This is a genomic window from Prevotella pallens, assembly GCF_900454935.1.
Lineage (GTDB): Bacteria > Bacteroidota > Bacteroidia > Bacteroidales > Bacteroidaceae > Prevotella > Prevotella pallens.
On record NZ_UGTP01000002.1, the window covers coordinates 169579 to 284921 of the forward strand.

The 115343-nt window shown below is 39.7% G+C and carries 86 protein-coding genes and 2 pseudogenes (2 of these 88 only partly in view); 67 read left to right on the forward strand and 21 right to left on the reverse strand.

The genetic code is table 11. The annotated features are described in order from the left end of the window. On the forward strand, positions 1-2248 hold the 3' portion of the coding sequence (locus DX009_RS10025) for a M16 family metallopeptidase (protein ID WP_115083975.1). It extends 572 nt beyond the left edge of the window; only the last 2248 of its 2820 coding nucleotides appear in the window; its start codon lies beyond the left edge, outside the window; its stop codon occupies positions 2246-2248. 943 nt (positions 2249-3191) lie between these two features. On the opposite strand, the gene DX009_RS10030 is transcribed toward DX009_RS10025, so the two are convergent. Further along, positions 3192-3608: an SMI1/KNR4 family protein gene (locus DX009_RS10030; RefSeq protein ID WP_115083976.1), complete on the reverse strand. Its 417-nt coding sequence runs from the start codon at positions 3606-3608 to the stop codon at positions 3192-3194. Positions 3609-4145: 537 nt separating this feature from the next. Between DX009_RS10030 and ftsY the strand changes: the two genes are divergently transcribed. The 4 genes from ftsY to DX009_RS10055 all read left to right on the forward strand — a co-directional run bounded on the left by ftsY (position 4146) and on the right by DX009_RS10055 (position 8324). After that, positions 4146-5102: a signal recognition particle-docking protein FtsY gene (gene ftsY / locus DX009_RS10040; protein ID WP_006046329.1), complete on the forward strand. Its 957-nt coding sequence runs from the start codon at positions 4146-4148 to the stop codon at positions 5100-5102. A gap of 63 nt (positions 5103-5165) precedes the next feature. Beyond that, a complete protein-coding gene (gene rimO, locus DX009_RS10045; protein ID WP_115083978.1) occupies positions 5166-6473 on the forward strand; it encodes a 30S ribosomal protein S12 methylthiotransferase RimO in 1308 nt (435 codons plus the stop codon). 139 nt (positions 6474-6612) lie between these two features. After that, positions 6613-6900, forward strand: coding sequence for an HU family DNA-binding protein (locus DX009_RS10050; protein WP_006046332.1), 288 nt, complete (start codon positions 6613-6615; stop codon positions 6898-6900). Beyond that, complete coding sequence (locus DX009_RS10055; RefSeq protein WP_115083979.1) at positions 6900-8324, forward strand: HU family DNA-binding protein; 1425 nt, start codon at positions 6900-6902, stop codon at positions 8322-8324. Before DX009_RS10050 ends, DX009_RS10055 begins: the two co-directional genes overlap by 1 nt. A gap of 1186 nt (positions 8325-9510) precedes the next feature. Here DX009_RS10055 and DX009_RS10060 read toward each other — a convergent pair. The 4 genes from DX009_RS10060 to DX009_RS10075 form a co-directional block, all read right to left on the reverse strand. Continuing rightward, positions 9511-10218: a hypothetical protein gene (locus DX009_RS10060; protein ID WP_115083980.1), complete on the reverse strand. Its 708-nt coding sequence runs from the start codon at positions 10216-10218 to the stop codon at positions 9511-9513. Beyond that, positions 10202-11104: a hypothetical protein gene (locus DX009_RS10065; RefSeq protein ID WP_115083981.1), complete on the reverse strand. Its 903-nt coding sequence runs from the start codon at positions 11102-11104 to the stop codon at positions 10202-10204. The genes DX009_RS10060 and DX009_RS10065 overlap by 17 nt, the downstream gene beginning before the upstream one ends. A gap of 147 nt (positions 11105-11251) precedes the next feature. Beyond that, positions 11252-12355, reverse strand: a complete 1104-nt coding sequence (locus DX009_RS10070) for an Mrp/NBP35 family ATP-binding protein (RefSeq protein WP_115083982.1) — start codon at positions 12353-12355, stop codon at positions 11252-11254. A gap of 522 nt (positions 12356-12877) precedes the next feature. Next, complete coding sequence (locus tag DX009_RS10075) at positions 12878-15409, reverse strand: zinc-dependent metalloprotease (RefSeq protein WP_115084068.1); 2532 nt, start codon at positions 15407-15409, stop codon at positions 12878-12880. Positions 15410-16130: 721 nt separating this feature from the next. Between DX009_RS10075 and DX009_RS10080 the strand changes: the two genes are divergently transcribed. Both DX009_RS10080 and DX009_RS10085 read left to right on the forward strand, forming a co-directional pair. After that, positions 16131-16325, forward strand: coding sequence for a hypothetical protein (locus DX009_RS10080; protein WP_006046339.1), 195 nt, complete (start codon positions 16131-16133; stop codon positions 16323-16325). A gap of 37 nt (positions 16326-16362) precedes the next feature. After that, a complete protein-coding gene (locus DX009_RS10085; RefSeq protein WP_115083983.1) occupies positions 16363-18081 on the forward strand; it encodes a fimbrillin family protein in 1719 nt (572 codons plus the stop codon). Between the two features lie 681 nt (positions 18082-18762). On the opposite strand, the gene DX009_RS10090 is transcribed toward DX009_RS10085, so the two are convergent. Beyond that, positions 18763-20607, reverse strand: a complete 1845-nt coding sequence (locus DX009_RS10090; RefSeq protein ID WP_115083984.1) for a DUF2436 domain-containing protein — start codon at positions 20605-20607, stop codon at positions 18763-18765. A gap of 1288 nt (positions 20608-21895) precedes the next feature. Here DX009_RS10090 and DX009_RS10095 point away from each other — a divergent pair. The 11 genes from DX009_RS10095 to DX009_RS10145 all read left to right on the forward strand — a co-directional run bounded on the left by DX009_RS10095 (position 21896) and on the right by DX009_RS10145 (position 33253). After that, the gene (locus DX009_RS10095) at positions 21896-22246 is read left to right on the forward strand and encodes an NADH-quinone oxidoreductase subunit A (RefSeq protein ID WP_006046344.1); all 351 of its coding nucleotides are present in this window, start codon (positions 21896-21898) and stop codon (positions 22244-22246) included. Beyond that, positions 22237-23130, forward strand: a complete 894-nt coding sequence (locus DX009_RS10100) for an NADH-quinone oxidoreductase subunit B (protein WP_115083985.1) — start codon at positions 22237-22239, stop codon at positions 23128-23130. Before DX009_RS10095 ends, DX009_RS10100 begins: the two co-directional genes overlap by 10 nt. Positions 23131-23147: 17 nt before the next feature. Then, positions 23148-24722 carry an NADH-quinone oxidoreductase subunit D-related protein gene (locus DX009_RS10105; RefSeq protein WP_006046347.1) on the forward strand — a complete coding sequence of 525 codons (1575 nt, stop codon included), beginning with the start codon at positions 23148-23150 and terminating at the stop codon, positions 24720-24722. A gap of 46 nt (positions 24723-24768) precedes the next feature. Then, positions 24769-25863, forward strand: a complete 1095-nt coding sequence (gene nuoH, locus DX009_RS10110) for an NADH-quinone oxidoreductase subunit NuoH (protein WP_006046348.1) — start codon at positions 24769-24771, stop codon at positions 25861-25863. Between the two features lie 39 nt (positions 25864-25902). Further along, positions 25903-26436 carry a NuoI/complex I 23 kDa subunit family protein gene (locus DX009_RS10115; RefSeq protein WP_006046349.1) on the forward strand — a complete coding sequence of 178 codons (534 nt, stop codon included), beginning with the start codon at positions 25903-25905 and terminating at the stop codon, positions 26434-26436. A gap of 15 nt (positions 26437-26451) precedes the next feature. Continuing rightward, positions 26452-26994, forward strand: coding sequence for an NADH-quinone oxidoreductase subunit J family protein (locus tag DX009_RS10120; RefSeq protein WP_115083986.1), 543 nt, complete (start codon positions 26452-26454; stop codon positions 26992-26994). Continuing rightward, positions 26994-27302, forward strand: coding sequence for an NADH-quinone oxidoreductase subunit NuoK (gene nuoK, locus DX009_RS10125; protein ID WP_004361841.1), 309 nt, complete (start codon positions 26994-26996; stop codon positions 27300-27302). Before DX009_RS10120 ends, nuoK begins: the two co-directional genes overlap by 1 nt. A gap of 9 nt (positions 27303-27311) precedes the next feature. Continuing rightward, the gene (locus DX009_RS10130) at positions 27312-29336 is read left to right on the forward strand and encodes an NADH-quinone oxidoreductase subunit 5 family protein (RefSeq protein ID WP_115083987.1); all 2025 of its coding nucleotides are present in this window, start codon (positions 27312-27314) and stop codon (positions 29334-29336) included. A 4-nt stretch (positions 29337-29340) separates the two neighbouring features. Further along, positions 29341-30852 carry a complex I subunit 4 family protein gene (locus DX009_RS10135; protein ID WP_115083988.1) on the forward strand — a complete coding sequence of 504 codons (1512 nt, stop codon included), beginning with the start codon at positions 29341-29343 and terminating at the stop codon, positions 30850-30852. 15 nt (positions 30853-30867) lie between these two features. Next, complete coding sequence (locus DX009_RS10140; protein WP_006046353.1) at positions 30868-32307, forward strand: NADH-quinone oxidoreductase subunit N; 1440 nt, start codon at positions 30868-30870, stop codon at positions 32305-32307. Between the two features lie 358 nt (positions 32308-32665). Then, positions 32666-33253 (forward strand): hypothetical protein, encoded by a 588-nt coding sequence (locus tag DX009_RS10145; RefSeq protein WP_115083989.1) that lies wholly within the window; start codon positions 32666-32668, stop codon positions 33251-33253. Positions 33254-33845: 592 nt separating this feature from the next. Here the strand turns inward: DX009_RS10145 and DX009_RS10150 are convergent. Next, positions 33846-34937: a hypothetical protein gene (locus tag DX009_RS10150; protein WP_115083990.1), complete on the reverse strand. Its 1092-nt coding sequence runs from the start codon at positions 34935-34937 to the stop codon at positions 33846-33848. A gap of 18 nt (positions 34938-34955) precedes the next feature. Beyond that, positions 34956-35678: an ankyrin repeat domain-containing protein gene (locus DX009_RS10155; RefSeq protein WP_115083991.1), complete on the reverse strand. Its 723-nt coding sequence runs from the start codon at positions 35676-35678 to the stop codon at positions 34956-34958. A 934-nt stretch (positions 35679-36612) separates the two neighbouring features. On the opposite strand from DX009_RS10155, the gene DX009_RS10165 reads away from it, so the two are divergent. The 6 genes from DX009_RS10165 (at position 36613) to DX009_RS10185 (ending at position 47451) form a co-directional block, all read left to right on the forward strand. Then, positions 36613-37920, forward strand: coding sequence for a hypothetical protein (locus tag DX009_RS10165; protein WP_115083993.1), 1308 nt, complete (start codon positions 36613-36615; stop codon positions 37918-37920). 109 nt (positions 37921-38029) lie between these two features. Then, positions 38030-39388, forward strand: a complete 1359-nt coding sequence (locus DX009_RS10170) for an imelysin family protein (RefSeq protein WP_115083994.1) — start codon at positions 38030-38032, stop codon at positions 39386-39388. Between the two features lie 98 nt (positions 39389-39486). Beyond that, a complete protein-coding gene (locus DX009_RS10175) occupies positions 39487-41181 on the forward strand; it encodes a di-heme oxidoredictase family protein (RefSeq protein WP_115083995.1) in 1695 nt (564 codons plus the stop codon). Positions 41182-41463: 282 nt separating this feature from the next. After that, positions 41464-43635, forward strand: a complete 2172-nt coding sequence (locus tag DX009_RS10180; RefSeq protein ID WP_115083996.1) for a cytochrome c biogenesis protein CcsA — start codon at positions 41464-41466, stop codon at positions 43633-43635. A 1100-nt stretch (positions 43636-44735) separates the two neighbouring features. Beyond that, positions 44736-44936, forward strand: coding sequence for a hypothetical protein (locus tag DX009_RS13175; RefSeq protein WP_147278682.1), 201 nt, complete (start codon positions 44736-44738; stop codon positions 44934-44936). Between the two features lie 400 nt (positions 44937-45336). Then, positions 45337-47451, forward strand: a complete 2115-nt coding sequence (locus DX009_RS10185) for a T9SS C-terminal target domain-containing protein (protein WP_115083997.1) — start codon at positions 45337-45339, stop codon at positions 47449-47451. Between the two features lie 286 nt (positions 47452-47737). On the opposite strand, the gene DX009_RS10190 is transcribed toward DX009_RS10185, so the two are convergent. Beyond that, complete coding sequence (locus DX009_RS10190) at positions 47738-49099, reverse strand: dipeptidase (protein WP_115083998.1); 1362 nt, start codon at positions 49097-49099, stop codon at positions 47738-47740. Positions 49100-49394: 295 nt separating this feature from the next. Further along, complete coding sequence (gene rbr / locus DX009_RS10200) at positions 49395-50048, reverse strand: rubrerythrin (protein WP_115084069.1); 654 nt, start codon at positions 50046-50048, stop codon at positions 49395-49397. A gap of 927 nt (positions 50049-50975) precedes the next feature. Between rbr and glmS the strand changes: the two genes are divergently transcribed. The 9 genes from glmS (at position 50976) to DX009_RS10245 (ending at position 60683) form a co-directional block, all read left to right on the forward strand. Continuing rightward, positions 50976-51392 (forward strand): methylaspartate mutase subunit S, encoded by a 417-nt coding sequence (glmS, locus tag DX009_RS10205; protein WP_115084000.1) that lies wholly within the window; start codon positions 50976-50978, stop codon positions 51390-51392. 3 nt (positions 51393-51395) lie between these two features. Further along, positions 51396-52781: a methylaspartate mutase accessory protein GlmL gene (glmL, locus tag DX009_RS10210; RefSeq protein ID WP_115084001.1), complete on the forward strand. Its 1386-nt coding sequence runs from the start codon at positions 51396-51398 to the stop codon at positions 52779-52781. A gap of 27 nt (positions 52782-52808) precedes the next feature. Next, on the forward strand, positions 52809-54263 hold the full coding sequence (locus DX009_RS10215; protein ID WP_006046375.1) for a methylaspartate mutase subunit E: 1455 nt from the start codon (positions 52809-52811) through the stop codon (positions 54261-54263). Between the two features lie 219 nt (positions 54264-54482). Then, positions 54483-55724 carry a methylaspartate ammonia-lyase gene (locus tag DX009_RS10220; RefSeq protein WP_115084002.1) on the forward strand — a complete coding sequence of 414 codons (1242 nt, stop codon included), beginning with the start codon at positions 54483-54485 and terminating at the stop codon, positions 55722-55724. Positions 55725-56315: 591 nt separating this feature from the next. Then, complete coding sequence (locus DX009_RS10225) at positions 56316-57692, forward strand: acyclic terpene utilization AtuA family protein (RefSeq protein WP_115084070.1); 1377 nt, start codon at positions 56316-56318, stop codon at positions 57690-57692. A gap of 24 nt (positions 57693-57716) precedes the next feature. Further along, positions 57717-58037 (forward strand): DUF4387 domain-containing protein, encoded by a 321-nt coding sequence (locus DX009_RS10230; RefSeq protein WP_006046378.1) that lies wholly within the window; start codon positions 57717-57719, stop codon positions 58035-58037. 211 nt (positions 58038-58248) lie between these two features. Then, on the forward strand, positions 58249-59193 hold the full coding sequence (locus DX009_RS10235; protein ID WP_115084003.1) for a P-loop NTPase family protein: 945 nt from the start codon (positions 58249-58251) through the stop codon (positions 59191-59193). A gap of 2 nt (positions 59194-59195) precedes the next feature. Beyond that, a complete protein-coding gene (locus DX009_RS10240) occupies positions 59196-60038 on the forward strand; it encodes a fumarate hydratase (protein WP_115084004.1) in 843 nt (280 codons plus the stop codon). Positions 60039-60128: 90 nt separating this feature from the next. After that, positions 60129-60683, forward strand: a complete 555-nt coding sequence (locus DX009_RS10245; RefSeq protein WP_115084005.1) for a Fe-S-containing hydro-lyase — start codon at positions 60129-60131, stop codon at positions 60681-60683. A gap of 471 nt (positions 60684-61154) precedes the next feature. On the opposite strand, the gene DX009_RS10250 is transcribed toward DX009_RS10245, so the two are convergent. Next, positions 61155-61643, reverse strand: coding sequence for a porin family protein (locus tag DX009_RS10250; RefSeq protein ID WP_115084006.1), 489 nt, complete (start codon positions 61641-61643; stop codon positions 61155-61157). A 993-nt stretch (positions 61644-62636) separates the two neighbouring features. On the opposite strand from DX009_RS10250, the gene DX009_RS10260 reads away from it, so the two are divergent. The 5 genes from DX009_RS10260 to DX009_RS13890 all read left to right on the forward strand — a co-directional run bounded on the left by DX009_RS10260 (position 62637) and on the right by DX009_RS13890 (position 69000). Beyond that, entirely contained in the window at positions 62637-63824 is a 1188-nt protein-coding gene (locus tag DX009_RS10260) for a penicillin-binding transpeptidase domain-containing protein (RefSeq protein ID WP_115084007.1), read from the forward strand. A 44-nt stretch (positions 63825-63868) separates the two neighbouring features. Then, on the forward strand, positions 63869-64717 hold the full coding sequence (locus tag DX009_RS10265; RefSeq protein WP_115084008.1) for a patatin-like phospholipase family protein: 849 nt from the start codon (positions 63869-63871) through the stop codon (positions 64715-64717). A gap of 533 nt (positions 64718-65250) precedes the next feature. After that, positions 65251-67350 carry an anaerobic ribonucleoside-triphosphate reductase gene (gene nrdD / locus DX009_RS10270; RefSeq protein WP_115084009.1) on the forward strand — a complete coding sequence of 700 codons (2100 nt, stop codon included), beginning with the start codon at positions 65251-65253 and terminating at the stop codon, positions 67348-67350. Positions 67351-67473: 123 nt separating this feature from the next. Next, positions 67474-67941, forward strand: coding sequence for an anaerobic ribonucleoside-triphosphate reductase activating protein (gene nrdG, locus DX009_RS10275; RefSeq protein WP_006046392.1), 468 nt, complete (start codon positions 67474-67476; stop codon positions 67939-67941). A gap of 399 nt (positions 67942-68340) precedes the next feature. Beyond that, positions 68341-69000 carry a hypothetical protein gene (locus tag DX009_RS13890; protein WP_115084011.1) on the forward strand — a complete coding sequence of 220 codons (660 nt, stop codon included), beginning with the start codon at positions 68341-68343 and terminating at the stop codon, positions 68998-69000. Positions 69001-69558: 558 nt separating this feature from the next. Here the strand turns inward: DX009_RS13890 and DX009_RS10295 are convergent. The 7 genes from DX009_RS10295 to ileS form a co-directional block, all read right to left on the reverse strand. Next, a complete protein-coding gene (locus DX009_RS10295) occupies positions 69559-71196 on the reverse strand; it encodes a dipeptidase (protein WP_115084071.1) in 1638 nt (545 codons plus the stop codon). Positions 71197-71245: 49 nt separating this feature from the next. After that, positions 71246-72886 carry a M23 family metallopeptidase gene (locus DX009_RS10300; protein ID WP_115084013.1) on the reverse strand — a complete coding sequence of 547 codons (1641 nt, stop codon included), beginning with the start codon at positions 72884-72886 and terminating at the stop codon, positions 71246-71248. 154 nt (positions 72887-73040) lie between these two features. Continuing rightward, complete coding sequence (locus tag DX009_RS10305) at positions 73041-73259, reverse strand: hypothetical protein (protein ID WP_115084014.1); 219 nt, start codon at positions 73257-73259, stop codon at positions 73041-73043. Then, complete coding sequence (locus tag DX009_RS10310) at positions 73256-74227, reverse strand: DUF4296 domain-containing protein (RefSeq protein WP_115084015.1); 972 nt, start codon at positions 74225-74227, stop codon at positions 73256-73258. Before DX009_RS10310 ends, DX009_RS10305 begins: the two co-directional genes overlap by 4 nt. A gap of 9 nt (positions 74228-74236) precedes the next feature. Then, positions 74237-74932: a lipoprotein signal peptidase gene (locus tag DX009_RS10315; protein ID WP_006046402.1), complete on the reverse strand. Its 696-nt coding sequence runs from the start codon at positions 74930-74932 to the stop codon at positions 74237-74239. 8 nt (positions 74933-74940) lie between these two features. After that, positions 74941-75324 carry a TraR/DksA family transcriptional regulator gene (locus DX009_RS10320; protein ID WP_006046403.1) on the reverse strand — a complete coding sequence of 128 codons (384 nt, stop codon included), beginning with the start codon at positions 75322-75324 and terminating at the stop codon, positions 74941-74943. A 114-nt stretch (positions 75325-75438) separates the two neighbouring features. After that, positions 75439-79110 carry an isoleucine--tRNA ligase gene (gene ileS, locus DX009_RS10325; protein ID WP_115084016.1) on the reverse strand — a complete coding sequence of 1224 codons (3672 nt, stop codon included), beginning with the start codon at positions 79108-79110 and terminating at the stop codon, positions 75439-75441. A gap of 303 nt (positions 79111-79413) precedes the next feature. Between ileS and DX009_RS10330 the strand changes: the two genes are divergently transcribed. The 19 genes and pseudogenes from DX009_RS10330 (at position 79414) to DX009_RS10415 (ending at position 101870) form a co-directional block, all read left to right on the forward strand. Continuing rightward, complete coding sequence (locus DX009_RS10330; protein WP_115084017.1) at positions 79414-80997, forward strand: DUF438 domain-containing protein; 1584 nt, start codon at positions 79414-79416, stop codon at positions 80995-80997. 110 nt (positions 80998-81107) lie between these two features. Beyond that, positions 81108-81413, forward strand: coding sequence for a hypothetical protein (locus DX009_RS13180; RefSeq protein WP_147278683.1), 306 nt, complete (start codon positions 81108-81110; stop codon positions 81411-81413). 177 nt (positions 81414-81590) lie between these two features. Continuing rightward, positions 81591-81692: pseudogene (locus DX009_RS10335) on the forward strand (DNA-binding protein); the annotation flags it as partial. A gap of 130 nt (positions 81693-81822) precedes the next feature. After that, entirely contained in the window at positions 81823-82017 is a 195-nt protein-coding gene (locus DX009_RS10340) for a hypothetical protein (RefSeq protein ID WP_115084018.1), read from the forward strand. Between the two features lie 5 nt (positions 82018-82022). After that, on the forward strand, positions 82023-84326 hold the full coding sequence (locus DX009_RS10345; protein WP_115084019.1) for an outer membrane beta-barrel protein: 2304 nt from the start codon (positions 82023-82025) through the stop codon (positions 84324-84326). Between the two features lie 100 nt (positions 84327-84426). After that, on the forward strand, positions 84427-85083 hold the full coding sequence (locus DX009_RS10350; protein ID WP_245944632.1) for a carboxypeptidase-like regulatory domain-containing protein: 657 nt from the start codon (positions 84427-84429) through the stop codon (positions 85081-85083). Between the two features lie 7 nt (positions 85084-85090). Further along, positions 85091-85861, forward strand: coding sequence for a GLPGLI family protein (locus DX009_RS10355; protein ID WP_115084072.1), 771 nt, complete (start codon positions 85091-85093; stop codon positions 85859-85861). Positions 85862-85868: 7 nt separating this feature from the next. Beyond that, positions 85869-88421, forward strand: coding sequence for a TonB-dependent receptor (locus DX009_RS10360; protein ID WP_115084020.1), 2553 nt, complete (start codon positions 85869-85871; stop codon positions 88419-88421). Positions 88422-88551: 130 nt separating this feature from the next. Beyond that, on the forward strand, positions 88552-90588 hold the full coding sequence (locus DX009_RS10365; protein ID WP_245944633.1) for an outer membrane beta-barrel family protein: 2037 nt from the start codon (positions 88552-88554) through the stop codon (positions 90586-90588). Continuing rightward, positions 90588-91079, forward strand: coding sequence for a cysteine peptidase family C39 domain-containing protein (locus tag DX009_RS10370; RefSeq protein ID WP_115084022.1), 492 nt, complete (start codon positions 90588-90590; stop codon positions 91077-91079). Before DX009_RS10365 ends, DX009_RS10370 begins: the two co-directional genes overlap by 1 nt. Before the next feature lie 20 nt (positions 91080-91099). Continuing rightward, a pseudogene (locus tag DX009_RS10375) lies at positions 91100-91391 on the forward strand (helix-turn-helix domain-containing protein). A gap of 437 nt (positions 91392-91828) precedes the next feature. Beyond that, positions 91829-93988, forward strand: a complete 2160-nt coding sequence (locus tag DX009_RS10380) for an outer membrane beta-barrel family protein (protein WP_115084023.1) — start codon at positions 91829-91831, stop codon at positions 93986-93988. Continuing rightward, the gene (locus DX009_RS10385; protein WP_115084024.1) at positions 93988-94500 is read left to right on the forward strand and encodes a cysteine peptidase family C39 domain-containing protein; all 513 of its coding nucleotides are present in this window, start codon (positions 93988-93990) and stop codon (positions 94498-94500) included. The genes DX009_RS10380 and DX009_RS10385 overlap by 1 nt, the downstream gene beginning before the upstream one ends. Before the next feature lie 7 nt (positions 94501-94507). After that, positions 94508-94768 (forward strand): helix-turn-helix domain-containing protein, encoded by a 261-nt coding sequence (locus DX009_RS10390; RefSeq protein ID WP_115084025.1) that lies wholly within the window; start codon positions 94508-94510, stop codon positions 94766-94768. Positions 94769-95263: 495 nt separating this feature from the next. Then, entirely contained in the window at positions 95264-95455 is a 192-nt protein-coding gene (locus DX009_RS10395) for a hypothetical protein (RefSeq protein ID WP_147278684.1), read from the forward strand. Positions 95456-95526: 71 nt separating this feature from the next. Continuing rightward, positions 95527-96846: a radical SAM/SPASM domain-containing protein gene (locus DX009_RS10400; RefSeq protein WP_181792355.1), complete on the forward strand. Its 1320-nt coding sequence runs from the start codon at positions 95527-95529 to the stop codon at positions 96844-96846. Next, positions 96839-99172: an outer membrane beta-barrel family protein gene (locus DX009_RS10405; RefSeq protein ID WP_115084028.1), complete on the forward strand. Its 2334-nt coding sequence runs from the start codon at positions 96839-96841 to the stop codon at positions 99170-99172. Before DX009_RS10400 ends, DX009_RS10405 begins: the two co-directional genes overlap by 8 nt. A 7-nt stretch (positions 99173-99179) precedes the next feature. Beyond that, positions 99180-101375, forward strand: coding sequence for a peptidase domain-containing ABC transporter (locus DX009_RS10410; protein ID WP_115084029.1), 2196 nt, complete (start codon positions 99180-99182; stop codon positions 101373-101375). Positions 101376-101390: 15 nt separating this feature from the next. Next, positions 101391-101870 carry an RND family efflux transporter gene (locus tag DX009_RS10415; RefSeq protein WP_115084030.1) on the forward strand — a complete coding sequence of 160 codons (480 nt, stop codon included), beginning with the start codon at positions 101391-101393 and terminating at the stop codon, positions 101868-101870. Here the strand turns inward: DX009_RS10415 and DX009_RS13745 are convergent. Continuing rightward, positions 101863-101994, reverse strand: coding sequence for a hypothetical protein (locus DX009_RS13745; RefSeq protein WP_262510432.1), 132 nt, complete (start codon positions 101992-101994; stop codon positions 101863-101865). The genes DX009_RS10415 and DX009_RS13745 overlap by 8 nt on opposite strands. 564 nt (positions 101995-102558) lie before the next feature. On the opposite strand from DX009_RS13745, the gene DX009_RS10420 reads away from it, so the two are divergent. Continuing rightward, entirely contained in the window at positions 102559-103752 is a 1194-nt protein-coding gene (locus tag DX009_RS10420) for a CobW family GTP-binding protein (RefSeq protein ID WP_115084031.1), read from the forward strand. Positions 103753-103762: 10 nt separating this feature from the next. Next, the gene (locus DX009_RS10425) at positions 103763-104443 is read left to right on the forward strand and encodes a peptidylprolyl isomerase (RefSeq protein ID WP_115084032.1); all 681 of its coding nucleotides are present in this window, start codon (positions 103763-103765) and stop codon (positions 104441-104443) included. 588 nt (positions 104444-105031) lie between these two features. Here the strand turns inward: DX009_RS10425 and DX009_RS10430 are convergent. Both DX009_RS10430 and DX009_RS10435 read right to left on the reverse strand, forming a co-directional pair. Continuing rightward, positions 105032-105628 carry an OmpH/Skp family outer membrane protein gene (locus DX009_RS10430; protein WP_040595930.1) on the reverse strand — a complete coding sequence of 199 codons (597 nt, stop codon included), beginning with the start codon at positions 105626-105628 and terminating at the stop codon, positions 105032-105034. A gap of 59 nt (positions 105629-105687) precedes the next feature. Next, positions 105688-105882, reverse strand: a complete 195-nt coding sequence (locus DX009_RS10435) for a hypothetical protein (RefSeq protein ID WP_174262618.1) — start codon at positions 105880-105882, stop codon at positions 105688-105690. Between the two features lie 77 nt (positions 105883-105959). Between DX009_RS10435 and DX009_RS10440 the strand changes: the two genes are divergently transcribed. From DX009_RS10440 to DX009_RS10475, 8 genes are all read left to right on the forward strand, one after another. Continuing rightward, positions 105960-107411: an aminoacyl-histidine dipeptidase gene (locus DX009_RS10440; protein WP_115084033.1), complete on the forward strand. Its 1452-nt coding sequence runs from the start codon at positions 105960-105962 to the stop codon at positions 107409-107411. 220 nt (positions 107412-107631) lie between these two features. Beyond that, positions 107632-108231: a porin family protein gene (locus DX009_RS10445; protein ID WP_006046432.1), complete on the forward strand. Its 600-nt coding sequence runs from the start codon at positions 107632-107634 to the stop codon at positions 108229-108231. Positions 108232-108610: 379 nt separating this feature from the next. Beyond that, positions 108611-109348, forward strand: a complete 738-nt coding sequence (locus DX009_RS10450) for a nucleotidyltransferase family protein (protein ID WP_115084034.1) — start codon at positions 108611-108613, stop codon at positions 109346-109348. Next, positions 109336-110124 (forward strand): hypothetical protein, encoded by a 789-nt coding sequence (locus tag DX009_RS10455; RefSeq protein WP_115084035.1) that lies wholly within the window; start codon positions 109336-109338, stop codon positions 110122-110124. Before DX009_RS10450 ends, DX009_RS10455 begins: the two co-directional genes overlap by 13 nt. A 47-nt stretch (positions 110125-110171) precedes the next feature. Beyond that, positions 110172-111128, forward strand: coding sequence for a CDP-alcohol phosphatidyltransferase family protein (locus DX009_RS10460; protein WP_115084036.1), 957 nt, complete (start codon positions 110172-110174; stop codon positions 111126-111128). 6 nt (positions 111129-111134) lie between these two features. Continuing rightward, positions 111135-111836, forward strand: coding sequence for an HAD family hydrolase (locus DX009_RS10465; protein ID WP_115084037.1), 702 nt, complete (start codon positions 111135-111137; stop codon positions 111834-111836). 272 nt (positions 111837-112108) lie between these two features. Continuing rightward, complete coding sequence (locus tag DX009_RS10470) at positions 112109-113416, forward strand: inositol-3-phosphate synthase (RefSeq protein WP_115084038.1); 1308 nt, start codon at positions 112109-112111, stop codon at positions 113414-113416. Beyond that, positions 113400-115343: the 5' portion of a DUF5686 family protein gene (locus DX009_RS10475; RefSeq protein WP_115084039.1), read on the forward strand. Its footprint extends 639 nt past the window's final position; 1944 of the gene's 2583 nt are visible here — the first part of the coding sequence; the start codon lies at positions 113400-113402; the stop codon falls past the right edge of the window. The genes DX009_RS10470 and DX009_RS10475 overlap by 17 nt, the downstream gene beginning before the upstream one ends.

Sequence of the window (115343 nt, forward strand, 5' to 3'; positions counted from 1 at the left end):
ACGCACTGTAATAGGAAGTATGGACGTTATAGACAAATGTAACCCCGAAACACTACGTGCGTATTACCGTAAATGGTACTTCCCTGGCAATCAGGCTATCATTATAGTGGGCGACATAGACCCCGATAAGATTGAAGCGAGCATTAAACGCTTGTTCAACGATTTGAAACCATCAAAGGAAGCTACTAAAGCAACACCTGTAATGGTAGACGATAACAACAACACTCTATATGCATTTGGTAGCAATAAAGAGGTATCACAAGAGATATTCCAACTCTATCGCAAAATAGAATATATCGCACCAGAAGAGAAAAACTCTCTTATGTACCTCTACATTAAGCCTATGTACTCGCTTGTGAATATTATGTTTAACAACCGTATGCAGAAAATAGCACAAGCACCTGAGTCAAACATTACTGTTGCGCAAGGCGATGTAGACGACTATGCTGGTCAAACTATTACTCGCGAAGCAGAAAGCATTGTGGTTGTTCCTAAGCCTGGAAAAGAGAAAGAGGCTATGGCGCAAATTATCCGCGAAATGAATCGCATCGGACAATATGGCTTTACCGAATCAGAATTTAAACATGCAAAAGAAGCTTACAAGGCTTCACTCGACAATCAGTATAACAATCGTTCCACAATAACAAACGATACTTATGCTCAGACGCTTATCGAGAACTTCCTCGAAGGCGAACCTTATAGCACCATAGAACAGTTACACGAACTCTACGACCAAGTTTTACCAATGCTTCCATTGGCTACTGTCAACGAAATGGCTAAGAACTTAATCAACGTAAATGAAAAGAACTTTGCCATTAGTGTAATTCTTCAAGAGAAAGATGGTAAGACTGGATTCACTAAAGCAGAACTCCCTGGTATTGTAAACGCTGCACGCGCAGAAAAAGTTGATGCTTACGTAGACAATACAAAGGAAGAGCCAATGATGCTTAAGGAGCCTAATCCAGGAAAGATTGTCAGTGAAAGAGCTTTAAAACAGTTTGATGCAAAAGAACTTACTCTCTCTAATGGAGCAAAAGTTATTCTGAAGAAAACCAACCTCAAAGCAAACGAGATTCTTATGATGGCTACCGCAGCAGGCGGAAAGAGCATTGGCAAGAACGAAAACCTTGCTATGCGTAAAATGTGGGACGATATTGCAAGCATACATGGACTTGGAACAAAAGACATTAACGACCTTGCCAATATCGCACAAACCAAAACTACAAACATAGAAGCAGGTATAAGTAACGATCTTCACTACCTTAGTGGCTCTACCGTAAACCAGAATTTAGAGACATTAATGCAGATGATAAACCTTAGTTTCACTGGAATTAAGAAAGACGAAAACTATTATAAGCTCATAACACAATATATGAAAGGTAAGCTCGAGGGCAAAGCAAACGACCCTGAGATGGTTTTCCAAGACTCTGTAATGTATTATGGACACAACAAACAGCTTGATGCACTTTCTCCTGACCCTAAAGATATAGACAATATCAACTACGATCGTGCTCTCGAACTCTATCGTCAGTTATTCAGCAATGCTTCTGAATTCACTTTCGTATTCGTTGGAAGTTTCGACGAAGCTACCATTAAACCACTCATTGCAAAATATATAGCCTCTCTCCCATCAAACAAGAAGAAGGCAGAACTGGCAGATATGCGTAACTACACAAAGGGTAACGTTGAAAAGAGCTTCAGCTTTAAAATGTCTAACCCACAGAGCAAAATAGTTGATACTTATCGTTCAGAGAAAGTGCCCTATACGCTTGAAAACCAACTAAACGCTTCTGTATTAGGACAATATCTTTGGAACAAGATGTTTGAGATTATCCGTGAAAAGGAAAGTGCGGTATATACGCCAATGCCAAGCGTTAGTCTTGAAAACGACTTAAACGGAAACTATCTCGTAATTGGTTGCGAATTGGCTACCAATCCAGAGAAAACAGCCATAGCAAAGAAACTTGCAAAAGAAATCATCTACGATGCACAGACAAAGATAACCAACGAAGATGTAGCAAGAGCGAAAGAATCTATTCTTAAAAATCATTCTGATGCATTGAAAAAGAATAGCTACTGGCTGAGCGTTCTCTCTGATTATGCAACCTACGGTGTTGATAGAGCTAACGGCTTCGATGCTGTTATGAAAGCAATGACACCACAAACATTAGGAAACATAGCTAAAACTGTATTGAAGTCTGGCAACCATATCCAGGTAACAATGAATGCAGAGAAGCTTGAAAAGTAAAACAAACAGAATAAACACAGCAACTTCTCGTTGCACAAAAGCTCATCGAGGAGTGCTGTTCTCATAATAATATATAATAACTGGTAGCCCCTTGTTTTTTTATAGTTATTCTCGCAGGGGGATTTGCATTTAAATTTAGATTTTGATTTTATGACATTTAGATGGTGGTGTTCTGATTGCTGGGAAGCAGTTAGTACACAAACCACAAAAAGCTGAGAAGCTTTAAGTGGTACTGGAGTATGAATATCGTCTTTACACCCTATAAGTTCTCTCGTAAGACAATAGATAATCTCCAGGCAAGACGGTAGAGAATGCACTTTATATAGTGCGTTCTCTATTTTTTTTGTTGCGAAAAATATACAATCAAAATCGAACGATAATAGAAGGTTGGCTGGAAAATCATCTGCAATGCCTACTACTTACTCACTAATAGAATAGAATACTGTAAATGTTTAGAAAAGCCTGTAGGAAATTTGTTTCGTTTATTTCATAAATCTACTGCATTCGTTGCAAATATCTATCACGTTCGTTTTAGATATCTCTAACGTTCGTCTTAGATATCTATCACGATCGTCTCAGATATCTATCCGTAATAAACTAGATAGCACAAAAAAACTGATTTTTTATAGCTTCATAATATAATGGTTGAAATATATTTCTTCAGCTGAAGTCTATGAAATTAATTCTTCTGCAATATTCTGATTTTCACTTCAATAGGTCATTAAACCGTTTATAAACTATTTTAGGGTGTTTTCATTGCTCCCACTCATCTTCCATTTGCTTGTTGGCATATTGTTTAGCTTATTCTCTTGGACGCAGTCTGCTACACCACTAACAATAATACAGGCTATACGCTAACCATCAAACAAAATCTGCACAGGTTCTAACACCAATTCGGGGTTAAACAAACATACCGAATTGCCGCACCACTCTTCTATTTCTATTAATAGAACGAATTAAGAAAGTCGGTAAAGGTTTCTGAAACCAAAACAAATGCTTTGTTTTCAACACATTCAGCCTCAACTATATATATGTATCCACATGTATCTTGTGCCACCGAAATAAGGTAAATATTGCCACCATTATCGTAAGCAAAAGGAATTTTGCCATCAAAAACAACGCCGCTCTTTTCGTAATCGCTTATAATTTTCTCAACAGAAAGCGCACCGTATTTAATGGGATAGAAACCGTTGATAGTAAAAAGATGGTCCTTTCCTTTTACATTTTCATAAGGAGGATAGCCTCCGTTGTATTTTAAATAATGCTCTTTGAAAGCCTTTGGAAGAGCAATATTATATTGCTGTTCAAATGCTGCAAGTTCTTCTGCTGTAAGTTTTTGTTCGTATTGTTCAAACTCCATCACTCTTTAAGTTCTTAATTTGTGCATTGCAACTCGCTCACAAGAATATGCTTACCATAGAGTTACACTGTTTTGCAAAGATACTCATTCCTGTCTATTTCTCCAAAACATTGTTTTAAAAACTGTTATCGCTGTTCGTTGCAATCATTATAACTGTGCAGATGTGTGGCACAACAAGCAAAACAGCTTATCTTTCTATCTCGCCATAGTCCGCTACTTTTTTGTTATAAAGTCTATCTATCTGCACAACAATAATACAAAATTTGTCAAAGAACCAATGTCTAACCTTGTTAAAATACAACAAAAACAAGTTACATAGAAAACCATAAAAATTAGAAGAAATATAGAAACCATAAAACATAGAAGCATAAAACATAAGATAAACGCTAATATATCTACACGTTATAAAATTGCCCAAAACGCTAAGACTCCTCAAAAAACTATACCGCACCTATTTGCATTTATCCTTATTATTCTCACTCTTATTATTTGTTTCTTTAGCCGTTTTTTGGTAACTTTGCAAGAAATTAGCTAATTATGGGATTTTTTGGACTTTTCAATAAGAAGAAAAAGGAAGTACTAGATAAGGGTCTTGAGACCACAAAGCAAAGCGTTTTTTCGAAAATAACGCGTGCCATAGCAGGAAAATCAAAGGTAGACGATGAAGTTTTAGACAATTTAGAAGAGATTCTTATAACGTCTGACGTGGGCGTTAATACTACCGTAAAGATTATTGAACGCATAGAAGAACGCATTGCCCGCGATAAATATGTATCCACTTCCGAACTTAATAATGTGTTAAGAGCAGAAATAGCAGCCCTCTTAACCGAAAACAACACTGAAAATGCCGAAGATTGGGACTTTCCAACCAGCCATAAACCATACGTAATTTTGGTAGTTGGTGTAAACGGAGTGGGCAAAACAACCACCATTGGTAAACTTGCCTATCAGTTTAAAAAAGCTGGAAAGAAAGTTTATTTAGGTGCTGCCGACACCTTCCGTGCTGCTGCCGTAGAGCAAATACAAATCTGGGGCGACCGTGTTGGTGTTCCTGTCATTAAACAACAAATGGGTTCCGATCCAGCAAGTGTGGCGTTCGACACACTTCAAAGTGCAAAGGCAAACAATGCCGATGTAGTTATCATCGACACAGCTGGCCGCTTACACAACAAAGTTGGCTTAATGAACGAGCTTAAAAAGATAAAAGACGTAATGAAAAAAGTATTGCCCGAAGCACCAGACGACGTTATGTTGGTGCTTGATGGTAGTACAGGGCAGAACGCATTCGAGCAAGCTAAACAGTTCGCATCCGTTACGCAGATTACCTCCTTAGCTATCACCAAACTCGATGGAACAGCAAAAGGTGGCGTTGTAATAGGCATTAGCGACCAACTAAAAGTGCCCGTACGCTACATTGGTTTAGGCGAAGGCATGGAAGACCTACAACTGTTTAACAAAGAACAGTTTGTAGACAGCTTGTTTAAGCAAGACTAAGCCCTACCCTACACTCTATTCGAGGAGAAAAAACAAATACCCAAAGCGTTGGAATACAACTGAATGAAGAAGAATCAGATAGATATTATAACGATGGGGTGCTCAAAAAATCTTGTCGATTCAGAGCTCCTTATGAAGCAATTCGAAGCAAACGGCTATAACTGTGTGCACGATTCGGATACACCCGAAGGCGAAATTGCCGTTATAAACACTTGCGGTTTTATAGAAACAGCAAAGGAAGAAAGTATCAATACAATACTTGAATTTGTAAACAGAAAAGAGAACGGACAGCTCAAACAACTATATGTTATGGGCTGTTTGTCGCAAAGATACAAAGAAGAACTACAAAAAGAAATTCCTGAAGTAGATAAGTTCTACGGCAAATTCAACTTTAAACAGCTCATTTCAGACCTTGGAAAGGCTGAAATACCATCGTGCGATGGGCGCCGACACCTTACTACACCACCACATTATGCTTACATAAAAATTGCCGAAGGGTGCGATCGACATTGCGCCTATTGTGCTATTCCGCTGATAACAGGCAAACATCACTCGCGTAAAATAGACGATATACTGAACGAAGTTACCGAATTGGCTGCCAACGGAGTTAAGGAATTCCAAATAATAGAGCAAGAACTAACTTACTACGGTGTAGACTTAGACGGCAAACACCATATTACCGAACTTATTTCGCATATAGCAGACATTCCTGGTGTTGAATGGATACGACTCCATTACGCTTATCCAAACCAATTTCCATACGACTTACTCGATGTAATACGCAATAAGCCACAGGTTTGCAAGTATCTTGACGTTGCGCTACAACACGTTTCCAACAATATGCTAACGCGTATGCAGCGCCACGTTACAAAGCAAGATACCATCAACTTTATACGTACCTTACGCAAAAAAGTGCCTGGTCTGCACATACGAACAACGCTCATGGTGGGCTTTCCGGGTGAAACCGAAGAAGACTTTAACGAATTATTAGACTTCGTTAGATGGGCACGATTCGAACGTATGGGTGCTTTCGCCTACTCGCACGAGGAAGGTACGTATAGCGCACAACACTACAAAGACGATGTTCCTTCTGAAGTAAAGCAGCAACGACTTGATAAGTTGATGGCTTTACAGCAAGAAATATCGGCTGAAATAGAAGCTGAAAAGATTGGACAGACACTAAAGGTGATTATCGATCGCAAAGAAGGCGACTACTATATAGGTAGAAGCGAGTTCTGTTCGCCTGATGTAGACCCCGAAGTGTTGGTAAAAGCTAAGCAACCATTGGTTATTGGTAATTTCTATTTGGTAAAAATAACAGCAGCCGACGAGTTCGATCTCTATGGAGATGTAGTTGCTACACCGCAATAGAACAACAATATATACTGTGATGCTGGTACGCACAACGCAAATTAAGATGCGCAGAAAACAAACACGCATAGCACAGCAACAAAAAACTTCCTTATAAGGAATAACAGAACAACGTTTTTAAGAAGCAAACAACCCTAAGATGAACAATAAAGAATTTATAAGTGCATTGGCAAACAAAGTGGGACGAACACAAGACGAAACACAAAAGCTTGTGAATACTGCCTTGCAAGCAATGGGCGACAACTTCGAATCGGGCGACCCTGTATTAGTCTCAGGATTCGGCGCCTTCGAAGTTAAGAAGCGACTCGAACGTATTATGAACAATCCAGCCACAGGATTGAGAATGCTTGTGCCACCTAAACTGGTGCTAAACTTCCGTGCGGCAGCCTCTATAAAAGAAAAGCTAAAGAAAGGAGGGGCTGAGTAATGGCAAAAACAGCACTACAGCTTATAGCCGACACTGTAGCTAAGAAGCACAAAATAACGGTTAAAGAGGCAGAAAAGTTTGTTTCGGCTATGTTCGATGTAATGAACGAAGGACTTAAAACCGACAAACTTGTTAAGGTAAAGGGGCTTGGCACATTTAAGGTGCAAGCGGTTAAGCCGCGCGAAAGTGTGAATGTAAACACGGGAGAGCGGGTGTTGATAGAAGGACACGATAAGGTATCGTTTACGCCCGATGCCACAATGAAAGAGCTTGTAAACAAGCCTTTTGCACAGTTCGAAACGGTTGTACTGAACGATGGTGTTGATTTTACCGACATAGATAGTAAATACGAAAACGAGGCAACGCTCGAAAATGCTGACGAAACTACAGTATCAACAAACAACGCTGCTATTCCTGACACAAAGGTTGTATCGTCGAACGAAGAAGAAACAACAGATGGCACCAACGAAACTGCTAACGGTGCACAAGAAACCACTATAGAACAATATACAAGCACCGTAAAAGATAGCGTAGAAACTGTTAGCGAACCCGAAAAAGACCACGAGATAGTTGTAGCCAAACAAGAAGTGGCAATAGAAACTGAGGCTGAACCTATTAAAAACACATCGGAGACGACAGAAGAAGAGCCTATTCCACTTGTTGAAACACAACCAGAGAACATTGCAGAAGAACCTACTGTTACGGCAGAAATGCCAGTTGCAACAGAACAAAAACTGGAAGATGCAAACCAAACACAACCAGAAAATATTGCAGAAGAACCTATTGCAACACCAGAAACGCCGGTTGCAACAGAACAAAAACTGGAAAGTGCAAACCAAACACAACCAGAAAATATTGTAAAAGAGCCCATTGCAACACCAGAAACGCCTGTTACAACAGAACAAAAGCAAGAAGAGACAGCAGAAAAACCAAAGAAAATTAATTGGTTAATGTGGTCTGCTGTAGGCTTTTTCGTAATAGCTATTATGTATTTCTTCGGCTATAAGTTTGGAAAAGACGCAGCACTTCGCGACAATGCCGTAGCAGTTAGTGCTCAACCAAAGAGCAAGCCCACCGCAAAAGCTAAACAAACAAAACAGCATTCCTCTGCAAAGGTAGCCCAAACAACACCAAAGCAGATTCAACCCACTCCAAAACAAGTACAATCGCCCATCGACGATACTGAAAAGTTTAAACAACTCAGCAACGATAAACGTATCAGATATGGTGCTTACGACATCATTGGCATAGAAAAGGTAGTGGTTTTAAAGAAGGGTCAAACCATGCAATCGTATAGCAGGAAGGCTCTTGGTCCAGATATGGTAGCCTATTTCCAAGTGTTAAACAATGCCACAACTATGGCAGCAGGCGACACTATGAAGGTACCAAAGGTAGAATTGCGCCCACAATATCGTTCAAAATAAATCGACTTTTTTCATAATTAGTAATTTTTATTTGTCTGTGCGTAGCTTCTTACGAGGCTGCGCACATTTTGTTTTATAGCATACAACAGCAGTATGTATAGAGGCATAATTAAAAGTGTTTTACACCTGTTTTATATACAAATAGCAATAAACTAACGAATATATCGCCTAACGCTACAAACACTGTGTAGCATTGCAACAAAATATGTTTAGGCTTAATCACCAATTTAGAACAAACATCTTTCTACCATTAATATATAGAGCCATAAAACTGGTAGTTTTCTATGATGTCTAATTTGAAAATAACAGATATCTAAAACGAACGTTACAGATATCTGAGACGAGCGTTACAGATATCTAAAACGAAGGTAGTAGATATCTGAGACAAAAATAACATAAACATCTTAGTAATTTTTCTAAACACTTGGAATGGCACACATCATTTGTGCGCAATCAGTAAATTTTGTTTATATTCTCTCCCATACTTTCTATTTAGCCATATCAAACACCATTTACTGTGTCTACACACGCATATATATAGAAAAAGCGGCTACCCTCTCAGGCTGCCGCTTCTTAAACCTTTAATAGGTATTAGTGGATTTAAGGTAAAAAAGATTGTTTTCAGGATAACGATGACAAAGTTATGTAAATAAATCGGTTGTACCAAACGTTTCTATTGTTTTTTTACTGTTTTTTTTCTGTGTACGCTAACACAATCAATGCTTTTACAATACAGATACTTTTCTTATGCAAAACAGTCCCCATTCTTGTTTGTTTTTAACGCCAACACCACACAATTGTGGGGAGAAAACGGGCACGATAAATCAGCCCCTACGCCTAACGGTGTGCACGTGGATACATATTACACATAATAAATACGCATAACGGTGCGCACGTGGACATATATTGCACACAATAAATACGCCTAACGGTGCGCACGTGGACATATATTGCACACAATAAAAACACACAACGGTGGGCACGTGGACATATATTATAATGCACACACCATAATGCGTATCAAATGCAAAACAAATTTAGCAGAGAACATTCCGTAAGGTGTACCAAACATAAAGCACATTTAGCAGAGAATGGTCCGTGAGGCGTACCAAACACAAAGCACATTTAGCAGAGAACACTATTAGATATGTAAACAACCCTGCCTATTGTGCACCAACTTGTGTTTTTATTCGTCATCGTCTGTACGGTCTGCTTGCAATTTATAATACGACAGAGCTAAAGCAGCCGCCCCCATTACGAGCAGAAATCCTATTACTTCCCACGAAGTGTCTTGCATTCCAACATACCAGAACACGGCTCGTGGAATAAAAATTAAGCTTATAATAATAACAATAGCAAGTATTAGCAAACCAGCAAAGAACGAAAGGAACGAAAAATAGATAGACACAGCAAAGAAAAACGACACAAGGAAGAATATAATGGGCAACGTGTAGCTTCCCGGCAATTCAGCTAAATCAACCTCCCACGGCATTGGTACACTTTTAGGTGTAGCAACAAAAATATCGAGCAGATGGGTTACAAACAAGAAAAAGAAGAATGGCAAAAGCACAAAAATTATCCAACGCACCACCCATTCGCCCCAAACAGGCACGCGCAACACTGGTATTTCGTATTTACGACTCATACCAAACGAAGCTGCAATGCAGCAAACAAGTATAAATAGTGGGTAGATTACATATATAACCGAGCCGCCTCCGCCGTTTCCGGTGGGCGAACCAAAGCCACGAAATGCAGCGGTTACCATCTCTAACAATACCATTGGTATAATAATAGCTATTGCTGTGTTGCGTCTTTTCTTCTTTGTTGCAGCCCATAAGGCTCTTGCGTAAGCTATTATATTTACATGTGCACGTCTATTACAATTTCTTTCCATAAGGCTTTGCTATTTTTATCATTGGTTCGGTGTCGTATCCGAATGTTATATCTCCTCGTTTCTTTTCTGACACTTCTATTGTTTTATACGATTTGCGTGTAAAGAATGGCATATTGCCCTTACCTGTTAGTAGTAGCGTGTCCACCTTGCACTCCTCATCGTAGTAGTCTGTTTCGCCATCAACATCTATGCGCATATTTTTGATATGGGCTTTTCCGAGGTCTACTTTGTAATTAACCCACTGCGTCCAGAACTCTCCCAGTTCTGTTTCGCCATAGAAACGGAGGAATGTGTTGTAGTAAGCTGTGAAGTAGAGCGATGGTAAATGTGCATCAATCAGATAGAAACAGAATCCCGGACTATCGGTTCTGATGGCACAAAAGTCTTTCATCACCGTCATGTAAATAAATATAGTGTAGGTGTCTTCCTGCTCTACCATATCTATAAGTCGGTCGTCAGAGCCGTTTGTTTTCCAGCCCGCAAGCAATTGTTTATCGAAATTGGTGTAAGTATGAATCAGCCTATGCTTCCTGGTGTCAAGTACCTCTCCATCTTGAGTAGCCTTTCCGTAGAGTACATCGTCATTTTTTGTTATCTGCACCAAATCTTTTGGATATTTAATACAGCATTTGTTAGGGTCGTCAGTAAACGATATTGCCACAACAAACGAAACATCTGGCATATCGCGAAACCACAATTCTTTTGTACCAGTAATACGACTAATGGTATAATTGTCTACATTTACGTTTACACGTTTGGCTTCATCTTCAGCCATTTGATAGTCGTAGGGGGGTGGTCCTTGTGGTGCGTTTATGCCTATTTGCACTAATCCAAGAATAAGCAGTGCCAAATAGATTACTCCTAAGATATAAGCTTTAGTCTTCATATAGGTTTCTATTTATTTTTTTCTATCGTTTTTACGAAGTCTACCAACCAGATGTGTTATGTTTCAGCAATGGAATATTGTATGACTTTGAAAGGCAACAGGGGTACAATCTGTTTCTTGTTAGATTGTACCCCTGTTATTATCTTCTTATGTGTTTTTTACATCTACTCTCTTTGTTGGAGCTTGCTCTTTATTGCGGCGATTCACTACGGTTACTACGGCTTGCGCCAAATTTAAGAAAGCCTGCCCTGTTACACTATCTACATTCACAGCCGATGGCTCGCCTTTATCGCCATTTTCGCAAATGCTCTGCACTAGTGGTATCTGCGCCAGAAGTGGGCAACCCATCTCTTTTGCCAATTGTTTAGCACCTTCTTTGCCGAATATATAGTATTTATTATCGGGCAATTCAGCTGGCGTAAAGTAAGCCATATTTTCCACCAATCCCAGTATTGGCACATTCACCTTGTCGTTTCTATACATATCAATGCCTTTTTTAGCATCGGCAAGTGCCACACTCTGCGGTGTAGACACTATTACTGCACCCGTAATAGCCAATGTTTGCAACAATGTTAGGTGTATATCGCTTGTTCCTGGTGGCGTGTCAAGTATAAAATAGTCTAATTCGCCCCAATCGGCATCGGCTATTAGCTGCTTCAGGGCATTGCACGCCATACTGCCACGCCATAATGTTGCTGTATCTGGATTAACGAAAAACCCAATGGAAAGTAGTTTCACTCCATATTTTTCTACGGGTTCTATAAGTTGTCTGCCATTTTTTTCTATGGCGTATGGTCGTTCCTCTTCAACGCCAAACATCTTTGGCATACTTGGACCGAACACGTCAGTGTCTAACAGTCCCACTTTATAGCCTAAGCGTGCTAATGCTATGGCGAGGTTTGCTGATACGGTACTCTTGCCCACTCCGCCTTTTCCTGAACTAACGGCTATTACATTCTTTACTTGTGGCAAAAGTTTTTCTACTTCGGGACGTGGTGCCGATTTGTATTCGGTGTTAATTTGTACCTCCACATCTTTGCCTACAGAATAGTGTATTTGTGCTTCGGCTGCCTTTATAGTAGACTTTAAGAAGGGATCGGTGTCTCGTGGAAACACCAAAGTAAAGCTCACCTTGTTTCCGTCAATGCGTATATCATCGGCAAGCATTTCGCTTGCTATAATGTTTTTCTTTGTTCCCGGATACATTACCTGCTCTAATGCATCGGTAATGAGTTTTGGATATAATTCCATATTTGTTTGTTTATATTGTATAGTGCTTGCAAAGATACAGAAAAAAAATTGAAGTTGCAAAGAGATATTTGGCTTCAATAGAAAAGAGACAAACAATTTGTAAGCATCTCTCGCTGTGTTTACTCGCAGAGTGCACAAGGTGTATATAATGTCATATAAAATTAGGGGTGCAGTTAGTGGCTTTTGTTTTAGATATCTGTAACGATTGTTTCAGTCGTCTGTGGCAATTGTTTCAGTCGTCTGTGGCGATTGTTTTAGATATCTATGGATTGCGCTTTGTATATCTATGGATATACAACGGTAGATTTAATAAGAAACTGCAATGTTTATGTTTTTATACTATTACACATTAGAGGGGTTTATTTTGCTGTGCATTATGTATGTTTTTATGCGGCAATGCAGCGGTAAGGTTTATAGCAATTATGTTTTACTATATATAATAAGGTGTTCTGGAGAATATTAATTTTCTGCAGAACACCTTACTATATTATGGTTTATGGTGGTTTTTATATGTTGTTGGGTTTATTTTGCGGTTTCTCTTCGCTCTCTAATCACCTTTATTTGTCGCAACAAGTCGTTGTAGTGCAGCAAGTTGATGCCAGAACTTTGTGCAGCCTGTTGTTTGCAGAAAGTCTCCACTTTAGCCATTTGCTGTTCCATATAGAGCATAACATCAGAGTTAGAAGCTCGGTCGGCAGCAGTTGGTTTCTCTGTTTTCACTGGATTTAGCAATTCTTTTTTCACTGGATTTAGCAATACATTTAGCTGTTCTAAATATGTGCGTTCCAACAATCGGCGTGTAGCATTCTTCGTCTCGTTCGTTGCCGTTAGTGGTTTCCAAACGGCTTGGAACACATCGTTCAGATAGTCGGCAAACTGGTATGCGCCCTTTGCTTGTTGGTCTTTATACATCTTGTCGAGAAGTGCTCCGTTCATTAATACCTTTAGCACCCTACTTTGTTGTGCATTTATGTCGGCAATTATGTCTGTTCCAGCAACGTCGGTCATAGTAGCAGGATATAGCCACAGCGGAGCATCGAAGAGCTGTTTGGAGATATATTCTACAGCATCGCGTCCCTTTTGTGCCGGTGCCACTTCGTAAGGTTTCTGTCCTGGCATATTGTTAAGGTAGCGTCCGCCCACGTTTTTCAGCACGTGGTTAGTGTAGCGGTTAAATTGCGACAAAACACTTTGCCACATTTCAATGCGGTCTTTATACTGGTCGTTAGGTTGCTTGGTCCACTCTGGCAATGCAACAATAATGCGTTTTAAGTTCTTTATGCCATATTCGCTGGCTCTAACATTATCGTCTCCTAAATCTTCTGTTTGCGCACGAGGGTCCTCATTGCGTCCTTCTCCACCAAACCATAGGCGTGGGTTTTTAGCAAGAATAGCCGTTGTTTCGTCCATCAGCTTATCCTTTTCTTGCATTTCGTCTTTAAATTCAGGTCTATATTGGTATCCCCACTTTATCGCCCACTTGTCGTAGTCGTTTATTCGTGGAAAGAGTCCGCGTTCAGAAATTCCGTCTTCTGGTTGCGCAACATAGTTAAAGCGAGCATAGTCCATAATGCTGGCAGTGTGTCCGTGCTGTTCCACCCATTTTTTATCGCGTAGTTTTTCTACAGGTGTAGCGTGGCTTGCTCCCATATTGTGTCGCAAACCAAGCGTGTGTCCCACTTCGTGGCTCGATACAAATCGTATTAGTTCGCCCATTAAGTGGTCGTCCATTTTCATAGTTTGCGCTCTTTTGTCTAATGGTCCGCACTGTGTCATATACCATTTTGTAAGTAAATTCATTACGTTATGATACCAACAGATGTGACTTTCTATAATTTCGCCACTGCGTGGGTCTACAATTCGTGGACCGTAAGCATTTTCTATTTCGGCAGGTAAATATCGGAGTACGTTAAATCGTGCATCGTCTACACTCATAGTAGAGTCGTTCGGGAAGTCTTTTGCCAATATTGCATTCTTAAAACCAGCCGCTTCGAATGCAACATTCCAGTCTTCAATGCCTTTTTTTAGATAGGGCACCCACTTTTTAGGCGTAGCTGGGTCAATGTAGAACACAATGGGTTTAATGGGTTCTGTGAGCTGTCCGTTGCGGTAACGTCGTGGGTCTTTAGGTTCTAAACGGAAGCGCGAAATAAACTGTTCGCGGTCTGTTTTCGTCTGTTCATCGCTAAATATGGTATATCTATTGGTGAAATAGCCCACACGAGAGTCCCAAATACGCTTTCGCATAGGCACCTTCGGTAGCAAAACCATACTGGTGTTCAGGCTAATAGTAACCGATTCTGTATACGAAGCCGGTGTAGTAGATGGAGTGCTGTTATAGGTACGTGTAGTAGCCACCTCTATATTAATAGGGTAAACCTTCATGGTATCTATAAAAGTGCGGTCGGGTTGCAATGCGCCAAGTTTTAGTTGCTTTGCACTATTGGCAGATATGCTTACCACTCCGTTATCTTTCGCAAATAGAGGAGTAACATCTATGAGCTGTGCACCAGTAGTTTTGTTGCGTCCAATAATTTTGAACGAAGCTATAATAGGGTCTACTGTCGATGCTTTCAACGTTTTTGAGATACGACTGTTGGGGTCGGCTTCTTGCGAAAGAACGTAGGCGCGAAGCAACATTGTTTTGGCATTGCGTTGCTCAAAATATAGCGTTTGCTGGTTAATAGCTTCGCCAGAAAACTTACCAAAGCTTTGTGGCACACCTGTAAAACGTGTTACAGCCAATATATAGCGTCCAAGAAGAGAATCAGCAATTTCGAAATACCACTTATCATCTATGTGCCTTATAGTGAAAAGTCCATCTTGCACGCTACCAGTACGTTTAATAAGCTGGTCGTAAGGCAGTTCTTTCTCTTTGTCTTTCGCTGCCTTCTCTGTTCCGTTCAAATTATTCTCTTTTTGTTTTACAGCAGTAGTTTTATCGTCAGTAGAGTCTTTTACATTGCTGTAAATGCTTCTGTTGCTAGCAATTGAAACGCCGGCAGTCATACAGAATGCTATAAGGCAAGTCGCCATTTGTCTATTAATCATCATAATACGATTTATTGTTGTTTGAGCGAACAAAGATAGACAAAAAGCTACAAACTGCAAAATATATTGCATATTCTCGGCTATAAGATATATTAAATAAATACAAGTAAAATATGTTTATATATGTAAAGACTAACGAAAAACAGCTTTTACTTTTGTAAATTAATTTTTATAAAAAAGTAATAATTCCATTTATAAAGCATAAAAACTTTGGTTTTGTAGTCAAAAAACAGCTCTTTAGACAATAAAGGTACACATTTTACAATGTAAAGTAATATATTTTGTAGTGTACTGATTATAAAACAGTTGAACCATTATATAGCTTATAAAATATAATCACACCGTTTTAGGCATATTGTTCTATCTTTCTACTATTTTATTTGGGTATCCAGTACATTGCAAAAAAGCGATTTTAATAAAAAGATATTACAGTTTATGAATTTATATAGGTTAATTATTTATAAGTATATATATAATTCAGTTAAAGCGTTTGCGTGTGTTAAAGTTAATAATTACCTTTGCACCAGATACTTGGAACAATCACATTAGTTAAGATTATCGCTGAGTAAACTAAATAGGAGTGCCACTACATTATTGTTAAATCTATTATGTAACTCTCCTTGTATAAGTTAGATAAATGCGTAGTATAAATTAGATAAATATGTAGTAGAAGTTAGATAAATACGTAGTATAAATCTTTTATAAACCCAAAAATTTAAAAACGATGATGAAAAAGTACATTAAACCCAATGTAGTGTCAGTAGCAACAATATCAGAAGGCTGCTTATTGGCAGGTACAAATGGTGGAGATAATGGTGGTGTTAAACCTAAACCACGACCAGGTGGTCATGCTAAGGAGCAGCCATTGTTTGAATATGACACTGAATCAGAAGATGAAGAATCTGAAGATTTGAATTAAATAACGACAAAAAAAATATTAACTAATTCTTAAAATTATGAATTTTAAAAACGTTTACGCCACATTATTGTGTGTTGTAGCAATTGGTTTGACATCTTGTTCAAGCGAATTAAACAACGACGAAACAAACGCTTTAAATCCAAATGAAAATGCCGCACGTGAAGTAACAGTTTCTGCATCAAAAGGTGCGACAACCCGTTCTATCATCAATTTAAATGGTAAAGCACAATGGGAAAAGGGAGATGCCATTCTTGCTTACAACCTTGCTAACCCTCAAGGGTTCGATCAACTCCATGCAAGAACTCAAGGAGTGTATTCTAAATTTGATGGATCTATTAAATGTAAGGTAGGTGATGACTTGGCATTCTTCTATCCTTATCAAGATGAAAGCAAAAGTACTACACCAGGTACGTTAGAGTTAAATATGCAAGAAAACACCATTGAGAAAGATGGTGTAGCAGTAACTAAAGTTCAAGATGGTACGAGAGAAACCCTCAATCACTTTGATTATACTTGGGGAACATTAAAGAATATCAATTTCGATGGCCCTACTTTGCTTCAAGATATTGAATTCTCAAAGCAGTATTCAATCTTAAAGCTTGACTTTAAATACGAAGGTTTGGCGCTCAAAAACATTAAGAAGCTTACCATTAAGGGCATTACAACAAAGGCAACATTTGACTTAAAGACTGGAAAATTCACTAATCGTGTAAATGATGGTCTTACTATTGTACCCCCAACTCCTGTTGATGAACTCTATGTAATGGTATTCCCAGACGATAATTTCGAAGCTACCTATATTATAGAGACTGCAGATAACAAGACTTATACAATTCATGACTCAGGCTTTAAGCTTGATGTAGCATCATATTATGCTTATACTGTAGAGAAGGTTATCGACCCATGGATTGACGTTGACGGTGTTAAGTGGGGTAAATACAACTTGCAGTACGAACCAGGAACTAAGGTTGATGGCTGGCGCGATGCTTATCACCTTGCAAAGAACCCATGGGATTTCTTCTATACAGAAAGCTATCCATTGTACACAATGGGTCAAGTATTGCCACGTAACTTCGGTAACGACAAGTTCGATCACTTCCGTTGGGGCGACATTGCAAAGGCTCCTCACTATGGACACAGCAACTATCTCCACTATTGGACATCAACTCAAGACATTCAAAAGCAGGCTTCTACACGTGATGAGTTCGGCGATCTCGCTTACTACGCATCTAACAAAACATGGAGAATGCCTTCTAAGCACGACTTCGAGCACTTGATGAGCAGCACAGTAGGATATCTTGGCTACTACATTGATGGCGGAAAACCAGTTATCGGTGTACTCTATGTTCCAACAAACGACCGTTGTTTGAAGGGTACTACAAGATGGATTGGCGGCTCAAGACGTTCAAACATCAACTACACAGTTAATGTTGGTGTTTATGGAACAAACTGCTGCAGATTGTATAACTTCACAAAAGTGCAACTCGAAAATGGTGTATTCCTTCCATTCGCAGGCTCTTACCAGACCTATAATGATGGATGCCCACGCTTAGACAAGCCAGGAAGCCAAGCTCTTTATTGGACTTCTACAGGTTCAAACTGGAAGCAAGCAACTGCATTTACTGCATATTATCATAGCAATGGTTGCCTTTCTTTGCCAGTAGTTAGCACACATATTAACGCAACAAACCCAAAGAGCAATATGTATAGCATTCGTCCTATTTTTATAGGCGAACAACAGAAGTATAAAAAATAAAAGGGTTGGGGTTTATAAGAGAGATACATTTAATTCTTTCATAACTTGATTAGGAGAAGACCAGCGAATTTACGACAGTTGGTCTTCTCTTTTTTTATAGCTGTTATATAGGTTTGTTGGTTTTATCCAAAATGTATTTGGCAGCGAACATTCCGCAGAACATATATAATCCAAAACATATTTAGCAGCATTCATTCCACCATACGTGATTAATGCGAAATGTATTTAGCAGCATACATTCCGTAGGCGTAGGGGACCGATTTATCGTGCCCGTATCCACGAAATCACAAAAAAATATATTGCGTGGTCCAATTGTTTCATATATCAATAACAAGTGGGGAATGATGTGGAGGCGGGCGCGATAAATCGGTCCCCTACGCCTCACGGAGTGCACGTGGGAGGTATTGCACAACACAAGCAAACAGTGCGGAGATGGACACAGACGCATTCATTGACGCCCATTCAACAAGACGTATTTATTAAAAATGTATTTGACAGCATACATTCCACCATACGTGGTTTATCCAAAATGTGTTTAGCAGCGAACATTCCACCATACGTGGTTTATACAAAATGTGTTTAGCTGCAAACATTAAGTGAGGTGTAAGGCACCGATTAATAGTGCCCTTACACCCACAAAACAATAAAATTATGGTATATCTTGCTATCGCCGTGCGATATTTATAACGATTTTACTACCTTACGACCATTTACAATGTAAACACCTTTTGGCAAACTGTTAAGCTGTTTTGACATACGAACACCACTAACCGAATAGATGTTTTGCGTGTTTGCATCTTCGCCTTTAGCAGTAGCTATGCCCGCTGGGTTGTTCGTAATAACAACTTTAGTTTTCACAGGTTCGCCATTTAGTGCTATGCAATGTTTTGTTGGGTCGAACACAGCACCATCTGGTTGAGCTATAGTGCAGTCTGATAGCGTAATAGAAGCAAAGTCGCTAATAGAGCCAAACTGTGTTCCTATGGCTGTAACGTTGGCATTTTTTATGGTAAGATGCTCGTTATCGCCACCATCGCCAGCAATTCCGTACACCGTACTTTCGGCATTTACATTACAATTGTCTATTGTTAAATTGGTTTGATTGGCATAAATGGCACAATCTTTTACACTTTTAGCTGTTAGCGTTCCACCACCTGTTATAGTGAGCGGAGCTGTAAAGCTAATAGCCACATATTCGGTTGTAAAATTGTTGTTACCAATAAGCTTTATTGTTAGATTATCTGAGTGCGACACCACTGCATTTATAGCACCTGCAATAGACACATCTTTAAAGGTAAGAACGTTGGCTGTTGGGTCGTAAAGAATAGTTCCATTCACATAATCGAGTTTAGACAGTGTGTTGCAATTGGCTGAAGTAACGCGTCTGCCTGCCACCTCAAGGTCGTAATAGGTTAATTCTTGTGCTTTTATAACCACCTCGTCTTTCACCAATTCGTTGTTTAGAGCTATGCCGGCAAGACTTGCATCGAAGCTAGCGCCAGATGGTTTCACTATAGAACAGCCATTTAGCGATAGCGTTTGTATGCCGCACATACTGGCATAAGTGTTTCCTTTTGCTGTAACCGAAGAATTGTTAATGGTGATTTCGGCTCCTGCCATTTCGTTGCCGATAGACCCTTTGCTGTCTATTCCACTATTATCTATGGTTAGCGATGCGTTGGGTGCAACATAAATGCCAAAATCTTTGCCTGTAAGCGTCATTTTTCCACCGCCTGTAATGGTGCTTTTTGCTTTTTCAACACGAATAGCTGGTCCATCGGTAGAAGCGAGTGTGTTTTCACCTTCCATACGAATGGTAAGGTCGTCCATTGATGTTTTAATGGCTTCGTCGGTGCCATACACATTAATAGTGGCATCGTACAAACTTAGTACTTTCGTTGCTGGGTCGTAAAGCACTACTCCCTTACTACGTGGAAGGTCGTTACAATTGTCGGACGTAACTTGCGTACCAGCCACCCACAGCTGATAGGTTTCTATTTTTCCATCTTCTGTAATTAGAAGTTTTGCGCCATCGTTGTTCACTTCGTGCACAATGTGCATTGTGAATCGGTAGGTTTTTCCTGCTTCAAACTTATAATCGTTTCCCCGTGTGGGTCCGTCGGCATCGCCCGCAATCCATATTTTAGTGCCTGCCTGAGGCGCCACAATACAGAAATCGTATATACCAGCGGGTATGTCTATGCTTTCTTCGCCATCAACCACCATGTGTTTTGGTGTGGTAGATGGGTCGGCATTAGCAGGAATGGTATATTCGAAACCGCTGTAAAGATTGGCTGGCGGATTGTTATCGTCCCAAATAGGTCCTTCAACGGGAATTTTGTCGCCATACAGATTGTGGTCGGCATCTAACAACAACTGGTATCCGCTGCCGTCTCCCCACACATTGTGTGCTTCGAGAATAATTTTAGCTGTGCCTTGTGCCCATGTTTCTATAGGCATTGCAAACATTGTGATGAATAGAGCGGCTATTACCACAAACTTGTTTCTACGTAAATTTGGCTTCATCTTAACAAAATCTCCCTGTTTCAGTTCCTTTCCAGAACAGCGCCGTATCGGAGATTTGGGCGTGGTGTTAGGTTAATGAGAATATACTTTCTTACTGTTGTTAATGTTTGTTCCAAATTCATTAAAAGTGCGCTCTACCGCAACTTGTAACTATGTAATGGCACAAAGATAGTGTTTTTACACCTAAATGGCAAGCATTTCGTAATGTTTTTTCGTTCTATTTTTGCACAATTGCAACACCTTAAACCTAACATTATGTTGTTAAAGCTTTTACAAATTTTGTTTTCTCGTTGTGCATACCATCACAGCATATTGTATAGACAAAAGTAACTACAATGAGTTTGAAAGACTATAAAAACAGTGTGAACTTAACAGTATAAGCTATATATAATAATGTGTAACCAATAGTTTAATTCGAATGAGGCGTTAGTTTCAGATATCTATCGCAATTGTGACAGACGTCTGTCGTGATCGTTTCAGATATCTGTCGCAATCGAAACAGACGTCATATTTTTTGGTGCATCATATCAGCCTCATTCACAACTTGTTACAAACACCATATTTTATATATACTCACCAGTCCGAAAAACAAGTAAAATGGCTAACATTCAAACAAAAGAGAGCAAGAAATAACAGCAGAAACAAAATGTAATGATGCTACAGTTTAAAAAACAATTTATGTTAAGAGCCATTCAGCCATTATAACCACATAGTTTTTATATATAGCTGAAACCTTAACAGCCCATATCAGCCATTAAACAGAAATAAATAGCAAGTCTCTTAAACCCATATCTGTTGTTAAAGCCTAAACATATTGTGGTTTATTATAGAGTAGATTGGCTGACTTGGTAATGCAGGCGTAGCGGGCTACGTAAAATTACAAAGACAGGCAAGATACCGATAAGTACATATTGTGGTATAATAACAGATATGGGTTTAACCCATGTCTGTTATTAGAGCCTAAACATATTGTGGTTTATTATCGAGCAGATTGGCTGACTTGGTAATGCAGGCGTAGCGGGCTACGTCAAATTACAAAGACAGGCAAGATGCCGATAAGAAAACAAAAGATGTTAGGAAACAATGCAAAAGCGATAAGGACTATACATATTGTGGTATAATAACAGATATGGGTTAAATTTACGTTTGTAAAGCTGGCATTACAAAAAGGGCACATTTTTTATAGTTTTCTTGCAACATTAATAATTAATTTTGTAACTTTGCAAGCGTTTAAGATATCTTATACTCTAACATTTATGATGTAATATTATTATAGCTATATAGATTTATGTATTTTACACTTTTTATCACCGTCTTCATAACGGCAGCCTTTTTGGTTGTTGTAGCATACGTTACAGCTAAACTATTGGGTCCCCGTTCTTACAATCCGACGAAAGGTGAACCTTACGAGTGTGGTATTCCTACCTATGGCACATCATGGCTGCCAATGCACGTAGGCTACTACCTGTTTGCTATCCTTTTCTTGATGTTCGATGTAGAGACAGTGTTCCTTTACCCATGGGCGGTAGTGGTGAGCACGTATGGTGTCTTAGCGTTGGCAACAATCGGATTTTTTATGTTGGTGTTAGTTTTTGGCTTAGCTTACGCTTGGCGGAAAGGAGCGCTTGAATGGAAATAAGGAAACCTAAAATTAAGGCAATGCCTTACGATGAGTGGAAGGATAACAGCACTCTGGAGAAGATGGCAGACGATCTAAACAACGGAGGTACAAACCTTGTATTAGGAAGTCTCGACCAATTAATAAACTGGGGACGTAGCAACTCGCTATGGTCGCTTACATTCGCAACCTCTTGCTGTGGTATTGAATTTATGGCAGTGGGCTGCGCACGTTACGATTTCTCTCGATTTGGTTTCGAGGTTACCCGCAACTCTCCACGACAGGCAGACCTGATAATGTGTGCCGGAACCATAACAAACAAAATGGCACCAGCACTAAAACGCTTGTACGACCAGATGGCAGAGCCAAAATACGTAATAGCAGTGGGCGGCTGCGCAATATCTGGTGGTCCGTTTAAAGACAGCTATCACGTAATGCGTGGAATAGACGAAATTATTCCTGTAGATGTTTACATTCCTGGCTGTCCACCACGACCAGAAGCCATTATTTACGGAATGATGCAGCTACAACGTAAAGTGAAAATTGAGAAATTCTTTGGAGGTGCAAACCATAAACAAACTATCGAAGAAAGTAAACTTGGAGTTAGTAACGAAGAGTTAATATTCGAAGAAAAACTCGGAATATCTACCGAAGCGATAAAAGAAAAACGAGAAGCAGCATGGGAAGAAGCATATAAAGCTACACAGAAACCTGCTCGGCCAGCAGCTAAACCAGCACGGCCAGCAGCAAAACCTACCGATGCAGCAGCACCCAAAAAAGAAACAATCGTTGTAGACAAACCTGTAACGAAAGAAGATGTGGAAAAATTAGGCAAAGAGTTAGATAAGCTAAACGAAGCAGAAAATAAACAACAGCCTAACGACAACAATACAGCAGCTAACTAATAAATAAGGTACGGAAAATGAAATTAGAAAATAAAGAGTTTGGTTTTGAACGTTTTGCCAACGAAATGGCAAAACTGAAAAAGGAACAGCATTTCGACTACCTTGTAACAATAGTTGGAGAAGACTTCGGAACAGAAGAAGGTCTGGGCTGTATCTATATACTTGAAAATACGCAAACACACGAACGATGCTCTGTAAAACAACTTGCAAAACAGGTAGAACAAGAATATGTTATACCAACAGTATGCAATCTGTGGGCAGACGCCGACTTGTTAGAACGTGAGGTTTACGATTTCTTTGGCATTAAGTTCCTTGGACACCCCGATATGCGACGCCTCTTCTTAAGAAACGACTTCGTGGGTTATCCACTTCGCAAGGATTACGATATGGACCCTGCGAAGAATATGTATACCACAGAAGACGACATAGAAGTGGATACCACAACAGAATGGAACCTAAATGCAGATGGACAACTAACAGCAACCACACACCAGCTGTTTACTAACGACCAGTTTGTGGTGAACATCGGTCCACAGCACCCATCAACACACGGTGTATTGCGTTTGCAAACAGTGCTCGATGGCGAAAAAGTAGAACATATATATCCACACCTCGGATATATCCATCGTGGTATAGAAAAAATGTGCGAATCGTACACCTATCCACAAACACTCGCTCTGACCGACCGTATGAACTATCTTTCGGCTATGATGCACCGCCACGCATTGGTAGGCGTCATAGAAGAAGCAATGGGCATTGAACTATCGGAGCGTATTCTATATATTCGTACCATAATGGACGAATTGCAACGCATAGACAACCACTTGCTCTACACGTCGTGCTGCGCACAAGACTTAGGTGCACTTACAGCAATGCTCTACGGTATGCGCGACCGCGAACACGTTTTGAACGTAATGGAAGAAACTACTGGTGGACGACTAATTCAAAACTATTATAGAATAGGTGGATTGCAAGACGACATAGACCCGAACTTTGTAGAAAACACAAAGAAGCTCTGCAAATATCTAAGACCAATGATACAAGAGTATCTCGATGTCTTCGGCGATAACGTCATCACACATCAACGCTTTGTTGGCATAGGTCCAATGGACGAAAAAGAGTGCATCAGCTATGGCGTAACAGGTCCGGCAGGACGTGCAAGCGGCTGGCGTAACGATGTTCGTAAACACCACCCATATACCGTTTACGACAAAGTGGACTTCGAAGAGGTGGTAATGACGGGTGGAGACTCTATGGATCGCTACTATTGCCACATTAAGGAAATGTACCAAAGTTTGAATATCATTGAACAACTCATCGATAATATACCCGAAGGCGACTTCTATATAAAACAGAAGCCAATCATTAAGGTGCCAGAAGGTCAGTGGTACTTTTCTGTTGAAGGCGCAAGTGGTGAATTTGGTGCATATCTTGACTCGCGAGGCGACAAGAGCCCATATCGCTTAAAGTTCCGTCCAATGGGTCTAACATTGGTAGGAGCAATGGACAAGATGCTGAAAGGACAGAAAATAGCCGACCTTGTAACAACAGGCGCAGCACTCGATTTTGTTATTCCAGACATCGATCGCTAAGAGAAAAACTATATATAAATAATGAATTAAGAAATAAATCATATACATGTTCGATTTTAGTATAGTAACAAGATGGTTCGACGAGCTACTAAGACAAACTTTGGGGCTCGGCAATTTCAGCGCAATTCTTATAGAGTGTGTGCTCGTAGGCGTAGCTATCATCGTGGGTTATGCCGTGCTCGCCATCATTCTTATTTTTATGGAACGTAAGGTTTGTGCTTACTTCCAGTGCCGTATCGGTCCAGTTCGCGTGGGTTGGTGGGGTACATTACAGGTGTTTGCCGATGTACTGAAAATGCTTATCAAGGAGATATTCACCGTAGATAAAGCCGATAAACTGCTTTACTACCTTGCACCATTCCTCGTAATAGCAGCATCTATCGGCACATTCTCGTTCCTTCCATGGAATAAAGGCGCAGCCGTACTCGACTTCAACGTAGGAATATTTCTTGTAACAGCCATTAGCTCCATCGGAGTGTTAGGCGTATTTATCGCTGGTTGGGCAAGTAACAATAAGTATTCTGTGCTCTCTGCTATGCGTGCAGCCGTTCAAATGATATCTTACGAACTCTCATTGGGCATCTGCCTCATATCAGCCGTAGTACTTACGCGTACTATGCAGATATCTGGCATCGTTGAAGCACAAACAGGTCCGTGGCAATGGCTTATCTTCCAAGGGCACATTCCTGCCCTGTTAGGCTTCATCGTGTTCTGTATTGCAGGTAACGCAGAAGCAAACCGTGGTCCGTTCGACCTTGCCGAAGCCGAAAGTGAGCTTACAGCAGGCTACCACACAGAATATAGTGGTATGGGATTCGGCTTCTACTATTTGGCAGAATATCTGAACCTCTTTGTAATATCAGGTCTTGCAACTACAATATTCCTTGGCGGTTGGGCACCTATTAATATAGGTATAGAAGGTTTTGATAACCTAATGAACCTTATTCCAGGTATTGTTTGGTTCCTTGGAAAGACCTTTGTAGTAGTATTTCTTCTTATGTGGATACGCTGGACATTCCCCCGTTTACGTGTAGACCAAATATTAAAGCTCGAGTGGAAATATCTTATGCCACTCAGTCTTGTTATATTGGTGCTTATGACAGTGTGCGTAGCGTTCGGTTGGACATTCAAAATCGCATAACAAGATAATCGTAAAGTAAATTAAGAATTCATTGTTCTAATGGAAAATAAAGAATCATATTTCGGTGAAATTGGAAATGCTTTCAAGACATTGGCAACAGGTTTGAAGACTACTATGAAGGAATACTTCACGCCTAAGTCTACTGAGCAATATCCAGAAAACCGTAAAACAACTCTCCACGTAGCACCACGACACCGCGGACGTTTAGTTTTTAAACGAGACGAAAACGAAAACTACAAATGCGTAGCGTGCCTTATGTGCGAGAAAGCATGTCCAAACGGTACAATTCGCATAGCAAGCGAAATGCGCGAAGACCCAGAAACAGGTAGAAAGAAACGTGCACTGCTCGACTATCAATACGATTTGGGCGACTGTATGTTCTGCCAATTGTGTGTAAACGCTTGCAACTTCGATGCTATTGAGTTTACAAATGACTTCGAAAATGCTGTTTTCGACCGTTCAAAACTAGTATTGCACCTAAACGAAGAAGTATATAAGGGAGGATCATTACCTAACCTTATAGATGGTGGCGCCAATTGGACAGTAGGAACATTTAATACAAAAAAGAAATAAAGAGGAGATAAAGTTATGGCTAATTTAATTGTGTTTGCGATTTTAGCGGTAGTAATACTTGCCTCTGCAGTATTCTGCGTGTCTACAAAACGCATCATGCGAGCTGCAACAGCATTGCTGTTTGTGCTCTTTGGCGTAGCAGGACTTTATTTCCTGCTCGACTATACATTCCTTGGTGCTGCTCAAATCAGCATCTATGCTGGTGGTATCACCGTAATGTATGTATTTGCAATTCAGTTGGTAAGCAAGCGAACACTTCAGGGTTTATCGGAAAGATGGCTTGGGAAACGTACCATTCTTGCTGGAGCTATTGCGCTTGTGGGTCTTGCAACCGTATTAGGCGTATTCTTAAAGAATAAGATTTTCAGCGAATTAGTATCTACCAACACTGCCGATACAGAAGTTTCAATGCAAGTGATAGGTAAAACACTTATGAGTCCAGACAAATATGGCTATGTATTGCCATTCGAATTCATATCGGTTTTCTTGTTAGCATGCATTATTGGAGGTTTGGTTATTTTGAATAAACAGAAGAAAGAAGAGGAGGTAAAAGAATAATGATACCAGTAGAATATTTCTTTGTCCTTAGTGGCTTATTGTTCTTTATAGGAGTCTTTGGCTTTGTTACTCGACGTAATTTAGTAGCAATGCTCATTTCCATAGAGTTAGTTCTCAATAGCGTAGACCTTAACTTTGCAGCTTTCAACCGTTTGCTTTATCCCGATGGATACGAAGGTATGTTCTTCACTATCTTCTCTATTGGTGTAAGCGCAGCCGAGTCTGCTGTTGCATTAGCTATTATTATTAATGTTTACCGACACTTGCACAGCGATCAGGTGAACAGTATTGAAAATATGAAATTATAAAAAAGAGCTATGTTTGATTACGCATTTTTAATACTTCTTCTACCTTTTCTAAGCGCAATCGTATTGGGATTGGCAGGTATGAAGATGCCTAAACCGATGGCAGGAATCATCGGTACATGCATGTTGGGCGTGCTTTTTGTCTTGAGTCTCTACACAGCCTATCAGTATTTTTTCTATACTGGCGAATACACAGCAATGGGGCAAACCTTCCATGTTGTAGATGGACGCTTGGCAAGTGGCGTTTACCCCACTGTAACTGTATTCAACTTAACGTGGTTGAAGTTCTCTGAGTTATTGACATTTAATATTGGTTTCCGTCTAAGTCCTATCAGTGTAATGATGCTTGTTGTTATTACCACTGTAAGCTTTATGGTTCATATCTATTCGTTTGGCTATATGGCAGAACGTGATAAGAACTATAAGTTTGAAGAATACGAACACGGTTTCCAACGTTTCTATGCTTACTTGTCATTGTTCACAATGTCAATGTTAGGTTTGGTAGTAGCAACCAACGTTTTCCAGATGTATCTCTTTTGGGAGTTGGTTGGTGTATGCTCTTACTTGCTTATTGGTTTTTACTATCCAAAGCACACTGCTGTGCATGCAAGCAAGAAGGCGTTCATTGTTACTCGTTTTGCAGATTTATTCTTCTTAATAGGTATTCTGTTCTTCAGTTTCTATGTTAAGACGTTCAACTTTGACCTCTCTGCAGATGGGGCTTTAGCTACTCAACTGCACAACATAGCTTCAGACCCTGCAACGGCGTGGGCTATACCAACAGCTCTATTCCTAATGTTTATAGGTGGTGCGGGTAAATCGGCTATGTTCCCTCTTCACATCTGGTTGCCAGATGCTATGGAGGGTCCAACACCAGTGTCGGCACTTATCCACGCTGCTACGATGGTGGTTGCAGGTGTATTCCAGGTAGCAAGTCTATTCCCTATATATATTAAGTATGGAGCTATCGAGCAACTTCATTGGATTGCTTATATTGCAGCGTTCACTGCTTTCTATGCTGCAGCCGTAGCATGTTGTCAGCGCGATATAAAGCGTGGCTTAGCCTTCTCCACTATTTCGCAAATAGCTTATATGCTTGTTGCGCTTGGTGTTTGCTATGCTATCGACAACGAAGAAGGTGGTTTAGGCTATATGGCATCTATGTTCCACTTGTTCACCCACGCTATGTTTAAGGCGTTGTTATTCCTCTGCTCTGGTGCTATCATCGTTATTATTGGTAGCAATTTCAAGGAATATATGGGCGGATTGCACAAGTATATGCCAATCACAAATGCTTGTTTCCTCATTGGTTGCATTGCCATTAGTGGTGTATGGCCCTTTGCTGGTTTCTTCTCTAAAGACGAGATTGTAAGCGCTTGCTTCCAATTCTCACCCGTTTTAGGTTGGTTTATGACTTTAGTTTCTGGTATGACGGCATTCTATATGTTCCGTTTGTATTACGTTATCTTTTGGGGCAAGTCTTATTACGAGGAAGACCCTGAAACACGTCGCCGTCCACAAGAAGTTCCATTTGTTATGTGGGGACCATTAGTATTCCTCGCTATCATTTCAATCTTTGCTGGTTGGATTCCATTCGGACACTTTGTTTCTGCAACCGGACAAAGCGCAGACATTCACCTACAGCACTTCCATTTCTCAAGTGTAGCTTGGTTTAGTCTCTTGGCAGCAGCCATCGGCATTAGTCTTGCTACATGGATGTATATGCCTAAGAACAATCCTGTTGCCGATAAGCTTGCTAAAAGTATGCCAGGACTCCACAAGGCAGCTCTCAACAGATTTTATATTGACAACGCTTGGCAATTCTTTACGCATAAGATTGTTTTCCGTTGCTTCTCTATTCCAATTGCGTGGTTCGACCGCCACGTCATCGACGGCACTTTCAACTTCCTTGCTTGGGGTACTCAAGAGGCAGGCGAAAGCATTCGTCCATGGCAGAGTGGCGATGTTCGTCAGTATGCAATTTGGTTCATTACAGGAACTGTGGCTTTAACATTAGTAATACTTTGCTTGATATAAAGAGATGAGTTGGATATTAACAATATTTGTAATAATCCCCGTACTGATGCTTCTCGGCCTTTGGGTCGCTAAGAACGACAATCAGGTACGCGGCGTGATGGTAGCAGGTGCCTCTGCTTTGTTGATTGGTGCAATATGGCTCACCATCTATTTTGTGCAACAACGTGCTGCAGGAAATACCGATACTATGCTATTGGCTAATTCGGCTATGTGGTTTAAACCGTTAAACATAGCTTTCGCTGTGGGTGTTGATGGTATTTCGGTGGTAATGATTTTGCTTTCGGCTATCATTGTTTTCACAGGCACATTTGCCAGTTGGCAACTCGAACCAATGAAGAAGGAATATTTCCTTTGGTTTGTTTTACTCTCATCTGGTGTGTTCGGTTTCTTTATTTCAACCGATATGTTCACCATGTTTATGTTCTACGAGGTTGCGCTGATACCTATGTATCTTCTTATTGGAGTTTGGGGAACAGGTGCAAAAGAGTATTCTGCCATGAAACTTACCCTTATGTTAATGGGAGGTTCAGGCTTACTCATCTTTGGTTTCCTTGGTATTTACTACTTCAGTGGCGGCTCTACAATGGACGTAATAGAACTTGCAAAGATGCACGCAATGTCGAAAACAGCGCAAAATATCTTCTTCCCATTTGTATTCATTGGCTTTGGCATACTCGGAGCGTTGTTCCCATTCCACACATGGTCGCCCGATGGACATGCTTCAGCCCCTACGGCTGTGTCTATGCTCCACGCTGGTGTATTAATGAAGCTGGGTGGCTATGGCTGTTTGCGTATTGCTATGTACATTATGCCTGATGCGCTCGAGATGTGGGCACCTGTGTTCCTTATTCTTACAACCATTTCGGTGGTTTATGGTGCGCTCTCTGCCTGTGTACAAACCGACTTAAAGTACATTAATGCTTACTCTTCGGTTTCACACTGTGGTATGGTGCTCTTCGCATTGGTTATGACAACACAAACTGCCATAACGGGTGCTATTCTTCAAATGCTATCTCACGGTTTAATGACAGCTTTGTTCTTCGCTTGTATTGGTATGATTTATCACCGTGCTGGTACGCGCGACGTTCGATACCTTGGCGGCTTAATGAAGGTTATACCATTCCTCGCCGTTTCGTATGTAGTGGCTGGTTTGGCTAACCTTGGTTTGCCTGGTTTCTCTGGTTTCGTTGCCGAAATGACCATCTTTATTGGTTCGTTCGAAAACTCAGGAATGTTCCACCGTGTTTGCACCATTGTGGCATGTACGTCTATTGTTATTACAGCAGTTTATATTCTTCGCGTGGTGGGAAAAATTCTATTCCAAACCATTCCAAACAAGAAGTTCTACGAATTGCACGATGCCAGCTGGGACGAGCGCTTCGCTATTGCGGGCCTCATCTTCTGCGTTGCTGGTCTTGGTATATGCCCATTATTCTTCGAGAATATGATTATAGATGCTGTTCACCCTATATTCGAGCACATCATTGAATACGTTCCACAATTAGGTAATTTATAATAATAAAGTAGCAATATGAATTATAATGATTTCTTTAAAATGATACCAGAGGCAAGTCTTGTTGCCATTCTGATAATCCTTTTCGTTGCTGACTTTATTTCAGCAAAGACCGAAGAACGCAAATGGTTCAATCCGTTGGCTTCCGCACTCTTGCTTGCCAACACTGTGGTTTGTATGCTCCAGTTGCAACCTGAAGATGCATTCGGAGGAATGTATACCACGTCTACCGCAATTAATGTTATGAAAACTATCCTTGCTTTTGGTACTTTCATCGTAGTATTGCAGAGCCGTGTATGGGCAGAAAAAAGCGGGAAAGAAGGCGAATTTTATATGTTAGCTGTCTCTACACTTTTGGGTATGGAGGTTATGATGAGCGCAGGAAACTTCCTTATGTTCTTCTTGGGCTTAGAAATGGCATCTGTTCCAATGGCGTGTGTTATTGCTTTCGATGCTTATCGCAACAATTCGGCTGAAGCAGCAGCTAAATTTATACTCACAGCAACTTTCTCGAGCGGTGTAATGCTCTATGGCATTAGCTTCCTTTATGGTGCGTACGGCACTATGTATTTTACCGATATCGCAACTAATTTGCAAGCCACTCCGTTCACCATTATGGGATTGGTATTCTTCTTCAGTGGTCTTGGCTTTAAAATCTCGCTCGTCCCATTCCACTTCTGGACTGCCGACACTTATCAAGGTGCACCCACCACAGTTACAGGCTACCTCAGTGTTATTTCTAAAGGTGCAGCAGCCTTTACACTTTTAAGCATTTTGTTCCACGTTTTCGGCGGAATGATTGCCTATTGGCACGTGCTTATGATGATTGTGGTTGCACTTTCTATCACCGTAGCCAACCTTTTTGCCATTCGTCAAGGCGAATTGAAACGTTTCATGGCGTTCAGTTCAATCTCGCAAGCAGGCTACATCATGCTTGCAGCATTGGGCAACAGCTGGGAATCGTCTGTAGCCGCATTAAGCTATTACGTTCTTATATATGTGGTTGCCAATATGGCGGTGTTCACCATTATTGCCGTTGTAGAACAAAACAATGGTGGCAAAACAAACATTGCCGACTATAATGGATTCTACAAAACCAATCCACGCCTTAGCTTCCTTATGACTATTGCAATGTTCTCGCTGGGTGGTATACCACCATTTGCAGGAATGTTCTCTAAATTCTTTGTGTTTATGTCGGGCGTAAAAGGTGCCGACATAGCTACAAGCGAGGGAGCGTGGACTTACGTAATACTGTTTGTTGCACTCATAAACACTGTGGTTTCGCTCTACTACTATCTAAAAATAGTTAAGGCGATGTATATAAACCACAGCGATGCTCCTATGCCAACTTTCAAGAGCGATTGCAACACAAAGTTTGCTCTTGCTGTTTGCACCACTGGCATCATACTGTTTGGTGTTTGCAGCTACGTTTACGAATGGATTGCAGCAGCCATTTAAGCAGAATTAGAATATTGCTTTAAATAATAAAAGTGTCTAAAGGTATAGTTCCTTTAGGCACTTTTTTATTTCAACAGAAAACAGGCAGAGAACTTACAAATAGCACCTACTTCTTACGCATAAACAAAACAGCATATCGCAAACATTAAGGCTCTTCGGTTTCAGATATCTCTCACGCTCGTCTCAGATATCTGTCACGCTCATCTTAGATATCTGTCAATAGCGTTTCACACATCACAACACAAACAGTAGCCTTTATAGCACTATACCATACCAACAATGAGAGCTTAATTTGGTAGAAAAGCCAAACCAACCATAAACAAACAAAATATTCTGCAAACAAATACGTTATTCTTATATGAGAGTTCTTTTCGCTTCATTTCTACTATTGTCTTGCACATTTTTAAAAGCGCAAAACACCACAATTGTTGAGCATCAACACCTTACATTCTGTGGAATTTCGCTCAACAATACAGCCACAGCCTTTGCCGATTCGCTAATGGCAAAAGGTTTTAAAACAGAAACAGCCCCACCCCAACTGCCCATAAACAAAACCAACACTATTCTTAGCGGACGTTTCGAAAGCATTCCTTGCATCGTTGAAATAGGAAAAAACACCAACGAACAAGTAGACACGGTGCGCATTTTCTTCACCAACGTAAACAATCCACTACGAAGCTACCGAATATTAACCAATATTTATCGCACCCGTTACGGCAATCCCATCTTCGAAAACTACTACGAAACACACCTCTTGCCACACGATGCGCAACAGCAACTGGCAACCGACCCTTTTGTAACAACATTTTCTGCCAATGGTGGCACAGTTCAATTTTCGTTGCAATACAATTCTCGTCAATACGAATACATCTACACCCTACTGCTTATCAACACTAAGAATGCCCAACCAGTGCTTTCTAACACCGACGATGTTATAGTATGGTGATAGCCGCCAAAGCACCACACGTCAAAATTCTTATTGAATGTTAGTTAGAAGTTATTTCTCCTTCAATAATAGGCAATAACATAGCAACTTTACATACATTGGGTATAAAATATTTTTTCATAAGCATTAAACCTCTCTGTAAAATCTCGTTTAGAGCAACACCGTAGCAGAGGTATAGGGCGTTTTGTTTGTTTTATTAGATTGTTGTTTTATATGCTTTTATGTGTGCAAATATAATATTTTAATTTCATATTGCAAACTATTTTTACACTTACTTTGCTTAATTGCGCTAAAAACACAACAAACTATAACACCTTAATATCTCAAAGCACCAAAAAACACATAAAAGCAATTGTTCGCTAACTATTCCACAGATGCTTATTTCTGCGTCCTAAAAAAACAAAAAACAATCGCCCACAATATAAAAGGTAGATTCAAAAGAAGCATTACACATTATACATAATAGGCATATACACAACACAAAAGCGAGAAAGCCAATCGGCTGGTCTATTTAGTCTGCTATATATATTTAAAATACAGTATCCGAAACACTATTATTGTAACACTTCCGTCTACATTTTCGATGAGGTTTTTAATTCAATTCATAGAAATCGCCTTCATCATTAATGCGATAAACGGTTATGTGGGCTTTCTTTCCATCTACAGTTTTTACGTATATAGTTCCGTCAGAGTATATTGCAAAACTTTCTTTTTCGTTGTTGTAAGAGCTGAAGGCTAAGACGTTGATGCAGTTATCGATATTTATAGAGTTGTTTCGATAGGTGAATATAAGGAACTCATCGTCCTCGTTATAGTTTAAACAAACAAATATGGGGAAGCCTTTATAGCTGGGTAGTTTCACAAAATCGAACCCCTTGCCGTTTTGTATCTCCTCTATGCGGTCTCCAGCAACCGCCTTAAGTTTTCTTTTATATGCACGTATGTTGTATTGTTGGGCGTGTTTGCTGCTCATTTCCTTATCAATATCTTTATATAAATCGGCATCTGTATACACTAAATGTGCTGTTGGAGAAGGCAGCCCTTGGTCTTTTCGCCTGATGTACTTGTATACTCCGACATATCCTTTGCAGTATAATGCAAGATATTTGCCCGTGTAAATGTATTCCAGCATATCGCTGTAAACGTCTTTCATAGTGGATTGCAGAAGCAGAACGGGGACAGATTTGGTAATGTTGATGCCTAAATTGGCAAAATATTTTGTGAGATAAGAATAGTAAAGGGCATCGCGTTGATACATAAAAGGGTCGCGTACGGTGCTACAAACCTTCAGTTTCTTGCCGTTTAAGTAAAGTATTGAGTCGCCGAAAAGCTTTATTTTCATACTTTTCAGTTCATCAATGGGACTGCTATCCGAGTTTCCTGTGTAGTCTTTATACCACACAAGTTCCCAGCTATCCTCCGTTTTATACTTCATAGCTGCATATTTTGCATGGATAGCGTCCCAGTTTGTGGTGGCATTGTTATTTCTCTGCTCTTTCGTATCGCTTTTCTCCTGCAACAGACTTTTCGCTTTGCCATTGCGTTGCACTGCTTTTGTTGATGCTAAGTTTGCGTTAGTTTGGCGGCAACCTACAAAGAAAAGGAGACCAACCAATATATAAAACATTCTTTTCGTCATACTGTTATGCTGTTTTAGTTGTTCTATTATGTTGATGTCAGGCATATTTGCTGTGGCGGTGCGTTACCTTTTCTCCAACATTTTTACAATTTTTGCCAACTTTTGGCTACGTGCAATAGAGATGGGAGTTTGCCCTGTATTGTTCTTTACATTTCGTTTTGCCCCGTGTTTCAGCAGCAATTGCACCATGTTTGTATTCTTCTTCTCTACCGCAACTATTAAAGGAAAACTTACATTATCGCCTCCGAGATTGCCTACGCCATCGGCTTTTGCACCACTTTCTAATAAAAGAGATGCCATTGGAACGTTGTTCAGGTCGCAACACATCATCAACGGGCACAGCCCATCTTCGTTATAAGGCTGGTTAGGATCGGTTCCTAACGCCAACAACTGCTTTACAAGATTCATATCGGCATTGTTTATAGCCATATAAAGAGCATCGTACATAAACACATCGTCAGAGCAAACACAGCCAATATCAGCCTTTCTTTCAATAAGTTTCTGTGTAGCAGTCTTGTTTTTATACAGTAATGCATACCCCAAAAGTGTATAAGCGTGATAATTGTCTGCAGCTATCAGCGAGTCGATGTTGCCAATGTGCTTAATGTTGGCATCGAGTTCGGCAAGATTATTTGCCTTTATTGCCTTTATTGCCAGTGCATAATAATTTTTGTGCGTTACAGTTTTGCGCACTGTTGGTTGTCTTTTTCTAATAGGTTGTGCATAGTTTGCCGTAGCAAAGGCTACCAGTATGATGCACAAAATTAGGCTTCTGAATCTTTCCATAGTTGCATTTGCTTATATCATCAGGTTGTCCGCTGCTTGCATCCTTGCTGTTTTATATTCATTGGTTATGCGTTTCGATTTTATTCTTTCGGGTATTCCTTGTCCACAATATGCTTAATTCGGCAGTTGCGAACGAGTAAAGAAGTTAGCAAACAACAATGACTGTTGGAAACAAAGTTATAAAAATAACTTTATACACCCTTCATTTTCTGCCTACCTTTTTGTATAATTAACAGTCGTTTTAGGCTCTCCGTATCCATTTGTTCCTACCCTTTCTACAAACAAAAACACCGTCAATGGTTGTACATAGCAATCTATCACATAGCTCGTTAGAACAATTCACACACCCAATATACCTATATGCTCTTTCAAAAACCCACTTTTTGCGTTGTAAAAACCCCCTTTTTGCACGCCAAAAACCATACTTTTACACGGCAAAAACCATACTTTTGTATGACGATTATGTAACATACAGATAAAGAACAAGTTACAAACATTCTGTGAGATATTCACATTCACCCACGAAATGCGTTGCGAACGATTTGCAACAACATAACATTCAAAAAACAAAAACCATACTTTTGCATTGCAGATTACACCTTATTATATATATATCACACTTCTAACCAGAGAGTAGACCCCTTAAATTGTATCACAATTCATTGTAATAGCATCAACTTTGCCCCCATTTCGTTAAATAGAAACATAGCATCTGCTCCCCATTTCAGATGATGTTTAAAAAATAAAATAACCATACAAGGGCATTTTAAACACTAAAACAAATAGAACATATACCCTAATGTAGGTATTTTTGTACTAAAGTAAACCATTTTTACCTAAAAATACATAACATTTAGGTATTGCACCAACAGAGAAAAAGAACTACTTTTGCAATCGATTATTATAAGTATATACAACAAAAAAGGTAGATTTTATGAGCAGGATAATCACAACATTATTTGCAGGAGCTTTGTTGTGTGGATTAACAACTACAGCAAAGGCACAAATAAATGCGGTAGATTCGGTGATGAACCATGTAAAAGGAAACAGACTTAGCTTAGGAGGATATGGCGAAGCAGCCTTTTCGCGCAATTTTTATAGCGACAACGGAAACCGCTACACTACACCACGACTTTATAAAAACGACCCCAGCCATGGCAGATTTGATATCCCCCATGCAGTAATCTATTTAGGATACAACTTCGGAAAGGGTTGGAGTATGGGCTCAGAAATAGAATTTGAACATGGTGGATCTGGCTCTTCAATAGAATACGAGGCAGATGAAGCCATTGAATTTGAGAACGAAACCGAAAAAGGAGGCGAGGTTGAACTAGAACAATTCTGGCTTCAGAAATCGTTTGGAAGTGCATTTAATATCAGAGCAGGACACATTGTAGTGCCTTTCGGATTAGTAAACGCACACCACGAACCGCTGAACTTCTTCACCGTATATCGCCCAGAAGGCGAAAATACCATACTTCCAAGCACATGGCACCAGACTGGTGTATCGTTTTGGGGACGTAAAGGCGACTTCAAATACGAGGCACAATTCATCGCAGGCTTAGATGCTTACCACTTCAGCCGTGCCAATTGGATTCAGAAAGGTACATCAAATCCATTCGAATTCGAGGTTGCTAACAAGTATGGAGCACTCGTACGCATCGACAACTATTCTGTTCCAGGCTTACGCATAGGCGTTAGTGCATACACAGGACAGTCTATGCACAACAATGTGCCACACGATAGCGAACGCGGAGCAAAGAAAAAGATAAAAGGAAACATCTATCTTGGTAGCTTAGACTTTACATACAATCGCTACAATTGGATAGCACGAGGGAATATAGACTATGGTTACGTTAGCAATGCAAAGGAAATTTCTAACTTGGCATACCCTAACACACAATACGTTAAGCCATACGAAACAGGAAACGGAAAGTATTTTGGCAGCCACGCAATGGCTATGATGTTCGAGTTTGGTTACGATATCTTCTCACAATTTAGTAAGTTGCGTGCCGACAACCAACGTCTTTATCTCTTCGGACACATTGAACACTACGACTCTTACATACATGGCACAACCAAAAAGTGGACTAACAAAACCATTTTTGCTGCTGGTGTAAACTACTATCCAATACCACAGATAGCCATAAAGGCAGAATATAACTATCGAAACCTCAAGAAAGGATACAACGACGAACCAGCTATCAACATTGGAGTTGCATACGAAGGCTTCTTCCTATAAGGAGAAACACACCACGTTTGCAACCCACAAAGAATGCAACTGACTAACTAAAAGATATTTTATTTCATCAAATAAAATCATAAACATTAAGTTTTTAATTCAGACAACAATGAAAAAGGTAACAAAATTAGCAATGCTTCTGCTTGCAGGAACCCTCTCAACAGGTTTCGTTTCATGTAGCAGTAGCGACGATGTAACACCAAGTCCGCTCGTAACAGAGGAACAACAAACAACTCTCGAACAGGCAGAAAGTGCTAGTAAAGCAAATGCACAGAAAACAGAAATGGGTAAGATTATTTCTAACTATCTCGATGCAGTTATTAAACCAACATATCAAGATTTGGCTAACAAGGCAGATGTTCTCTACAAAACATGCCAAAACCTTTACCAAAAACGTAAGGCTGGAACACTAACACAGAACGATATAGACGCAGCTTGCGCAGCTTTCAAAGATGCAAGACGCGATTGGGAACAGAGCGAAGCATTCCTTTATGGTGCCGCTACCGATAACCAAATCGACCCACATATCGACTCTTGGCCTCTCGACCATAGCCAATTGACACAAGCTTTGAACAATGCTGATGTTATTGCAGGTATTACTGGCGAGAATCCAGCTAAGTATGTGTACGAAAATAACAGTAGCTTCGACTCAGTACTTGGCTTCCACGGATTGGAATTCGTGCTCTTCCGCAATGGTCAAAACCGTACAGTTGCTGCCTTTAACGCAGAAAAAGAAACCGAAGCAGGCCTTACTTCTGTTAAGACTATAGACGAAGCTGCCTTCGCAGTTGCCGTTGCTGGCGACCTTCGCAATATGACTTATCTGTTGGAATACGGCTGGTTAGGACTTTCAACACCTACTTCTCATCAAGAGCAATTGGCAAATGCAATGTGGGTTATCAATGGAACACGTTACCACGGACTATCTGCTAAGAACATACCATACCGCGATTTCTTGCGCTATGCTACTACAGAACAAGGCTGGTTCCCAACATGGCACGAAGCATTACAGAACATATTCGATGGCGGTTGTGGCAACATTTGCAACGAAGTAGCCGAACAAAAACTTGGTCAGGCATACCGTGTTGCAACTGGAACTGGTACATCTGAAGATGCAGCAAACTACATTGAGTCTCCTTATAGCAAGCGTTCTTTCCAAGATTATCAGGACAATATCTACTCTATTAAGAACTCTTTGTATGGTGTTCGTGGTACAGAGAACATCTCAACTCCAGTAGATAACTCTATCATGAACTTCCTAAAGAAGTACAATTACGCTGGATACAACGACTTGAACAATGCACTTAACGAAGCTATTGGTGCTTTGGAAACTGCAAAGAAGAGTGGTGTTGCATTCATAGATAACCCTGGTGCAGCTCAGGTTAAGAACTGTATTGATAAGGTACAAGCACTCAATGATGAACTTGGAAAGGCAGGAGCATGGATTAACCAACAGGTTGATAAATAAGCCTCGAGGTTTAATCTAACTACTAAAGATATTAGAGACGTAGCTTTGCCATACGGTAAGGCTACGTTTTCGAACATATATTAATTTAATAAAGCATTATGAAACACAACACTTTTTTTAGCTATCTGTTTGCCGCAACAGCTCTTTGTTCACTTGTTGCGTGCTCGGACGACGTTACGCCGCCTGGTCCCGACCAGCCACAAGAACCCGAAACAAAATATGTTGGACAAGCTGTCGGCAACTTCAAAGCGGACGAATGGTATCCAGGTGGCCAACTTGGAACTACCGAAAACGTAAATACAGGCTGTTACGAAGATAACACTCCTGCTATAGAACAGCAAGGATTGCTCAATCGTTTCAACCAAGGCGATATGATGGCAAGTGCCAAATACACGCTGAGCACACCTCCTTACAATGGTTGGGGACCTATTGCTTCACGCCGTTCGTGCGAATATTGCCACGCTGGAGGCTATGCACACGGACACAGTCGTGATAATATGGATCCTGTAATGGGTAATGGTTACATTGTTTCGGTGTACTATCCTGATGCACCTGGTAGCAATAATGGTACGCCAGTAGACCAATTAACTACCTTTACAATGCTACAAGCAGTGGAGCCTTTCCTACCTCCTGTAGATCCAAAACAGATTAATATCACCTGGCACAACGTTTCTTCTATGCCAAGCGGACTACCAATGCAGTTCCCCGACGGCGAAAAATTTAGCCTACGATACCCTTCTGTTAGCATTCCACAGACTGCTTTCAACACCGATCCTAAGCCAAGTGGCTACGAAGTACGCCTTATTGCATCGTGCAACTTCCAAGGTTTGGGCTTAATTGATGCCATTTCAAACGAAGATTTAGAGGCACAATACAAGCAAGAAGGTAGATTTGTTGAGCTTAATCCTGAGTTTTTCGATAACACTACCAAGACTTTGAAGCCTAACGCATGGGCAGAAGACGCTTTTGGAAACAAGTTTGTGAAACGCTTTAACTACGACTTACTCGATGGTTGTTTGGAAAACGACGTTGCTTTATGGGACGAATTAAACGTACTTCGCTCTGATATTAAGCACATTTGCTCTACCGAACCATGGGCAAAAGCTATGTCAGAGAACAACAACGTAATAGATTACATACAGAAAAATGGTGCCAACCCATCATCATACGTGCACCCTTACTACAACGATGGTACACGCGAAGGTATAAAAAAAGCACTTGCTTACCTGCTCTCTCCTAACGATAATGTAAACCTTTACAACAATCCTTACTTCAATTTCAAGCCTGAAATGAGCGACGATGCCTACCATTCATTTATGGTTTGGCACAGAGGTCTTGCCGTTCCACGTGCTCGAAACCTCAACGATAAGGCTGTTCAGCGTGGTAAGGAACTGTTTACTGGCGAGTTGGGCTGTGCCCACTGCCACCGTCCTTCGTGGACAACAGGTGCCGACAACCATGGTTCATCTGTAATTTTGGGCAACAAACAGCTGCCTAAATATGCACATCAAACCATCTATCCATACACTGACTTCATTCAACACAAGCTCGATATGAAGAACGATATACACGGTTCGTGGTGCCGAACAACTCCTTTGTGGGGACGAGGACTATCTCTTCTTAACTCTGGAGTCGAAGACCGACTACACGATGCACGTGCTAGAAACGAGATAGAGGCTATTATGTGGCACGCATACAGCAAGAATAGTCAGGCATACAATGCTGCTTTCAAGTTCTATAACTTGCCAAAGGCAGACCGCGATGCTGTAGTTAAGTTCATACGTTCTATCTAACGAACATTAAATTCTATCATACTTATTAAGAAGAAGATGCTATCCGCAAAAACGATATCCATCTTCTTCTTTTTCTCCAATCGGATTTTAGTATTTGCATACATCTTATTTTATTATAGGTTTGGCTTAAGATTATCGGGACAGAACAGTAAAAAACGGCATCGGGAATAGTAAAAACACAAGCCAAAAATAAATAAAATATAGAATGTTGAATGCTATTTTACATATACAAAAAGAGGTAAACAGGCTGCCTAATGGCAGATTTGAATTATTATTTCGCACATGCAAGTAAAGAAAACACTACAAAAAGTATACGTAGCTATTATAGTTGTAATGGCGGTTGCAACCATTATTGGAAAGTATACTGGTTTAGATTACGTTTCAGATAACATCTTCGGAGCATGGTGGTTCAGTCTTTTGTGGGCTATAGGCACGGCTCTTGGCATTGTCTACTTCATAAAACAAAAGGTTCGTCGCCCCATTATTGTGCTCTTACACCTATCGTTTGTTGTTATTCTTGCAGGGGCATTGCTCACCCATCTCACCGCAAAACAAGGCATTATACACCTCCGACAAGGCAAAGCAACTACCATTTATATTAACAAAAATGGTGAAAACGAAAAACTACCTTTTACCATTTTGCTCAACAAATTCAACGTTTCTTACCATGCAGGAAATATGGCTGCTATGGACTACGCATCGAATGTAACCATTGTTAAGGACAATAAAAGGTCGCAACAGAATATATCTATGAACAACATATACACGGGGGCGGGTGTCCGTCTCTACCAAAGCAGTTTCGACGAAGATATGAAAGGGTCTTATCTTTCCGTAAATTCAGACCCCTACGGCATTCCCGTTACCTACACAGGCTATGCTCTTCTGTTCTTTGCATTGGTAGCAATGCTTGTCGAACCCAAAGGAAACTTCCGCCGTTTGCTCCGCAACAACGTTGCAAAAGGAACCGTTTCTATATTGCTTTTGCTATTCAGTGCAGCAGCAAATGCCCAAACCACATTGCCAAAAACTACTGCCAACCAGTTTGGAAAACTATTAATAGTATACAACGGACGCATCTGCCCAATAGAAACTTATGCCATCGACTTCACTAAAAAGCTTTATGGCAAAGCCAGTTATAAGGGTTTTACACCCTGTCAGATACTTACTGGTTTCTTGTTTTGGCAAAAAGAATGGATGGGCGAACCCATTTTACAAATAAAGGGTAGCGAAATGCGAACCAAAATGCACCTGAACGAATACATCGCACCCAGTAGTTTGTTTAACAGTCAGGGCTATATCTTAGGTCCATATCTACAAGATGCACAGGGCGCACAAGATGGAATAGGCAAAGAAATACTTGATACCGACGACAAACTTATGCTTCTGATGAACTTGATACAGGGCGAAACGCTAAAAATATTTCCCTATACGGCACCCAATGGAAGTGTAAACTGGTTTGCACCTACTGGCAAACTGCCACATTCTATGCCTGCAGCACAACAACAATACATACGTTCTATTCTTTCGTTAGCAGGGCAACTGGCTGTGCAAAACAAGGTTAGCACGCTCAACGAACTGATTTCTAAATTACAAAAATATCAATATCGCTATGGCAGTACCGCCATACCAGCTGGCATAGCTATAAGTGCCGAACACATTTACAACAGTTTTCCGTTTGCTACAGTACTCTTCATAGTGAACCTTACACTTGGTTTGCTCTCCGTTTTCTTCCTTACTCGTCCACGTCGCTATGCCCTTTTCACGTGGCTTATGGCAGTGTCGTGGTGCGTTCTCACCTTTACACTGGCGCTGCGGTGGATAATAAACGGAACAATACCCATTGCCAATGGCTACGAAACTATGCTTCTTCTGTCGTGGCTCATTATGATTGTGTCGATAGCAACCACACGCAAACTCCAAATTATGACTACTTTCGGACTGCTTGCCAGTGGTTTTATGCTGTTGGTTAGCCATTTGGGCGAAATGGACCCCAGCATAACGCCTCGTATGCCCGTACTAAACAGTCCGCTGTTAAGCATACATGTCAGCATCATTATGGTATCGTATGCACTACTTTCGCTCACTTTTGTTTGTGCAGTGGCATATTTCTGTACGCAACGAAGCACCAAAACCAATATCGTTCAGATTAATTCGCAACTCACTACCCTCTCTCAAATCTTCTTATACCCTGCCATTACCACGCTCGGACTGGGCATATTCATTGGTGCTATCTGGGCAAACATCAGCTGGGGAAACTATTGGGGGTGGGATCCAAAGGAGACATGGGCACTCATAACCTTTATGATTTATGCCATTCCCCTACACTTTCAGAGTCTGCCTAAGTTTCGAAAGCCAAACATATACCACCTTTTTATGCTTATAGCCTTCCTTAGTATTCTTATGACATACTTCGGAGTGAACTACATTTTGGGGGGTATGCACTCATACGCATAACGTTGGCGCAACACCAAAACCTGTCCCCTTACAGCCCATTACACGCATTTCGCAAGCTGTGGGGGCATATTTTTTGTGTCCATACATACACCAAAACCAACTGACGCCGTGTTAAAAACATTATAAATCACGACATTTACAATAGGAATACGCCATTTATTTTGCAGATTTATGTGCATTCGGGACACAATAAATCGCATATATGCCTTACGAAATTTCCCACGAACACACCGCCAGGCATAGGGGACCGATTCATCGTGCCCGTATCCTTACATTGCCAAATCCGTATTTTCACATCATCAAATACGCATATTCATTTCATCGCAAACGCATTTTCACATCATCAAATACGCATATTCGTTTCATCGCAAACACATTTTCACATCATCAAATACGCATATTCGTTTCATCGCAAACACATTTCTGTTCGTCATTTTGTGGATATATACGGATATGAGGGCACGATAAATCGGTCCCCTACGGCTGCTAACGGTCTGCCAACAACGCTGCTGGCGAATTGGAATAATATGGCAAACACTCCGCAAAATATCCACATTCAACCACGAAATGCGTGCGAACGATTTGCAACAACATAACATTCAAAAAACAAAAACCATACTTTTGCAATGCAAAAACCCCCTTTTTGCACGCCAAAAACCATACTTTTACACGGCAAAAACCATACTTTTGTTCTGTGAATATGTAACATACACAGAATGAACACGTTGCGAACACTCCGCAAAATATCAACGTTCAACCACGAAATTCCCAACGAACACTCACGAAAACACCCAACGTACACCCCGCAAAATATCAACGAACACCCCCAAAACACCCAACTTACACTCCGCCAGGCGTAGGGGACCGATTCATCGTGCCCGTATCCTTACATTGCCAAATCCGTATTTTCCCATTATTAAATACGTATATTCATTTCATCGCAAACGGATGTCCACATCTTAAAATACGTATATTCAAATCACCACACACGCATTTCTGTTCCCCATTTTGTGGATATATACGGATATGCGGGCACGATAAATAGGTCCCCTACAGCTGCTAACGGTCTGCCAACAACGCTGCTGCCGAATTGAAATAATATGGCAAACATTCCGCAAAATATCCACATTCACCCACGAAAACACCCAACGTACATTCCGCCAGGCGTAGGGGCCGATTCATCGCGCCCGTATCCTTACATTACCAAATACACATATTCGCATCATCGCACACGTATGTTCAAATCACCACACCGCACTATCGCAATAGATTTACTCACCATCAGAAAACTTAAAAAATAGTTATCAGCCACCATAAAAGGCGAAAATATGGCGCAAAATGTGAAAAAGATAAAAAAAAATAAAGATATTACAGTCTACCTTTTGCCGTTCTAAAGAATATTACTAAATTAGCGGACGAATACAGAGAGATATAGAAATAAAAACCAAATATATCGATATCAGGCAGACTCTATCAACAATAGTTATAGTGTTTTTGCCCCTAAATCGAGAAGAATCCACCCCTAAACACAAGATGTATTACCAAATATACATCGGGAAATGCCAAAAGTGGATAGCTTAGAAAAATAGAAAGGCACAGAAAGTACGGCGAAAAAACAAATCGTCTGCCACAATGTGGAAACCCTAAAATGTGCCTTCAGTATATAAATCAAGTACTATTATTCATTACATTCTTACGTTTATGAGAAAAAACTATTTACAATTAGCCCTTGCGGCAACCTTAACAATGGCAGCAACAGCCACTGTTTCTGCTCAGCAAAACACTCAAAACGAGGTTCAAAAGCTTACACGAAGCGTACTACCGCAGCAGTCTAAAATTACAACAGCTGCCTTTAGCCTCAACAAAAATGTGGCTAACGTACCCTTAACAACAGTTTATAAGGCTGCAAATCCGTATGGAGAAGAACAGCAAGTAATGTTTGAAGACTTCGCAAAGATGACTTCAGGAAGCGAAGCTACCCCCGACACAGAGGCAAACATAATTAAAGACGAGTTTGAATACCCTTGGATTAACACCAAAGACGAATATTTTAAACAAGCAGGTTGGGGTTCTGGCAACGCATATCCCGCAGGCGGAACTGTTTATTTGGACTCTAATCCAAACGATATGGCACACATTAACACGCCAATGCTTAACGTAGCCGCAAACGGAGGCATAGCTTGGATTCGATTTAAAGCACGTGCTAAGAACGCCGGAGATAACCCACAAGTTATGGTAGAGGCTGCCGAAACCTTCAATATGTCGCCCTCTTGGCGCATGATGGGTAGTGCTGCACTTCCTCAACTCAGCACAGAATGGAAAGAATATTCTATGTTCTTCTATGGCGGAGGCGAATATACACTCTTCAATATCGTGTCGGTTATGGCACCAGTGTATATAGACAACATCGAAGTTTTCACAGTTAAACAACACATTGGCACACCAACCACATTGCCACATACCAACTATGAGGGTACCAGTTTCGATGCTAATTGGACACCAGTAGAGGGTGCTACAGGCTACAAAGTGAATGTTTTCACACTCAATAAGGAAACTGGTAAGGCTGAATATCTATTCGAAAACAAGCCCGTTACCACAAATAAGTTCCACGTAACAGGTGCAACGTCTGGACAAACATACTTCTATAATGTGGCTGCAACTAAGGATAATTATACCTCAATACCATCTGATAAGATGTTCGTATATAACCTTGAGGCTCCTGTTTTGAAGGATGTTACCAACTTAGATAGGAACAAATACACTGCAGAATGGAGTACTGTTCCTTCGGCAGAACGCTATAACTACATTGCATACTACGACCGTAAAGCCGACAAAACTGGCGAATTTGTAGTTACAAACGAAGATTTCACAGGCGTTAAAGACGCTGATGGAAACCTTACAGGGTGGACTAAAGAAGATCCTAACCCAGGTTCGTACGACTCTTACTATATTCCAGAAATGAAACAAGCAGGTTGGAAAGGTACACAATATGCACCTTACACCGACTATATATGCTTAGACGGCTGGCAATATTACCACAACCACCAAGACGCAGGACTTATTTCGCCAGAGATGGATATGTCTAAAGATGGTGGAAAATTCACTGTTAATGTTAAATTAGCCGGAGCTTCGACTATCGCAATAGACGAAAACAACAACGAGTTCACTGCTTATACACAGGCGGCTTTCGCTCTTTTCAACTACAACGAAACCACTTGCGACTACGAACAAGCAGAACTTATATACCCCGAAGGCTATCCAAAGGCTGTTAATGGCGACTGGAAAAACTTCACAATAAACTTTACTAAGGGTTCAAAAAAGTCTATAATAGGTATCTACGCTGTATATGCTGACGAGCATCTCTACCTCGACGACCTGAAGATTACACAGAAATATCAGGCAGGAGAAAGCCTTAACGACCCATTCATATTCCGTAGATGGTTACAAGAACCTAAGGTAGACATTACCATTCCTGCATTTGTTGGTAAGTCAGATGTTAGTCATCGTGTAACAGCTTTCAAGACAAACAGCGATAGAAACGTAAAAAAACAATACGTAGAAAGTAAGTTTAGCGAACTAAAGAAGGTGGGCACAGCCAACGGTATTAGCAATATTGGTCTTTCTAAAGCAGTGGTTAAGATGGAAGGCAACAATGTTTACGTAAACAATATCAATGGCGAAAACGTCCAAATATATACTCTCGACGGACAACTTGTGTACAATAACAAGGGCGAAAAGAACATTCGCGTAGCCTTAACACAGCACGGTGCTTACATCGTAAAGGTGGGTAACAAGACTATTAAGTTGGTTTTTTAATGTAGTCACATAGTATTAGTTGGGGCATACCAGGCTTTCTGGTGTGCCCTTTTTGCTTTTATGCGGTGCACAATAGATATTTTGGAGTAGCAAGACACCCTATTTGTGCCAACAAAAGTTGTTAGAAATATTAATATAGTTAGGAGTTTTAGAAAACAAAGATAGCTGTTTTGCACCTAAAAAATATCCAAGAACAATGGTTCTCGTTATAGTTTTAGAAAGCAAAACAGCCAGCTTCTATAAATGTTGTCCATAGAAACACAACGTTTTCTATGGACTTTCGTGTTTACAACTTGTCGTATTCCAGATGGAAATTAATAACAGCTTCGATAGATTTCCAGTACATATCGAGCTGAATATTCTCGTTTGGAGAGTGAATAAGGTTCGATTCTAAGCCGAAACCCATAAGAACTGTCTTCACACCAAGCACCTCTTCGAAGGTTGCAATAATAGGAATGCTGCCACCACGACGTGCTGCAATGGGTCGTTTACCAAAGGCTTTTTCAAACCCACGCTCGGCTGCTTTGTAGGCAGGAAGGTCTATTGGACACACATAACCCTGCCCACCGTGCATCGATTCTACCTTTACTTTCACGGTTTTAGGTGCTACACGTTGGAAATAATCTACCACCATCTGCCCTATTTTTGCATGATCTTGGTGTGGAACAAGCCTACATGATAGCTTTGCGTATGCCTTAGAAGGAATCACAGTCTTAGCTCCTTCGCCCTGATAACCACCCCAAATGCCACAAACATCAAAGCTTGGACGGAAGCCAGTGTGCTCTATGGTGCTGTAACCCTTCTCTCCGAACAGCTCATCAACGTCTAACGACTTTTTATAAGCAGCCTCATCGAAAGGTATTTGTGCCACCATTGCACGTTCTTCTGGCGATACTTCCTCTACATCGTCGTAGAAACCGGGGAACTGAATGCGACCATCTTTGTCTGTAACATCGGTTATTAGTTTGCAGAGCACGTTTATTGGATTTGCCACAGCTCCACCAAAGTGGCCCGAATGTAGGTCGTGGTTAGGTCCAGTTACCTCTATTTGCCAGTAGGCTAAGCCACGCAGACCCACTGTTAGCGATGGTATGTCTTTGGCAATCATACTAGTATCCGACACCAAAATTACATCGCACTTCAGCAATTCCTTATGTTTTTTGCAGAAAGCCTCTAAACTTGGCGAGCCAATTTCCTCTTCTCCTTCGAGTATAAACTTTATATTGTGCTTTAATAAGTTGTTCTTAACAATATATTCGAATGCCTTTGCCTGAATAAACGACTGACCTTTGTCGTCGTCAGCCCCCCTTGCCCATAAACGTCCGTCCTTAATTACGGGTTCAAAAGGTTCGGTTTTCCAAAGTTCAAAAGGTTCTGCTGGCATCACATCGTAGTGTCCATAGATAAGAACTGTACGGGCTGCAGGGTCTACAATCTTCTCTCCGTACACCACAGGATTACCATCTGTTGGCATCACTTCTGCCCTATCTACACCCGCCATTAGCAACAATTCTTTCCAACGTTCGGCACAACGCACCATATCGGCACCGTGCTTATCGGGTTGAGCACTCACACTGGGTATGCGAATCAGACTGAATAGCTCTTCAAGTATTCGGTCTTGGTTTTCCTTTATATACTCTTTTATCATTTTGTTTGGGTTTAAAGGTTAAATGTTTCTTGTTGCAAACTTACATATTTTAAACGTATTTAGCGAAGGAAAAAGGCAAAATGTTATGTACTCACTGCCATTTGTAGGGTATAAACAACGCTTTTATGTGCAATATGCGCTATATTTTTGCTTTTATGGAATAGCACTTCAATGGCATAAAAAAAGCGAAATGCCATATTGGGCATTCCGCTTCTTATGTTTCTTAGCAACGTATTGGCAGCAGAAGAATGGAGAGATTAAACTGCCAACACTGCCTTTTTAAAGGCTGAATTGCTTAGAAATTGTTTTCTTGCAACTGGAAATAGCTCTGTGGGTGACCACAAACTGGGCATTCTTCAGGTGCATTTTTACCTATAACAATATTGCCACACTGGCGACATTGCCATATTGCAGAGCCATCGCGAGAGAAAACAACCTTGTCTTCTATATTCTTTAGCAACTTGCGATAGCGCTCTTCGTGCTTCTTTTCAATAGCACCAACAGTGCGAAACTTAACTGCAAGCTCTGGGAAACCCTCTTCCATAGCTTCTTTTGCCATATTTTCGTACATATCGGTCCACTCATAATTCTCGCCAGCAGCTGCATCTTTAAGGTTTGCAACAGTGTCTGGAATACCAGCATCGTGTAGAAATTTAAACCACAACTTAGCGTGCATACGTTCGTTTATGGCAGTTTCTTCAAAGAGAGCTGCTATTTGTTCGTAGCCATCTTTACGTGCCTGACCAGCATAATAGTCGTATTTCATACGTGCTTGGCTCTCTCCTGCAAATGCAGTTTTAAGGTTTTCTTCGGTTTTTGTACCTTTAATTGCATTGGCATCAAATGCTTTAAACTTCTCTGTTTTAGAGTGACAGATTGGGCATTCTGCCGGTGCTTCTGTTCCTTCGTACATGTATCCGCATACAGTACAAATAAATGTCTTCTTCATAATGTTCTGTTTTTGTTTGTTATGTGTATCTTTTTTAGTGGGCAATGTGGTTATTCCTGAACACATTTCTTACTTTCTTCCTGAAAGAGAAATATGTTTTTATCGTGTTATTGCCCTATCTGAAAATCTTTTTACCATATTGGATATAATCCAAAAAAATCTTAATCGCACTGCAAAATTACGAAATATATATGGCAACAACCAACAATTTCAAAATATTTTTCGTGCAAAAGCAAAGTTTAGACAACGACTAAATAAACACTTTCCCCATCTTCTTAAATTCGTTTTCGTTTCGCTCTCATAATAGGCTCCTATATTATATAAGGTGTAATATACGCAAACACGGTATGGGTAGGCATTGCTTAATTAGCCATTTTGTGCCGTATAGAAAGGCAAAATATATAATTCAGTAACCAACTAAGTATCAATGCATTATAAACAACCCTATTTTTGCATTTCAAAAACCCCCTTTTTGCCGTGCAAAAGTATGGTTTTTGGCGTGCAAAAAGGGGGTTTTTGAAATGCAATACCCACTAAACTATCTCAAATATACTAAGAATAGCAAAAACACATACACCACAACAACCATAAAAACTACAGAAATACAAATCTACATAACTACAAAAAGATGAAGAAAAAAACTACACCCACCCTAATGTTGTATAAGTTATTATAGATCAAGACTATGCCATACTATCAACAAAAATATAGCGTCCATTTTGTTATAGAATGTAAAATACAACCGAATAATAGACGAATCGAACTGTTAAAAGATAAAAAGAAGACAGTGTAAATATATATTTAGGTAAACAATTGTTAATTTTTGAAATTTGTTGGACAATTCTTTGTCATTTAAGAATTAAGGTTGTAAGTTTGCAAAAAATATACGAAAATATATAGAACCTAACTCAAATTCATTAGATTGCTATGGAAAAAAAGACAGTAGTAACTGGAGTTATTGGCGCTGACGCACATGCGGTTGGCAACAAAATTATTGCTTTTGCGCTCGAGCAGCACAACTACAATGTAGTAAACTTAGGTGTTATGGTGGCACAAGAAGAGTATATCGCAGCTGCCATAGAGACCAATGCAGACGCCATTTTAGTATCGTCAATGTATGGTCATGGCGAAATAGACTGCCAGGGACTACGCCAAAAATGCGACGAAGCAGGCTTAAAAGGTATTCCAATCTTTGTTGGTGGTAACCTCGTAGTGGGAAAACAAAACTTTGAAGATGTTGAAAAACGTTTCCTCGCAATGGGTTTCACAAAAGTATATCCTCCTGGAACAGACATCGAACTCTCTATAAAAGACCTCGATAAAGTTTTAGGAAAGGAAGATTAATACATGAAATATCTTACAGTAGACTTTGGTAGCACATACACTAAGCTAACAGCTATAGACACAGAAATAGGAAACGTTATTGGAACTGCAGCCGCTTTCACAACCATCGAAACCGATGTTATGGAAGGATTTAATAACGGTTTGCAACAACTCGAAGCACAAATAGGACACTTCGAATACGATAGACTACTCTGTTGCAGTAGTGCTGCTGGCGGATTAAAGATGGTTGCGCTTGGATTAGTACCCGAACTTACAGCAAAAGCTGCCAAAATGGCGGCATCAAGCGCAGGTGCAAAGGTTGTAAAAACATATTCGTTCGAGATATCACAGGCAGAACAACAAGAAATTTACGACATTAATCCCGACTTAGTTCTACTTTGTGGTGGTACAGACGGTGGCAATAAAGACGTGATTATAGCCAATGCTAAACGACTATGTGCTATCGACCGCGACTTCTCTATCATAGCTGCAGGAAACAAAACAGCCTCTTACGAACTCGACCAAATATTTAAAGCATCTAATAAAAAGAAGTGTGTCATTACAGAAAACGTAATGCCACAATTCAATGTCATAAATATTAACCCAGCAAAACAAAAGATTAAAGAACTGTTTATTAGCCGAATTATTGAAGCAAAAGGACTTACAAGAATTCAAAAAATGAGCGGTTACGACATCATACCTACACCGTTAGCTGTACTAACAGGGTGCGAACTGTTTAGCAAAGGGTACGGACGCGACGAAGGAATGGGCGATATGATGGCTGTAGACCTCGGCGGAGCAACCACAGACATATACTCTATGGCGAAAGGAGAACCCACAATAGCCGAAGTTATAACCAAAGGTCTACCAGAACCATATAGCAAACGCACCGTAGAAGGCGACCTCGGAATGCGCTATAGCCTAACCGCAATGGCGGAAGAAATAAATATGGAAGTGTTTGCAGACGAACTTGGAATAGACCAAAACAAGATAGAAAACTGGATAAAACGATGCGCTGCCGAACCAGCAACACTTCCACAAAACGACGAAGAAGCACGCATTGAACAAGGATTGGCACGCAACGCCGTGAAAGTAGCCGTAGAAAGACACTGCGGATACTTCGAACCAGCATACACACCAATGGGACAAGTGTTCACTTTAACTGGAAAAGACCTCTCGGATGTGCCATTTATAGTAGGTATTGGAGGCTCCATTAAAAACAATTCAGACCCTAAGAGTATACTAAGCGGTGCAGAAAAGAAAGCATCGCACGACCCAATGTTTGCCAAACCAAAGGCTCCAAAGTATATGTTAGATAAGAAATACATCTTCGCATCTATGGGATTGCTAAGCAATTTCGAGCCACATCTGGCACTATCCATTATGAAAAAGGAAATTACGGAAATATAAATAGTCAATAGTACTAATATTACTATTATGGAATTAAAGAATAAAAAACTAACCGACGACGAGTTTTTCAAAGAAAGAGCCGACGTCTTAACACATTGGGAGACTGGAAAAGGCGTAGACTTCCAAGAGGCTGTAGATTACCAAAAGAGTATTGCACCAGAGAAACGCTTTGCATATAAACTACAAAAAGCAGTAGAAAACGGCGACACTCTTATCCAACCCCGCGCCGGAGTAGCACTCTATGAAGAACATATAAAGCTACTACGATTCCTTGAAGACGAAGGAGAAGCAGACCTGTTACCATCTACTGTAGATAGCTACACACGTCTGAACAGATACAAAGAATGCGAAGTTGGTATTCAAAAAAGCTTCGAAACCAACCGTTCAATGCTGAATGGATTCCCCATTGTGAACTATGGCGTGGACATTTGCCGTAAGGTTACATCGGCAGTAAAGAGCCCTGTACAGGTTAGACACGGGACTCCTGATGCACGTTTACTTACCGAAATCTCTATCGCAGGTGGTTTTACATCATACGAAGGTGGAGGTATCTCATACAATATTCCATATTCTAAAGCACACCCAGTAGACCAAGTAATTCACCATTGGCAGTATGCCGACCGCTTAGTTGGACTATACGAAGAAGCAGGAGTATCTATAAACAGAGAGCCCTTCGGACCTCTTACTGGTACACTTATACCTCCTTGCATATCAAATACCGTCGCTGTAATAGAGGCAGTGCTAGCTGCTACACAAGGAGTACGCGACCTTACTGTTGGATATGGCCAGTGTGGTAACCTCATTCAGGACGTTGCTGCAATACGTTCGCTTGATATTATGACACGCAAATACCTAGATAAGTTTGGCTATAAGGACGCTCGTGTAACCACAGTGTTCCACCAATGGATGGGCGGATTCCCACAAGACGAAGCTAAAGCCTTTGGAGTTATATCATGGGGAGCCGCTGCTGGTGCATTGGCAAAGGCAACAAAGGTTATCGTTAAAACACCACACGAGGCTATGGGTATACCTACAAAGGAGGCAAATGCAGCCGGATTACGTGCCACAAAGCAGGTTATCAATATGCTAAAAGACCAAAACTTCCGCGAAATTCCTGCCGTTATAGACGAGAGCGAAATAATTATGCGCGAAATGGAATGTATTCTTAATAAGGTGGAAGAGCTTGGAAAGGGCGATTGGGCTGTAGGTACTTGCGCTGCAATAGAGGCTGGAGTGATTGACATTCCATTTGCACCAAGCAAGTATAACGCTGGTAAAGTGTTGCCTGCACGCGATAATCAAGGTGCTATCCGCCTATTGAATATGGGTAATATGCCACTCAGCGACGACTTAGTTATATTCCATCGCCAGAAGTTAGAGGAACGAGCAAAAGCCGAAAATCGTCCTGTTAGCTTCCAAATGGTTATCGACGACGTTTACGCAATTGGTAAAGGACACCTTGTTGGACGCCCTAAAGACTAACAATGTTGGTAATACAACAATAGCAAACTCTATAAAAAGAACGTTTTCGCTAAGTTAAACGACTAATGCTAAGATAGCTTAAGCACAGCCTTAACAAGAAAACAAATCTTTAGAAGAGCAAGAAAAGAACTCTCAGAAAAAACATAAACTAACATATTGGTCCCACAAAAGGGAAACAATAATACCGCAGTGGGACCATAACTTAAACAAATTCTTATTATGAAAGTTAAGAAAGTTGTATGTGCCCCAGGTAAAACGGGCTTCTTTTTCGATGACCAAAAGGCCATCAAAGCTGGTGCAAAGAACGACGGTGCCTTCTATATTGGCACTCCATTAACACCTGGTTTCACACAGGTAAGACAAGCTGGCGAGTCAATTAGCGTTATGTTCATACTTGAAAACGGCGCTATTGCATACGGCGACTGTGCTGCTGTGCAGTATTCAGGTGCCGGTGGCCGCGACCCATTGTTCCTTGCGAAAGACTTTATTCCAGTTATTGAAAAAGAAATAGCACCACTTTACGAAGGCAAAGAAATAACATCGTTCCGCGAAATGGCAGACCTTGTAGACAAAGCTATTAGTCCGTCTACAGGAAAAATATATCATACCGCTATAAGATATGGTGTAACACAAGCTTGTCTCGATGCTGTTGCAAAGAGCCAAAGCAAATTAATGGCACAAGTAGTAGCCAATGAGTATGGCACAGAGGTATCAAAGAAGATTATTCCTATCTTCTCTCAATCAGGAGACGACCGCTATTTGAATGCCGACAAGATGATAATGAAGTGTGCTGACGTACTTCCACATGCTCTTTTCAACCACGTTGAAACAAAGGTTGGACTAAAAGGCGAAAAGATTAAAGAGTATGTTGGCTGGCTACGCAACCGTATTCTCGAACTACGTCCATGCGAATGCTACAACCCTATCTTCCATATTGATGTTTATGGAACACTCGGCATCGTCTTCAATAACGATTTTGAGGCTATCGCTAAATACATTGGCGAGGTGGCAGAAATAGCAAAACCTTTCCACCTACGTGTAGAAGGACCAGTTGATATGGGCGAACGCGAAGCACAAATAGATGCTTTAGCTGCTATACGTGCCGCAATGGACCGTGATGGAATAGACGCTGAGATTGTTGCAGACGAATGGTGTAACACCTTAGAAGATATAAAAGCGTTCACTGAAAAGAAGGCTGGACACATGGCACAGATAAAGACTCCAGACCTCGGAGGTATCAACAACACCATCGAAGCCGTACTTTACTGTAAAGAACACGGCATGGGTGCTTATCTTGGAGGTACTTGCAACGAAACAAACCGCTCTGCAGAGGTTTGCGCTAACATTGCTATGGCTACCAAACCTGTACAGTATCTTGCTAAACCTGGTATGGGAGTAGACGAAGGTTATATGATTGTGTTCAACGAAATGAGCCGCATCTTAGCGCTCACTGCCGAATAGAAACATTATTATATATACGCAAATTTAATATCATAAGATAGAAAAAAGAATGTGGCGTCTGTTCTATTCAGATATGACGCCATATTCATCAAAGTATGACAACCTGCCCATTTAGGACCAACGCAAACAGATTCTTGGATTAATGCTATCGCAACCATAAATAAAAACAATTGGTTTCAGAAAATAGAACAAGTTTGTTTATATCGCAAAAAGGTAGTTTTTAGAATACAAAAACATAGTTTTTAGAATACAAAAGTATGGTTTTTGGAATGTAAAAACATAGTTTTTAGAATGCAAAAGTATGGTTCTAAGAATGTAGATCTATGGTTCTAAAAATGTAGATCTATGGTTCTACAAAAGTAGATCCATAGTTCTAAAAATGCAATATAAGAGATATAAAACGCAAACGCAGTAATCTTTAAACACAGGCAACGCAACTTTCAAAAGCAAAAGTCATATTTATTAGAATATCTAAATATTGGGACAAACCTTTTATACTATGTTTCTTTAACTTGCATAAAGTTATTGAACTTTGCTTCCAAACAGGCAATTAAGAGGTTTCACCACACAATTAAAAAAGGAAAACAACAGATGGAAGAAATCAGAATACTCTCCACTACAGCTATTTTGGGCTATGGTTTCCCTATGGAATCGTTCGTAGAGGGAATGAAACGTAAGCCACACGTAATCGCAGTAGACGCTGGTTCATCAGATCCAGGCCCTTATTATCTTGGCGCAGGCAAGTCGTTCACAGACCGCAACTCTGTAAAACGCGACTTAGAAATTATGATTCCTGCTGGAATAGAAGCCAAAGTGCCCGTAATTGTAGGTACTGCTGGTGGTAGCGGTGCACGTCCTCACGTAGAATTTGTACTCGATATCATTCGCGAAATAGCCAAAGAGAAAGGCCTTTCTTTTAAGATGGCAGTAATAGAATCGGAGTTTGAGAAAGACTTTATTAAGGAAGAACTTCGCAAAGGAAAGGTTACTCCACTTGCTCCAGCTAAGCCTATCGGCGAAAAAGACGTAGACGAGGCAGTTCATATCGTAGCTCAAATTGGCGAAGAACCATACATCAAGGCTTTGGAAGAAGGTGCCGACGTAATTATTGCTGGCCGTTCTTACGACCCATCAGTATTCGCTGCCCTTCCAATAAAAGAGGGATTTCCAAAAGGTTTAGCCATTCACTTGGGCAAAATATTAGAGTGTGCGGCTATCTGTGCACTACCAGGAAGTGGTAGCGACTGTATGTTTGGCTATCTACATCACGACGATTTCGTGCTCGAACCATTATCTTCAGCTCGCAAATGTACCACCCTTTCTATCGCAGGACACACACTTTACGAGAAAACAAACCCTTATATTCTGCCTGGTCCAGGTGGTGCTATCAACCTACACGAGTGCAAATTCGAACAAGTAGACGACAACAAGGTACGTGTTTCTGGGTCAAAGTTTGTACCAACCGATAAGTATTACGTTAAACTCGAGGGTGTTCGCCGAGTAGGTTTCCGCACAATGTCGCCTGCAGCGGTTAAGGATCCTATCATGATTTCTAAGATAGACGAAATTACAGAGGCAGTTCGCGCTCGCGTAGAAGACAACTTTAAAAAGTACGGCATTACCGATTTCTTCCTCGATTTCAAGATTTATGGCAAGAAAGGCGTAATGGCAATGTTCAAAGGAATAGAGGAATCGCACTCCGATGAGCTTCTTATCATTATCGAAGCCGTAGCCGATAGCCAAGAAACAGCTAACACTATCTGTAGCTTCGCACGTAGCACGATGCTCCACTTTGGCTACGAAGGTCGCTATTCTACGTCAGGCAACCTTGCATTCCCCTTCTCTCCATCAGATTGTAAGATGGGCGAGGTTTACGAATTCAATATCTATCACCTCTTAGAAGTAGACGATCCAACAAGTCTCTTCCCTATTACATACGTCAATTTCGACAGGGGAGAATGCAAGTAACAAACAGTTTAAGAAGATAAAAACATGGCACAATATAAATTAATAGACGTGGCTTCGGTGATTCGTAGTAAGAATTCGGGCCCTTTCGAACTTACATTCGATGTCATTTTTAAAGACTTTGATATGTACAACAAGGTGAAAGCAGCAAATATTTTCAACGAAACAATGTTCTGCAACCTATACCATATCAAGCCAGAAGACATAATAAACATTATACACTTCGACCCTGCAAAGGCAATAAAAGTAACCATTGTTCGTCCTATTCCATCTGGTTCATTAGGCGAAACCGATGTTTATGGTGCACAACAGCATACGCCTTTGATGAAGATGAGCTTCGAATTATAAAATAGAAAACAAACGAGTTGGCACAAAAACTATATTATAGGGTGTGCCGACTCGTTTTTTTCTACTGCAAAAATTAATGCTTTCTGCCCTCATTATGGCAATATAGAGAGAACCAAACTCCATTTTTTATAATTAGAACAGATATTTTCTAAGTCCTATTACATTGGTTTAAAGAGCATTATTAGCAATAAACTCCACAACAAAAAAGGCAATGATAAATCCACTTCAGCAATATCTTATCTCAACACAATACTTTGCTCCACGTGGCAAAGAGCGTCTTATATTCCTCGGCGACCACATTTCTCAACGCCACCTTCTGTATACCGACCGTCTCATTGGTATTGTAGGCGATGCTGGTTCTGGCAAATCTTCGCTCATAAAAGGTATGTTTCCTGGTTTGGAACTCACCAACGACGACGACATAATTAACCCTCGCAAGATTCTTTCTATGCGAGATTCCATTGCATTAGGCGAAATTAAAGAGGCTTCATCGTTCCATTTGGACATTCGTTTCCTTACTGGCTTTATGCAAATGTGGGAGATTGCCGAATTTGTTAAGACATTGTTGGAACACAAAAAGCGAGTTATTGTTGAACATTTCAACCTTTTACGCAAGGCTTTAGGGCGCAATGCCGATTTGATTGTGGGTATTGGCGAAGAAATTATTGTGGCTCGTCCCACAATGTTTGGACCACTTCCAGAAAGCATTTACGAGATTGTGCACGAGTCGTTGAAGTATCGTAAGATGGCACATACGGCAGAAGAGATTACCCGTTACATACTTGAAGAGGACTATAACATATCTTCCGACCATTATTATTTCTCTGATATACGTAACGGTTTCGTGCTTAAATTCTACAAACACGAGGACTTTAGCATAGAGGAACTCGAACAAAAGGTGCGCAAAATTATAGAAATGCACCTCCCAGTAGCATATTACGACGAAGAACACATTACCGTTGGCAAACGCATAGTAGAGTGTGGAGGTCCGCGTTTGCAGGTAAATAATACCAAAGATATACAGAATTTTGCTTTCGTTAAGGAGTTTATGTACGACCCCGATAGCAAAACGCATTGCCTAATAGGCATTGTTGATACGAATTACGAGAACATTGAGAACAGAAATACACAGTATTTCCTTACAAGACAAGTATAAGAATGAGAGAAATAGAAGCATCTAAGATTACAGAGCTGGTAGAAAAGCTTTGTATAGAAGCATGTTACGTGCTTGCAGACGATATATATAACAAGCTCGCAATATGCCAAAAACAAGAGAAATCGCCCTTAGCAAGCCAGATAATAGGTACGATTGTGAAAAACGCCGATATAGCTAAAACCGAGCGTGTACCTATGTGTCAGGACACAGGAATGACCGTTGTGTTTGTTACAATGGGGCAAGATTGCCACATTACAGGTGGTTTTATAGAAGACGCCATAAACCAAGGGGTACGACAAGGCTACTCTAAAGGTTATCTTCGCAAGTCGGTTGTGAAGGATCCAATAGACCGTGTAAACACAACAGACAACACTCCTGCCATTATTCACTACAATATTGTGCCGGGAAACGAGTTCCATATTACCGTAGCACCTAAGGGTTTTGGTAGCGAAAACAAGAGTGGACTGAAGATGCTGACGCCAAGTGCAGGCATAAAAGGCATTAAACAGTTTGTTATAGACACTATTTTCCATGCCGGTGGCAACCCTTGTCCACCTATTATTGTAGGCATTGGCATTGGTGGAACTATGGAACGAGCTGCCTATTTAAGCAAAAAAGCATTGCTCCGACCGGTTGGCAGTGTTAGCGAAATGTCCCATGTGGCTAAATTAGAGAAGGAATTGTTAGACGAAATTAACAAACTTGGCATCGGTCCATGTGGTTTTGGTGGCACAACTACCGCCCTACAAGTAAGCATTCTCACCAATGCCACGCACATTGCTGGCTTGCCTGTATCGGTAAACATTGGTTGCCATGCTACACGCCATGCAGAAGGCTCTCTCTAAACACTACAAACGCTCTCTGAAAAACATTCGTACAGAGTTAAATAGAGGTGGCGTTTCTTACACAATACCCTAAATACAAGAAAACAAAATATGGAAGAAAAACGAATAATATCGGCTCCATTCACCAATGAAACCATAAAATCGCTCCATGCTGGCGATATGGTTTATATATCAGGAACTATATATACGGCACGCGATGCGGCGCATAAACGGTTGTGCGAAATGCTTGATGCGGGCGAACCTATGCCTTTTAACTTTGAAGGACAGGCTGTTTACTATGCTGGTCCGTGCCCTGCTAAGCCTGGACAACCCATTGGTTCGGTAGGACCAACCACTGGAGGACGTATGGATGCCTACTCTCCACGACTCATTCAACAGGGGCTTCGTGTTATGATTGGTAAGGGCTCACGGTCTGAAGAGGTTATCGATGCACTAAAAAAATATACCGGAGTCTACTTTGCTGCCATTGGTGGCGCAGCCGCACTTATGGCAAAGGCTGTTAAAGAGGCAGAAGTTATTGCCTTCGATGAGCTTGGAACAGAGGCTATACGCCGTCTTCGGGTAGAAGAATTGCCCGTTATTGTTGCCATAGACCACGAAGGTAACGATATGTATAAGCTGGGTGTAGAGAAGTATAAACAGTAGAAACTACTACAATATATATACTACAGAACAACCTTACGTTTGTTTTGGCAGCAGCGTTGTTATGCTTACAATGCGCTAAAATATAGAAAAACTTATAAATGCCATATATTTTCAGAACTCCTACTTTGTCTTTTTATAAGACAGGTAGGAGTTTTTTTTATAGCAAAAAACAAGCTAACAAAGCCGAAACTACAGTTTTACAGTGTGTATAAACCCACAAAAACAACCGCCGCACCTTGTTAATGCTATATTCTCCTCCCCCTCTTTTGTTCGTCGTTTGCCGTTTATTATAGCTCGTTATACTTTGTTTATACGCAACATAACATACTCTGCAACAAAACAAAGTATATATTTGTTCTAACAGTTTTTTAGGTTTAAACTATAAAAGGTGTGGAAAGCAAATGCTTCAGCCACACCTTTCTTATCATAATAGAGGCAAACCTACGGTTTAACAACCTCTATAAAAGAACTTTATAATCTATATGTCAGTCCCACACTTGGCACCAATTGGTTGTAATTATCTATAATTTGATATTTCAATTCTGCATTCACATTAATCCTATTGATAAGCTGATACTGTACACCACACCCAAGATTAACCGCTAATCTGTCTTCTGATGCCGACTTCTTCTTGCCGTCTAACAGTACAAAATGCACATTCCACTTTGTATAACCTACCCCCACAACAGGATAAACCTGTAGTTTTGGAGCAACATCAAACAGGTAATGGAGGTTTGCATTTATATCCCACATAGATACATCGTCCTTCTTTAAAAAGTGATCTATAGATGCTTCGCCACGCAAACGGTCGGTTAAATAGTACTGACCTTTTACTCCTAAGCCTATATTTTTTACTTTTGCACCATACGAAAGGTTTACACCTATTGCCTTATCTCCCTTTTGTGCTGAAGCAGAAATACTTACAATGGCAGCACATACTAATACTAATAGTTTTTTCATTTTACGTTTTGTTTATATTATTTTTGTGTGATTGAGCTTTTTAATTGATTGTATTACAGAAAGTAAGTGGTTATTTTAACCGTGTTCGTACGCTTATTAGTATGCCATAAAATTCTCTTTTTGTTGCCATAAACGGCATTTAGGCAAACATAAAAATTTGTTTTAGCATTACACCTTCCACAAAACAACAGCATTGCAATGTGGCGCATAAGCAGCCAGAACTACACCTCCATTTCTATATATTGTTTGTTATACTCTCTCTACATACGAATATTTAGTTTCATTTCGCAAAGATATGCAAATTAATTTAAAGTACAAAAACTTTTCATAACTTTCTTTTCACAATGTGTTTATTATTTATTAATACGTGGTTTTTGCCTAATTGGTTATTAAAGTTGGTTTATTTTGTTCCGCCATAAACACAGTTTATAAACCTCATAATAAAGATATTACCATATACAACAAAGGCGAAAGGCGTGCAAAATGCCAACAAGCATACAACAAACTACCGAGTGCGGTGGCATTTACACCATATAATAATGTACGAAACATATACCAGTTGTAACCGAAGCATACCGCAGTTCATAACCATCTAATAGACAACGTCTTACGAAAGTCCATTTTTCTGTATTACAAAAGTATGGTTTTTGGCGTTCAAAAACCATGCTTTTGCAGCACAAAAACCATACTTTTACATTGCAAAAACCCCCTTTTTGAAATTAGAGAATATACACCACCCGAAACCACACCGTTTGTTCATTGCGCAAATGTATGGAAACGAACATTCCGCAAGGCATTTTTATCAATTCATTGTGCCCGTTTCATCAACAAAAACAATTGGTTTTGGGGTTCGTAACACTATGTGTTGCTGAAATAATATGGCATGTATTGTTCTCGTAAAATAAAGTAAAAAACGTCAATTCGCCCCCACCAGTTACATCGTAAATATAATCTTTTAACTACCTTTGCACATCTAAATCCGATTAAAAAAATATGAAGAGATATATTATAAGCATACTTTGTATGCTCGCAACAGCCACAGTCATAGCACAAGAATACCACGGTGAAATGGAACGACTGTATCCCGACAAAACAAAAACAACCAAAAAAACAACCAAAAAAAACACTCCAACAGAAAAGAAAACGGATACCGACGAAAAGAAAACCACCCCAAAGGCTGCCAGCGAACCCACAACAACGTTGCTACCCGACCTTCAGCAACTGGCAAACGAACTGTTGAAAGGACGAAAAGGAAGCATTGTTGCCATTCGACCGACTACTGGAGAGGTGATATGTTTGGCAACAAACTCGCCCGAAGGTCCTAATACCGACTTGGCTATTGCCACAGCTTACGCACCAGGGTCTACCTTTAAAACAGCACAAGCACTCACTTTCTTATCGGAAGGTACACTAAAACCCGAAACCAAAATGGCTTGCTATGGGGCTTTTCGCGAAGAAAACATAAAAGTGAAATGCCACAAACACAGTTCGCCACTTATGCTTAGAGCTGCTATTGCCAGTTCGTGTAACACCTATTTTCTAAAGTCTTTTGAGAACATGATAGGCAATAAAGCAAAATATGGCACCTATTCGGCAGCCATAGACAAGTGGTATAGCTATATGACGAGTATGGGATTAGGCGGTCCGCTCGGCATCGACATACCTGGAGAAATGGGTGGATTGGTGCCCAATTCGGCTTATTTGGCTCGCCGATATCGCATAGGCTGGCGTCCGCTCACCATTATTTGGACAGGAATGGGGCAAGGCGACATAACAGTAACCCCCCTACAACTATGCAATTTAGCTGCTACCATTGCCAATCGTGGCTATTTCTACACACCACATATACACGCCAACACCGCAGAACACCCACTACCAAAACGCTTTACAGAGCGTAGACTTACGCTAGTAAGCCCTAATGCCTATCCACCAGTGATAGATGGAATGCGCAATGCCGTAGCATGGGGAACCGCACGCGATATAAATACAAAAGAATATACCATTTGTGGGAAAACCGGAACGGTGGAAAATCAAGGCAAAGACCACTCGGCGTTTATTGCTTTTGCACCAATGAACAACCCCAAAATAGCCATAGCAGTGTTCATTGAGAACGCTGGTTTCGGTGCAGATGTAGCTGCTCCCATTGCAGCACAGATTATAAAGAAGGCACTAAAACGATAGATTGCAACACAAAAAATGGTGTGCTATAAAACTAAATATATGTTATGAAAACAGGATTGGTATTGGAAGGAGGCGCAATGCGAGGCTTATTCACAGCTGGCGTTATAGATGTGCTAATGGAAAACAATATTAAGTTTAACGGCGCCATAGGAGTTTCGGCAGGCGCTGCCTTTGGTTGCAACTACAAATCGGGACAAATTGGACGCGTAATACGATACAGTAAACGCTTCGCAAACAACTGGAAATATGCCTCGTTGTGGTCGTTGCTTACCACAGGCGACTACTTTGGAGCCGAATATGCCTACCATTTCATACCAAATAAGCTGGATATTGTAGACTTCGAAACCTTCCGTAACAATCCAATGGAATTCTGGGCAGTGGCTACAAACGTGGGATCGGGAAAGGCAGTGTACCGCCAACTTAACACGTTAGACTATGAAGAGTTGGAGTTTGTGCGGGCTTCGGCATCAATGCCACTGGTTTCTAACATTGTGAAACTTAACGGACAACGCCTGTTAGATGGGGGTGTGGCAGACTCTATTCCGCTTGCCTTCTTCCAAAAACAAGGATATCAACGCAACGTTGTGGTGCTAACGCAACCAAAAGGCTACCGAAAGCAACCCAATAAGCTAATGCCGTTGATGCATTTGCAGCTACACCGACACCCAAAAATGCTGAAAGCACTGGCAGAACGACACATTATGTATAATAAAGAGGTAGACTTGGTGTTACAAGAAGAGCGAAAAGGCAACGTTTTTGTGCTTCAACCGCAAATTAAACTTACCATTGGACACACATCGCACAACCCTAAAAAAATGCAAGAAACCTACGAACATGGACGTAAAGTGGCTACCGAAGAACTGGAAAAGCTAAAGCAATTCTTAGCAAAATAGATATTTTGTAGGTGCACTTAACAACTTTAAAAAAACTATTTTCCATAGCAAATATCTTGTTTTATAGGGTATACTCTTTGCAAAAACATTGTTTTTTGCAAATGTTTGAGGCATTCGCAGAACACTAAAAACACCATTTTTTAGAGAAACAAACACACAAACAGAACACAAAAAAGTATATCTTTTCAGACAACTTTTACCATCTTGTATTCTCAAAAGTTTTCCAAAACAGAAAACTTATATATCTTTTAAGAAGCAAAACATTTTCTTTTTATTCTAAATAAGCTAAAAACTGTATCTTTAAAGCTATTTTATATATACCTAATAATCAGAGTATTATAAATAAAGTTACACATATATGGTTAAAAAGACGGTAATTTTTTATTCTTAAAAATACTCTTTATTCATTTTCTTTTTCCTATCTTTGCATCGAGAAAAGTTTTCCAAAACAACCATCAAGGTAACCAATAGGAACAACAAAAACAACTCAATCAATAACATAAAAATATATAAAGACATACTGAAAAGGTAAAATGAAGAATTTCACAATCACAAAACGCGACGGCTCAAAGGACCGTTTCTCACTCGACAAGATTATGAATGCCATTATAAAAGCATTCGACAGTGTTGGCGAACCTACCGATCTTGGTACTGTTTCAAAGGTTTTAGCGAACATAAAAATACACGACGACATTAAAGTTGAGGACATTCAGAATCAAGTAGAAGAGGCTTTAATGAAGGAAGGTTACTATAATGTAGCAAAAAGTTTTATAGTTTATAGACACCAGCACACCGAAGATAGGGAGGTTTTAGAGAAAATGCGCTTCCTAACAGACTATTGTCATGCAGAGAATGCTGCCACTGGCTCTAAGTTTGATGCCAATGCTAACGTGGAAAACAAGAACATTGCCACCCTAATAGGCGAGCTTCCAAAGCAAGGTTTCATTAGATTGAACCGCCGTTTGCTTACCGACCGCATTAAAAAAATGTACGGAAAGGAACTCTCTGACGAGTATTTACACTTGCTAACACACCACTTTATATATAAGAACGACGAGACAAACCTTGCCAACTACTGTGCTTCTATCACTATGTATCCATGGCTTATTGGTGGAACAACATCGATTGGAGGTAACTCTACTGCCCCTACCAACCTTAAAAGCTTCTGTGGCGGATTCATAAATATGGTGTTTATGGTTTCAAGTATGCTGGCTGGTGCATGCGCAACACCCGAATTCTTGATGTATATGAACTACTTTATACAGAAAGAATATGGTAAAGACTATTGGCAACATGCCGATAAAGTGGTAGATTTAAGTCTGAAACAACGCACCATTGACAAGATTATTACCGACTTTTTTGAGCAGATTGTATACTCGCTAAACCAGCCTACTGGTGCCCGAAACTATCAGGCTGTATTCTGGAACATATCTTATTACGATAAATTCTACTTTAAATCGCTCTTCGAAAACTTCTATTTCCCAGATGGTTCGCAACCCGATTGGGAAGGTGTTTCGTGGTTACAGAAACGCTTTATGAGGTGGTTTAACCAAGAAAGAACTAAGGCTGTGCTAACATTCCCTGTGGAAACAATGGCGCTTCTATCTGAAAATGGCGAATGTCGCGATACCGAATGGGCTGACTTTGCCGCACAAATGTATGCCGAAGGACACAGTTTCTTTACATATATGAGCGACAATGCCGACTCATTAAGCTCGTGTTGCCGCCTAAGAAACGAGATTCAAGACAACGGTTTCTCATATACCTTGGGTGCAGGTGGCGTATCTACAGGATCAAAAAGTGTACTCACCATAAATCTAAATAGATGTGTGCAATACGCTGTAAATAAGGGAATAGACTACAAAGAGTTCCTTTCGCACATTATAGACCTATGCCACAAAGTGCAATTGGCATATAACGAAAACCTGAAAGACCTGTTACGACAACACATGTTGCCACTATTCGATGCTGGATACATAAACATAGATCGACAATATCTAACCATTGGTATTAACGGATTGGTAGAATCGGCTGAATTTATGGGGTTGGATATTACACCAAACGACGATTATAAAGAATATGTACAGAGTATTTTAGGACTGATTGAAGCCTATAACAAACAATATCGCACTAAGGAAGCCATGTTCAACTGCGAGATGATACCTGCCGAAAACGTAGGTGTGAAGCACGCAAAGTGGGACAAAGCCGATGGATATTTCGTTCCTCGCGACTGCTATAATAGCTATTTCTATCGTGTAGAAGACAATTCGCTAACCATTTTAGATAAGTTCCGCTTGCACGGAGCACCCTACATAGAACATCTTACTGGTGGTTCGGCATTGCACATGAACCTCGACGAACATCTATCGCAACCACAATACCGACAGCTTATGAGGGTTGCTGCAGAAGAAGGGTGTAACTATTTCACATTCAATATACCAAATACGGTGTGCAACGAGTGCGGACACATAGACAAACGCAACCTTAAAGAGTGCCCACACTGCCATTCTACAAACGTAGATTACCTAACACGCGTCATCGGTTATATGAAACGTGTAAGCAATTTCTCGGCTGCTCGACAGGTAGAAGCTGGCAAACGATACTACGCTACAAAAGAAAAATATACGGTTTAGCCCTCAAGAGTGAGGGCATTGGGTATACGCTGTTTCTGTAAACCCAATTAATTTATATTTTCGTTTATAGGGTGTGCATACTGCGTTGAGCAGTGTGCACACAGTTTTAACACCAAATTTGTAATGCTTAAATACGTAAATTCTGATATTGTTTTCCAAGAATTTCCCAACGAAGTTACGTTGGCTATCAATCTTTCTAACTGTCCTTGTAGATGTCCGGGGTGCCATAGCACTTTCCTTTGGACCGATGTGGGCACGCCATTAACACCAGATGCTATAGAGAAAATGCTGAAAGAAGATGGCGAACGCATTACTTGCATTGGCTTTATGGGGGGCGATAGCGAACCAGAGGCTATCAACCAACTGGCTATTTACATAAAAACGCACCACAAAAACATAAAAGTGGGCTGGTACACAGGGCGTACCACACTGGCAACGGATATTCAATTGCCTCATTTCGACTACATTAAGGTGGGACCATACATACGCCATCTGGGCGGATTAGATAGCCGACGCACCAACCAACGTATGTATAAAATTGTGGAAAACAACCAAATGGAAGACATAACAAGCTTGTTTTGGAAAAAATAAAGTTGCCGAAAAATAACGTAGAATAAAGGCTATATGGTTCTATCTTTCCTAAAAAATATAGAGAAACCAGATGATTTAAGAAAGATAGAATGCCTTTTAAGCCACATAACGGCAAACAAAAAACTATGTAGAAAGAATACCATTAAAACACAAACAAGTTGTTTACATATATCTTTTTTTATCCAAATATTTTGTGTAAGTTTGCATTTAGGTATCAAAGCAACGCTATTTTGCAAAACTGTTGCCCGTTTAGCGTGTGCTCTTGTCTACCTTTAAACACCTCGTATAAATGCTTGGTTCTGCCTGATACTCACCGCTTTCACCACCCCAAATATAGAAAAAGGCGAACCACAACAGGCATTAAACCTTCGTTCGCAGGCGTAAAGAAATAATAATAGTATGGGTTTTAACTACACAATAATAATATATATAATTGTTTTATCGGGATTGATATATGCTATTTTTATAGCCATCTATTTCGAAGCAAAGCTTTCTCATCAATCCAATAAAGCGAAAGCAAACATTTTTACAGGCATTTTCATCTCCCTTTATACACTAACCGGATTGGCGTCCTTACTATCTTCGTTCTCCAATAGTATGATTATTCGGTATGGATTTCCAACTCTTTTTGCAGCCGAACAGTTAGTTGGAATCATCTTTTTCCTACGATATTTCCGAGAAACAAGGCGTTGGCTGAACAAAAATACCAATGCAGTAACACTGATTTTTAAGAAAAACAGGTCGGCTATTCAGCCAAAACGAATTGTAGTAGATGCCATAGACGGTGTGCCAAATGGCAAAGGCATAATCCATTGGATATACAAAAAGTGCCTCATATCGCCGGGAACACACCAGTTTAAGCTTAGAGTAATAGCAAATAAAAAGGGAAGATCGTATGGCGAAGACGAATTTTTATCGTACGAAACACAAGTCAAACTACTTCCGGGTGGCAAATACTACATAGAAGAAGACTTAGAACAGCAGTGCATTAACATTACTCCGCTGTTCCACATAAAGGTAGAATATAGCGACGTTGAGCCCCAAAACAAAGCAAAATAGACATTTAACCACTTGCAAAGCAATGCCCCAATTAGCACCGAACAAACAATATAACAATAGAAAAAAGACGATATAAGAGTATGTTCGCAACCCATTTCGTGAGCGAACGTAAATTTTCCACGGAATGTTCGCAACATGTTCATTCTGTGTATGTTACATATTCACAGAACAAAAGTATGGTTTTTGCCATGTAAAAGTATGGTTTTTGGCGTGCAAAAAGGGGGTTTTTGCGTTGCAAAAGTATGGTTTTTGTTTTTTGAATGCTACGTTGTTGCAAATCGGTAGCAACGCATTTCGTGGTTGAATGTGAATATCTCACAGCATATTCGCCACATTATTTCAATTTGTTAGCAGCGTTATTAGCAGCCCACAAGCAGCCGTAGGGGCAGATTTATCGTGTCCGCATATCCGTAAATACCCAAAAAATGGGGGACAGAAATGCATGTACGATTAAACAAATGCAAGGATTCGATGAAATGAGCCCCCCAAAGGAGACAAAAAAGAGCAGTCCAAATGCTACTTTGGAACTGCTCTTTTTGTAAATAAAAAAATATTATTTTATTCTGCTGGAACCTCAAACTTATCGCCAGTTTGCTCTATAATAGCCTTCTTAGCAGCCTCGCTCATACCCGGACGAGCAGGACGTGCACCCCAACCAGTGGCAGTACGTTCGAACTTACCGTCCTTTTCTGGTTTCACCGCCATATCATTAAACTTCACAATAAGGTAAGTTGCAAGTTGTTTCCACTCGTTAAGCATTTCGTTACTCTTAGCTATTGAGTAGTCGTTTAGATACTTAACAGCCGCATCCTTATCGGTTTTATAGAGTTCTTGTGCCTTTGTTTCCACTGCATTTTGGTTAGCAGCATAGCCCTTTTCCAACTTTTCGCGAACAGCTTTCAGTGCTGGGAACATCTGAGAGTAGCGTGGATAAACCATATTTGCTACCCAATTGCATACCCAGAAAGCGTTTTTGTCGGAGAAAGTAACAGCATCTGCTCCTGGAGTATTAAAGCATTCGGCACGATCAACGTTACTACAGTATATTGGAACGTATGCTGCCATATTGCCATCGTCGTTAGCAAACCAGATGATACCGCCTATTTCGCGAGGCAACCAAGAGCGCAATTGACACACGTATGAGAATGCACTCTGCTGAGTAGATGCAGGACGCTCTGTAAAATACTTCTTTCCGTTGTAGTCGAACGTAAGTGGTGTGGGACGATAAGGCATTTCCCAATCGCCCTGACCGCAGTCGTTGAGTGTGCTTAAGGCAGTTCCTTCGTAGTGGTCGCGCATACTCATCTCCATATCGGCAAGGCTTAGCTTACGGTCTGGGGCTATCCAAAGAGGCATATCTTTAGCATTTTTATCTTTACCAAGTGCCCAAGGCAAGTATTCAGACATATCTTTAAAGTGGTTAAAGAAGCTCCACACACGTGCATCGCAGTAGCGACGACCACCGAAATCGGGTGCTGCATAAACCATTTTCCAGTTAAAGTCTTTATCTTTTCCATTAAACCAGCCCTTCTCGCGAGCGAATTTAATGCAATTTTTAGATGTTATTACATCGGTATTATAGGTAGAGAACTGTCCGATACGTGCCTGATTAGCGTGTCCAGATATCATTCCATCGGGTATACGAACGGCAACCCATACCACTTTTTGCTTTTTATCGCCACCGCAACCCATCATTTCGAGAATCCAAACTTCGTTCGGATCGGCAATAGTAAAGCTTTCTCCACTTGACTGATAGCCATATTTTTCAACCAAATCGGTCATTATTTTAATGGCTTCGCGAGCAGTTTTAGAGCGTTGTAAACCCAGATACATAAGCGAACCATAGTCTATAATACCCGTATTATCTACCATTTCTTTACGTCCGCCGTAGGTTGTTTCGCCAATACTTACCTGGTATTCGTTGATGTTTCCTATTACATTATAGGTTTCTGGAGCCTCGTCTATGAAGCCATGACGTTCTCCAGAGTCATAATCAACTATTTCTCTCTTTGCTCCTTTTGGGTGTTTTCCTGCAGGATAGTGGCAAAGACTGGCAAACATACCATAGTCGTCGGCACTGTAAGTAACGAAAACAGAGCCATCGGTAGTTGCTCCTCGCGTTGCAATAAAGTTGGTACAAGCCTCTGCAGAAAGGTAAGAGCAGAGCGCAAGTACGCCTAAAATTAGTTTTTTCATAATCATATAGGTTTAAAAAATTAGAGTTTCACATTATATATATTGGAATTTAATAGGTTATTTTTGTGGTATAGGTAGCCACATTTTGGCGTCTATCGGTTGCAACAATGCGCAATGTGTGTTGCGTTTTCGTAGCCGGGATAGGCGTTTTGCGTAGGTCGCAGAAAATGTTAGACCGGTCTTTACCTTGTTCAAACAACACAAATTTGTTGTCGATATAGGCTTCGTAGCTCTTTACGCCAGTACCTGTATCAGACAAATGGAACGTTAATGATGCCGGATTACCCGATGTTTGTCTAATGGTGGGCGGTGTGTTGTCGTGTGCAACATAGTATACCAGTCCCAAATCGCGTATGTTTCCTTGTAGCCAACCATCTTTATAGCTTCCCCCACAGTACATTGGTGGAGCGCCAGCACCACTTCCACGTGCTATGGCAGCCATATATAGTTTAGAAGTATTGCCTATTGGTGCGGTTATTTTTATCTTTAAAGGAGTGTAAGCAAGTAGAGGAAGCGACAAAGGAGCAAAGCGATAGCCTGCCGAAAGGGCATTTGCAAGAGTTGTTTGCTGTGGTTGTAGCAAACAGTTGCGTGCCAATAGCGAACCTTTTACCTGTAACAGAGCTGCTGCGAAAGCCACATTGTTGTTGCGATTTACCAGCAAAGCGTTGGCACCACCAATGGGTTGTGCAGGCGGAATGGCTTGTGGTGTGCCCTGAACATATATGTCTTTCACGGTTTTATTGCCATAATAGTCGCTGAAAACATATTGTAAATGGTACTCGCGAGGCTGATTGAAATTTACAATACCCCCTGTAGCATTAGTCGTTATGAAGGGAAGACGGTTGCCAGGCTCACGAAACGACTTAAGATACCAGATGCGATGACTGGCGAAATGCTCGTAATCGCCCCACACATTAATCATTCTGTTGCATTGTTGTGGTATGTTGTTTACATCGCTTTTGTAGATTAGCTTACCATCGCAATATAGTTCGGTGTGGCGTACACCATAGTTGTTGTACACGCTATCCATGTGGTCGTAAGCCCATGTGCCGAATCCTACTTTGCCCCAAGCACGGTATCGGGTATTACCAAAGGAGTAAATTCTACTTTCTTGTGTATTTTGAAAAACACCCTGACCTGCCTGTGGATAGCTTTTAAACGAGTAGGCGGTGGGTGCTTCGGTATCTGGTACTATATGAGAAAGCCAGTTCATTGGGTCCATAAGGTTTCCAGTGGCTGTTTGGTGCATCTCTAAATGGAGATGCGGACCTTGCGATGCTCCTGTATTTCCACTAAGAGCAACAAACTGTCCCTTACTTACTGGTATTTCACCAGGCTGAAAATGAATATCGCCATTATAGCTATGGTGTGTGTATTGCCATCGTTCTACAGCAGCTTGTATCTGTGGTGCAAAACGATTAAGGTGTACATAAAAACTGGAATAGCCATTAGGGTGTGCTATTACCAGTGCGCGTCCAAAACCATACTCACCTACTATGGCACGAGAAACGTATCCATTGGCAATGGAATAGACTCCAAAGTTTACTCCACGTTCGGTTTTTATATCTATTCCACCATGAAAATGGTTGGGACGAGGCTCTCCAAAGTTGCCCGCAAGCTGTACATGTATGTGCACAGGAGAGGCAAATGAGAGTGTTGCAAGCAATAAACTAACGAATAATTGCATTTGCTTTATATTGTTTTTAATGTTCTTTTGTTTCGTTTAAAGGCTCTAAGGACACCAGGAGAACCTTTTAGCTTCTATAGAAGATAGTATCTATGGGAACACTATTCTCTCTATAAATATTCTCCTCATAGTGCCGCTCCAAAACCTAAATGCCCTAAAGCGACTGACTTTCGCTAAGCATCTGCCCATCTTTATAGGCTCTGAGCTCTCCGCAATGCACTTGTAAAACCACTTCTCCTCCTATCCATTCTGTCATAGAAATTTCTTCTTTAAGTTGGAAGAAGTGCTCTACCCTATCGCCAACCAGTTCTATTACAGCAGGTTCTATACATTTGTTGTTGTAAATTGCTGTATTAACGGCTATTCGTCTCATCGTGTAGCTGGCTTTGGAATGCCTCTTTTGCGCATTGCTTCCTGCACAGCATTATCGTCGGCAACCATCTGTAGGTTGGCATCTGATATTTTTTCGCCTTGTTTTTTCTGCACTGGTTCGCCTCCAACATTACGTATTGGGTAAGTATTATTGGTAGAATCGGCAGGCGCAACAGTAGTTTGCTTCTGCTCGTGCATACGAATTAGCTTGATATTGGTGATGGCTAAGAGACGGAATGTAGTGGAATTGTCGTGTGGTTGTGGCATATAGAAGTAGCCACGCACCCGTTTTATACCAGAATGAGCAGTGTCTTGGATAGGAACAGACTGGTGTCCTTCGCTAAAGAAGCGTGCAGTTTCGGTTGCTATACTGTCGTTTCCAAAGGTTACAGTGAACACTGCTACACCCTCTCGCGTACCATCTTGCACTATAAAAAGAGGGTCGAATTCGAGCGTTAGCTGGTCGCCTTTATGGAAAGTAGTATCTGTTTTCACTTCAAAATAATGGTAGTTGTAAGGCGATTGTGGTGTTAGTATCACCGCTTTTGCCCTATTCCACACATTTGTAGTATCGCCTTTGAGCGATTCATCGCCATACTGATTGAAGTCAGATGCCGATACGCCTTGTGCTTGTGCCTCCTTTTTCAGTCGTTCGTCTATATTTTCGTATATCTTCTTTAGTCGTTCGGTATGTCGCAAATAGTATTTCAACGAATTTTCAAACTCAGTTTCGTCTATTCCATAGCGTTTAAACACAGCCAGTTTGTATGCCTCTTGTTGTTCTGGAGTAGCATTTTTTACTGCTGCCACAGACATTGCTACGTGGTAATCGTACAACAAATCTTCCATTTCTCCAGGCTGAATATAAGTGGAAGGTACGGTAGGTTTACACGAAACCAACACAAACGCAAGCAAAATACATATTTTTGCCCACGTATATAGCAATTTGTTGTGTTTCTGTGTATACATTATTGTTGTTTATTCTTCGTTGGTTTTTTGTGCATTTACAGTGTTTTCAGCAATATTCTCTGTTGTTTTTGTTGCTGACGGTGTAGTATTTGTGCTGTTAAAGTCGTTACGATAGAAAAGAAAAAGCACAACTACGCCCACCGATATACATGCATCGGCAAAATTAAAGATAGCAGAAAAGAAAGTAAAATCTTCTCCGCCCCATATTGGAAGCCATTCAGGAAAGGTGCCGTGAAATAGTGGAAACGAAAACATATCCACCACATTGCCCATTAAAACAGACGCATAGCCTTCGCCCCACGCCACTAAATGTGCTGTTGGAAGATTGGTATAATAGGGGTGCGATGCGGTAAATATTTCGCCATAAAAGAGCGAATCCAAAATGTTTCCAGCCGCACCAGCATATATCATACTAAGTACTATGATGTAACCTATACGTGCTCCTTCTTTAATACGCTTATAGATATACCATGTTAAAACTCCTACGGCAACTATTCGGAACAGACTTAGGAAGAGTTTGCTTCCTATTTCCATTCCGAAAGCCATTCCACGGTTTTCTATAAACGATATGCGAAACCAATTGAATATGACAATTTCTTCGCCAATATTCATATTTAGCTTCACCCATATCTTTATAATTTGGTCAATTAACAGTAGCAATACAATGGTTGTTACTGCTATTGTGCATTTCTTTTTATTACTCATCTGAACCTTTAATGGTCTTTATTGGCTTGCTTCGATGCCACGCTGAGCGTTGCATGTGGCACAATTCGAAGACGTTCTTTAGGAATTAGTTCTCCCGTAATTCTGTCTATACCGTACGTTTTATTATCTATACGTATCAAAGCAGCATGCAAACCTTGTATAAACTTCTGCTGACGCTGCGCCATTTGTACGAGTTCTTCCTTAGTTTGATTAGTACTTCCTTCTTCCAAAGCCTTATAAGTGGGTGACGTATCATTTACATCGTTAGTGTTTTTGTTCATCAACACCTTCATTGTTTCCTCATAATCAGACTTTGCAATCTCTAATTTTTGATTTATAATAGCGCGGAACTCCTCGAGTTCTTCATCGCTATAACGCTTCTTTTCCTCCATAGTTTTTAGTTTAATAGTGTTTTACTTGGAACATTTTCCTTTATTCTTAATATATAATAAGGTGTACTGTGCGTGATGGAAGAGCGTCCAGCCACCACGTGCAGTAATCCTTTTTTACGCTTTTTGTACAAGTATGTTGAGTTTAAAGTCGTCGAATTCTACTTCTGTTCCATTGTTTTCGGCTACCAAAATGCTATTTGCTAACACCTGATTCTTTATAAATTCGCCAAAAGAATGGATAGCAGCAGCAGCTTCTTCGTTAGGCGATACGGTAACAATGATACGGTCTGTAATTTCGAAACCTGTTTCCTTACGTAGATTTTGAATACGATTGATAAGTTCGCGTGCCATTCCTTCTCGTTTCAATTCGTCGGTAAGGTCTACCTCAAGTGCTACTGTTAGGTTGCCTTCGTTGCTTACCAACCAGCCTGGCATATCTTCTGAGATTATTTCTACATCGGCTACGTCTACGCTGATAGGTGTTCCTTGTAAGTCGAAAGTATAGTTTCCACTCTGTTCAAACTGTGCTATCTCGTCCTGATTTAGACTATTCATCTTTGCAGCAACGTCTTTCATAAGCTTGCCATACTTCTTTCCCATTACTCGGAAGTTGCATTTCACTTTCTTCACAAGTATTCCCTGACCTTCTACAAAGTTAAGTTCTTTCACATTAACCTCGTGTTTTATAAGGTCTGCCATAGCTGTTATGTGCTGACGTTGTGTGTTGTCTATGGCTGGAATCATAATTTGGGCTAACGGTTGGCGCACTTTTATGTTTACTTTGCGTCGCAAAGCCAAAACCATAGATGTAATGCGCTGTGCCATATCCATACGTGCCTCAAGATCGTTGTCTATATTTGCTTCGTCAGCAACTGGCCATTTATCGAGATGTACACTCTCTTTCTTTCCACCAAGGTCGTGATATAACTGGTCGGAATAGAAAGGAGCAAATGGTGCAAGTAGCTTTGCCACTGTCATAAGGCAAGTGTATAGAGCATCGTAAGCACTACGTTTGTTGCCGCTCATTTCTTTTCCCCAGAAACGTTTACGGTTCAATCGCACATACCAGTTACTTAAATCGTCGTTCACAAAACTGTCTATTAAGCGTCCAGCACGTGTTGGGTCGAAGTTCTGAAGTTCTGTTGTTACTTTCTTTATAAGCGAATTAAGTTTTGAAATAATCCAGCGGTCTATTTCCGTTGCATCGTCAGACAATACCGATAATGTGCCTTCTGTTGGTGCATTATAGTTGTCTACGTTGGCATAAAGAGCGAAGAAGCTATACGTATTATATAATGTGCCGAAGAATTTGCGACGACATTCGTCTACTCCTTCGGGGTCGAACTTAAGGTTATCCCATGGTTCGCTATTGGTCATCATATAGAAACGTACTGGGTCGGCGCCATATTTCTCCATCATTTCGAATGGATTTGTAACGTTACCCACGTGCTTACTCATCTTATTACCCTTAGCATCGAGCACAAGACCTGTTGATATTACATTCTTAAATGCCACCGAATCGAATACCATTGTGGCTATTGCGTGCAGTGTAAAGAACCAACCACGTGTTTGGTCTACGCCTTCGTTAATGAAATCGGCTGGATAGAATGCTGGTGGAACGGGTATTCCGCTATATGTAGAGTGTACCAATTGTGTGCGATACTCGCTTTCTGATAGTCCTGTTTTAGCCAAACCATCTTTGTTTATTTCGCCTTCGAATGGATAATGGAGCTGTGCGTAAGGCATAGAACCACTATCGAACCACACGTCTATTAGGTCGTCTTCGCGTTTCATTGGCTCTCCTGCTTCGTTAGCAAGCACAATTTCGTCTACGTATGGGCGGTGCAAATCTATACGATCGTAGTTTTCTTTACTATAATCGCCCACTATAAAGCCACGTTCTTTCAGTGGATTGCTCTTCATAACGCCTGCAGCAACTGCATTTTCTATTTCGTTGTACAGTTCTTCTACTGATCCGATACATTTTTCATTGCGTTTATCGTCGCGCCAAATAGGCAATGGTGTTCCCCAGAAGCGCGAACGGCTCAAGTTCCAATCGTTAAGATTTTCCAACCAATTGCCAAAACGTCCGGTACCAGTAGACTCTGGTTGCCAATTAATGGTTTTATTAAGTTCCACCATTCGTGCTTTTGCAGCCGTATCTTTTATGAACCAGCTATCAAGCGGATAGTAAAGAATTGGCTTATCTGTACGCCAGCAGTGTGGATAGTTGTGGGTATGCTTTTGAATATTGAAGGCTTCGCCAGCCATTTTCATTTCCATACAAAGCACAATGTTAAGGTCTTCGGCTTTTTCTGAACCTTTTTTATCCCACACACCATCTGGATTGAAGCGTGGGTCGTATGCATTCTTCACGTAATCGCCTGCATGTTTGCCGTAAGCATCTATGTTTACGCAAGCCGAAACGAAGTTTTTGTCGAGCTCTTCAATGGTATAATACTTACCTTGCAAGTCTACCATTGGTCGTGTTTCGCCCTTTTTCGAGATAAGATAGAGTGCTGGAATATTCGCATCTTTCGCTACTTTGGCGTCATCGGCACCAAAAGTAGGTGCAATATGTACGATACCAGTACCATCTTCGGTAGTAACGTAGTCGCCAAGTATAATTCTGAAGGCTTCGCTTTCCATTTCTACGAATGTATCTCTGCCGTCTTCGCTTTGGAATACTTTATCTTTGTGCACCTCAGCATAGTTGTTTACGAATGCGGGGGCAAGTTCTCCTATACGTTCAACGGGTTTAACCCATTTCATAAGCTGTTCGTAGTGAACATCTTCGAGGTCGGTTCCCATTACTTTTCCCACTACACGGTAAGGCAGAACCTTATCGGTGGGTTTATAAGCAGGCATTTCTCCCTCTTTCACTTCGCCTTCTGGCTTAAAGTAAGCAGATAGTCTGGTAGAAGCCAACACCACTGTTGCCTTATTGGCTGTATATGGATTGTAGGTTTCAACTACCAAATATTCAATTTTCGGACCTACACAGAGTGCCGTGTTTGATGGCAATGTCCAAGGTGTAGTTGTCCATGCAATAAACGATGGTGTTCCCCACGAATTGGTTTTAATACCCTGTTTTTTACAGAGAGCATTCCAATCGTTTTCCACAATAGCAAATTGCACTGTGGCGGTAGTATCTTTTACGTCGCGATAACAACCGGGTTGATTCAGCTCGTGGCTCGAAAGTCCTGTACCTGCTCCTGGTGAATAGGGCTGAATAGTGTAGCCTTTATAGAGCATCCCCTTATTGTAGAGCTGTTTCAAAAGCCACCAAAGTGTTTCTATATATTTGTTATCGTAGGTAATGTAAGGGTTATCAAGGTCTACAAAGTATCCCATTTCCTCTGTAAGTTCACGCCATTCGGCTGTAAACTTCATTACATTTTCACGACATTTATGGTTATACTCTTCTGTTGAAATATATTTTTCAGACGCTTTGTTGTCTATATCCTTCTTCGTAATGCCCAGTTCTTTTTCTACTCCCAGTTCCACTGGCAGTCCGTGAGTATCCCAACCAGCCTTTCTACGCACCTGAAAGCCTTGCATTGTTTTGTATCTGTTGAAGGTATCTTTAATAGAACGTGCCAACACATGGTGTATTCCAGGATGTCCGTTTGCAGAGGGAGGTCCCTCAAAGAATATAAATTGTGGTGCGCCATTGCGCTCGTCGATACTCTTATGAAAGATATCGTTTTTCTTCCATGCCTCTAACACGTCCTTATTGGTACGCACTAAGTTCAATCCAGTATGTTCGGCGAATTTCTTAGACATATATTACCTCTTTCTTTTACCTTTTTTCTTTAGGGTTGCAAATATACAAAATATATTTTGATTATGGTGGAAAAATAATAAAAAAAAGACGGATTTATAATAAAAAAACATACAAAATACTATATTAAATATATATTTTTTAATAACTAATTGCTACAGCATAATTTATAGAATTATATAGTTAGAAAATATAACTATGCCATTCTGTTTAACTTATTTTAAAACAACGAAAGCACAAATGTTACCTCGCCCTTTTCTAAATAAGTAGTATCTTTGTAACCGTAACAATAAAAATTATTCAGAATGGAGAACAAAATGAAGGCTAATTTGCCTAAAGTAGAACAAGATAAGTTAGATAAAATCTTCGAAATAGAAGACCTTTACGAAACTGGAAAGCTATCGCTTGAAGAGGCTAGAAAACAATTTAGCGAACAGGTGGGAACCATTAGGCCTTACCATATTGCGCTAATTGAACAAACTATGACAGAAGAGGACGACCATGAATGTATTCGTGTGAATATGACAAAGACGCTACAACTGCTTGATGGCTTTATGGATTATTCGCGACCAAATCTGCCCAACAACCACCCCATTATGCATTATTATCGTGAAAACGACGAAATGAGAAAACTGTTGCTGGCTGTAGAAGACCTTGTTCAATATCCTATGATTAAGAATCAATGGTTGGAACTATACGATAAAATAAGTCAATATCCAATACACTACAAACGAAAGCAAAACCAACTATACCCTGTGCTGGAACAAAAAGGGTTTACACGACCAACAACTGTTATGTGGACGTTCGACGATTTAGTGCGCGACATTATTAGAGAATCGGCTGCTTTGCTCGGAGAAGATAAAGAAGAAGAATTTATTGCTAAACAACAAGAACTTATAAGCTATGCTCGCGACTTAATGCATAAGGAGGAAGTTATTCTCTACCCCACATCAATGGCTCTAATAAACGAACACGAATTTGAAGAAATGAAAGAGGGAGACCAAGAAATTGGCTTCGCTTTCTTTAACGTAGAACATAAAAAGGAACCTACAACAACTGCTCCGCAACAAACCGATAACAACGGTTTTGCAAAAGACTTGCAGGCGCTTCTATCTAAATATGGATACGGCATAGCTCCCGAAAGTAAACTTAACGTAACTACTGGAAAGCTTACTTTGGAACAAATAAATCTTATTTATCAACATCTTCCATTCGATATTTCGTATGTAGACGAAAACGAATTAGTGTGCTTCTATTCAGATACAGACCATCGCATCTTCCCCAGAAGCAAGAATGTAATAGGTCGCGAGGTTATGAATTGCCACCCTAAAAAAAGTGCACACATTGTTAGAGAAGTAGTAGATAAACTTAGAAGTGGCGAACAAAATAAGGCTGAGTTCTGGATTAACAAACCTGGCGTATTCTTATACATTACATATATAGCTGTGAGAGACGCACAAGGAAACTTTAGAGGTGTGCTCGAAGTGATGCAAGATTGTACACACATTCGTGAATTGGAGGGCAGTAAAACTTTACTTACATGGGCTAACAAAGACGAAAAAACAGAACAAAAGGAGATGGAAGCTACGTCTGCAAACAACAAAACAGACAACGAAACCGAACAGAACGAAGAAAACGAAGAGATTACAGAAATTACAGAGAACACAAAACTAAAGGATTTGTTAAAGCAACACCCCTTTTTAAAAAAGCGTTTAGCCGAAATTACACCTTCGTTCCGTATGCTTCAAACACCGTTAGGAAAACTCATTACAGCACGTGCCAATATTAAAATGATGAGCGAGAAAAGTGGTCTGGCAATAGAAAAAATAATTAACGGCATCAACGAAATTATAAAAGACGAAACGCAAAAAAATAAAGAAAAAAAATAAAACCCACATTGGTATAAACCGAATGTACAACATTCAAACATTTTATGGGTGGCAAACACAATACAAATGTGTAATGTCCACCCATAAATATTTTACGAATACACACAAATGTGTCCACATTCAACCACGAAATACACAGCGAACATTCCGTGAATTATCCCATCACACACAAAATACACAATGAACATTCCGCTAATTATCTACATCGCCCACGAAATACACAGCGAACATTCCGCAAATTATCTACATCGCCCACGAAATACACAGCGAACACACCGTTAGGCGTAGGGGCCGATTCATCGCGCCCGTATTTACCAAGTATCAATTCTGTGAGTGTTTGTCATCATTTTATGGGTGTTTACATATATGCGGGCACGATAAATCGGACCCTTACAGCTGCTGACGGATTGCGATAATGCGTGCGAACATTCCGCCAATTATCTACGTTCGCCCACGAAATACACAACGAACACACCGTTAAACGCAGAGAACCGATTCATCGTGCCCGTATATTTCTGTTGCCATTTCATATATTGCTCCAAACCAAATCGGAGAAATCAAAAACAGGCAACCCTAAAAATAACAAATAAGGACAGAAGAATTATCCCTACACACTGTTTGCAGGAAAGATACTCTATAAGGCTTCGGATTTAGAAAGGTTGTTGGAGAATAACAATAGGGAGTATCTATATTAATAATATTTAATATGTTAATTTATATGTTTTTTTTGAATATTTTTGCCTATAAAAGAAAAAGAACTTATCTTTGTAAAACCTAATTGTGAATCTATTTGGAAAAAATAAAACAATGTTATTAACTTAATATATGAGAAAAGGGTATATTATAGATGTTGTAGAAAAAATATTATTTCTGAACGACATTCATACTAATAGAAAAGAACTTTTTAAAGTCCTTTTCTCTTCGCCTGTTTTTCCAAGTTTAGCATCCATATTAGAAGAGTGTCTTTTAGCCAATGTAGAGAAACCTATAGAGGCTATTCATAAAATAACAGCTATTTAATTATTATGAAAAGGTACATTTTATTTTTATCTGCAGCGTTAGTATGCTCTGTATACTCAAAGGGTCAAAGTATCAGTGGCAGGGTGATGGAGAACGACAGTACTTCAATCTCTTTTGCCACGGTGTCTCTACTTCAAGCGAACGATTCTACCTATATTTTAGGAGACATGAGCAACGAAGATGGAAGTTTTTCTTTCAATGTCTCTCCTGCGAACAAGCTGGTCAGAATATCCTATATAGGGTATAAGACAATAGTGCTGCCTGCAAAAGAATGTATGACAGTATTGCTGGAACCTTCCGAACAGAGCATGAAGGAAGTAGTTGTAACGGCAACTCGCCCTACTTTCAAGTTAGATAAAGGAATGTTCATCTCCAACATTCAGGGAACAGTATACAGCAAGCTTGGCAAAGCTATAGACGTGTTGCAGCAACTGCCAATGATGGGCAGCAATGGTGTAAGTGTGCTGGGAAGAGGAACCCCACTCGTTTATATCAACAATAAGCTAATGCGTAGTTGGAACGAACTGGAACGTATCCCGAGCAACATGATTAAGGAGATTAAGATTGACATGAATCCTGGTTCCAAATATAGTTCCAACGTGCGCGCAGTGCTTTTCATTACAACCTTAAAGCCTGTTGGCGAGGGATTGGGAGGAACTTTAACAATGAAAGAAAGTGTATCAAGCTGCTGGGAAACAGATGGCTGGCTCGACCTTAATTACCGCACGAAAGGATTGGACGTCTTTCTGAGTTCCTCGTTTGGCACTTTTGCAAATTCGCATTACAAGCGTCAGGATACCTATGACTTTCAGCATGCGGGTAAAAACATTAATGCCAGGTATGTAGGCGATGGATACAACTCTTCGAAGAGTGGCTTTGTAAGCATTGGTTTCAACAACCAGTTCACCAACAATCAATCGCTCGGTGCCACCTATACCTTCAACAGGTTGTTTGCAAGTAATTCCAACCAGAATTTCCATAATTATATGCAAAAGGACAATGTCCTCACGGAATTTGGAACAAGCGCCCATCAGTTTTTACAAAATGGAAACCATAATGTAAGCCTCTACTATGAAAATAAATTCAGCAATAGGCTGACGCTCAATATAGATGGTACCTATGCGCACAATAACAGCAATGGGAAGCAAACAGTTGTAGACGTGCAAAACAGTCACAGCTCTACACTTGTTCCCGTTACAGAAACCAATTCGGATATGGCGGCTCTGAAAACTGTTTTTACATCGTCTGTTGGCAATGCTAAATTGGAGTATGGCTTTGAAACTACTTATACACACTTCCATCAAAAGTATAATGTGGAGAACAACAACTATACAGGTGTACTGACTGCAAACGACAATAGTTCGGAACAAAAGGCAGCCAATGTTTTCGCCAATTACAGCAGGAGCTTTGGAAAACTCTACACCCAGTTAGGGGTAAAGTATGAATATGCCGATTATGATTACTTTGACAATGGAAAATTGCTAAGCTCAAGCAGCCGCACCTATCATCGCATTTTGCCTTCTGTCTATTTTTCTTATCCCATAAACAGACTGTCGTTAATGCTAAGCTACAATATATATGCCCAATGTCCCTCTTACAGTCAATTGGACGAGGGAATGCAATATATCAGCGATTTTCGTTACAATAAAGGAAATTCATTGCTGCGTCCCACTTACGAACACGAAATATCATTTAATGCATCGTATGGAGATTTCCAATTCATCACCAATTATTCCTACCAGAAAGATGCCATCATCACATGGTTCGAGGTAATGCAACAAATTCCAGCCATATTATCTTCAGACGTCAATCATTCTTATTCGTCTCTATACGCCAGCCTTTCGTATGCTCCTACATTATTCAGAATATGGAAACCATCGTGGAACATTTGGGGCAACAGACAATGGCTTACCTACGATGGGTTACGCTATAATCGTCCACAGATTGGTTTGCAATGGAAAAACCTTTTCATACTTCCAAAGAACTGGTTTATTGTGCTAAATACAAATGGAAATCGTAGGGGAAATGTAGATACCTATATGGCACAGCCAACTATCAGAATGGATTTCGCTATACAGAAGAATATGAAAAATTGGTGGATAAAGCTAAGTGCCTTGAACATATTCAATGCTAAGGAGAAAGGATACTCTCGGTACGCAAAGATATATACATCGCACTATGTGGATAATCGCCAACCTACCATTTGTTTGACAGTATCCTATTCATTCAATCCTCCCAAATCGAAATATAAAGGACAGACAGCTGGACAAAGCGAACTAAACCGCTTGTCATCAGGTCCTCGTTATTAAAAGTAAGAATAAGAAATGATATTCCTTATGAAGTATGTCAGTATGACGATCAAGGCATGCAAGCTTTTCTCGAAGAATTTACATTAAATAATACAAGGCTATGAATAGAATAATCTTTCTTTTAGTACTAAGCTTTTCATCACTTCAACTCACTGCGCAAAATATCAAAGGACAAGTGATTGATGAACAGCAACAGCCTTTACTTTGTGCAAATGTATTATTGCTTACTGTAAAAGACTCAACATTGATAAAGGGGACTGTTACTAATGAACAAGGACATTTTGAGCTGGCAGCCCCTGACGTTCCCTATATTATTAAAATATCCTTTATTGGTTATGAACCTTGCTATTTAAACAATAGGCAAGGAAACATTGGAGCTATACAGCTAAAGACTAATTCTACAGACCTTAATGCGGTTGTTGTAAAGGGAAGACGCCCGACTGTTAAGGTAGGCTTGAACAAAATAGAGGTAAATGTGTCAAATTCCTATTTAAAATATATGGGAAAGGCTACTACTGTTCTTGGGAAAATACCGGGTTTGACAAAAGATTTGCAATTGCTTGAAGGAGGAACTCCTACATTTGTCCTTAATGGTAAGCCTGTTAGTGTCAAAGAACTCTCAACAATACCATCTTCTGAAATTAAGAAAATTATAGTTGATTCAAATCCGAATGTAGAATATAGTGCAACATGTAAAGGTGTTGTATATCCAGGCGGTGGAAGTTGTACGACTATAGAAATAGATGATAAAAAATAATACCAATATGAAATCTAAATTCTTTTTAATAGTTTTGCCCTTTATGCTAAATGCAGTAATGTGTTACGCACAGAAAACACATATTATTGAACCTGCTGAGTTAGAAATAACCTACTCGGTAAAAGAACAACCATTTTGGGATATTTATATTTTTCGATGTGGTAAAAAGGCAAGCCAATATTTTTGCCAAGCCAAGTTAAAAAGAAATATAATGTTAGCGAATGATGACCCTGCTTACTTTATTCTATCAAATGAAGAGATGAAAGATTTAAATACACCTGAATATGAAAAAAAATATCCGCTAAGCACAGGCAATAATGACAGAATTTACCGCAATCTTGAGCAAGGGAAAATTAGCACCTATTCAACTGTTTTTGGTACTCATTATTTGATAACCGAAGACATTTCCATTCCCGATTGGACAATCTACGAAGATTCTACTCTCACAGTGTTGGGTATGGAGTGTAAGAAAGCTACTACCAATTTTCGTGGTCGCTATTGGGAGGCTTGGTACACCGAAGAAATTCCTATTGGTCAAGGTCCTTGGAAATTGTGCGGATTGCCTGGTATGATATTAAAGGCGAATTGCCCAAAGTTTATGTTAATAGAAGCAATTAGTATTAAGAATAAAAACCTTGAACCCGTAACCTTTTATAATTATCTGAACTATAAATATGCCCCGATAGACCGCATAGAATATCTAAAGAAAGTGCATAAACCTGGTGTTTATCCAGGCGGTGGAAGTTGTGATACTATTGAAATAGACGATAAAAAATAATACCAATATGAAAAAACTATTTGTATTAATTGTTATAACGTTGTTTTCAGAAATATTGCAGGCACAAGTAACAGTAACGGGAGTGATAACTGACGTAAATGGAAGTCCGTTATCCGCAGCAATCATAAAAAGTATTGATGCTTCAACAAAGAAAACACTTACATTTTGCAATACCAAAAATGATGGTAAATTTAGTATTAAAGCAAAAGTGGGCGACTTGCTGCAAATTTCTGCAATGAGCTATAAGAAAAAGCAAATAGTGGTAATAGCAGATATGCCAGAACAACATATCGTGCTTGAAGATGATGCAAAAGCATTGGACGAGATAACGGTAAAGGCAAAGCCTGTAAGAATAGAAGGAGATACAATAAAGTATCTTCTTGGCGTATATGCAAAACCCGGCGATCGCACATTAGCCGATGTATTGGCTCGTGTGCCAGGATTTGAAGTTAATAAAAACACAGGGCAAATTTCGTATGAGGGGCGAAGCATCAGCAACTTCTATATAGAAGGAATGGATATGTTGGGCGGAAAATATGGTGTTGCTTCAAAGTCGCTGCCTCAAAACGATATAGCAACGGTAGAAGTAATGAAGCATCATACCCCTATTCGTGTATTAGACGACTTTGTTTATTCTGACGAAAGTGCCATTAACGTTCGTATGAAGAAAGGTGCTAAAGCACATTGGATAGCAACATTTAATGGAGGAATAGGCTGTAAGAATAATGGTGTTTTATGGGACTTTGAAAGTTTTGCCATGCGCTTAAAGCAGAATTGGCAAACAATGATAACCTATAAAACTAACAATAGAGGTAAAGATATTATTCACGAAACAAATAAAGTTTTTACGTATGGTGAATTGGACAGTAAGCTATCGCCTTTTATCTCATTGCCTTCTCCTGCAAAAAGCACATTGGGCGAACGTTCCTTATTTAACAGAAGTCATGCATTGAACTTAAATATGTTGCAAAGAATAAATGAAACATCGCAAGTAAGTTTTCAGGTTTCTTATATTAACGACCATCAAGAAGCAAATTCTAAACGCACAGCAGAATACTTTTCGAAACAAGGCAACAAAGTAACTAACAATGAAAAACATTATTTAGAGAAAACTAATGAACTCTTCGCAAAAGTGAAATACGAGAACAATGCAAATAGCCAATATCTAAAAAATGAACTTTCAACAAACTTAAATTGGAACAAACAACTGCTGATAGAGCGTGGTACAAATCCACACGATATGAATGCTAACCTTCCTGTGTTTACACTGAAAGATAATCTTCTGTTAATACGTAAATATGGCAAGCGTTTGTTTTCATTTGAATCGAAAAATATAATGGACGTACGTCCACAGCAAATGGTTATGGATTCACTTAAACAAGATATAAACCAACATTATTACGAAACCAATAATAATGTATCGGGAAGTTTTCGTTTTGGTGATTTCATTCTTACAGGAAAAATAGGAGCCAATGCTTTGTTACACAACTTTTCTTCGCATCTTATAGGTGTTCCAGATAGTATTGGTTTACTTTCTGGAAAAAGTCGATTCAGTATGTTTAAGTTGTATGCAAGTACAAACCTGGAGTATAAGTTATCCGACTTTATTTTTAATTTTTCTTCAGATGTGTCATATAACCAATATAAATATAGTTTAAGCGCAAATTATAGTCGTGCTCTCTTTTCTCCAAACATTCATATCCGCTGGAATGCAACTCCATATTGGACTTTTTCTGTTGATGGACGAATAGGACAAACAGAAGTAAATGTAAATCAGTTTTTCCCAACTCTTGTATTATCCGACTATGAATATATAAACAAAGGATTTGCTGATTATAGAATAGGGAGAGATAAAACAGCAGGTGTTATTGTTCGTTATAATAATGCACTAAAAGGAACATCGTTTTTTGTAACTGTTAACAGAATATTTGGTACAACACCTTATACAACATCGCAAGACTATATAGGTAATTATATTGTACTTTCGCTTGTCCCACAAGAAACAAAAAATAATGCTTGGACAGTTAATTTTATGGGCTCGCAAGGAATTAGCTTCCTAAAAGGAAAATTGAATGTTAGAGCAATGTATAATAGCTCGAAGGCGTATATCGTACAAAATAGCGAAATTATGCCTTTCAACACAAACACATTCAATATAAGAGGAAGTTTGACAGTTGGACTTATTAAGAACGCAGATATTGGCTACAATCTGGATTATAGTTACTATCAGTCTAAAATGCCTGCACTTTCTTCTGTTTCTACAATAAACAATTGGAAACATAATGCTTATTTGCGACTGTTTCTTACGAAGAAGATTACAACCGAAGCAAGAACAGAATACTATCATAATCAAATAGCGAACAATAAGTTTAAAGACATTTTCTTTGCTGATTTAGCTATGCGATACAGCTTTAAGAAGTTCGATATTACGTTAGAACTCAATAACCTACTGAATAAAAAGAGTTATGAATACGGCATAAATGGTACATTTGTCCATAGCTACAATAATTTGAATATTCGTGGAAGAGAATTAATGGTAAGTATCTATTATAAACCTTAAAGTTGATATAAAATTAAGAAGTATAACGTATATTTATTTTTAATTTATGAAAAAGATAATAACATTAATCATTTTTTGTGTACATATTTCCTTTTGTTTCTGTCAAAACGAAATAAAAGATAGTTCCAATGTGGCAATCATTGAATTGGACAATGTTGTGGTAAAAGGAAAGATGCCACGTGTGCAAACCAAAGGAAGCATTTCAAAAATTCAAGTTGCCAATACAGTTTTAGCAAAGATGGGGACCGCTATGAGAATGTTATATCATACACCAGGATTACATTCTGTCAATGATAACGTTGAAGTCAATGGAATGGGTGAACCTATCTATGTTTTAGACGGACGGATCCTATCGAATGCAAACATATTATCTACTTTGCAAGCAGACAATATCAAAAGTATTGAGATAGATAGAGCACCCTCTGCAAAGTATAGTCCAAACGGACAACCTGTTATTTCTATATCTACCATAAAGCATATTAATGACTTTATGTTTCTTAGTGTTAGCAACTATTTGAAACAGACAAGAATGTTTTCTGATGCAGGAATCCTCAATATGATGGGACAATATAAGAAGTTCTCCGCAAGCCTGTCCTATATGGGTGGAAAAGAAGGTAATAAAAATAAGGAGACATATTTTCGCAATGTCTATGGTAATGATATATTTGGTATCAAACAAAAGCGAGAGACTCCGATAACTACCTTAGCACATAAAATAAACTTTTCTGCCGATTACCAGTTGAATACAAAAAGTAGACTGGGACTTTATTATTTCTACCAATTCAGCAAAGAAGATAATAAGGCGTACGGTACAAATTTGACGAGTTGGAAAAAACAAGAGCAATGGAGAAATATTGACAGACGAGGTAGGAATTTAGAGAATATACACAGTGGGACGTTGCAGTACGTTTATGCAAACAATAACTACAGCTTAGACATTTCACAAGAAATAGCCTCTACAAATATAAACCATAATACACAAACATTGGAGAGTGGTGCAGGCATATTGTCGTTAGTTAAAAGCCATGGCAATAGTAGATATACGGTCTATACCACAAACATTGACAACAGTTTCAGGCTTCCATGGAAAATTAATGCGATGGCAGGAATATTGTATAACTATGTAGATTCAAAATCTAAAACAAATTCAGAGATACCTTACCTGAACTCGCAGAACTATATAAACAACATCAATGTTAAAGAGTCGAATCCACAAGCATATTTATCTTTCTCGAGAACTTTTGGCAAATGGACAATAATGCCTGCTGCACGCTACCAATATATACATAGAACCATTGGAAGTGTTTCTGGTACAAACACCAAAGAAAACCTATTTAAACAAAACTTCTCTACGCTCTGTCCTGTAGTTACTATAAAATATCGACCAAACGATAATTGGTTCTTCCAATTGAACTACAGAAAGAATCTTACCCAACCAAACTTTGCTCAGTTAAATTCTGGACTTGTTTACCAAGACTCTCTTTTGTATAGTACAGGAAATACAAGTCTTAAAAACGAAATAATGGACCGTTACACGCTTAGTTCTACATGGAAAGACTTAACATTGTCATTGCGTTATACCTACCGAAAAAATCCTCTTGTTAGTGTACTCAGGCAGATTGATGCAACGAGCAATATTCTGTGTTCTTATTCGATGAATATGAAGAAAGCCAGTGATTTCAGAGTAATATTGAATTACTCTAAAGCTCTTGGCAATCTTGAGCTTTCATGCGAAGGAGAAGTTGTTTTTCCTAATAGCGAATACGTATTTGAAGGAAAAACATATAAAAATGATAGAATTGCTTTCAATGGGCAAGTAAATATAAACTATGCTTTCACTCCAAATATTTATTTGTTTACTGATTATACCTATCAAGGCAGAAATGAATACCTATTGTACAATCAAAAGAGCATTCATAGCTGGAATATGGGCGTAGCAGCTTCGTTATTAAAGAATAGATTAAACATCAATCTTGCGATAAATGATATCTTGGGCAAAGCTAACTACAACAATATTTTGTATCACTTCAATAACGTAGATTGGGGAACGCGAGGTAAAAATGATATGCGTGGGGTAGAACTTACTATATCTTACACTATCTTCAATAAAGAAGTAAATGTTAAAGCTAATAGAAAGAATGAAGATATTATACAGCGCACTATGTAATGAACAATATACGTTATGTGAGACAACATGACTCAATGGAGTGTGGTATTTCTTGTCTATCAATGGTCTGTAAGATTTTTGATCGGGAATACAACACTTCTGAACTTTACAAGATTTGCAAGGCTACTAAAGAAGGTGTCTCATTAAAAGCCATCACAGAAACAGCTCAAACAATCGGGCTTGAATCTGTTTCGGTACGAATCTCTGTAAAAGAGTTAATGACTCATAAGTTATGTTCTATCCTCCATTGGAACCAAAATCATTTTGTGGTACTGTACAAAGTTAAGAAGGGAAAGACATTCTACATTGCTGACCCCGCAAAGGGACTTGTAAAATACAATCTCAAGGAATTTAAGAAGCACTGGGTAAGTACGCAATCGGACGGTGAGGAAAAGGGTATCGCTATGTTCTTAGAACCTACTCCTGCATTTTATGAAAAGAAGACAGATGAACAGCCAACAGAGGAACGCTCATTTAATATGCAAGTGTAGTGCAAATAAATAGGAAGATTATGGAACAGGTAAGAGACTTAAATATGGAGGCTGACGATATGCAGGTGGTGCTGTCCGCTAATCAGCGGAGTAAGCAAGAGAATTAAGGAAGTAGCACAGACACACAAGCCGCTCTTTGGCGGTGAGCACTTCCTCACAGGTAAGGAAGTATGCGAGCGGCTGTATATCAGTCCCCGTACCTTGCAGGACTATCGCGATAGGAAGATTACTCCCTACACGCAATTTGCAGGAAAAATCCTCTACAAAGCTTCGGACTTAGAATGGTTGTTGGAAGAGAAATATAAAGTATAGGCAGGAGAATACTCTCTTTATCTTATTGGAATTGCCTCCACCATATATTTTATACAAAATACATGGTAGAGGCCTTTTGCTTTCATATTTTTGCTATGCATGAAACGTAGAAAACCATGCGAAAATTTGTGAAGAAGTACCAACCGTCCAAGAAATCGTAAGAAAAATTCCATAGATGGGACATACGGACACATACATGTCAAAAAGCACAGCCATGAATATGCCCAAAGGTTAATTAGTGTGCATTTTACGGCAGTTTAATTGTTAAATTCTCGATTCCCATCGAAATTTCGGAGAAAATTCTTGCAATCTAAAGAAAAAAAGACTATTTTCGCAAAAACAACCATTAGATATTCTTATGTATGTTATAGAGATATTGTAAGAAAATATGGTCCAAAACATTGGGATTATCCTGATGTAAATTGCCCAAAGTCCCTATGAAAAAGTATTTATACATCCTTTCTTTTTGTTTTTTGCAATGTGTACTAACGGGCTTTGCACAGAACAAACATACCTCAATATCAGATACAATAAATCTTTCTGAAGTAACTGTATTAGCAGAAAGACCATTTGTTCAACATAAAGCTGACAGAATGATAGTTAGTGTAGAGCATAGTAAATTGTTAAAGGCACGTTCTCTTTCTAATATATTGAATTTGATTCCGGGTGTAAATTATGATGGAGAAGGTGGTATTACCATTATGGGCAATGGTATCAAAATATATGAAAATGGAAAATTGGTAAGGTTAAGCGGGGCGCAGCTCAAAAGATATTTATCATCCTTGCGCGGTAATGATATAAAGAATTTGGAGTTGCTGCCTCAGGCAACAGCCGGGTATGATGCAGAAGGAGGCACGGGCGTTCTTGTTATTAACCGTCAGAAGAAACATGAGTACGGACTATCAGGTTATGTGGGCAGTGAATACGAACGGAAAAGCAAGAACCTGTTTTCGGAATTTGCAGGGGTAACCTATTCGTGGGGGAACGTTGCTCTTTATGCTAATATGGCATTAGGGCAGTCGGCAAGTCATAGTAAGATATCTGAAAGCGACTATGGACAAAACATTATCGTCAATAGTATATCTGAAACTACAAATAAAAGTCTTTATTATATGCCTAAGTTGGGCATCGACTTTTATATATCTCCAAAGCATTATTTAGGCGTAGAATGGTTGGGCAACTATTCAAAGGATTATGCCAATGCCTGTTGGGTTCATTCTACCGTTACCGATAATAGTCCTAATCAAACAAATATTCTAAGTTATGCTCCATACTCTTTAAGACCTAATACCAATAATGTTACTTTAAATTATGAATGGAAAACAGATACACTGGGCAGTAAGCTGAACCTTCTTGCTGATTATGTAGGAGAAAGAGAACATGATTTGTACGAGTATGAGAATAAATACACCTTAGGTATAGGTGGGGATAGTATTATATCTAAATCGCAACCCTCATCCGAACACATCAACATATATAGTGCACAGGTAGATTTTACAAAGTTCTTCAACCGCCATCAGTTTACGATTGGTGTCAAGTATGTCAATGCCGGTATCCATTATGATAATAAGCTATATCTCGGAAACACGACATTAGGAGGAGTGTTATCGGAAGATGTTGACCAACGGGATAATTTCAGTTATGATGAGCAACGATATGCGATATATGGAATGTACAGGTACTCCTCACGACCTTGGGATTTTCAAGTGGGACTACGTGACGAATATACAGAATGGAATACCCAACAAAGAGTTAGAACCCAATTACATAACAACCAAAAAGGCAATAATTTCTTCCCGTCTTTCTTTGTGAGAAAAAACATGGGACAAGGGAATGCCCTGTCGCTTAGTTATACACAATCGATAAACCGTCCGTCGTATCAGATGGTAAATCCATTTGTTTTTCATCTGTCCGAAACATCTTATAAGGAAGGTAATCCTAATCTGAAAGGCGAATTGCTGTACAATGCAGCACTACAATTCGTTTTGAAGTCAAGATATGTTTTCTCGTTATCTGCATTTTTTATTGATAGAAAAATCAATGAGGTATACGAACAGATGAACGAACAACAAACACGCTACACATTAAGAAATGATGGCAATTTAAAGAAATTAGCTTTATACATAGAATTTCCTTTCACATGTGGTATATGGAATAGCAGAAGTAATGTCGAGCTAAGTGAGAACTTTTATCGGAACAGTACCAAGCGTGTTAATGACTTTGGGCTTGTCCTGTCAAGTTTTAATCGTTTCAGGTTGTCCAAGCAACTTACTGCAATGGCTAATTTACGATATATCAGGCATTATAAACAACTTTATCTTATTCAGAAATCAGATTACTTTGGAGTAGATATAGAGGGGGATTATAGTTGTTTGAAAGACAAGCTGAATATCAATTTTGGTGTAAAAGACTTGCTGAATAGCAGAGGAAAGAACCAACAAATATTCAAGAACGGTGACTTTGAGCACCGTACAGATTTTAATTTCATTTCCCGAAAATTCTTTGTCAGTGTAACATTTAGTTTTTCTGCCGGGTCAAAACATGCAATCCAGCATGATAAGATACACTCTAATGAAGAAGAAAAAGAAAGAATGTAATGAGTAACTTCCCTTTTATTAAGCAACATGATGCGATGGAGTGTGGAGTTGCATGCCTTGCGATGGTATGTAATTTTTTTAGAATCGAATATTCAATAGAATATCTTTCTAGAATTTGCTTTGCAACCACAGAAGGAGTCTCATTACTTGGTATTAATGAAACAGCTTTGCAACTTGGATTACGAACTATCAGCGGAAGAATCAGTATTAATAAACTTTGGGAGGATCATTACCCCTGCATCCTCCATTGGAACCAAAATCATTTTGTTGTATTATACAAAGTCAAGAAAGGAAAGACATTCTACATTGCTGACCCCGCAAAGGGACTTGTTAAATACAATTTCGAGGAATTTAAGAAGCACTGGGTAAGCACACAATCGGACGGTGAGGAAAAGGGCATCGCTATGTTCTTAGAACCTACTCCTGCGTTTTATGAAAAGAAGATGGACGAAGAACCTAAAGAGGAACGCTCGTTTAATATGCTAATATGCAAGTGTAGTGCAAATAAATAGGAAGATTATGGAACAGGTAAGGGACTTAAATATGGAGGCGGACGACATGCAGGTGGTGCTGTCCGCTATCAGTGGAGTAAACAAGAGAATTAAGGAAGTTGCACAGACACACAAGCCGCTCTTTGGCGGTGAGCACTTCCTCACAGGTAAAGAAGTATGCGAGCGGCTGTATATCAGTCCACGCACCTTACAGGACTATCGCGACAGAAAGATTATACCTTACACGCACTTTGCTGGGAAGATACTATATAAGGCGTCTGACTTATAAAAATTTATTGCTGTCCGGTAAAAATAAACTGAAACCTCTGTGTCTCTTTATCCATCGGTATTGCAGCCGTTTTACTCATCTATGGGCTTGGTTTTCAGTTTCAAATTGTAAGCATTATAAAATGCGCTTATTTTGGTAAGAAAAAACCTATAATAACAGATTATTCTAACAAATAATAAATTTGAGTCTATTTTATCTAACATGGGTAGACCCAAAAAGTTTTACCGGACAGCAATAATAAAAATTGTAGGAAAGGAACTATTCCAACGGACACTGATTAACACTGCTCTATATTGATTGAATATAGAAGTCTTTTAATCTATTCTATTGATAGTTATTAGATAAATTCAAAAAAAACACTTGATTATTTTGTAATGTATTACTTTTTTTATATATTTGCAAATGTAGTCAAATGATAATTATGTTAACATATCGATGACTAATCATTCATGAAAGTCATGAATGTATATTTTTTCAATTAATTATTTAATTTTTATGGCAAATTTCGATTTTTTAGAAGGAGCAATCCTTACTGATGAAGAAATGGTCGTTGTACATGGTGGTATTTCTGTTGCAATGACTAGTGGAAATCATTGTGGTTCTGGTTGTGATGGTGGAGGTGGAAACCATTGTGGAAAGGACTGTCGTCCTGCACATCTAGATGGTTCTACTACATTGAAGCCATAAGTTACATTTTCCGTATGGTGCATTATTGTGTCCGAATTGATAATGCACCATTTTACACAAATGTCTTAATCATGAAAAAAAGTAGTTATAATATAATTATACGAAGTGAAAAAGCTTCGTTGATATTCAATTCATTTACAAACTCATATGTAGCTTTATCCAATAGTATTTGTAATGCTTTTGAGTCTTTACAGATTGATGAATTTAAAAATAAATATAAAGTTGCATACCAAAATTTATGTGAACTTGGAGTAATCATTCCTGACACAAGAGATGAATTGGCTATTATCAGATATAAAAATAAAATAGCAACTTTTGGTTCACGTGAGTTAAGAATAGTTGTCTATCCAACTCAAGATTGTAATTTAAAATGTTGGTATTGCTATGAAAATCACATTCCCAATACCCACATGAATGAGGAAACTGCATCTAAAATCATAAAATATATTAATAAAGAAATTGGGAAAAACTCCTTTGATAGTTTCTTTATTACGTTATTTGGCGGTGAACCCTTTACTGACTTTAACTCAATAACCTATCCACTTCTATCAAAAATAAAAACGCTAGTAGAGAATGCTGGAAAATATTTTTCTTGTTTCTTTGTAACTAATGCATCTCTTATAGATGAGGAAATTATTAGTAAACTGAAGTATTTAAATCCACATCTACAGATAACTCTTGATGGCGATAAAGAACATCATGATAAAGTAAGGATTTGGAAAAAAGGGAACAAACCGACATACGACCATATTCTTTGGGTAATACACAAATTGACAGAAGAGATACAAGGAGAAAAGTTTTTTGTTACATTAAGGATAAACTATGATAATACAACATTACATGGTATTCCAGAAATCTTAGACAAAATAAAGGACATAGATAGAAAAAAGATTTTTGTTCATTTTGAAAGAGTTTGGCAAACTGAAAAAGAATCAACAGAAGTGCATAAAAAGCTTTTAAGAGAATTTCTTAAAAAATTTATAGAAGAAGGTTTTTGTGTAAACCAAGGTACTTTCAGAGGCTTTCCTTATTCATGTCCATCAGATACAAAAAACTCTATTGTTATAAACTACGATGGGACAATTCATAAATGTAATGGACGTACACTCTCCAAGAATACTCAATACGGGATATTAAAGGCTGATGGAACTATTGACATAGATGAGGATCTGATAGCTCAAAGGTTAGCTATAGCTACATTTGAAAATAAAGAATGTCTTAATTGTAAAATGCTACCTGTATGTATGGGACCATGTAGTCAAAAGCTATTGGAACATAATGGGAAATGGTCAAAAGATATTTGTTCCTTAAAAAGTATTGATACATCTTTAAGTGATTATTTAATAACAGATTTTTGGGTAAAATCAATGATAGAAAGATACAATGAGTAAATGGATTCTATTTTTCATAGTTTTTATAAATACACAGACTATTTGTGGTCAGAATATTAAATTGTCTGGTAAAATCACAGATACACAAGGGAAAACCATTAGTATGGCTACTCTTGTAGTAAAAGATAGTTTGGAAACTACAATTACGAGGGCATATAGTGACTCTACTGGTAATTTTTCAATTGAGGTTATGCCATATAAAGCCCTATCGTTTAGTGTTTCATGTCTTGGCTACACAGACTATACTCATAAATTTAATGGAGATGATAAAGATATTTCTATTAATGTTATATTGGATTCAGCTGCCACAGATTTAGCTGAGGTTGTAGTAACATCTAAAACGCCTCTTACACATCGGAAGATAGATCGCATAGTATTCGATGCCCAAAAGCTTAATGCTGTAGCATCAAACTTTATGGATATACTGAAACAAACTCCAGGGATAATAGTACAAGATGATGTTATTAGCATGATCAGTAAGGGAAAGATAATATTTCTGCTGAACGGACGTGAACTCAAAATGGACATGAAAGGGTTGGTTGCGTTTCTCAGTTCACAACCTTCTGGCAATTTGCACCAAATCGAAGTGATGACAACACCCCCAGCCAAGTATTCAGCGGAAGGCAATGCTGGTATTATCAATTTTGTAACAAAAAAGATACAGAATAATTATTTCGGAGGTTACTTAACAAATCAATTATCCATCAAAGAGCGTTTGTATGATGGAATTAATTGTAGTATGCAGTATAAAAAAAATCAGCTTGAGGCATACATAAGTGTAGGAAAAGGTTTAGGTACAATGCAGACCGACAGTAAAACGTATATATATTACCCTCTTGAAACATGGAGTACAACTAACAACAAACTTAAATCTAATAATTATTTCCTTCTTACAGCTGGAGTAGATTATGGATTGACTAAAAACTCTGCGTTAGGGGCTATTATTACTTATAACAATATGTATCCTGATGCTGATAAAAAAACAGCTACCTCGATTTCCTCCAGGACTGGTGATAATTCTAAATATTTTGAGACGCTTACAGATTTTGATAGCAAGTATCACCGTACTAGTGCAAATTTACATTATCTTGGCAACAATATTATCAATAAAGATGGTTCTATAAATGTAAATATAGATTATTTGAATTATTCAATCAATGACCATATTAAACTTCAGACCACATACGATGAAAGTTTAGGTTACTTAAATCGTCCTAAGACAGATATCAATGTTTATCAGGGCAAAGTCGATTTAGAATTGCCTATAGGGAATGTTACTCTATCTGGTGGTGCTGCTTATTCACAATCCAAGACAGATAATAGAACAAATTATGATTATATAACTAATGATTATGATTTGAACGACCATTTTGTGTATCGTGAACAGATTTTTGCTACTTATGCCGATATAAGGTATAAGCTGTCTGATAAACTAGAAACCAAAATTGGTTTACGTGGAGAGTATGGGGTATTAGATGGAAACTCTTTAAAGTTAAATTCTCACACTCGAAATAATCAATTTGACTTTTTTCCTACAGTTTTCCTGAATTATAGTTGGAATGATAATAATTCCCTGTCTATGAGTGTTTCGAGTAGAATTAATCGTCCCAGCTACGTAGATATAAATCCATTTACAACCTATATTGATTCCCATACTATTCAAACAGGTAATCCTAAATTATTACCAGAAAAGGCATATTCAGTAGAATTAGGCTATACTTGGAGAGATCTTTCATTGTCAGCTAGTGCAATGTGGAAAAATCGTGTCATTGCTTCTCATACTTTTATTGATAATAGCAAGAAGTTGACAACAATAACAATAGATAATATAATGAAGAAACAGATGTATAGCTTAGATGTTTCTTACTATTTTGATAAGGTCGTATGGTTTGATAGTTCTATAAGTGGTAGTGTCTATACGCTCATCTCCAAACCTATGGATGGGTACAATTTTGAAAACATAAGTCAGACATCTGTTTTCCTATATATAAATAATAATATCTATTTTAATCGGCAAAAGACTTTGATGGCTAACCTATGGGGGCAGTATCAGGCAAAAGAGAGAGATATCGTAGGAGAAAGTCCTTCAAGATATAGAATAGACTTTGGATTAAAATATTTCCTCTTTGGCAAGAAACTATCAGTTGGTATAGAATATCAAAATATGTTGGCATCACACACGAAGTCTATCATAAAATCTAACGACATAACTTATATATATGACTATAAGCCATATCGAGTATTAAAAATATCAATATCTTACCAGTTTGGAAAAAAACTCAATGTGCGTCCTAAAAAATTCGGCATAAATACAAATCGATTATAATATTCGTATGAGTAGCTTTAGGGCATATAAACAAAAGGACTCCATGCAATGTGGTATTGCTTGTATTCAAATGGTATGCTGCTATTTTGGAAGAAAATACTCTACAGAATTCATATCTCAATACTGTCATTCTACGACGGAGGGAGTTTCGCTATTGAGCATTTCTGAAACTGTAAAAGAGATTGGGATAAAAACGATTAGCGGGAGAGTAGAAACAAATCAATTGGTAAGAGTAATATTACCCTGCATCCTCCATTGGAATCAAAATCATTTTGTTGTACTATACAAAGTCAAGAAAGGCAAGACCTTCTACATTGCTGACCCCGCAAAGGGACTTGTTAAATACAATCTCGAGGAATTTAAGAAGCACTGGGTAAGCACACAATCGGACGGTGAGGAAAAGGGTATCGCTATGTTCTTAGAACCAACACCTGCATTTTATGAAAAGAAGATGGACGAAGAACCTAAAGAGGAACGCTCGTTTAAGTTCCTCTTTGGTTACATTAAGCAATATCGTAAGTATTTCGGTCAAATTGTTTTAGGTTTACTGGTGGGCAGTTTGTTGCAGCTCATTCTGCCTTTCCTCACACAATCTATCGTAGATGTGGGCATTAAAAACCAAAATATTGGCTTTATATGGCTGATACTCCTTGGACAACTGATGCTTACCATTAGCCGAACTGCCATCGATTTTATCCGCCGTTGGCTGTTGCTCCACATCTCGTTGCGCATAAACATTTCGTTGGTAAGCGATTTCTTTATTAAGCTTTTAAAGTTGCCTATGTCGTTCTTCGATACCAAACTAATGGGCGACCTTATGCAGCGTATGGGCGACCACAACCGTGTAAACTCGTTTCTGACACAACAAACGCTCAGTATTGTGTTCTCGCTCTTTACCTTTATTGTATTCAGCATTGTATTGTTATCCTATAATTGGCTTGTCTTCGCCATTTTCATGCTCGGCAGTCTGCTTTATGGCGGTTGGCTTGCACTATTTCTAAGGCGCAGAAAGGTACTCGACTACGAACTTTTCGAGCAGCAAGCCATCAACAACAATAAAACCTACGAATTTATTACCTCTATGCAGGAGATAAAACTGCAAGACTGTGAACAGCGCAGACGCTGGGAATGGGAGGACGTGCAGGCTGATTTGTTCAACGTACAGATGAAATCGCTAAAGCTCCAACAAACGCAGGAGGCTGGCAGCATATTCATCAACGAACTGAAGAATATCGTAATCACCGTGGTGGCAGCAACTGCTGTTATTCACGGACAACTAACACTGGGTATGATGCTTGCCGTGCAGTACATTATAGGACAGCTCAACTCGCCCGTGGAACAGCTAATGAGTTTCTTCTATTCTGTGCAAGACGTGAGGATTAGTCTTGAACGTATAAACGAAATACATCGCATGGACGATGAGAACGGAAAACAAGGATTAGAAACTTCAGTAACTGACGAAACTAAGGGTATAGACATGGAAAACATAAACTTTAAATACGACCCACACGCACTGAAAACTATCATAGATGATGTAAGCCTAACAATTCCCAAAGGCAAGGTAACAGCCATTGTCGGAGCATCGGGTAGCGGAAAAACCACGCTCATCAAACTTATGCTGGGCTATTATCCCGTGCTGGGTGGACAAATCAATATTGGTGGAACAGATGTAAACACACTAAATAAAAAGTGGTGGCGCAGACAATGTGGCGTGGTGATGCAGGACGGCGTGATATTCTCTGAATCGATAGCTCGCAATATAGCCGTAGACGATAAGGAGATAGACAAACAACGATTGCAGACGGCTGCAGAGATAGCTTGTATTCACAATTATGTAATGGGACTGCCCCTAAAATACAACACAAAGATTGGGCGCGATGGTGTAGGATTAAGTCAGGGACAAAAACAGCGCATACTGATAGCAAGAGCCGTATATAAGAATCCCGACTACATTTTCCTTGACGAAGCTACCAACTCGCTCGATGCCAACAACGAACGTATGATTGTGGAACATCTGGACGAGTTCTATAAAGGTAAGACCGTGGTTATAGTGGCTCACCGACTAAGCACGGTGAAGAATGCCAACCAGATTGTGGTATTGGATAAAGGCAAAGTAGTGGAAACAGGCAACCACGAAACACTCACGGCAAAGCGTGGTGCATACTATAACCTCGTGAAAAATCAGTTAGAATTAGGCAACTAATAATAGAGAAACACTATGGCAGACAGCAAGATAGAACTCCGCAGCGAGAAAGTAAGACATATCATTGGCGAAATACCATCAGGAATAGTGCGCTATGGCATCACCATCATCACCATTGTTATATTAGTACTGTTAGTAGGTGCATATTTTATACCTTATCCCGAAACCATCAGTGCAAGAATTGAGATGACCGACAGGCAACAAGGCACAGTAGATATTCCTTATAAATACGTGAATACTGTAAAAAAAGGAAAGAACGTCAGCATTGAGTTGGAGGGATACGATACAGAAATGTATGGTGCAGCCAATGGTACGATAACAGCCACAATGCATACACCCCGACAAACGGCAGCAGGCAACGTGTTCACAGCACAGGTAAAGGTAACGGATTGCAAGTATAAAATTATCGGTGGAATGACAGGCACAGCATCTATACTTGTTAGCAACGAAAGCGTGTTGCAGAGGATTCTCCAGAGAATAACAAATATCATGTGATTTTCTTTTTAATCGTAATGAATAGATAAACAATATATCCAAATGGAGTTACTGCAAGTGCAATAATTTCGTACACACTCCAACGTAAATCCGATTCATCGTGCCCGTATATATCTGTTATCATTTCTGTGGGTGGTTGTCATCATTTTGTGGGTATGTATTCATTGTATGTGAGTGTTTTGTATATGCGGGCGCGATAAATCGGTCCCCTACAGCTACTGACGGATTGGAATAATGCGTGGCGAACACACACCATTAGGCGAACGGATTGCAAATATGCGTGGGGAAATGAATGGCGATAAATAATATGCAGAAAAAACTTAGGAAAAACAGTCAGATATTCGTTGTTTTTGTTTTAGATATCTGTCGCACTTGTTTTAGATATCTGTCGCACTCGTTTTAGATATCTGTCAGTTGCGAATTAGATATCTGTAAAATCAGAAACTTTATAGTGCTATGTTATAACGGCTAAAAACCGCTTTTTGGTTTGCTTTGGTTAGCTTCCACACAGAGGCGTTTATGCACTAAAAGGCAACTAACACCGAAGAAAGCAAAACTACAGAGAGCGTATAAAGAAAATAAAACACAGAAATGCAAGCAAAAAACCACCAATGTAGCACAATTATAATATAATTATTGTACCTTTGTATAGTAGAAACATCATAATAAAACATACATTATATAATATATGAAACAGAACGAAACGCCCGTCTTACTGCTTACAGGGTATCTTGGAAGCGGGAAAACAACACTCGTAAACAAAATTCTTAGTAACAATAAAGGCATAAAGTTCGCTGTTATTGTAAACGATATTGGCGAAGTGAATATAGATGCCGACCTCATAGAAAAAGGCGGTGTGGTAGACCAACAAGACGATTCGTTGGTGGCATTGCAGAATGGTTGCATCTGCTGCACGCTAAAAATGGATTTGGTGAAACAGCTTAGCGACATTGTTAAACAAAACCGTTTCGACTACATTGTGATAGAGGCAAGTGGCATTTGCGAGCCTGCACCAATAGCACAAACCATCTGCGCTTATCCGCAAGTATATCCCGACCTTGCTAAAGATGGGCGTGCGGTGCTTAGAAACATTGTTACCGTTGTTGATGCACGGCGTATGTGCGATGAGTTTTCTGCTGGAAACGACCTTCTAAAGAAAAATTTAGAAGAGGACGATATAGAGAATTTGCTGATACAGCAGATAGAATTTTGCAACATTGTACTGCTAAACAAGGTAGACGATGTATCGGCTGAAGAACTAAATAAGGTGCGAAAAATAGTAAGAGCACTGCAACCAAAGGCAGAAATGATTGAATGCAACTACGGAGATGTAGATTTTGAACGCATTTTAGGTGCAAACGACTTCGATTTCGATAAAGTAGCAACCTCCGCTTCGTGGATTGCCGCCATTGAAAACGATGACGATGAACACGAACATGGGCACGAACGCCATCATCACCATCATCACGACCACCACCATGACCACCTTGAGAACGAAGAAAGTGGAGAGGCTTTGGAATACAATATAGACACTTTTGTTTACTATGCTCGTAAGCCAATGGACTTAAACTTTTTCGACGACTTTGTTGCACGTAAGTGGCACAAAAGCATTATACGGTGTAAAGGGTTGTGCTATTTCGACAACGAAAAAGACACCTGCTATGTTTTCGAACAGGCTGGTAAGCAAGTTACCCTGCGCAATGCCGGACAATGGTATGCCACAATGCCAGCCTTTGAGCTTCGTGAGTTTCTTGAGAAAAATCCGAAACTAAAGAAAGACTGGGAAGAGCCTTATGGAGACCGTATGCAAAAGCTTGTATTCATTGGTCAGAATATGGATAAAGAGGCAATAAAAGCCGAATTGGACAAATGCCTGAAATAAGCGAAGAAATATGAAGAGAACTATTTTTATTTGCTTGCTCTGCCTTGTTGCAGTTCTGGCACAAGCACAAAGCGAGCCTCAGCACGAAGTGGAACTTGTTACAGATAGTGGAACAATAGTGCTTGCATTATATAACGACACTCCTAAGCATCGCGACAACTTTCTGAAACAAGTGCGTTCTGGTGCCTACAATGGGGTGCTATTTCATCGTGTTATTAAAGACTTTATGGTGCAAACAGGCGATTTAGCTTCGAAAACAGCAAAGCCAGGGCAACAGCTTGGCGATACGCCAGAAGCATATAGCATACCTGCCGAAATTTGTTTTCCTAAGCACTACCATAAACGAGGCGCACTGGCAGCCGCACGCGAGGGCGATAACGTTAATCCCGAAAGAGCATCATCGTCTACACAGTTTTACATTGTTTGGGGACAAAAGTTTACCGACAAGCAGTTGGAATGGGCGCAAAGCAGAATAGACAAATATACCAACGGACAGGCAAAACTAACTCCCGAACTTTGCGAAGTGTATAAAACGCAAGGTGGCACACCTCATCTCGATGGTTCGTACACTGTTTTCGGCGAAGTTATTGACGGTTTAAACGTTATTGAGAAAATACAAAAAACAACAACCGATAGCAACGATAGACCCGTAAACGATATACGCATTATTAGCGCAAGAGTAATAAAATAAAAGCATTTTAAAGCAAATAGGGCATTACATCATAATATGTATAGTTCGTATTGCGATGATATTGTTTGCTAACATCTTTTATATTCTTATAGGCAGATTGTGTGTCCGTGCAACTTTACGTAGCCCGCTACACTTGCATTACCCAGACAGGCAATCTGCACGATAATAAAACAAAATATGTTTAGCTTTAACAACCGATTTGGGTTGAAAGCATAGAGCTCTTAAGAATACTATTCTCGTAGCAACTCTATGCTTATTTCGTGTTTTACAAACACTACTATTGCTACGTTTTTTTACAACTATAAAAGAACAAAAAAACTTATAACCGCTAAGAATATCTAACCACTCTGAAGTTTCAGAAACACTTGTTTGCTACACCAAACAAATGCTATTGTAAATCCAGTAATATGTTTTTGCACAACAGTTTGTGTGTTTTGCATAAAAAAAGGACGTGTCAATCGCGACACATCCTTCGTTATTAACCTCAAATCTTTGTCTGTATGTTCATTGTTATACTCAAATAACAATGTTCTTTCTTCTGTATCACTACAGAAAAAAAGTCACTAAAATGAAAATAAAAATAATATTCTATTTCTTCAATCCTGTGTATGCTTTGTTCATTCCTTGCAACACATCACTTGTAATATTGCAAGCATCGTCGGCATAAAGAATGTTATCGCCACTCTTAGCAAGTATCATAACATACTTTTTATCTTTATTATAAGTCTTCAGATAGTTGTGTACACTGTCTGAAAGAGCCTTATTATATTTTGCAACCTCTTTCTGATACTCAGCTCCTAAACGTTGTTGCAAAGCCTCAGCGTCGGCAGCTTGCTTCTGAATACCAGCCTGAATTTGCTGTGCCTGTGCTTGTGTAAACTTGTTAGCCTGCACATTTTGTTGGAAGTTAGCCGCAGCTTGTTGCAAAGCTTGTTGCTTTCCGGCAAGAGTTTTCTGTATATTCTTCTCTTTTGCTTCGAGTATTTTTGTAACTTCTTTCCAATATTTGTATTGTCCCATAATAGAGTCGATCTCTACATAGGCTATTTGTTGCGAACCTGCAGTGGCTGTTGTAGCTGCTGTTTTTGGTGTTTCCTTTGTGTCGTTAGCTTGTGGTTGCTTGTTACAAGACATTATACCGCATGCCATTATTACGACTGCCAATGCACTTAAAGTACTTTTCATTTTTATGTTTTTATTAATATTCATTCGTTATAATCAATGGGTGTGTTCTGCCATATTTCTTAATAAGCCTTGTTAGAGGCACGTGCCTCGCGGTCTTGATCAATAACACAATGTATTCCTTTTTCGCGCATATATTTATTATCGTGTATATGTTGCGATTGGAAGTTAGCACCTTTTTTTAATAGCACTCTTACCGAAAGCAATAGCATTGCAATAGCAATTATTAACACACTCAACAGTAAAGTTTCAACCATTTTACTTATCTTTGCATCTAATATTTCTGGCAAAGGTAGCACAAATCAAGAATATAACAAAACAAATACTATTAAAAATGACAAACAGTGAATTAAAACCAGCTCGTGTATTCGAGCAGTTCGCAAAAATTAATCAGATTCCTCGTCCTTCTAAACATGAGGAAAAGATGATAGAGTTTCTTGTGGAGTTTGGCAAAAACCACAATTTGGATACAAAAGTAGATAAGACTGGCAACGTGCTTATTACTAAACCTGCAACGAAAGGTATGGAAAACGCACCCACCATTATATTGCAAAGCCATATAGATATGGTTTGCGACAAGCTTGTAGACTTAGATTTCGATTTCCACAAAGATGCCATTCAAACCTATATAGATGGTGAATGGCTAAAAGCAAAAGGCACTACGCTGGGTGCCGATGATGGTATTGGTGTGGCATACGAATTAGCTATACTCGATTCTGACGATATTGAACACGGAAAAATAGAGTGTCTCTTCACAGTAGATGAAGAAACAGGACTTACTGGTGCTTTTGGTTTAGAGCCTAATTGGCTTACTGGCGAATACCTTATTAATTTGGATTCGGAAGACGAAGGACAAATTTTCGTTAGCTGTGCTGGTGGTGTTACTACCGATTGTGTGTTTAATTTTAAACGCGAGAGTGCACCGTCTGGCTACTTCTTTATGGAAGTTAGTGTTAAGGGATTGATTGGCGGACACTCTGGAGACGACATTAACAAGAAGCGCGCAAATGCCATTAAGCTCATTGGACGCTTTCTCTACATGGAGCAAAGCAAGATAGATGTGCGCCTTGCTGCATGGAATTCGGGCAAATTAGATAATGCCATTCCACGCGATGGCAAGGCTGTTTTTGCTGTTCCTGCTGATAAGAAAGAGGAAGTTATGGCAGACTGGAACGTGTTTACAAAGGGTGTTGAAGAAGAGTATCACGTGTCTGACCCTAACGCTGTATGGGGAATGGAAAGCACAGAGGCGCGTCCAGTAATTGAGAAAGATGTTGCTCGCCGGCTTATCATGGCTGTGCAGGCTGTAGATAACGGTCCGCTCACCAACTGTCAGGACGAAGCCATTGCTTACATGGTTGAAACTTCTAGCAATATTGCTGTTGTAAAAACAGACGAAAACACTATTACCGTTATTGCATCGCAACGTTCTAACGTGCCAAGTGCGCTCATAAACATGGGCAACACTGTTAAGGCTTGTTTCGAAATGGCAGGTGCCGAAGTAACGCAACACGACCCTTATCCCGGTTGGAAAATGAATCCGGACTCTAAACTTGTTGATGTAGCGGTAGAAGAGTATAAAAAACTATTTGGCAAAGAGCCTAAAGTGCTTGGTATCCATGCTGGTTTGGAATGCGGACTGATATCTGAGAAGTATCCTAACGTAGATATGATGAGCGTTGGACCTACGCTTCGTTTCGTACATACACCCGACGAACGTTTGCTAATACCTACAGCGCAAATGGTTTGGGACCATCTTCTCGCAATACTAAAAAATATTAGATAATAGGCACTCTCCTCTAAGAAAACACATAATTACACGCCTGTTTGCTCGCAAAGAGTAGACAGGCGATTTTGTTTGCCACAAACAAAAAGAAATTGTTCTTTATCAATTTTTATCATTTATATTTCTTTTTTCTAATAAAATATTTGAGTGCAAACAGAAAAAAGGTGTACATTTGCAACCAGAAAAGATAATTTATAAACAAACAAAATACTAGAAAGAAATGAAAAAGATTATTTTATCGGCAGCTATAATGCTTGCTTCTGTTGGTGCTTATGCACAACACGCAGTTGGTTCAATTAATCTACAACCAAAAATTGGTGTTAATATTGCTAACGTAACAGAAACTAAAGACACCGACCCACGTGTAGGTTTGGCAGCTGGTTTAGAGGCTGAATATCAGGTTTCAGACATCTTCTCTCTTTCTGCAGGTGCAATCTACTCTATGCAAGGTACTAAACGCGATTGGGAAAATGCAGGTGCAAAATACACTGCTACTACCAAATTAGACTACATTAACGTGCCTATTCTTGCTAACGTATACGTTACTAAAGGTTTAGCTGTTAAACTAGGTGTACAACCAGGTTTTAAAGTTAATGCAAAATACGACACAAAAGCAACTGCTCTCGGTTTAGCTGTTAAGACTTCTTCTGAGCCAGATGTTAAGAGCGTAGACTTCTCTATTCCTGTTGGCATCTCTTACGAGTATGCAAACTTCCAACTCGATGCACGCTACAACTGGGGTCTAACTAAGATTTACAAGCACGGAGACGACAAAAACTCTGTATTCCAAATTACATTGGGCTACAAGTTCGACCTATAAACACTGCAACGTTGTGCCAAACACACATTGGCACTCGAAAACAAACACATATAAAAGACTGGCACTATGCATAGTGCTGGTCTTTTTTTTTAGATATCTGTGAGCTTCCTTTCAGATATCTAAGAGCTTCCTTTCAGATATCTGAGAGCTTCCTTTTAGATATCTAAGAATATTCTTTTAGATATCAGTGCACATTCGCCCACGCATAGTTGCACCACAACCTTGCTATAAAACACACACTGCACAAACCACAATGTAGAAAATCTTACTATTATTATAGCAAAAAAACTGATATTCAGTTTTCGTTTTCCATTTAAAAGACGTATCTTTGTGTTTCCAATAAAACAATAATAATACCCATTGTGTAGAGAAACAAGCTATGAAGTACGCCATTATTGCAGCCGGAAACGGTTCAAGACTTGCTAAAGAGGGCATAACAGTGCCAAAGCCATTGGTACAAATCAATGGCGAAACCCTTATAGACCGCCTCATACGGGTGTTCTGCAACAACAATGCAACCGAAATAGTGGTGGTTTGCAACGAAGAAATGACCGACGTAGCAACGCACCTCGCCCACATACAGCAACACAAACTGAAAGACAAGAACACCACATTGCGCTTTATAGCAAAATCGACACCCAGTTCTATGCACAGCTTTGAAGCCATTAGTAAATGGCTAACACACGAGCCTTTTGTGCTAACAACGGTAGACACCATTTTCAACGAAAACGAATTTAAAACATACATAGACGCTTTTACAAAAGCCATTGAAAACGGCGTACAAGCATACATGGGCGTAACACCATTCGTTGACGACGAAAAACCTCTCTATGTAGGCACCGACAACAACCTGAATATTACAGGATTTTACGACCAAAACATTCACAACTGTTCCTACATATCGGGAGGCATATACGGACTACACCCCAAAACACTACAAACCTTACACCACTGCATAGAACAAAACAATAGCAGAATGAGAAACTTTCAGCGCGCACTAATTGCCGATGGATACAAAACAATAGCACACGTGTTTACAAAAGTACTCGACATTGACCACGCTGCCGACATAGAAAAAGCAGAAATATTTTTAAACAACACCACATGCAAACCATAGCAATACAACGCGATACACGCTTCTCGCCCCATTCGGTAGAAAAAGACTACGACATTCTGGCTGCCGTAGCACAACCATTGAATGCAAAAATAATTGCCGAAAACAACCTTAAAGCACACCATTTAGCAGAAGCAAACATTATATTGAATATGGGACGACTGCCACACACATTGCAAATGATAGAAAAATATGCAGCACAAAAATGTGTGGTGAACCCAACAAACGGCATACGCAACTGCCAACGTAGCCTTATTACAAAGCTAATGCGCAATGCCAACATACCCATTCCACCACAAGAGGGCAACAAAGGCTATTGGTTAAAACGTGGCGACGAGGCTGCACAGTCGGAAAACGACATTATATATTGTGCCAACAAAAAACAACTGCAACAGGCAAAAACAGCTTTTAGCAAACGAGGCATAACAAACACTGTGGTACAAGCACACGTAGAGGGCGATTTAGTGAAGTTCTATGGCGTAAACAACACCCACTTCTTTCGCTACTACTACCCCACCGACGACGGTATAACCAAATTTGCCGACGAACAACACAACGGCACCGCACACCACTTTCCATTCCAATGGAAAGCACTGGAAGCCACAGCCAACCACATTGCCACACTTGCCAACACACCAGTGTACGGAGGCGACGCCATTGTAACAGCAGAAGGAACATTCTACATTATTGATTTTAACGATTGGCCCAGCTTCTCGCGCTGCAAAAACGAGGCAGCAAAAGCCATTAACCTATATGTTGCAATGCAACTGAAAATATAAAAACAAAACATTCAGACAACACTCTTACACAGCAACAAATTGCAAAAATGAACATAGAAAACAAAAAATTTGGCGAGCTATTAAAAGCTTCTATGAAATCGGACGACACCGAAGAGTGGCTCGACATACACTTTACACGCCCCATAGGTTTGGCTTTCGCCCTACTATGGCATCGTTTAGGCGTAACACCCAACACCATAACACTTCTGTCAATAGTGTTGGGCATAGCAGCAGGAGCAATGTTCTACTTTCAAAATCTGTACTATAATATAATAGGTGTAATACTCTTGATATTAGCAAACCTCTGCGATTCAACCGATGGGCAACTCGCCCGACTCACCAACCAGCGGTCTATGAAAGGACGATGCTTAGACGGTTTTGCAGGCGACACATGGTTCGTTGCTATCTATCTTGCCATCTCGCTACGACTCTGGCACCAAACAATGCCGGGAACAGCCGAACAATGGGGCCCACTCGCATTAGCATTAGCAGCCATAGCCGGCATAGTTTGTCATTCGCAACAAAGCTCACTGGCAGACTACTATAGGCAAATTCATCTCTATTTCTTAAAAGGCAAAGCAGGGTCAGAACTGGATAGCTATGCAGCAGAACATGCCATTGTAGAAAGCCTAAAAGGAAAGAAAGGCAGATTCTGGGACAAAGCATTTCACAACAACTACCAAAACTATTGTAAAAGTCAGGAGCGACGCACACCCGAATTTCAGAAACTACAACACAAACTAACCGAACGATACGGTCAGAACGTAGAAAACATACCAGTCGAATGGAAAGAACAGTTCCTAAAAGGTAGCCGCCCGCTTATGCCACTCACCAACTTCTTAACGTTCAACTCGCGCGCAATCATTATATACATCACAGTTCTGGCAAACTGTCCATGGGTTTACCTCATTATAGAAATAGTTGTTTACACCGCAGTTTATATGTATATGCACAAACAACACGAAGAACTTTGTAAAACAATGTACCAACAATTAAACACCTAACACACTATGATAGAAGGATATATATTCGACTATGGTGGTACCATAGACACCGCTGGCTGCCATTGGGGCATAAAAATATGGCACACATATCAGCAACTTAAACTACCCATAACCGAACAACAATATCGTAAAGCCTACGTCTATGCAGAACAAACGTTAGGCAAAACACCCATAATTCAGCCCAATTTCACATTCCGCCGCACATTAGAAGAGAAAATAAAACTACAGTTCCAATATCTGCAACGACAAGGAATAATTGCAGAAACAGGCTTCGCATTTGCTAAAAACTACACAAACATAGTAGAAAAAATATACGCAGACACTGCAGAAACCACACAACAAAGCAAGAAAGAACTATTGAAACTTAGAAATAAATATCCACTCGTACTGGTAAGCAACTTCTATGGAAACATATCAGTAGTGTTACAAGAATTCAACTTAGACGGAATCTTCAGCAAAATAATAGAAAGCGCAGTGGTAAAAATACGCAAACCCAATCCACGCATCTATCAACTGGGCATAGAAGCACTACAATTGCCTGCACAAAATGTAGTAGTTGTAGGCGATAGCTACGAAAAAGATATTGTACCAGCCCACACCATCGGTTGCAAAACTGTATGGATAAAAGGAGAAAGCTGGCAAAACAACGAACCAGAACAAGGCGTGGCAGACCGCATAATAACAAGTTTGAAAGAACTAAATACATAAAGAAACATAAAAGGAAATATAATATTAAGCAGGTATTCATAAGCAATTACCAATATAGTAAAGCCAAATGCTCAGTGAGTGTTCCAATAGCAAAAAAAGAAAACAACACACAGCACCACCCACAAAAGATGGCAAAACAGCAGAAAAGAGGCAGAAAAATATTAGTAAACACCAAAAAGAACAACAATAGCCAAACACATACACGCTATTTTTGAATACCTACTTGCAATAAAAAGTCTATATAACCGTTTAATATTTAAAACCAATAAATAATGAAACAAGGAAAAGTTGCACCCGCAGAAGGTAAATTAGGAATTATGGTTGTGGGGTGTGGAGCCGTTGCAACTACTTTTATGACAGGAGTTCTAATGGCACGCAAAGGCTTAGCAAAGCCTATTGGAGCAATGACACAATACGACAAAATTCGTGTTGGAAAAGGAAACAACAAGAAATATCTACACTACAAAGACATTGTACCTATTGCCGATATGAATGATATCGTTTTCGGCACATGGGACGTATATCCACAAAACGCTTATCAAGCTGCCGTTTACGCCGAAGTTCTAAAGGCAAAAGACATTGAGCCTGTACGCAGCGAGCTAGAAGCTATAAAACCATTTAAAGCTGCCTTCGATAAGAACTATGCAAAACGCATAGACGGCGACAATGTGAAGAAAAACCTTACACGCTGGCAAATGGTAGAGGAACTACGCAAAGATATAAGAAACTTCAAACAGGAAAAAGAAGTGAGCCGCGTAGTGGTACTATGGGCTGCATCTACAGAGATATATGTGCCATACGAAGAAGACTACCACAGCACGTTAGAGAAGTTAGAAACAGCAATGAAAGCCGACGATTGCGAACACATTGCACCATCAATGTGTTATGCACATGCAGCACTAACAGAAGGCTGTCCATTTATAATGGGAGCACCAAACACCACTGTAGATATTCCGGCAATGTGGCAATTGGCTGAGAAAACACGTATGCCAATTGCAGGAAAGGACTTTAAAACTGGGCAGACACTCGTTAAATCGGGATTCGCACCCATCATAAAAACACGCTCGTTAGGTCTCAACGGCTGGTTTTCAACAAATATTCTGGGCAATAGAGACGGACTCGTGCTCGACGAACCTGCTAACTTCCGTACAAAAGAGGTAAGCAAACTGTCTACATTAGAAACCATCTGCAAAGCCGATGAACAACCAGACTTGTATGGAAACATATATCACAAAGTACGAATAAACTACTATCCGCCACGCAACGACGACAAAGAAGGCTGGGACAACATAGACATCTTTGGGTGGATGGGCTATCCAATGCAAATTAAAATAAACTTCCTCTGCCGCGACTCTATACTCGCAGCACCGCTATTGTTAGACCTCGCGCTACTAAGCGACCTTGCTGCACGAGACGGACGCTATGGTATTCAACGCTTCTTAAGCTTCTACCTAAAAAGTCCAATGCACGATTTTACACGCGGAGAAGAGGCTGTAAACAACCTATTTGAGCAATATACAATGCTCAAGAATGCAATCCGCGAAATGGGCGGCTACGAAGCTGATGAAGAAATTGACTAACATAACACAAAAAATACGAGTAGCAAGAATAGCGTTCTTGCTACTCGGACTATTCATTGGGATAACAACTACAATGGCGCAAGAACTGCATTGCACCGTGATTGACGCTCAAACACAAGACACTATTGCGTATGCAAATGCCACATATAGAAGTCTAAAAATTACAACGGCTGCTAATCAGCACGGCATTTTTAACATTGCAAGGCACAACGGAGAACTACTCGAAATTACATCGGTGGGATATAAACCACGCAAAATTAAAATCACAGAGAAAACTCCAGACAATGTTCTCATAACATTAATATCGTCGTCGAAACAACTGGAAGGCGTTGTTATAAAAGCCAAACGACGACACCGCTACTCCAGAAAAGATAATCCGGCTGTAGAACTTATGCGAAGGGTTATAGCGGCTAAGCACAAAACAAACTTAAACAACCACGACTTCTATCAATACGATAAGTATCAGAAGGTTACAATGGCATTAAACAACATTACGCAGGCACAATTAGAAGTAGGAATGTTTAAGAATGCACCGTGGCTAAGAGAGCAAGTGGAGATGTGCCCCTACAATAACAAAATGATTCTACCTATATCGGTAGACGAAACCGTTACGCAACACATATACAGAAAGAATCCTAAAGACGAAAAAGATATAATAAAAGGACAAAGCACAAAGGGTATTTCGCAACTCATTCAAACTGGTGATGCCATTAATACGGTTGTGAAAGACTTGTTTAAGGATATTGACTTGTACGACGACCAAATTGATTTGCTACAAGCACGATTTCCATCGCCAATTGGTTCGGCTGCCATTTCGTTCTACCATTTCTACATAGACGATACATTAAAAGTGGACAACGATGAGTGCATTCGACTACAGTTTATGCCTGCAAACCCACAAGACTTTGGATTCAGAGGCGAGTTATATGTGCTAAACGATAGCTCCTTACACGTTAGAAAGTGCGATATGCAACTACCAGCAGGAACTGGTGTAAACTTTGTTGCGGCTATGAAGTTTAAACAAGAATATAGTAAACTGCCTGAAAGTGGCGAGTGGGTGCTTACAAAAGATGATATGATGGCTGAATTGGAGTTGGTTAGCATGCTACGACAGATACTTGTAGTGCGCACAACCAGTCTGCAAAACTATTCGTTTAACACTATCGACCCACAGCTATTCAAGGGGAAAGCAAAGAAAACTTACGACCCTAACGCAAAAATGCGCAACAATGAGTTTTGGGCACAGCACCGTAGTACCACACTAAGCAAAAGCGAACAAAACATGGGCAACTTTATTAAACGCATGGGACAAACAAAGGGCTTTAAAACCGTGATGTTTGCAGTGAAAGTTTTTGCAGAGAACTTTATAGAAACTGGCTCAGATAAAACACCAAGCAAAATAGATATTGGTCCGATAAATACATTTCTATCCAAAAACTACATCGATGGTATTCGGTTAAGAGCGGCAGCACGAACTACGGCTAACCTTAGTCCGCACTGGTTCGCTGAGGGATATTATGCCTACGGAACAAAATCTAAGAATCATTATTATGGCTCTAAGCTAACATACTCGTTTAATAAACCTGAGTATCAACCCACTGAGTTCCCTATTCGTACACTATATATTGAATCGGGAAGAGACTTAGAGTCGCCTTCAGATAAATATTTGGTGCACAACAAAGACAATATTTTTATGGCGTTCCGACCGGTTAAGGTTGAAAAACTTTACTTATATAACAGGCAAAAGGTGGGCTTTAAATGGGAAACAGACTATGGGCTGGCTACACAGTTAGAACTAAGTACCGAAAGTAATAAACCAATGGGTAAACTGGTTTACGAACGTATGAATGGTTCGCTGGTCTACAAAGTGCGCACAACAGCGTTCACCATTGGTCTCGACTACCGACCCGGACAAACTTACATAAAC

Bases quoted from the DNA above. Each gene is read 5' to 3' on its own strand.
- DX009_RS10030 (WP_115083976.1), bottom strand. From the start codon at position 3,608: ATGGAGTTTGAACAATACGAACAAAAACTTACAGCAGAAGAACTTGCA.
- ftsY (WP_006046329.1), top strand. From the start codon at position 4,146: ATGGGATTTTTTGGACTTTTCAATAAGAAGAAAAAGGAAGTACTAGAT.
- rimO (WP_115083978.1), top strand. From the start codon at position 5,166: ATGAAGAAGAATCAGATAGATATTATAACGATGGGGTGCTCAAAAAAT.
- DX009_RS10050 (WP_006046332.1), top strand. From the start codon at position 6,613: ATGAACAATAAAGAATTTATAAGTGCATTGGCAAACAAAGTGGGACGA.
- DX009_RS10055 (WP_115083979.1), top strand. From the start codon at position 6,900: ATGGCAAAAACAGCACTACAGCTTATAGCCGACACTGTAGCTAAGAAG.
- DX009_RS10060 (WP_115083980.1), bottom strand. From the start codon at position 10,218: ATGGAAAGAAATTGTAATAGACGTGCACATGTAAATATAATAGCTTAC.
- DX009_RS10065 (WP_115083981.1), bottom strand. From the start codon at position 11,104: ATGAAGACTAAAGCTTATATCTTAGGAGTAATCTATTTGGCACTGCTT.
- DX009_RS10070 (WP_115083982.1), bottom strand. From the start codon at position 12,355: ATGGAATTATATCCAAAACTCATTACCGATGCATTAGAGCAGGTAATG.
- DX009_RS10075 (WP_115084068.1), bottom strand. From the start codon at position 15,409: ATGATGATTAATAGACAAATGGCGACTTGCCTTATAGCATTCTGTATG.
- DX009_RS10080 (WP_006046339.1), top strand. From the start codon at position 16,131: ATGATGAAAAAGTACATTAAACCCAATGTAGTGTCAGTAGCAACAATA.
- DX009_RS10085 (WP_115083983.1), top strand. From the start codon at position 16,363: ATGAATTTTAAAAACGTTTACGCCACATTATTGTGTGTTGTAGCAATT.
- DX009_RS10090 (WP_115083984.1), bottom strand. From the start codon at position 20,607: ATGAAGCCAAATTTACGTAGAAACAAGTTTGTGGTAATAGCCGCTCTA.
- DX009_RS10095 (WP_006046344.1), top strand. From the start codon at position 21,896: ATGTATTTTACACTTTTTATCACCGTCTTCATAACGGCAGCCTTTTTG.
- DX009_RS10100 (WP_115083985.1), top strand. From the start codon at position 22,237: ATGGAAATAAGGAAACCTAAAATTAAGGCAATGCCTTACGATGAGTGG.
- DX009_RS10105 (WP_006046347.1), top strand. From the start codon at position 23,148: ATGAAATTAGAAAATAAAGAGTTTGGTTTTGAACGTTTTGCCAACGAA.
- nuoH (WP_006046348.1), top strand. From the start codon at position 24,769: ATGTTCGATTTTAGTATAGTAACAAGATGGTTCGACGAGCTACTAAGA.
- DX009_RS10115 (WP_006046349.1), top strand. From the start codon at position 25,903: ATGGAAAATAAAGAATCATATTTCGGTGAAATTGGAAATGCTTTCAAG.
- DX009_RS10120 (WP_115083986.1), top strand. From the start codon at position 26,452: ATGGCTAATTTAATTGTGTTTGCGATTTTAGCGGTAGTAATACTTGCC.
- nuoK (WP_004361841.1), top strand. From the start codon at position 26,994: ATGATACCAGTAGAATATTTCTTTGTCCTTAGTGGCTTATTGTTCTTT.
- DX009_RS10130 (WP_115083987.1), top strand. From the start codon at position 27,312: ATGTTTGATTACGCATTTTTAATACTTCTTCTACCTTTTCTAAGCGCA.
- DX009_RS10135 (WP_115083988.1), top strand. From the start codon at position 29,341: ATGAGTTGGATATTAACAATATTTGTAATAATCCCCGTACTGATGCTT.
- DX009_RS10140 (WP_006046353.1), top strand. From the start codon at position 30,868: ATGAATTATAATGATTTCTTTAAAATGATACCAGAGGCAAGTCTTGTT.
- DX009_RS10145 (WP_115083989.1), top strand. From the start codon at position 32,666: ATGAGAGTTCTTTTCGCTTCATTTCTACTATTGTCTTGCACATTTTTA.
- DX009_RS10150 (WP_115083990.1), bottom strand. From the start codon at position 34,937: ATGCCTGACATCAACATAATAGAACAACTAAAACAGCATAACAGTATG.
- DX009_RS10155 (WP_115083991.1), bottom strand. From the start codon at position 35,678: ATGGAAAGATTCAGAAGCCTAATTTTGTGCATCATACTGGTAGCCTTT.
- DX009_RS10165 (WP_115083993.1), top strand. From the start codon at position 36,613: ATGAGCAGGATAATCACAACATTATTTGCAGGAGCTTTGTTGTGTGGA.
- DX009_RS10170 (WP_115083994.1), top strand. From the start codon at position 38,030: ATGAAAAAGGTAACAAAATTAGCAATGCTTCTGCTTGCAGGAACCCTC.
- DX009_RS10175 (WP_115083995.1), top strand. From the start codon at position 39,487: ATGAAACACAACACTTTTTTTAGCTATCTGTTTGCCGCAACAGCTCTT.
- DX009_RS10180 (WP_115083996.1), top strand. From the start codon at position 41,464: ATGCAAGTAAAGAAAACACTACAAAAAGTATACGTAGCTATTATAGTT.
- DX009_RS13175 (WP_147278682.1), top strand. From the start codon at position 44,736: ATGGCAAACATTCCGCAAAATATCCACATTCACCCACGAAAACACCCA.
- DX009_RS10185 (WP_115083997.1), top strand. From the start codon at position 45,337: ATGAGAAAAAACTATTTACAATTAGCCCTTGCGGCAACCTTAACAATG.
- DX009_RS10190 (WP_115083998.1), bottom strand. From the start codon at position 49,099: ATGATAAAAGAGTATATAAAGGAAAACCAAGACCGAATACTTGAAGAG.
- rbr (WP_115084069.1), bottom strand. From the start codon at position 50,048: ATGAAGAAGACATTTATTTGTACTGTATGCGGATACATGTACGAAGGA.
- glmS (WP_115084000.1), top strand. From the start codon at position 50,976: ATGGAAAAAAAGACAGTAGTAACTGGAGTTATTGGCGCTGACGCACAT.
- glmL (WP_115084001.1), top strand. From the start codon at position 51,396: ATGAAATATCTTACAGTAGACTTTGGTAGCACATACACTAAGCTAACA.
- DX009_RS10215 (WP_006046375.1), top strand. From the start codon at position 52,809: ATGGAATTAAAGAATAAAAAACTAACCGACGACGAGTTTTTCAAAGAA.
- DX009_RS10220 (WP_115084002.1), top strand. From the start codon at position 54,483: ATGAAAGTTAAGAAAGTTGTATGTGCCCCAGGTAAAACGGGCTTCTTT.
- DX009_RS10225 (WP_115084070.1), top strand. From the start codon at position 56,316: ATGGAAGAAATCAGAATACTCTCCACTACAGCTATTTTGGGCTATGGT.
- DX009_RS10230 (WP_006046378.1), top strand. From the start codon at position 57,717: ATGGCACAATATAAATTAATAGACGTGGCTTCGGTGATTCGTAGTAAG.
- DX009_RS10235 (WP_115084003.1), top strand. From the start codon at position 58,249: ATGATAAATCCACTTCAGCAATATCTTATCTCAACACAATACTTTGCT.
- DX009_RS10240 (WP_115084004.1), top strand. From the start codon at position 59,196: ATGAGAGAAATAGAAGCATCTAAGATTACAGAGCTGGTAGAAAAGCTT.
- DX009_RS10245 (WP_115084005.1), top strand. From the start codon at position 60,129: ATGGAAGAAAAACGAATAATATCGGCTCCATTCACCAATGAAACCATA.
- DX009_RS10250 (WP_115084006.1), bottom strand. From the start codon at position 61,643: ATGAAAAAACTATTAGTATTAGTATGTGCTGCCATTGTAAGTATTTCT.
- DX009_RS10260 (WP_115084007.1), top strand. From the start codon at position 62,637: ATGAAGAGATATATTATAAGCATACTTTGTATGCTCGCAACAGCCACA.
- DX009_RS10265 (WP_115084008.1), top strand. From the start codon at position 63,869: ATGAAAACAGGATTGGTATTGGAAGGAGGCGCAATGCGAGGCTTATTC.
- nrdD (WP_115084009.1), top strand. From the start codon at position 65,251: ATGAAGAATTTCACAATCACAAAACGCGACGGCTCAAAGGACCGTTTC.
- nrdG (WP_006046392.1), top strand. From the start codon at position 67,474: ATGCTTAAATACGTAAATTCTGATATTGTTTTCCAAGAATTTCCCAAC.
- DX009_RS13890 (WP_115084011.1), top strand. From the start codon at position 68,341: ATGGGTTTTAACTACACAATAATAATATATATAATTGTTTTATCGGGA.
- DX009_RS10295 (WP_115084071.1), bottom strand. From the start codon at position 71,196: ATGAAAAAACTAATTTTAGGCGTACTTGCGCTCTGCTCTTACCTTTCT.
- DX009_RS10300 (WP_115084013.1), bottom strand. From the start codon at position 72,886: ATGCAATTATTCGTTAGTTTATTGCTTGCAACACTCTCATTTGCCTCT.
- DX009_RS10305 (WP_115084014.1), bottom strand. From the start codon at position 73,259: ATGAGACGAATAGCCGTTAATACAGCAATTTACAACAACAAATGTATA.
- DX009_RS10310 (WP_115084015.1), bottom strand. From the start codon at position 74,227: ATGTATACACAGAAACACAACAAATTGCTATATACGTGGGCAAAAATA.
- DX009_RS10315 (WP_006046402.1), bottom strand. From the start codon at position 74,932: ATGAGTAATAAAAAGAAATGCACAATAGCAGTAACAACCATTGTATTG.
- DX009_RS10320 (WP_006046403.1), bottom strand. From the start codon at position 75,324: ATGGAGGAAAAGAAGCGTTATAGCGATGAAGAACTCGAGGAGTTCCGC.
- ileS (WP_115084016.1), bottom strand. From the start codon at position 79,110: ATGTCTAAGAAATTCGCCGAACATACTGGATTGAACTTAGTGCGTACC.
- DX009_RS10330 (WP_115084017.1), top strand. From the start codon at position 79,414: ATGGAGAACAAAATGAAGGCTAATTTGCCTAAAGTAGAACAAGATAAG.
- DX009_RS10340 (WP_115084018.1), top strand. From the start codon at position 81,823: ATGAGAAAAGGGTATATTATAGATGTTGTAGAAAAAATATTATTTCTG.
- DX009_RS10345 (WP_115084019.1), top strand. From the start codon at position 82,023: ATGAAAAGGTACATTTTATTTTTATCTGCAGCGTTAGTATGCTCTGTA.
- DX009_RS10350 (WP_245944632.1), top strand. From the start codon at position 84,427: ATGAATAGAATAATCTTTCTTTTAGTACTAAGCTTTTCATCACTTCAA.
- DX009_RS10355 (WP_115084072.1), top strand. From the start codon at position 85,091: ATGAAATCTAAATTCTTTTTAATAGTTTTGCCCTTTATGCTAAATGCA.
- DX009_RS10360 (WP_115084020.1), top strand. From the start codon at position 85,869: ATGAAAAAACTATTTGTATTAATTGTTATAACGTTGTTTTCAGAAATA.
- DX009_RS10370 (WP_115084022.1), top strand. From the start codon at position 90,588: ATGAACAATATACGTTATGTGAGACAACATGACTCAATGGAGTGTGGT.
- DX009_RS10380 (WP_115084023.1), top strand. From the start codon at position 91,829: ATGAAAAAGTATTTATACATCCTTTCTTTTTGTTTTTTGCAATGTGTA.
- DX009_RS10385 (WP_115084024.1), top strand. From the start codon at position 93,988: ATGAGTAACTTCCCTTTTATTAAGCAACATGATGCGATGGAGTGTGGA.
- DX009_RS10390 (WP_115084025.1), top strand. From the start codon at position 94,508: ATGGAACAGGTAAGGGACTTAAATATGGAGGCGGACGACATGCAGGTG.
- DX009_RS10395 (WP_147278684.1), top strand. From the start codon at position 95,264: ATGGCAAATTTCGATTTTTTAGAAGGAGCAATCCTTACTGATGAAGAA.
- DX009_RS10400 (WP_181792355.1), top strand. From the start codon at position 95,527: ATGAAAAAAAGTAGTTATAATATAATTATACGAAGTGAAAAAGCTTCG.
- DX009_RS10405 (WP_115084028.1), top strand. From the start codon at position 96,839: ATGAGTAAATGGATTCTATTTTTCATAGTTTTTATAAATACACAGACT.
- DX009_RS10410 (WP_115084029.1), top strand. From the start codon at position 99,180: ATGAGTAGCTTTAGGGCATATAAACAAAAGGACTCCATGCAATGTGGT.
- DX009_RS10415 (WP_115084030.1), top strand. From the start codon at position 101,391: ATGGCAGACAGCAAGATAGAACTCCGCAGCGAGAAAGTAAGACATATC.
- DX009_RS13745 (WP_262510432.1), bottom strand. From the start codon at position 101,994: ATGATAACAGATATATACGGGCACGATGAATCGGATTTACGTTGGAGT.
- DX009_RS10420 (WP_115084031.1), top strand. From the start codon at position 102,559: ATGAAACAGAACGAAACGCCCGTCTTACTGCTTACAGGGTATCTTGGA.
- DX009_RS10425 (WP_115084032.1), top strand. From the start codon at position 103,763: ATGAAGAGAACTATTTTTATTTGCTTGCTCTGCCTTGTTGCAGTTCTG.
- DX009_RS10430 (WP_040595930.1), bottom strand. From the start codon at position 105,628: ATGAAAAGTACTTTAAGTGCATTGGCAGTCGTAATAATGGCATGCGGT.
- DX009_RS10435 (WP_174262618.1), bottom strand. From the start codon at position 105,882: ATGGTTGAAACTTTACTGTTGAGTGTGTTAATAATTGCTATTGCAATG.
- DX009_RS10440 (WP_115084033.1), top strand. From the start codon at position 105,960: ATGACAAACAGTGAATTAAAACCAGCTCGTGTATTCGAGCAGTTCGCA.
- DX009_RS10445 (WP_006046432.1), top strand. From the start codon at position 107,632: ATGAAAAAGATTATTTTATCGGCAGCTATAATGCTTGCTTCTGTTGGT.
- DX009_RS10450 (WP_115084034.1), top strand. From the start codon at position 108,611: ATGAAGTACGCCATTATTGCAGCCGGAAACGGTTCAAGACTTGCTAAA.
- DX009_RS10455 (WP_115084035.1), top strand. From the start codon at position 109,336: ATGCAAACCATAGCAATACAACGCGATACACGCTTCTCGCCCCATTCG.
- DX009_RS10460 (WP_115084036.1), top strand. From the start codon at position 110,172: ATGAACATAGAAAACAAAAAATTTGGCGAGCTATTAAAAGCTTCTATG.
- DX009_RS10465 (WP_115084037.1), top strand. From the start codon at position 111,135: ATGATAGAAGGATATATATTCGACTATGGTGGTACCATAGACACCGCT.
- DX009_RS10470 (WP_115084038.1), top strand. From the start codon at position 112,109: ATGAAACAAGGAAAAGTTGCACCCGCAGAAGGTAAATTAGGAATTATG.